The organism is Mesorhizobium sp. CNPSo 4689 (assembly GCF_057784325.1).
Genome location: NZ_JBWLUZ010000007.1, coordinates 56,534 through 167,556, shown reverse-complemented (window position 1 = coordinate 167,556; position 111,023 = coordinate 56,534). Strand labels below are relative to the sequence as shown.

Annotated in this window: 111 protein-coding genes and 4 pseudogenes (2 of these 115 running past the window's edge); 63 read left to right on the top strand and 52 right to left on the bottom strand. The window is 63.8% G+C overall.

Annotated elements, in window-relative coordinates; genetic code table 11:
• The 4 genes from sufD to sufA all read left to right on the top strand — a co-directional run.
• Nucleotides 1-992, top strand: partial view of a Fe-S cluster assembly protein SufD gene (sufD, locus tag AC04SI_RS13705; protein ID WP_404284014.1) — the 3' portion only. 277 nt of this gene lie to the left of the window's left edge; only the last 992 of its 1,269 coding nucleotides appear in the window; its start codon lies off the left edge, out of view; its stop codon occupies nt 990-992.
• Between the two features lie 105 nt (nt 993-1,097).
• Complete coding sequence (locus AC04SI_RS13700) at nt 1,098-2,339, top strand: cysteine desulfurase (protein WP_404284015.1); 1,242 nt, start codon at nt 1,098-1,100, stop codon at nt 2,337-2,339.
• 5 nt (nt 2,340-2,344) lie between these two features.
• Nucleotides 2,345-2,737 carry an SUF system Fe-S cluster assembly protein gene (locus AC04SI_RS13695; protein WP_404284016.1) on the top strand — a complete coding sequence of 131 codons (393 nt, stop codon included), beginning with the start codon at nt 2,345-2,347 and terminating at the stop codon, nt 2,735-2,737.
• Nucleotides 2,738-2,847: 110 nt separating this feature from the next.
• Nucleotides 2,848-3,228, top strand: a complete 381-nt coding sequence (sufA, locus tag AC04SI_RS13690) for a Fe-S cluster assembly scaffold SufA (RefSeq protein WP_006206001.1) — start codon at nt 2,848-2,850, stop codon at nt 3,226-3,228.
• 137 nt (nt 3,229-3,365) lie between these two features.
• Here the strand turns inward: sufA and AC04SI_RS13685 are convergent, their stop codons facing one another.
• Nucleotides 3,366-3,863 carry a GFA family protein gene (locus AC04SI_RS13685; RefSeq protein WP_404284018.1) on the bottom strand — a complete coding sequence of 166 codons (498 nt, stop codon included), beginning with the start codon at nt 3,861-3,863 and terminating at the stop codon, nt 3,366-3,368.
• A gap of 85 nt (nt 3,864-3,948) precedes the next feature.
• On the opposite strand from AC04SI_RS13685, the gene AC04SI_RS13680 reads away from it, so the two are divergent.
• Nucleotides 3,949-4,272, top strand: coding sequence for a TfoX/Sxy family protein (locus tag AC04SI_RS13680; RefSeq protein WP_404284020.1), 324 nt, complete (start codon nt 3,949-3,951; stop codon nt 4,270-4,272).
• Nucleotides 4,273-4,275: 3 nt separating this feature from the next.
• On the opposite strand, the gene AC04SI_RS13675 is transcribed toward AC04SI_RS13680, so the two are convergent.
• Both AC04SI_RS13675 and AC04SI_RS13670 read right to left on the bottom strand, forming a co-directional pair.
• Complete coding sequence (locus tag AC04SI_RS13675; RefSeq protein ID WP_404284021.1) at nt 4,276-5,193, bottom strand: pseudouridine-5'-phosphate glycosidase; 918 nt, start codon at nt 5,191-5,193, stop codon at nt 4,276-4,278.
• Between the two features lie 36 nt (nt 5,194-5,229).
• Nucleotides 5,230-6,174, bottom strand: coding sequence for a carbohydrate kinase family protein (locus AC04SI_RS13670; RefSeq protein WP_404284022.1), 945 nt, complete (start codon nt 6,172-6,174; stop codon nt 5,230-5,232).
• A 282-nt stretch (nt 6,175-6,456) separates the two neighbouring features.
• Between AC04SI_RS13670 and recA the strand changes: the two genes are divergently transcribed.
• The 3 genes from recA (at nt 6,457) to AC04SI_RS13655 (ending at nt 10,606) form a co-directional block, all read left to right on the top strand.
• Nucleotides 6,457-7,557: a recombinase RecA gene (recA, locus tag AC04SI_RS13665; protein WP_040584057.1), complete on the top strand. Its 1,101-nt coding sequence runs from the start codon at nt 6,457-6,459 to the stop codon at nt 7,555-7,557.
• Between the two features lie 249 nt (nt 7,558-7,806).
• Nucleotides 7,807-10,473 carry an alanine--tRNA ligase gene (gene alaS / locus AC04SI_RS13660; protein ID WP_404284024.1) on the top strand — a complete coding sequence of 889 codons (2,667 nt, stop codon included), beginning with the start codon at nt 7,807-7,809 and terminating at the stop codon, nt 10,471-10,473.
• 10 nt (nt 10,474-10,483) lie between these two features.
• Nucleotides 10,484-10,606, top strand: coding sequence for a hypothetical protein (locus tag AC04SI_RS13655; RefSeq protein WP_404284026.1), 123 nt, complete (start codon nt 10,484-10,486; stop codon nt 10,604-10,606).
• Between the two features lie 35 nt (nt 10,607-10,641).
• Here the strand turns inward: AC04SI_RS13655 and AC04SI_RS13650 are convergent, their stop codons facing one another.
• Nucleotides 10,642-11,268 (bottom strand): glutathione S-transferase family protein, encoded by a 627-nt coding sequence (locus tag AC04SI_RS13650; RefSeq protein ID WP_404284028.1) that lies wholly within the window; start codon nt 11,266-11,268, stop codon nt 10,642-10,644.
• Between the two features lie 12 nt (nt 11,269-11,280).
• Nucleotides 11,281-12,492 (bottom strand): NADP-dependent isocitrate dehydrogenase, encoded by a 1,212-nt coding sequence (locus tag AC04SI_RS13645; protein WP_404284029.1) that lies wholly within the window; start codon nt 12,490-12,492, stop codon nt 11,281-11,283.
• Between the two features lie 220 nt (nt 12,493-12,712).
• Between AC04SI_RS13645 and AC04SI_RS13640 the strand changes: the two genes are divergently transcribed.
• The 4 genes from AC04SI_RS13640 (at nt 12,713) to AC04SI_RS13625 (ending at nt 15,470) form a co-directional block, all read left to right on the top strand.
• Nucleotides 12,713-13,561, top strand: a complete 849-nt coding sequence (locus AC04SI_RS13640) for an RNA methyltransferase (RefSeq protein WP_404284030.1) — start codon at nt 12,713-12,715, stop codon at nt 13,559-13,561.
• A 12-nt stretch (nt 13,562-13,573) separates the two neighbouring features.
• Nucleotides 13,574-14,248 (top strand): hypothetical protein, encoded by a 675-nt coding sequence (locus AC04SI_RS13635; protein ID WP_488474318.1) that lies wholly within the window; start codon nt 13,574-13,576, stop codon nt 14,246-14,248.
• A gap of 191 nt (nt 14,249-14,439) precedes the next feature.
• Nucleotides 14,440-15,219 (top strand): glutamate racemase, encoded by a 780-nt coding sequence (gene murI / locus AC04SI_RS13630; protein ID WP_404277146.1) that lies wholly within the window; start codon nt 14,440-14,442, stop codon nt 15,217-15,219.
• A gap of 68 nt (nt 15,220-15,287) precedes the next feature.
• Nucleotides 15,288-15,470: a DUF3008 family protein gene (locus tag AC04SI_RS13625; RefSeq protein ID WP_120015466.1), complete on the top strand. Its 183-nt coding sequence runs from the start codon at nt 15,288-15,290 to the stop codon at nt 15,468-15,470.
• Between the two features lie 87 nt (nt 15,471-15,557).
• On the opposite strand, the gene AC04SI_RS13620 is transcribed toward AC04SI_RS13625, so the two are convergent.
• Entirely contained in the window at nt 15,558-15,767 is a 210-nt protein-coding gene (locus tag AC04SI_RS13620; protein WP_192178957.1) for a hypothetical protein, read from the bottom strand.
• A gap of 384 nt (nt 15,768-16,151) precedes the next feature.
• Between AC04SI_RS13620 and rpsD the strand changes: the two genes are divergently transcribed.
• The 4 genes from rpsD (at nt 16,152) to AC04SI_RS13600 (ending at nt 19,031) form a co-directional block, all read left to right on the top strand.
• Complete coding sequence (gene rpsD, locus AC04SI_RS13615) at nt 16,152-16,769, top strand: 30S ribosomal protein S4 (protein ID WP_006206017.1); 618 nt, start codon at nt 16,152-16,154, stop codon at nt 16,767-16,769.
• A gap of 141 nt (nt 16,770-16,910) precedes the next feature.
• A complete protein-coding gene (gene ttcA, locus AC04SI_RS13610; protein WP_404277119.1) occupies nt 16,911-17,804 on the top strand; it encodes a tRNA 2-thiocytidine(32) synthetase TtcA in 894 nt (297 codons plus the stop codon).
• On the top strand, nt 17,794-18,621 hold the full coding sequence (locus tag AC04SI_RS13605) for an inositol monophosphatase family protein (RefSeq protein WP_404277117.1): 828 nt from the start codon (nt 17,794-17,796) through the stop codon (nt 18,619-18,621). The genes ttcA and AC04SI_RS13605 overlap by 11 nt, the downstream gene beginning before the upstream one ends.
• A gap of 2 nt (nt 18,622-18,623) precedes the next feature.
• Nucleotides 18,624-19,031, top strand: coding sequence for a hypothetical protein (locus AC04SI_RS13600; RefSeq protein ID WP_488474317.1), 408 nt, complete (start codon nt 18,624-18,626; stop codon nt 19,029-19,031).
• Nucleotides 19,032-19,110: 79 nt separating this feature from the next.
• On the opposite strand, the gene AC04SI_RS13595 is transcribed toward AC04SI_RS13600, so the two are convergent.
• On the bottom strand, nt 19,111-20,310 hold the full coding sequence (locus AC04SI_RS13595; RefSeq protein ID WP_488474339.1) for a multidrug effflux MFS transporter: 1,200 nt from the start codon (nt 20,308-20,310) through the stop codon (nt 19,111-19,113).
• Nucleotides 20,311-20,499: 189 nt separating this feature from the next.
• Entirely contained in the window at nt 20,500-20,835 is a 336-nt protein-coding gene (grxD, locus tag AC04SI_RS13590) for a Grx4 family monothiol glutaredoxin (RefSeq protein WP_006206022.1), read from the bottom strand.
• Nucleotides 20,836-20,998: 163 nt separating this feature from the next.
• On the opposite strand from grxD, the gene AC04SI_RS13585 reads away from it, so the two are divergent.
• From AC04SI_RS13585 to AC04SI_RS13575, 3 genes are all read left to right on the top strand, one after another.
• Nucleotides 20,999-21,805, top strand: coding sequence for a phosphodiester glycosidase family protein (locus tag AC04SI_RS13585; RefSeq protein WP_404277113.1), 807 nt, complete (start codon nt 20,999-21,001; stop codon nt 21,803-21,805).
• A 118-nt stretch (nt 21,806-21,923) separates the two neighbouring features.
• Nucleotides 21,924-23,054, top strand: coding sequence for a multicopper oxidase domain-containing protein (locus AC04SI_RS13580; protein ID WP_404277111.1), 1,131 nt, complete (start codon nt 21,924-21,926; stop codon nt 23,052-23,054).
• Nucleotides 23,051-24,250 (top strand): ZIP family metal transporter, encoded by a 1,200-nt coding sequence (locus AC04SI_RS13575; protein WP_404277109.1) that lies wholly within the window; start codon nt 23,051-23,053, stop codon nt 24,248-24,250. The genes AC04SI_RS13580 and AC04SI_RS13575 overlap by 4 nt, the downstream gene beginning before the upstream one ends.
• A gap of 19 nt (nt 24,251-24,269) precedes the next feature.
• On the opposite strand, the gene AC04SI_RS13570 is transcribed toward AC04SI_RS13575, so the two are convergent.
• From AC04SI_RS13570 to AC04SI_RS13555, 4 genes are all read right to left on the bottom strand, one after another.
• Nucleotides 24,270-24,503, bottom strand: a complete 234-nt coding sequence (locus AC04SI_RS13570; RefSeq protein WP_023674714.1) for a BolA/IbaG family iron-sulfur metabolism protein — start codon at nt 24,501-24,503, stop codon at nt 24,270-24,272.
• A 93-nt stretch (nt 24,504-24,596) separates the two neighbouring features.
• On the bottom strand, nt 24,597-25,124 hold the full coding sequence (locus tag AC04SI_RS13565; RefSeq protein WP_488474316.1) for a hypothetical protein: 528 nt from the start codon (nt 25,122-25,124) through the stop codon (nt 24,597-24,599).
• On the bottom strand, nt 25,121-27,352 hold the full coding sequence (gene purL, locus AC04SI_RS13560; protein WP_488474315.1) for a phosphoribosylformylglycinamidine synthase subunit PurL: 2,232 nt from the start codon (nt 27,350-27,352) through the stop codon (nt 25,121-25,123). Before purL ends, AC04SI_RS13565 begins: the two co-directional genes overlap by 4 nt.
• Nucleotides 27,353-27,504: 152 nt before the next feature.
• Entirely contained in the window at nt 27,505-28,914 is a 1,410-nt protein-coding gene (locus AC04SI_RS13555; RefSeq protein ID WP_488474314.1) for an aminotransferase-like domain-containing protein, read from the bottom strand.
• 93 nt (nt 28,915-29,007) lie between these two features.
• Here AC04SI_RS13555 and AC04SI_RS13550 point away from each other — a divergent pair, with 93 nt between their 5' ends.
• Entirely contained in the window at nt 29,008-29,259 is a 252-nt protein-coding gene (locus AC04SI_RS13550; RefSeq protein WP_488474313.1) for a DUF1127 domain-containing protein, read from the top strand.
• Between the two features lie 31 nt (nt 29,260-29,290).
• On the opposite strand, the pseudogene AC04SI_RS13545 reads toward AC04SI_RS13550, so the two are convergent.
• The 5 genes and pseudogenes from AC04SI_RS13545 to purC form a co-directional block, all read right to left on the bottom strand.
• Nucleotides 29,291-29,933, bottom strand: a pseudogene (locus AC04SI_RS13545) (Pr6Pr family membrane protein).
• Between the two features lie 4 nt (nt 29,934-29,937).
• Nucleotides 29,938-30,345, bottom strand: coding sequence for a hypothetical protein (locus AC04SI_RS13540; RefSeq protein WP_488474312.1), 408 nt, complete (start codon nt 30,343-30,345; stop codon nt 29,938-29,940).
• Nucleotides 30,346-30,396: 51 nt separating this feature from the next.
• On the bottom strand, nt 30,397-31,065 hold the full coding sequence (gene purQ, locus AC04SI_RS13535; protein ID WP_006206033.1) for a phosphoribosylformylglycinamidine synthase subunit PurQ: 669 nt from the start codon (nt 31,063-31,065) through the stop codon (nt 30,397-30,399).
• 1 nt (nt 31,066) lies between these two features.
• Entirely contained in the window at nt 31,067-31,306 is a 240-nt protein-coding gene (purS, locus tag AC04SI_RS13530) for a phosphoribosylformylglycinamidine synthase subunit PurS (RefSeq protein ID WP_006206034.1), read from the bottom strand.
• A gap of 67 nt (nt 31,307-31,373) precedes the next feature.
• On the bottom strand, nt 31,374-32,168 hold the full coding sequence (purC, locus tag AC04SI_RS13525; protein ID WP_008875498.1) for a phosphoribosylaminoimidazolesuccinocarboxamide synthase: 795 nt from the start codon (nt 32,166-32,168) through the stop codon (nt 31,374-31,376).
• A 276-nt stretch (nt 32,169-32,444) separates the two neighbouring features.
• On the opposite strand from purC, the gene AC04SI_RS13520 reads away from it, so the two are divergent.
• A complete protein-coding gene (locus tag AC04SI_RS13520) occupies nt 32,445-32,765 on the top strand; it encodes a DUF1476 domain-containing protein (RefSeq protein WP_488474311.1) in 321 nt (106 codons plus the stop codon).
• 159 nt (nt 32,766-32,924) lie between these two features.
• Complete coding sequence (locus tag AC04SI_RS13515) at nt 32,925-33,698, top strand: HpcH/HpaI aldolase family protein (RefSeq protein WP_436174742.1); 774 nt, start codon at nt 32,925-32,927, stop codon at nt 33,696-33,698.
• Nucleotides 33,699-33,732: 34 nt separating this feature from the next.
• On the opposite strand, the gene AC04SI_RS13510 is transcribed toward AC04SI_RS13515, so the two are convergent.
• The gene (locus AC04SI_RS13510; RefSeq protein WP_404277142.1) at nt 33,733-34,290 is read right to left on the bottom strand and encodes an RBBP9/YdeN family alpha/beta hydrolase; all 558 of its coding nucleotides are present in this window, start codon (nt 34,288-34,290) and stop codon (nt 33,733-33,735) included.
• 245 nt (nt 34,291-34,535) lie between these two features.
• Between AC04SI_RS13510 and AC04SI_RS13505 the strand changes: the two genes are divergently transcribed.
• A complete protein-coding gene (locus AC04SI_RS13505; protein WP_404277084.1) occupies nt 34,536-35,348 on the top strand; it encodes a VOC family protein in 813 nt (270 codons plus the stop codon).
• Between the two features lie 81 nt (nt 35,349-35,429).
• Here AC04SI_RS13505 and purB read toward each other — a convergent pair whose 3' ends face one another.
• The 3 genes and pseudogenes from purB to AC04SI_RS13490 form a co-directional block, all read right to left on the bottom strand.
• Entirely contained in the window at nt 35,430-36,737 is a 1,308-nt protein-coding gene (purB, locus tag AC04SI_RS13500) for an adenylosuccinate lyase (RefSeq protein WP_488474310.1), read from the bottom strand.
• A gap of 58 nt (nt 36,738-36,795) precedes the next feature.
• Complete coding sequence (locus AC04SI_RS13495) at nt 36,796-37,260, bottom strand: hypothetical protein (protein WP_404277082.1); 465 nt, start codon at nt 37,258-37,260, stop codon at nt 36,796-36,798.
• 56 nt (nt 37,261-37,316) lie between these two features.
• Nucleotides 37,317-38,041 (bottom strand): annotated as a pseudogene (locus AC04SI_RS13490) (DUF2259 domain-containing protein).
• A 130-nt stretch (nt 38,042-38,171) separates the two neighbouring features.
• On the opposite strand from AC04SI_RS13490, the gene AC04SI_RS13485 reads away from it, so the two are divergent.
• Nucleotides 38,172-38,426 carry a DUF2171 domain-containing protein gene (locus AC04SI_RS13485; RefSeq protein WP_404277081.1) on the top strand — a complete coding sequence of 85 codons (255 nt, stop codon included), beginning with the start codon at nt 38,172-38,174 and terminating at the stop codon, nt 38,424-38,426.
• A 69-nt stretch (nt 38,427-38,495) separates the two neighbouring features.
• Here the strand turns inward: AC04SI_RS13485 and AC04SI_RS13480 are convergent, their stop codons facing one another.
• Entirely contained in the window at nt 38,496-39,530 is a 1,035-nt protein-coding gene (locus AC04SI_RS13480) for a P1 family peptidase (RefSeq protein ID WP_404277080.1), read from the bottom strand.
• Nucleotides 39,530-40,600 (bottom strand): branched-chain amino acid ABC transporter substrate-binding protein, encoded by a 1,071-nt coding sequence (locus AC04SI_RS13475; protein WP_404277079.1) that lies wholly within the window; start codon nt 40,598-40,600, stop codon nt 39,530-39,532. The genes AC04SI_RS13480 and AC04SI_RS13475 overlap by 1 nt, the downstream gene beginning before the upstream one ends.
• Before the next feature lie 181 nt (nt 40,601-40,781).
• On the opposite strand from AC04SI_RS13475, the gene AC04SI_RS13470 reads away from it, so the two are divergent.
• From AC04SI_RS13470 to AC04SI_RS13440, 7 genes are all read left to right on the top strand, one after another.
• Nucleotides 40,782-41,276, top strand: a complete 495-nt coding sequence (locus AC04SI_RS13470; RefSeq protein ID WP_404277078.1) for a flavin reductase — start codon at nt 40,782-40,784, stop codon at nt 41,274-41,276.
• 33 nt (nt 41,277-41,309) lie between these two features.
• Nucleotides 41,310-42,239, top strand: coding sequence for an AAA family ATPase (locus AC04SI_RS13465; RefSeq protein ID WP_404277077.1), 930 nt, complete (start codon nt 41,310-41,312; stop codon nt 42,237-42,239).
• Nucleotides 42,240-42,243: 4 nt separating this feature from the next.
• Nucleotides 42,244-43,494, top strand: a complete 1,251-nt coding sequence (locus tag AC04SI_RS13460; protein ID WP_404277076.1) for a vWA domain-containing protein — start codon at nt 42,244-42,246, stop codon at nt 43,492-43,494.
• Nucleotides 43,495-43,555: 61 nt separating this feature from the next.
• Entirely contained in the window at nt 43,556-43,894 is a 339-nt protein-coding gene (locus AC04SI_RS13455; protein WP_006206050.1) for an XdhC family protein, read from the top strand.
• Nucleotides 43,895-43,899: 5 nt separating this feature from the next.
• Entirely contained in the window at nt 43,900-44,604 is a 705-nt protein-coding gene (locus AC04SI_RS13450) for an XdhC family protein (RefSeq protein ID WP_404277075.1), read from the top strand.
• The gene (locus AC04SI_RS13445) at nt 44,601-46,211 is read left to right on the top strand and encodes an NTP transferase domain-containing protein (protein ID WP_488474309.1); all 1,611 of its coding nucleotides are present in this window, start codon (nt 44,601-44,603) and stop codon (nt 46,209-46,211) included. Before AC04SI_RS13450 ends, AC04SI_RS13445 begins: the two co-directional genes overlap by 4 nt.
• Nucleotides 46,212-46,447: 236 nt before the next feature.
• A complete protein-coding gene (locus tag AC04SI_RS13440) occupies nt 46,448-47,302 on the top strand; it encodes an alpha/beta hydrolase (protein ID WP_404277139.1) in 855 nt (284 codons plus the stop codon).
• 22 nt (nt 47,303-47,324) lie between these two features.
• On the opposite strand, the gene AC04SI_RS13435 is transcribed toward AC04SI_RS13440, so the two are convergent.
• Complete coding sequence (locus tag AC04SI_RS13435) at nt 47,325-48,374, bottom strand: DUF1176 domain-containing protein (RefSeq protein ID WP_404277072.1); 1,050 nt, start codon at nt 48,372-48,374, stop codon at nt 47,325-47,327.
• A 124-nt stretch (nt 48,375-48,498) separates the two neighbouring features.
• Here AC04SI_RS13435 and AC04SI_RS13430 point away from each other — a divergent pair, with 124 nt between their 5' ends.
• Complete coding sequence (locus AC04SI_RS13430) at nt 48,499-49,020, top strand: DUF1993 domain-containing protein (RefSeq protein ID WP_404277071.1); 522 nt, start codon at nt 48,499-48,501, stop codon at nt 49,018-49,020.
• Nucleotides 49,021-49,062: 42 nt separating this feature from the next.
• Here AC04SI_RS13430 and AC04SI_RS13425 read toward each other — a convergent pair whose 3' ends face one another.
• Complete coding sequence (locus AC04SI_RS13425; protein WP_006206056.1) at nt 49,063-49,227, bottom strand: DUF1127 domain-containing protein; 165 nt, start codon at nt 49,225-49,227, stop codon at nt 49,063-49,065.
• A gap of 412 nt (nt 49,228-49,639) precedes the next feature.
• On the opposite strand from AC04SI_RS13425, the gene AC04SI_RS13420 reads away from it, so the two are divergent.
• The 3 genes from AC04SI_RS13420 to AC04SI_RS13410 all read left to right on the top strand — a co-directional run bounded on the left by AC04SI_RS13420 (nt 49,640) and on the right by AC04SI_RS13410 (nt 52,626).
• A complete protein-coding gene (locus tag AC04SI_RS13420; RefSeq protein WP_404277069.1) occupies nt 49,640-50,107 on the top strand; it encodes a hypothetical protein in 468 nt (155 codons plus the stop codon).
• Between the two features lie 134 nt (nt 50,108-50,241).
• Nucleotides 50,242-51,309 (top strand): aldo/keto reductase, encoded by a 1,068-nt coding sequence (locus tag AC04SI_RS13415; protein WP_404277068.1) that lies wholly within the window; start codon nt 50,242-50,244, stop codon nt 51,307-51,309.
• 51 nt (nt 51,310-51,360) lie between these two features.
• Nucleotides 51,361-52,626, top strand: a complete 1,266-nt coding sequence (locus tag AC04SI_RS13410) for a cysteine desulfurase-like protein (RefSeq protein WP_488474308.1) — start codon at nt 51,361-51,363, stop codon at nt 52,624-52,626.
• 18 nt (nt 52,627-52,644) lie between these two features.
• Here the strand turns inward: AC04SI_RS13410 and AC04SI_RS13405 are convergent, their stop codons facing one another.
• Genes AC04SI_RS13405 through AC04SI_RS13380 form a run of 6 tightly spaced genes read right to left on the bottom strand, consistent with a single transcriptional unit; the run spans nt 52,645 to nt 58,710 of the window.
• Nucleotides 52,645-53,676 carry a histone deacetylase family protein gene (locus tag AC04SI_RS13405; protein ID WP_404277064.1) on the bottom strand — a complete coding sequence of 344 codons (1,032 nt, stop codon included), beginning with the start codon at nt 53,674-53,676 and terminating at the stop codon, nt 52,645-52,647.
• Nucleotides 53,673-54,194, bottom strand: a complete 522-nt coding sequence (locus AC04SI_RS13400; protein ID WP_404277063.1) for a GNAT family N-acetyltransferase — start codon at nt 54,192-54,194, stop codon at nt 53,673-53,675. The genes AC04SI_RS13405 and AC04SI_RS13400 overlap by 4 nt, the downstream gene beginning before the upstream one ends.
• A gap of 3 nt (nt 54,195-54,197) precedes the next feature.
• On the bottom strand, nt 54,198-54,707 hold the full coding sequence (locus AC04SI_RS13395; protein WP_488474307.1) for a 2-thiouracil desulfurase family protein: 510 nt from the start codon (nt 54,705-54,707) through the stop codon (nt 54,198-54,200).
• A gap of 41 nt (nt 54,708-54,748) precedes the next feature.
• Nucleotides 54,749-55,678, bottom strand: coding sequence for a 3,5-dioxohexanoate:acetyl-CoA acetone transferase (gene kce, locus AC04SI_RS13390; protein WP_404277059.1), 930 nt, complete (start codon nt 55,676-55,678; stop codon nt 54,749-54,751).
• 10 nt (nt 55,679-55,688) lie between these two features.
• The gene (locus tag AC04SI_RS13385) at nt 55,689-57,068 is read right to left on the bottom strand and encodes an aminotransferase family protein (protein ID WP_404277057.1); all 1,380 of its coding nucleotides are present in this window, start codon (nt 57,066-57,068) and stop codon (nt 55,689-55,691) included.
• Between the two features lies 1 nt (nt 57,069).
• Complete coding sequence (locus AC04SI_RS13380; protein WP_404277137.1) at nt 57,070-58,710, bottom strand: N,N-dimethylformamidase beta subunit family domain-containing protein; 1,641 nt, start codon at nt 58,708-58,710, stop codon at nt 57,070-57,072.
• A gap of 158 nt (nt 58,711-58,868) precedes the next feature.
• Here AC04SI_RS13380 and AC04SI_RS13375 point away from each other — a divergent pair, with 158 nt between their 5' ends.
• From AC04SI_RS13375 to AC04SI_RS13365, 3 genes are all read left to right on the top strand, one after another.
• On the top strand, nt 58,869-59,117 hold the full coding sequence (locus tag AC04SI_RS13375) for a ParB N-terminal domain-containing protein (protein WP_192178918.1): 249 nt from the start codon (nt 58,869-58,871) through the stop codon (nt 59,115-59,117).
• A 137-nt stretch (nt 59,118-59,254) separates the two neighbouring features.
• The gene (locus AC04SI_RS13370) at nt 59,255-59,740 is read left to right on the top strand and encodes an SRPBCC family protein (RefSeq protein WP_404277055.1); all 486 of its coding nucleotides are present in this window, start codon (nt 59,255-59,257) and stop codon (nt 59,738-59,740) included.
• Between the two features lie 26 nt (nt 59,741-59,766).
• A complete protein-coding gene (locus AC04SI_RS13365) occupies nt 59,767-60,723 on the top strand; it encodes an alpha/beta fold hydrolase (protein WP_404277054.1) in 957 nt (318 codons plus the stop codon).
• 59 nt (nt 60,724-60,782) lie between these two features.
• On the opposite strand, the gene AC04SI_RS13360 is transcribed toward AC04SI_RS13365, so the two are convergent.
• Together AC04SI_RS13360 and AC04SI_RS13355 are read right to left on the bottom strand one after the other, a co-directional pair.
• Nucleotides 60,783-61,079 carry a 2OG-Fe(II) oxygenase family protein gene (locus AC04SI_RS13360; RefSeq protein WP_404277053.1) on the bottom strand — a complete coding sequence of 99 codons (297 nt, stop codon included), beginning with the start codon at nt 61,077-61,079 and terminating at the stop codon, nt 60,783-60,785.
• Nucleotides 61,030-61,806, bottom strand: coding sequence for an isopenicillin N synthase family oxygenase (locus AC04SI_RS13355; protein ID WP_404277051.1), 777 nt, complete (start codon nt 61,804-61,806; stop codon nt 61,030-61,032). The genes AC04SI_RS13360 and AC04SI_RS13355 overlap by 50 nt, the downstream gene beginning before the upstream one ends.
• Before the next feature lie 217 nt (nt 61,807-62,023).
• On the opposite strand from AC04SI_RS13355, the gene AC04SI_RS13350 reads away from it, so the two are divergent.
• Both AC04SI_RS13350 and AC04SI_RS13345 read left to right on the top strand, forming a co-directional pair.
• Nucleotides 62,024-62,422 carry a GFA family protein gene (locus AC04SI_RS13350; protein WP_404277049.1) on the top strand — a complete coding sequence of 133 codons (399 nt, stop codon included), beginning with the start codon at nt 62,024-62,026 and terminating at the stop codon, nt 62,420-62,422.
• Between the two features lie 152 nt (nt 62,423-62,574).
• Nucleotides 62,575-62,787: a hypothetical protein gene (locus tag AC04SI_RS13345; protein WP_006206072.1), complete on the top strand. Its 213-nt coding sequence runs from the start codon at nt 62,575-62,577 to the stop codon at nt 62,785-62,787.
• Nucleotides 62,788-62,877: 90 nt separating this feature from the next.
• On the opposite strand, the gene AC04SI_RS13340 is transcribed toward AC04SI_RS13345, so the two are convergent.
• A complete protein-coding gene (locus tag AC04SI_RS13340; protein WP_404277047.1) occupies nt 62,878-63,792 on the bottom strand; it encodes a hypothetical protein in 915 nt (304 codons plus the stop codon).
• A 190-nt stretch (nt 63,793-63,982) separates the two neighbouring features.
• On the opposite strand from AC04SI_RS13340, the gene AC04SI_RS13335 reads away from it, so the two are divergent.
• The 4 genes from AC04SI_RS13335 to AC04SI_RS13320 all read left to right on the top strand — a co-directional run bounded on the left by AC04SI_RS13335 (nt 63,983) and on the right by AC04SI_RS13320 (nt 67,771).
• Nucleotides 63,983-64,855 carry an undecaprenyl-diphosphate phosphatase gene (locus AC04SI_RS13335; RefSeq protein ID WP_404277045.1) on the top strand — a complete coding sequence of 291 codons (873 nt, stop codon included), beginning with the start codon at nt 63,983-63,985 and terminating at the stop codon, nt 64,853-64,855.
• 298 nt (nt 64,856-65,153) lie between these two features.
• A complete protein-coding gene (locus AC04SI_RS13330) occupies nt 65,154-65,771 on the top strand; it encodes a transglutaminase-like cysteine peptidase (RefSeq protein WP_404277044.1) in 618 nt (205 codons plus the stop codon).
• Nucleotides 65,772-65,950: 179 nt separating this feature from the next.
• Nucleotides 65,951-67,018: a GH25 family lysozyme gene (locus AC04SI_RS13325; protein WP_404277042.1), complete on the top strand. Its 1,068-nt coding sequence runs from the start codon at nt 65,951-65,953 to the stop codon at nt 67,016-67,018.
• Nucleotides 67,019-67,228: 210 nt separating this feature from the next.
• The gene (locus AC04SI_RS13320; RefSeq protein ID WP_404277040.1) at nt 67,229-67,771 is read left to right on the top strand and encodes a DUF2314 domain-containing protein; all 543 of its coding nucleotides are present in this window, start codon (nt 67,229-67,231) and stop codon (nt 67,769-67,771) included.
• Nucleotides 67,772-67,794: 23 nt separating this feature from the next.
• On the opposite strand, the pseudogene AC04SI_RS13315 reads toward AC04SI_RS13320, so the two are convergent.
• Nucleotides 67,795-68,705 (bottom strand): annotated as a pseudogene (locus AC04SI_RS13315) (LysR substrate-binding domain-containing protein).
• A gap of 104 nt (nt 68,706-68,809) precedes the next feature.
• On the opposite strand from AC04SI_RS13315, the gene AC04SI_RS13310 reads away from it, so the two are divergent.
• Both AC04SI_RS13310 and AC04SI_RS13305 read left to right on the top strand, forming a co-directional pair.
• Nucleotides 68,810-68,974 (top strand): hypothetical protein, encoded by a 165-nt coding sequence (locus AC04SI_RS13310; RefSeq protein ID WP_404277034.1) that lies wholly within the window; start codon nt 68,810-68,812, stop codon nt 68,972-68,974.
• A 36-nt stretch (nt 68,975-69,010) separates the two neighbouring features.
• Nucleotides 69,011-69,619 carry a class I SAM-dependent DNA methyltransferase gene (locus tag AC04SI_RS13305; protein ID WP_488474306.1) on the top strand — a complete coding sequence of 203 codons (609 nt, stop codon included), beginning with the start codon at nt 69,011-69,013 and terminating at the stop codon, nt 69,617-69,619.
• A gap of 327 nt (nt 69,620-69,946) precedes the next feature.
• Here AC04SI_RS13305 and AC04SI_RS13300 read toward each other — a convergent pair whose 3' ends face one another.
• From AC04SI_RS13300 to AC04SI_RS13290, 3 genes and pseudogenes are all read right to left on the bottom strand, one after another.
• Nucleotides 69,947-70,153, bottom strand: a complete 207-nt coding sequence (locus AC04SI_RS13300; protein WP_404277032.1) for a type II toxin-antitoxin system HicB family antitoxin — start codon at nt 70,151-70,153, stop codon at nt 69,947-69,949.
• A gap of 1 nt (nt 70,154) precedes the next feature.
• A pseudogene (locus AC04SI_RS13295) lies at nt 70,155-70,355 on the bottom strand (type II toxin-antitoxin system HicA family toxin).
• 7 nt (nt 70,356-70,362) lie between these two features.
• Nucleotides 70,363-74,142: a vitamin B12-dependent ribonucleotide reductase gene (locus AC04SI_RS13290; protein ID WP_404277030.1), complete on the bottom strand. Its 3,780-nt coding sequence runs from the start codon at nt 74,140-74,142 to the stop codon at nt 70,363-70,365.
• Between the two features lie 729 nt (nt 74,143-74,871).
• Between AC04SI_RS13290 and gltX the strand changes: the two genes are divergently transcribed.
• Complete coding sequence (gltX, locus tag AC04SI_RS13285) at nt 74,872-76,245, top strand: glutamate--tRNA ligase (protein WP_404277028.1); 1,374 nt, start codon at nt 74,872-74,874, stop codon at nt 76,243-76,245.
• On the opposite strand, the gene AC04SI_RS13280 is transcribed toward gltX, so the two are convergent.
• From AC04SI_RS13280 to AC04SI_RS13270, 3 genes are all read right to left on the bottom strand, one after another.
• Nucleotides 76,163-77,356 carry a DUF2865 domain-containing protein gene (locus AC04SI_RS13280; RefSeq protein WP_404277027.1) on the bottom strand — a complete coding sequence of 398 codons (1,194 nt, stop codon included), beginning with the start codon at nt 77,354-77,356 and terminating at the stop codon, nt 76,163-76,165. The genes gltX and AC04SI_RS13280 overlap by 83 nt on opposite strands.
• A gap of 130 nt (nt 77,357-77,486) precedes the next feature.
• On the bottom strand, nt 77,487-79,811 hold the full coding sequence (locus tag AC04SI_RS13275; RefSeq protein ID WP_404277025.1) for an NADP-dependent malic enzyme: 2,325 nt from the start codon (nt 79,809-79,811) through the stop codon (nt 77,487-77,489).
• A 160-nt stretch (nt 79,812-79,971) separates the two neighbouring features.
• On the bottom strand, nt 79,972-80,751 hold the full coding sequence (locus tag AC04SI_RS13270; protein WP_404277023.1) for an SDR family oxidoreductase: 780 nt from the start codon (nt 80,749-80,751) through the stop codon (nt 79,972-79,974).
• A 121-nt stretch (nt 80,752-80,872) separates the two neighbouring features.
• On the opposite strand from AC04SI_RS13270, the gene AC04SI_RS13265 reads away from it, so the two are divergent.
• Nucleotides 80,873-81,688, top strand: a complete 816-nt coding sequence (locus AC04SI_RS13265) for a UDP-2,3-diacylglucosamine diphosphatase (RefSeq protein WP_081482303.1) — start codon at nt 80,873-80,875, stop codon at nt 81,686-81,688.
• Nucleotides 81,689-81,813: 125 nt separating this feature from the next.
• Nucleotides 81,814-83,028 carry an MFS transporter gene (locus tag AC04SI_RS13260; protein ID WP_404277020.1) on the top strand — a complete coding sequence of 405 codons (1,215 nt, stop codon included), beginning with the start codon at nt 81,814-81,816 and terminating at the stop codon, nt 83,026-83,028.
• Here the strand turns inward: AC04SI_RS13260 and dgcA are convergent.
• Nucleotides 82,999-83,982: an N-acetyl-D-Glu racemase DgcA gene (gene dgcA / locus AC04SI_RS13255; protein WP_404277019.1), complete on the bottom strand. Its 984-nt coding sequence runs from the start codon at nt 83,980-83,982 to the stop codon at nt 82,999-83,001. The two genes, AC04SI_RS13260 and dgcA, sit on opposite strands and share 30 nt — an antisense overlap.
• Nucleotides 83,983-84,058: 76 nt before the next feature.
• Here dgcA and AC04SI_RS13250 point away from each other — a divergent pair, with 76 nt between their 5' ends.
• From AC04SI_RS13250 to AC04SI_RS13230, 5 genes are read left to right on the top strand one after another with little or no spacing between them, the layout of a single operon-like run.
• Nucleotides 84,059-85,246: an ABC transporter permease gene (locus tag AC04SI_RS13250; RefSeq protein ID WP_488474305.1), complete on the top strand. Its 1,188-nt coding sequence runs from the start codon at nt 84,059-84,061 to the stop codon at nt 85,244-85,246.
• Between the two features lies 1 nt (nt 85,247).
• On the top strand, nt 85,248-86,060 hold the full coding sequence (locus AC04SI_RS13245) for an ABC transporter ATP-binding protein (protein ID WP_192178897.1): 813 nt from the start codon (nt 85,248-85,250) through the stop codon (nt 86,058-86,060).
• A gap of 14 nt (nt 86,061-86,074) precedes the next feature.
• Nucleotides 86,075-87,448 (top strand): MlaD family protein, encoded by a 1,374-nt coding sequence (locus tag AC04SI_RS13240; RefSeq protein ID WP_404277015.1) that lies wholly within the window; start codon nt 86,075-86,077, stop codon nt 87,446-87,448.
• 37 nt (nt 87,449-87,485) lie between these two features.
• Nucleotides 87,486-88,136, top strand: a complete 651-nt coding sequence (locus AC04SI_RS13235) for an ABC-type transport auxiliary lipoprotein family protein (RefSeq protein ID WP_488474304.1) — start codon at nt 87,486-87,488, stop codon at nt 88,134-88,136.
• Nucleotides 88,137-88,187: 51 nt separating this feature from the next.
• On the top strand, nt 88,188-88,508 hold the full coding sequence (locus AC04SI_RS13230; RefSeq protein ID WP_404277012.1) for a DUF6968 family protein: 321 nt from the start codon (nt 88,188-88,190) through the stop codon (nt 88,506-88,508).
• Nucleotides 88,509-88,576: 68 nt separating this feature from the next.
• On the opposite strand, the gene AC04SI_RS13225 is transcribed toward AC04SI_RS13230, so the two are convergent.
• Nucleotides 88,577-94,714 carry an apolipoprotein A-IV repeat region-like domain-containing protein gene (locus AC04SI_RS13225; protein ID WP_488474303.1) on the bottom strand — a complete coding sequence of 2,046 codons (6,138 nt, stop codon included), beginning with the start codon at nt 94,712-94,714 and terminating at the stop codon, nt 88,577-88,579.
• A gap of 287 nt (nt 94,715-95,001) precedes the next feature.
• Here AC04SI_RS13225 and AC04SI_RS13220 point away from each other — a divergent pair, with 287 nt between their 5' ends.
• The 3 genes from AC04SI_RS13220 (at nt 95,002) to AC04SI_RS13210 (ending at nt 96,913) form a co-directional block, all read left to right on the top strand.
• Nucleotides 95,002-95,370, top strand: a complete 369-nt coding sequence (locus AC04SI_RS13220; protein ID WP_006206095.1) for an Hpt domain-containing protein — start codon at nt 95,002-95,004, stop codon at nt 95,368-95,370.
• A 101-nt stretch (nt 95,371-95,471) separates the two neighbouring features.
• Nucleotides 95,472-95,792 carry a 2Fe-2S iron-sulfur cluster-binding protein gene (locus AC04SI_RS13215; protein ID WP_006206096.1) on the top strand — a complete coding sequence of 107 codons (321 nt, stop codon included), beginning with the start codon at nt 95,472-95,474 and terminating at the stop codon, nt 95,790-95,792.
• A gap of 92 nt (nt 95,793-95,884) precedes the next feature.
• Nucleotides 95,885-96,913: an NAD(P)/FAD-dependent oxidoreductase gene (locus AC04SI_RS13210; protein WP_006206097.1), complete on the top strand. Its 1,029-nt coding sequence runs from the start codon at nt 95,885-95,887 to the stop codon at nt 96,911-96,913.
• 14 nt (nt 96,914-96,927) lie between these two features.
• Here AC04SI_RS13210 and AC04SI_RS13205 read toward each other — a convergent pair whose 3' ends face one another.
• Nucleotides 96,928-98,406 carry an MDR family MFS transporter gene (locus tag AC04SI_RS13205; protein WP_488474302.1) on the bottom strand — a complete coding sequence of 493 codons (1,479 nt, stop codon included), beginning with the start codon at nt 98,404-98,406 and terminating at the stop codon, nt 96,928-96,930.
• 233 nt (nt 98,407-98,639) lie between these two features.
• Entirely contained in the window at nt 98,640-99,257 is a 618-nt protein-coding gene (locus AC04SI_RS13200; RefSeq protein WP_404277008.1) for a DUF922 domain-containing Zn-dependent protease, read from the bottom strand.
• Between the two features lie 87 nt (nt 99,258-99,344).
• On the opposite strand from AC04SI_RS13200, the gene folP reads away from it, so the two are divergent.
• The 3 genes from folP to folK are packed head-to-tail and all read left to right on the top strand — an operon-like array spanning nt 99,345 to nt 101,049.
• The gene (folP, locus tag AC04SI_RS13195) at nt 99,345-100,190 is read left to right on the top strand and encodes a dihydropteroate synthase (protein ID WP_404277006.1); all 846 of its coding nucleotides are present in this window, start codon (nt 99,345-99,347) and stop codon (nt 100,188-100,190) included.
• A 3-nt stretch (nt 100,191-100,193) separates the two neighbouring features.
• The gene (folB, locus tag AC04SI_RS13190; RefSeq protein WP_006206102.1) at nt 100,194-100,553 is read left to right on the top strand and encodes a dihydroneopterin aldolase; all 360 of its coding nucleotides are present in this window, start codon (nt 100,194-100,196) and stop codon (nt 100,551-100,553) included.
• Nucleotides 100,537-101,049, top strand: coding sequence for a 2-amino-4-hydroxy-6-hydroxymethyldihydropteridine diphosphokinase (gene folK / locus AC04SI_RS13185; RefSeq protein ID WP_488474301.1), 513 nt, complete (start codon nt 100,537-100,539; stop codon nt 101,047-101,049). Before folB ends, folK begins: the two co-directional genes overlap by 17 nt.
• A gap of 12 nt (nt 101,050-101,061) precedes the next feature.
• On the opposite strand, the gene AC04SI_RS13180 is transcribed toward folK, so the two are convergent.
• A complete protein-coding gene (locus AC04SI_RS13180) occupies nt 101,062-101,610 on the bottom strand; it encodes a DUF924 family protein (protein WP_404277003.1) in 549 nt (182 codons plus the stop codon).
• Between the two features lie 3 nt (nt 101,611-101,613).
• A complete protein-coding gene (locus AC04SI_RS13175; RefSeq protein ID WP_404277001.1) occupies nt 101,614-103,452 on the bottom strand; it encodes a monovalent cation:proton antiporter-2 (CPA2) family protein in 1,839 nt (612 codons plus the stop codon).
• Nucleotides 103,453-103,701: 249 nt separating this feature from the next.
• On the opposite strand from AC04SI_RS13175, the gene AC04SI_RS13170 reads away from it, so the two are divergent.
• Complete coding sequence (locus AC04SI_RS13170; protein WP_006206106.1) at nt 103,702-103,968, top strand: hypothetical protein; 267 nt, start codon at nt 103,702-103,704, stop codon at nt 103,966-103,968.
• A 72-nt stretch (nt 103,969-104,040) separates the two neighbouring features.
• On the opposite strand, the gene AC04SI_RS13165 is transcribed toward AC04SI_RS13170, so the two are convergent.
• From AC04SI_RS13165 to AC04SI_RS13150, 4 genes are all read right to left on the bottom strand, one after another.
• Complete coding sequence (locus tag AC04SI_RS13165) at nt 104,041-104,595, bottom strand: hypothetical protein (protein ID WP_404276999.1); 555 nt, start codon at nt 104,593-104,595, stop codon at nt 104,041-104,043.
• 90 nt (nt 104,596-104,685) lie between these two features.
• Nucleotides 104,686-105,783 (bottom strand): YcjF family protein, encoded by a 1,098-nt coding sequence (locus tag AC04SI_RS13160; RefSeq protein WP_404276997.1) that lies wholly within the window; start codon nt 105,781-105,783, stop codon nt 104,686-104,688.
• Nucleotides 105,780-107,255 carry a YcjX family GTP-binding protein gene (locus tag AC04SI_RS13155; RefSeq protein ID WP_404276995.1) on the bottom strand — a complete coding sequence of 492 codons (1,476 nt, stop codon included), beginning with the start codon at nt 107,253-107,255 and terminating at the stop codon, nt 105,780-105,782. Before AC04SI_RS13155 ends, AC04SI_RS13160 begins: the two co-directional genes overlap by 4 nt.
• 63 nt (nt 107,256-107,318) lie before the next feature.
• The gene (locus AC04SI_RS13150; RefSeq protein ID WP_404276993.1) at nt 107,319-107,822 is read right to left on the bottom strand and encodes a SixA phosphatase family protein; all 504 of its coding nucleotides are present in this window, start codon (nt 107,820-107,822) and stop codon (nt 107,319-107,321) included.
• Between the two features lie 233 nt (nt 107,823-108,055).
• Between AC04SI_RS13150 and dksA the strand changes: the two genes are divergently transcribed.
• A complete protein-coding gene (gene dksA / locus AC04SI_RS13145) occupies nt 108,056-108,472 on the top strand; it encodes an RNA polymerase-binding protein DksA (protein WP_006202025.1) in 417 nt (138 codons plus the stop codon).
• A 120-nt stretch (nt 108,473-108,592) separates the two neighbouring features.
• Here the strand turns inward: dksA and AC04SI_RS13140 are convergent, their stop codons facing one another.
• Nucleotides 108,593-109,318 (bottom strand): hypothetical protein, encoded by a 726-nt coding sequence (locus tag AC04SI_RS13140; protein ID WP_404276987.1) that lies wholly within the window; start codon nt 109,316-109,318, stop codon nt 108,593-108,595.
• Between the two features lie 212 nt (nt 109,319-109,530).
• Here AC04SI_RS13140 and cckA point away from each other — a divergent pair, with 212 nt between their 5' ends.
• Nucleotides 109,531-111,023: the 5' portion of a cell cycle histidine kinase CckA gene (gene cckA, locus AC04SI_RS13135; RefSeq protein WP_404276985.1), read on the top strand. 1,081 nt of this gene lie beyond the right edge of the window; the window shows 1,493 of its 2,574 coding nt (coding positions 1-1,493); the start codon lies at nt 109,531-109,533; its stop codon lies beyond the right edge, outside the window.

Genomic DNA, 111,023 nt, shown 5'->3' with positions numbered 1-111,023 from the left:
TAAACGGCGTGTCGGGCACGAAGACACCGGCGATCGAGGGCGTCGCCGTGCAGCGCCTGTCGGAAAAGCTGACCGACGGCAGCATCGCGCTGGGGCTCGATCCCTATGGCAGCGACGACGCCATCGGCGCGCTGAACACCGCCTTTGTTGCCGACGGCTATTTCGTCGACATCGCCGACGGCACCCAGCTTGAAAAGCCGATCGAACTGCAGAGCCTACAGGCCGGCGGCCAGACCCATGTGCGCCTGGCGGTCCGGCTCGGCGCTGGTGCCAAGGCAAGCATCGTCGAGCGCCAGACTGGCGATGGCGCGGCATTGGTCAGTTCCGTCAGCCAGCTCGTTCTGGGCGAGGGCGCCGATGTGACATGGCTGATCGTGCAGGAGCAGCCGGACACGGCTACGCATCTTGCCCAGTTCAAGGCGCATCTCGGCAAGAATTCGAAGCTGACGGTGTTCTTCATGAATGCCGGCGGCAAGCTCGTGCGCCAGGAGATCGTGGTCAGGACGACGGGCGAAGGCGCCGACTTCACGCTGCGCGGCATCAACCTTTTGGCTGGCGACACGCATACGGACGTGACCATGGTTCTCGACCACGCCGTGCCGCACACGACTTCGACGGAAGTGATCCGCAACGTGGTGACCGGCAAGGCGCGCGGCGTGTTCCAGGGCCGCATCAACGTCCATCAGTATGCGCAGAAGACCAACGCCAAGATGGCCTGCAACACGCTGCTTCTGTCCGATGATGGCGAGTTCTCGACCAAGCCGGAGCTGGAAATCTTCGCCGACGACGTCGTCTGCGGCCATGGCGCCACCGTCACCGAGATCGACCACGACCATCTGTTCTATTTGATGGCGCGCGGCATCGATGAGAAGTCGGCCCGGGGCCTGTTGGTCAAGGCCTTCGTCGCCGAGGTGATCGAGGAACTGGACGACGAGGCAATCGTCGAGGCGCTGGAAGCACGGCTCGACGATTGGTTTTTGACGCACGGGTGAGCGCCTGACCTTCTTCCCTTGTGGGAGAAGGTGGATCGGCGCGTAGCGCCGAGACGGATGAGGGGTGTTGGAAGGAACGCGGCCTAGGACGGCAAGGACTTCGAAATGGACCAGAAAGTCGAAAGCATCCCCTACGACGTCGAGGCGATCCGCCGCGATTTCCCGATCCTGTCGCGGGAAGTCTACGGCAAGCCGCTGGTCTATCTCGACAACGGCGCCTCGGCACAGAAGCCGCAGGCGGTTCTCGACGCCATCCAGCATGCCTACAGCCAGGAATACGCCAACGTCCACCGCGGCCTGCATTTCCTGTCCAATGCCGCGACCGACGCCTATGAGAAGGCTCGCGAGACGGTGCGCCGTTTCCTCAACGCGCCGAGCACCGACAACATCGTCTTCACCTCCAACACCACTTCGGCGATCAACACGGTTGCTTACGGTTATGGCATGCCCAAGATCGGCGAGGGCGACGAAATCGTGCTGTCGATCATGGAGCACCATTCCAACATCGTGCCCTGGCATTTCATCCGCGAGCGACAGGGCGCCAAGCTGGTCTGGGTGCCGGTCGACGATCTCGGCGTCTTCCACATCGAGGAATTCGAAAAGCGGTTGACGTCTCGCACGAAGCTCGTCGCCATCACCCAGATGTCGAACGCGCTGGGCACGGTGACGCCGATCAAGGAGATCGTGCGCATCGCGCACGCCCGGGGAATCCCGGTGCTGGTCGACGGCAGCCAGAGCGCCGTGCATATGCCGATCGACGTCCAGGATCTCGACTGCGATTTCTTCGTCTTCACCGGACACAAGGTCTACGGGCCCTCGGGCATCGGCGTGCTCTATGGCAAGAAGGATATTCTCGAGCGCATGCGCCCCTTCATGGGCGGCGGCGAGATGATCGAGGAGGTGACGGAAGACGTCGTCACCTACAACGAGCCGCCGCACCGCTTCGAGGCCGGCACACCGCCGATCGTGCAGGCGATCGGCCTGGGTGCCGCGCTCGACTATATGGACAAGATCGGCCGCGAGCGCATCGCAGCGCACGAGGCCGATTTGAAGGACTATGCGCATGAGCGGCTGCGCGCCATAAACTCGCTGCGCATCTTCGGCGACGCGCCCGGCAAGGGCGCCATCATCTCGTTCGAATTGCAGGGTATCCATGCGCATGACGTGTCGATGGTGATCGACCGCCAAGGTGTTGCTGTCCGTGCCGGCACCCATTGCGCCCAGCCACTGTTGAAACGCTTCGGCGTAACCTCCACATGCAGGGCATCGTTCGGCATGTATAATACCAGGGCCGAAGTCGACGCTTTGGGCGATGCGCTTGAAAAAGCGCGCAAGTTCTTCGGGTGATGATCATGGAAGACGCTAGCCACACCACCGAGACCGTACCGGAAGCAGCCATTAACCCGCTGGTTTCCGCCTCGGCCATTCCCGCCGATGAACTGGCGCGGCTGACCGACGACATCGTCTCGGCGCTGAAGACGGTCTACGACCCGGAAATCCCGGCCGACATCTACGAACTCGGCCTGATCTACAAGATCGACATCGAGGACGACCGTTCGGTCAAGATCGACATGACACTGACCGCGCCTGGCTGCCCGGTGGCCGGCGAAATGCCCGGCTGGGTGGAGAATGCCGTCGGCGCCGTCGAGGGCGTTTCCGGCGTCGAGGTCAACATGACCTTCGACCCGCCCTGGTCGCCCGACCGCATGTCGGAAGAGGCGCAGGTCGCGGTCGGCTGGTATTAGCATCGGCCGGACAATGGGTTGGCGCACTTGCGCCTGGCATAAAACTTCACCATTTTAGGTGAAGAATCATTCGGCAGGCCTTGAACCTGCATGGAATGGAGAGAGAAAGAATGGGACGCTTCGCCGTCATCACGATGACCGAAAAGGCCGCCGACCGGGTGCGCGAGATTGTTGCCACCCGCGAAAACGCGCATGGCATTCGCCTCGGCATCAAGAAGGGCGGCTGCGCCGGCATGGAATACACGGTCGACCTGGTGACCGAGCCGAACACCAAGGACGACCATATCGAGCGCGACGGCGCCCATGTCTATGTCGCGCCGGAGGCGGCGCTGTTCCTGTTCGGCACCGAGATGGATTTCGAGCAGACGACGCTGCGCACCGGCTTCACCTTCCGCAACCCGAACCAGAGCTCGGCCTGCGGCTGCGGTGAATCGGTCGAACTGAAGCCGGCTGACCTGAAGGCCTTGGCCGAAGCCCGCGCCTCGGCCTGAGACCTCTTCCTTCGCCCCGTTTACGGGGAGAAGGTGGCCCGATAGGGCCGGATGAGGGGCAGCGCTACCCTCTCCAAGTTCGCGCCGCCCCTCATCTGCCTGCCGGCATCTTCTCCCCGTAAACGGGGCGAAGAACGCTAATCGACCCACATCCCAGTCCGCTTGTGCCAGTCGGCGATCGATTCCTCGGGATAGACGTCGAACACCTTGTCCTTCTTGCCGATCTCGGGCTCGATCCAGCTCGCCTTGTATTTCAGCATCAGATGCACCTTTTCAGGCGGCTTGGGCAGTTCGCTGTCGATCGCCGAGGCGAAGGGATGCACAAGCTCCGGCCAGGTCGGGTCGTAGAGCCACAGCGCCGAACCGCACTTTTTGCAGAAATTGCGTTCGCCCGTCGAGACCTCGCATTGCGAATGTTCGTCATCTTCGATCTCGGCCCGGTAGACGCCGAGATTGCGCTTGCCGGTGATCTTCAGCGTCTCGGAATCGGCGCCGAGATTGATGGCGAAGCCGCCACCGCCCTGCTGCTTGCGGCAGATCGAGCAGTAGCACAGCATGAACGGTACCGGCGTGTGGCTCTCCACCTCGAAGCGGACGGCATCGCAGCGGCAGGAGCCTTTGAGCAGAAGCGGCATGTTGGAACTCCGACGTGTTTGTCCCTCAACCTTGTCAGCATGGTTTTGGTTGCGGCGATGACAGGGCCGGTGACATGATCGCCGCATGGAGAACGAACGCATAGAAGAACTTTTTGAAAGCCTGGGCCCGATCAGCATCCGAAAGCTATTCGGCGGCAAGGGCATCTATTGCGACGGCGTCATCGTCGCCATCGTGGTGCGTGGCGAATTGATGCTGAAGGCGGACGCGGAAAGCGCCCCCGACTTCGAGGCCGCCGGCTGCCGGCAATGGACCTATACCGGCTCGCGGCACGGCAAGCAGGTTTCGATGCCCTACTGGAGCGTCCCCGACAGCGCCTTCGACGATCCAGACGAGATGGCGGTCTGGGCGCGCCGGGCCTACGAGGCGGGACGACGGGCGGGGAAGTAGGGTCTAAAGCGCCTTCGCGATCCCCGCCGCCAGCCTTGCATTGTTCTCGACCAGCGCGATGTTGGTCTTCAGGCTCCTGCCGCCGGTCAGTTCGAGGATTTTCCCCAGCAGGAACGGCGTCACCGCCTTGCCGGTCACGTTCTGCACTTCCGCGGCCTTCTGCGCGGCCTCGATGTAGCCGGCCATCTCGTCGGCCGGGATTTCCTGGTCTTCCGGCACCGGATTGGCGATCAATATGCCGCCGCTCAATCCCAGCGCCTGCCGCGTCCGGTAAAAATGCGCGATGTCCTCCGGCGCATGCAAGGTGAGCGGCGCCCGGAACGGCGAATGTCTGGACCAGAAGGCGGGCATCGTCTCGCAGCCATGGCCGATGACCGGCACGCCGCGCGTCTCCAGAACCTCCAGCGTCTTTTCGATGTCGAGGATCGCTTTGGCGCCGGCCGAGACGACGATGACCGGCGTGCGTGCCAGCTCGTCGAGATCGGCGGAGATGTCGAAGCTCTTTTCCGCGCCCTTGTGGACGCCGCCGATGCCGCCGGTGGCGAACACCTTTATCCCGGCCATATGAGCGGCGATCATGGTGGCGGCGACCGTGGTGCCGCCGGTGCGCGCTTGCGCCACCGCAAAGCCGAGATCGGCGCGCGACAGCTTCATGGCGTCACCCGTCATGGCCAGCGATTCGCGCTCGCCGTCTGACAACCCGATCTTGATGCGGCCGGAAACCACGGCGATCGTCGCCGGCACCGCGCCATTGTCCAGGATTATCTTCTCGACATTGGCCGCCATGGCGCCATTGTCGGGATAGGGCATGCCATGGGTGATGATGGTGCTTTCCAGCGCCACCACCGGACGACCCGCGGCCAGCGCCTCAGCCACCGGCTTGTGGATGTCGATGAAGGGGCGGGCGGTTTCCGGCGTCATTTCCGTCTCCGATCTAGCAAGCTGAACTGGCCGACCTCATGCCACTTCCCGCGGCTGCGGCACAAGGGCCAGCGCCTCGGCAAAGCTCGCCGCCGTGAAGCCCGGCACGGCGTCGCTGCTCTCGATGGCAAGCATCGCGGCGGCGACACCTTCCCGAAGCGCGGCGCGCAGCGACAATCCGCGCAGCAGGGCGGCAATCGTCGCGCCCGCCAGCGCATCGCCGGCGCCGGTGACGTCGGCGATTTGTCGGGGGGCAGGGGGCACGACGGCGAAAAGCCCGTCTCCGTCGAAGCCCAGCACCGGCGCGCCGCCCGCCGTCACCACGCCGCTTTTCAGACCAGCGCGCCGCAACCCGTCGACCAGGCCTTGCTCGGAGGCATCGGCGTCTACCACGGCCAGCGCGACAGCCTCGCGCCGGTTCATGAACAGCAGGGCCAGGCTGCTGAGCACCGGCATCAGCCGCACCACCTTGGCTGGCGAGATGGCAATGGCGAACACCGGCCTGACGCCGGCCAGCGCCACCAGCCGCTCGAGTGCCGCGGTCGGCAGATTGGCGTCGCACAGGATCGCGTCGGCGGCGGCGACCACTTCACGCACCTTGGCGCGGCGGATCTGCTTGGCGAAGGCAAGATCGTACAGCGCCATGTCGGCAAAGCCGACGATCAGCTCGCCGTCACGGTCGATCAGCGCCGTATAGCTCGGCGTGGTGCGGTCGAGGAACACCGCCGACAGGTCGGTGATCCCAGAGGCGGCGATGGCACGCGACACCGTCTCGCCCGAAGCGTCGCCGCCGCGCAGCGAAAGCAGCGATGCCGAAACGCCGCGCCGCACCAGGCTGCGCAGCGCATTGAAGACGCCACCGCCGACATCCTCGCGCATCGTGCCGGGGTTAGACGCGGCCGGCACGTAAGGGCCTGCTACCTGGCCGCGCCGATCGATATGGGCGCCGCCCACGGCCAGTATCTTTGAGGATTTCATCATGCGGGCGATATGACCTTTGTTATTCCAGCCGCACAAGCGCTAGGCTGTGCGGCTGAGCTTCGCAGGCAAGGCAGCGATTCGGCGGATCAAAACAATCGGACCGCCTGATCGGATGCGGGATGGTTCATGGAACGAAGGGATGAGACAAAAAAAGAACAAATCCGGATATCGATTGTTTTTCAGATGGTTGATACCCCTTGCCAAACGAGAACAAAAAAGGTACAAATAGGGCAGGGATTACGGATTGTCCGGCCTTCATTGACGACCAAGGGGTGATGTATCATGGCTCAGAATACTTTGCGGCTTGTAGAGGATAAGGCAGTGGACAAATCAAAGGCCCTGGATGCGGCGCTGTCGCAGATCGAGCGCGCTTTCGGCAAGGGCTCGATCATGCGCCTTGGTGCCAATGAGCAGGTCGTCGAGATCGAAACGGTGCCGACGGGATCGCTTGGCCTCGACATCGCGCTTGGCGTTGGTGGCCTGCCGCGCGGCCGCATCGTCGAGATCTACGGGCCGGAAAGCTCCGGCAAGACGACGCTGGCGCTGCACACAGTGGCCGAAGCCCAGAAGAAGGGCGGCATCTGCGCCTTCGTCGATGCCGAGCATGCGCTCGACCCGGTCTATGCCCGCAAGCTCGGCGTCGATCTCGAAAACCTGCTGATCTCGCAGCCCGACACCGGTGAGCAGGCGCTGGAAATCTGCGACACGCTGGTTCGTTCCGGCGCCATCGACGTGCTGGTCGTCGATTCGGTTGCGGCACTGACGCCGCGCGCCGAAATCGAGGGCGAGATGGGCGATTCGCTGCCCGGCCTGCAGGCCCGCCTGATGAGCCAGGCGCTGCGCAAGCTGACCGCTTCGATTTCGCGCTCCAACACCATGGTCATCTTCATCAACCAGATACGCATGAAGATCGGCGTCATGTTCGGCTCGCCCGAAACCACGACCGGCGGCAACGCGCTGAAATTCTACGCCTCGGTCCGTCTCGACATCCGCCGCATCGGCTCGGTCAAGGACCGTGACGAGGTCGTCGGCAACCAGACCCGCGTCAAGGTGGTCAAGAACAAGCTGGCGCCGCCCTTCAAGGTGGTCGAGTTCGACATCATGTATGGCGAGGGCGTGTCCAAGACCGGCGAACTGGTCGACCTCGGCGTCAAGGCCGGCGTGGTCGAGAAGTCCGGTGCCTGGTTCTCCTACAATTCGCAGCGCCTCGGCCAGGGCCGCGAGAACGCAAAGCTGTTCCTGCGCGACAATCCCGACACGGCGCGTGAGATTGAACTGGCGCTCAGGCAGAATGCCGGGCTGATCGCCGAGAAATTCCTCGAAAATGGCGGCCCTGAGCGCGGCGAAGACGACGGCTTCGAGGAGGAATCCGGCGCCATGTAAGGCAGCGGCCAGAGTTCGGCCATAAATTTAGTCTATTATCCGATGCTTAAGTAACCGAGTTCTACAGTATCGCGTTCCAAACCGCCGGCCTCGAGCCGGCGGTTTTTGTTTTTGGGCGGCATGGATTGGCCCAATTCCCTGTTTCTAGACAGGGTGGAGCGTGCCCGCTAAAAGGCCAGTGCATCTTCTGAAAAGCAGAGACCAGTTTCCGCCGGGTTGCCGGCGGTTTTCGCGAAAAAGGCAGCACTCATGAGTGGCGTGAACGAGATCCGGTCGACATTTCTCGACTATTTCCGCAAGGAGGGCCACGAGGTCGTGGCTTCGAGCCCGCTGGTGCCGCGCAACGACCCGACATTGATGTTCACCAATGCCGGCATGGTGCAGTTCAAGAACGTCTTCACCGGCCTGGAGAAGCGGCCCTATTCGCGTGCCACGACCGCGCAGAAGAGCGTGCGCGCCGGCGGCAAGCACAACGATCTCGACAATGTCGGCTACACGGCGCGGCACCTGACCTTCTTCGAGATGCTCGGCAATTTCTCCTTCGGCGACTATTTCAAGGAGCGCGCCATCGAGCTTGCCTGGAACCTGATCACCAAAGAGTTCGGGCTGAACAAGGACAAGCTGCTGGTCACCGTCTATCACACCGACGACGAAGCCGCCGGCTACTGGAAAAAGATCGCCGGCTTCTCGGACGATCGCATCATCCGCATCCCGACCTCCGACAATTTCTGGGCGATGGGCGACACCGGACCGTGCGGTCCGTGCTCGGAGATCTTCATCGACCGTGGCGAGCACATCTGGGGCGGTCCTCCCGGCACCCCGGAGGAGGATGGCGACCGCTTCCTCGAATTCTGGAACCTGGTGTTCATGCAGTATGAACAGGTGACCAAGGACGAGCGCATCGATCTGCCGCGACCGTCGATCGACACCGGCATGGGTCTGGAGCGCATGGCCTCCATCCTGCAAGGTGTGGAAAGCGTTTTTGAAACCGACCTGTTCCGTCATCTGATCGATGCAGCGTCGTCCGCGCTCGGCCGCGGCCCGGATGCCGACACTGTCGGCTCGTACCGCGTCATCGCCGACCATCTGCGGTCCTCCTGCTTCCTGGTGGCCGACGGGGTGCTGCCGTCCAATGAAGGCCGCGGCTATGTGCTGCGTCGCATCATGCGCCGCGCCATGCGCCATGCGCAGCTGCTCGGCGCGAACGAACCGCTGATGTGGAAGCTGGTGCCGGCGCTGGTCCGTGAGATGGCCCAGGCCTATCCGGAGCTCGGGCGCGGCGAAGCGCTCATCACCGAAACGCTGAAGCTGGAAGAGACCCGCTTTCGCAAGACGCTGGCACGCGGCCTCGGCCTGCTTTCGGACGCTACGGAAACGCTCGGCTCAGGCGATATGCTGGATGGTGAGACGGCCTTCAAGCTCTACGATACCTACGGCTTCCCGCTCGACCTGACGCAGGACGCGTTGCGCCAGCGCAGCATTTCGGTCGATCTTGCCGGCTTCACCGATGCGATGGAGCGGCAGAAGGCCGAGGCGCGCAAGAGCTGGGCCGGTTCCGGCGACGCTGCTACCGAGACCGTCTGGTTTGCGGTGCGTGAGAAGACCGGCGCCACCGAGTTCCTTGGCTACGAGACCGAGCAGGCGGAAGGCCTCATCCTGGCGCTGGTCAGCGACGGTAAGACCGTCGACAGCGCGAACAAGGGTGACGCGGTTGCCGTGGTCGTCAACCAGACGCCGTTCTACGGTGAGTCCGGCGGCCAGATGGGCGACACCGGCGTCATATCAGGCGAAGGGTTCTCGATCGAGATATCAGACACGCAGAAGAAGGCCGACGGGCTTTTCGTGCATCTCGGCAAGGTGGCCAGCGGCACGGTCAAGACCGGCGCTGCCGTCGAGCTGAAGGTCGATCATGCGCGCCGCACCAGGCTGCGCGCCAACCACTCCGCGACGCATCTGATCCATGAGGCGCTGCGCGAGGTGCTGGGTACGCATGTCGCGCAGAAGGGCTCGCTGGTCGCGCCCGAGCGCCTGCGCTTCGACATCTCGCACAACAAGCCCATTTCGCCCGAGGATCTCGAAGAGGTCGAGCGCATGGCAAACGAGATCGTCGTGCAGAACAGCCCGGTGACCACGCGCCTGATGTCGGTCGACGACGCCATTGCCGAGGGCGCCATGGCGCTGTTCGGCGAGAAATACGGCGATGAGGTGCGCGTCGTGTCGATGGGCACCGGCCTGCATGGCGCCAAGACCAACCGGCCCTATTCGGTCGAGCTCTGCGGCGGCACGCATGTCAGGGCGACCGGCGACATCGGCCTGGTGCGCGTCGTTTCGGACAGCGCGGTGGCTGCCGGCGTGCGCCGCATCGAGGCGCTGACCGGAGAGGCCGCCAGGAAACATCTCGACGAGCAGGACAGGCGGCTGAAGACGGTTGCCGCGACGCTGAAGATCTCGCCGGCCGACGTGCCGGCGCGCGTCGAGGCGCTGCTCGACGAGCGCAAGAAGCTCGAGAAGGAACTGACCGAAGCGCGCAAGAAACTGGCGCTGGGCGGTGGTGCCGCTGCCGGTGCGCCGGCCGAGAACGAGACCGTTGCCGGCGTCGGCTTCCTCGGCAAGGCCGTCTCCGGCGTGGCGCCGAAGGATCTGAAGCCGCTGGCCGATGCCGGCAAGTCGTCGCTCGGTTCCGGCGTCGTCGTCTTCGTCGGCGCCGGTGAGGACAACAAGGCCAGCGTCGTGGTCGCCGTGACCGACGATTTGCTCAGCCGCTTCAGCGCCGTCGACCTGGTGCGCGTCGCGTCCGCCGCGTTGGGCGGGCAGGGCGGCGGCGGTCGCCCGGACATGGCCCAGGCCGGCGGCCCCGATGCCTCGAAGGCCGGCGATGCGATTGCAGCGGTAAGGGCGGCGCTCGAGGCCGCCTGAAAGCCACCACATGAAGGTCCTCGTTCTCGGCGGCTATGGTCTGACCGGGGAAGCCCTTTCCGGCTTTCCGGCTTTCGCCGCGGTGCTCGCCATACTCAGGCTGATGGTCACCCGGCCCGAGATAGGATTCTAGCCCATTGCCTTCTGCTGGGCCCGGTTTGCGGCGGCTCAATCGGCCTTTTCGGTCCTGACGAAGCTCGCGCGCCCGGCGATGCGGGCCCACCAATCCCTGATCTCCGGAAACGTGGCCAGCGTTTCTCGCCCTTCGGCAACCTTGAGGAAATAGCCAATGACCGGCGCCGCATGCAGGTCGGCAAGGGTCAGTTGCGACCCCAGCAGCCACGGCCCCTCACTCTTCAGAGCCGTCAGCACCCGCAGCACCGTGTCGGCGTGGCGAAGCCCGCTGGCGATCAGTGCCTCGTCTGGCGCTTCCTTCTCCAGCCGCTCGACGGCGACATCCCAGACCATGGCGCGATAGCCGTAAGCGTCGAGCATGCCGATGATCTGGTTCAAGGTTGCGCGGGTGCGGGCGTCTTTTGGCTGCAGCGCCGGGCCGTCGAACGCCTCGTCGACATAGCGGGCGATTGCGCTGGTTTCGAACAGGCGAAACCCGTCATGCTCGAAGGCCGGGATGCGGCCGAACGGATGGTGCTCGAGATACCAGGCCGGAATGCCCTCCGTCGCGAAGACATCGACCGGCACGAGATCGTAGTCGATGCCCTTTTCCTCGAGCGCGAGGCGGACGATGCGCACATAGACGCTGTAGTCCGCCCCGTAGACGATGGGCTTGCCCATCGCGATTGCCGGTCAGGCCATCGCCTTCTGCAAATTCTCGTCGATCTTGTCGAGGAAGCCGGTGGTCGAGAGCCAAGGTTGGTCGGGGCCGATCAGCAGCGACAGGTCCTTGGTCATGAAGCCGCTCTCGACCGTCTGGATGCAGACCTTTTCCAGCGTCTCGGCAAAGCGTTTCAACTCGGCATTGTCGTCGAGCTTGGCGCGGTGGGCCAGCCCGCGCGTCCAGGCAAAGATCGAGGCGATCGAATTGGTCGAGGTCTCCTCGCCCTTCTGGTGCTGGCGGTAGTGGCGGGTGACGGTGCCGTGCGCGGCTTCGGCTTCCACCGTCTTGCCGTCCGGCGTCATCAGCACCGAGGTCATCAGGCCGAGCGACCCAAAGCCTTGCGCCACCGTGTCGGACTGCACGTCGCCGTCATAGTTCTTGCAGGCCCAGACATAGCCGCCCGACCATTTCAGGCTGGAGGCCACCATGTCGTCGATCAGCCGGTGCTCGTACCACAGCTTCTTCGCCTTGAACTCGGCCTCGAACTCCTGCTCGTAGACCTCCTGGAAGATGTCCTTGAAGCGGCCGTCATAGGCCTTGAGGATGGTGTTCTTGGTCGACAGATAGACCGGATAGTTGCGCAGCAGGCCGTAGTTCAGCGAGGCACGGGCGAACTCGCGGATCGACTCGTCGAGATTGTACATGGCCATGGCGACGCCGGCCGCCGGCGCGTCGAACACGTCGTGCTCGATAACCTGGCCGTCCTCGCCGACGAACTTGATCGTCAGCTTGCCCTTGCCGGGGAAGCGGAAATCGGTGGCGCGGTACTGGTCGCCGAAGGCGTGACGACCGACGATGATCGGCTTGGTCCAGCCGGGCACCAGGCGCGGCACGTTCTTCATGATGATCGGCTCGCGGAAGATGGTGCCGCCGAGGATGTTGCGGATGGTGCCGTTCGGCGACTTCCACATCTTCTTCAGCTTGAATTCCTCGACGCGCTGCTCGTCGGGGGTGATCGTCGCGCATTTCACGCCGACGCCGTGCTTCTTGATGGCGTTGGCCGCGTCGATGGTCACCTGGTCGCTGGTGGCGTCGCGGTGCTCGACGCCGAGGTCGTAATAGTCGAGCGTGAGGTCGAGATAGGGGTGGATCAGCTTGTCCTTGATGAACTGCCAGATGATGCGGGTCATCTCGTCGCCGTCGAGTTCGACGACCGGGTTCGCCACCTTGATCTTCGCCATGGAAAGAATGCCTCGTTGCTGGGGATATCGGAACGGCCTGCCCGCATGGCTTTCGGCCGGGGATGCGGCTCGTATATCAAAGCATTTTTGGCCGCGCAAACGGCGATCCGCACCGGCCGGTCCCACCGTGGCATCGGCCGTTCCTTGCGAGAGCTTCATTTTCGCGGCCGAATGTGGCAGGGGACGCTGAAATGCCGCAAACAGCAGTTCATTGACGACGATGTCAGCCGACGAAAATCCCAGCACCGCCGCCGCCGCCGGCCCGGCGATCATCCTCGTCGAACCGCAGCTCGGCGAGAATATCGGCATGGTCGCGCGCGCCATGGCCAATTTCGGCCTCGCCGAACTGCGCCTGGTCAATCCGCGCGATGGCTGGCCGAGCGAGAAGGCGCGCGCTGCCGCCAGCCGCGCCGACCATGTCATCGATGCCGTCAAAGTGTTCGACGATCTCGCCTCGGCGATCGCCGATCTCAATTTCGTCTTCGCCACCACGGCGCGGGAGCGCGACGGCTTTAAGGCCGTGCGCGGCCCGGTCGAAGCGGGCAGGGCGCTGCGGGCACGTCACACAGCCGGCCAGCGCACAGGCATCCTGTTCGGCCGCGAGCGTTTCGGGCTCTACAATGACGAAGTGGGTCTCGCCGACGAGATCGTCACCTTTCCCGTCGATCCGGCCTTCTCCTCGCTCAACATCGCCCAGGCAGCACTTCTGATGTCCTATGAATGGATGAAGTCCGGCCTCGAGGACGAGACCAAGACCAATTTCTCCGGCCCCGAAATGCTGCCGGCGACCAAGGAGCAATTGCACGGCCTGTTCGCCTATCTGGAAGGCGCGCTCGAAGCGCGCGGCTACTTTCGCCCGGCGCAGAAGAAGCCGAAGATGGTCGACAATCTGCGCGCGGTGCTGACGCGCGCCGGTTTCGCCGAGCCGGAACTCAAGGTGCTGCGTGGCATCATCTCGTCGCTGGACAGGTTTTCACCGGCGATGCCGCGCGGAGACGGTTCGCCTGGAGATGATCCAAGGCGGCTTCCTGCAGCGGCGCGAAACCAGTCGCCGGACAAGGAAGAATAGAACCGGTTAAACTTGAGGCTCGCCAGTAACCGAATCTTATTCGGTTTCGTCCATTGTCCCCAAAACTGGGGGTGTTGGATGTTTGCGTCCAGTATCGGTCGTTTGCGCTTCTTTCTTTACTCTGTCGCCGCGACGGTGGCGGAGATTGTGGCGATCGTTGTCTGCATCGCGGGAACGATCGGCTTCGAGGGGCTGATCAATTCGACACCCGGCCCGTCGCGGCAGGGTATGGCTGGCGTCATCCTGGTCATGTCTCTGGCGTTTGTGCTGCTGCGCGGCAACATCGCCTGGCGCCGCAGCCGCGACGCAAACGGACGCAGTTGGATCCTGTGGGCCTACATCGTGTTCTCCGCCATCTACGCAGTCTTGCAGGCAGGTACCATGCTGGTCATCGACCTCGGCAACCCAGACAGCGTGCCCGGCGGCTTGAACCTGCTAGGCCTTTCCATATTCGGCCTCTGGGTATCGATCCTGGTGGCAAAGCCGGCCGGCGGCGTCGATATCGACGAACTAACATTCGTCTTTGATTTCGATGGCGCCGTTCCCGCGCCTGCGGGCGGCGGCATGATGGCTGCGAGCGCTGCACCGACTGCCGCGCGCACCGCCGCGCCGGCCGCGGGCTCGGCACCGGTCGCCCAGCCGATCGGCCGGCCACGGCCCGCCGGCTTCGGCAAGCGCGGGCTCTGAACAGTCCCGGGAAGATTGGGTCTCCGCCCGGAACTGCACAAAACTTGCTGGCGTCCGCCACTTCAAGATCATGATCGTTCGCGATAGAAGCGCCATTGACCAAATCATGGGCCAGCCTCTTACCGTGGTCCCCAGCCTCTTCTCGTGATCAGATGACAGTGAACGATCGATCAAGCCACCGCCCGATCCTGATGTTCGATTCCGGCGTTGGCGGCCTCACCGTGCTGCGCGAGGCACGCGTGCTGATGCCCGATCGTCGCTTCGTCTATGTCGCCGACGACGCGGCTTTCCCTTATGGCGCCTGGGAGGAGCCGGCGCTCAGGGCCCATGTACTGGAACTGTTCGCAAGGCTGCTCGACCGGTTTGCGCCGGCCATTTCGGTGATCGCCTGCAACACGGCGTCGACGCTGGTCATCGATGCCTTGCGCGAGAGATTTCCCTGCCATCCTTTCGTCGGCATGGTGCCGGCGATCAAGCCGGCGGCGGAGCGCACGCGCTCCGGCCTGGTCTCGGTGCTGGCCACGCCCGGCACCGTCAAGCGCCAATACACGCGCGACCTGATCAGCAAATGGGCGTCGAAATGCCATGTGCGACTGGTCGGCTCCGACCGCCTGGCACCATTGGCTGAAATCTACATGCGCGATGGCTTCGTCGACGAAGAGGCCGTGCGCGCCGAGATCGCGCCGTGTTTCGTCGAGCGTGACGAGCTGCGCACCGACATCGTCGTGCTTGCCTGCACCCACTATCCCTTTCTGGCGAACCGCATGCGCAAGACGGCACCTTGGCCCGTCGACTGGCTCGATCCCGCTGAAGCGATCGCGCGCCGCGCCGTTTCGCTGCTCGCCGACATCGACCCAAACGGTCGCGGCGAGACCTTGCCGGAAGGCGCCGACCTTGCCGTCTTCACCTCGAACAGAACCGATTTCCCGACCCGCCGGCTGCTGCAGGGCTTTGGGCTGGCGATGTCATGATCGCCGGCACCGGGAACATCATCGGGGACGGCTGCGTTTTCCTCCCATTGCAAACGGGAGAACCGATCATGCCAGCCACCTCGAAAGCCCAGCAAATGGCCGCCGGCGCGGCACTGTCCGCCAAGCGCGGCGAGACGAAGAAGAGCGAGCTCAAAGGCGCATCGAAGGAAATGTACGAATCGATGAGCGAGAAGCAGCTCGAGGAATTCGCCGAGACCAAGCGCAAGGGGCTGCCCAAGAAGAAGCATTGAAGCGCCACACCAGAGGCATCAAAAAGCCCGCGGCCAAGACCGCGGGCTTCGATTGCGATTGTCAGTCCTCTGGGGCCGAAGCCGGGCTTACCAGCGCAACCAGCAGCGCTTTACCTTGTAGCGGATGACCTTCTTGTGGCCGTGCCGCCACACGACCTTCTTCTTGACCACGATGCGGCAGACCTGATGTGGCCGGTGGCCATGCCAATGCCGCGCCTGTGCCGGTTCCGGTACGGCAACGGACATCGATCCTGCCAGTACGGCTGCACCCACCAACGAAAGGAAGTACTTCTTCATGCGACTCCGGGCTCCTTTGGCTCCAGTCCCTTCATAATGCCGTTGGTGCAACCTCCCGCCCACATCCGGCATCGCACTCAACCCAAAGACGTTATGTTGTCGCCATCGCCGGCGCCAGCCGCGAGCTTGACACCGGTTAAATCTCCGTTTAACCAGCGCCCCAACACCGGGCCGCAATGCCCGGTCGTTTATTTTGCATGGCAAGACCTCAGGGAAATCAGGTTTTTCGTTTCCTTGGTCTTGTTTGAACTGACGTGTCCCGTGGGTTTTCCGTCGCGTTGCGTGGAAAACCCTGTCAGGTCTCGAAAACGGAGGCCAGAGGAGGGCGCGTTTCCTTCACCCGGACCATGAGGTTCCGGGTGGTTTGTTTTGAAAGGGAATGCGATGAGCAAGCGCGAATCCGCGAAGTACAAGATCGACCGCCGTCTTGGCGAAAATATCTGGGGCCGCCCGAAGTCCCCGGTCAACAAGCGTGAATACGGCCCCGGCCAGCACGGCCAGCGCCGCAAGGGCAAGCTTTCCGATTTCGGCCTGCAGCTGCGCGCCAAGCAGAAGCTGAAGGGTCACTATGGCGACGTTTCGGAAAAGCAGTTCCGCAAGGTCTATGAAGAGGCCGACCGCCGCAAGGGCGACACCTCGGAGAACCTGATCGGCCTGCTCGAGTCGCGTCTCGACGCGGTCGTCTACCGCGCCAAGTTCGTGCCGACCATTTTCGCCGCACGCCAGTTCGTCAACCACGGCCACGTCAACGTCAACGGCAAGCGCGTCAACATCGGCTCGTACCGCTGCAAGCCGGGCGATGTCGTGGAAGTGCGCGAGAAGTCGAAGCAGCTGGTGATCGTGCTGGAATCGGTTGGCCTCGCCGAGCGCGACGTGCCCGACTACATCGAAGCCGACCACAACAAGATGGTCGCGACCTTCGCGCGCATCCCCGGCCTGTCGGACGTTCCGTTCGCCGTGCAGATGGAACCGAACCTGGTCGTCGAATTCTATTCGCGCTGATCGGTTGGGTTCTGCGACACTATCGAAGGCCGCCCGTCGAGGCGGCCTTTTCTTTTGTGCATAGCGCCTTGCCAAAAACCGATTTCGATTTTCCGGCCGATGCGCTAATCCGGGCGCAACAGGGATTTGGGCCGACGCGCCATGAACATGCTGCCAGAAGCCGATTCACTTGAACCCGTTGCCGATGCCGAAGGCGGCTTTCATCCGCTGTTCGCCGATGTGCCGTCTTCCGTCGAGTTCAACAAGCTGCGCAAGCGGCTGCTCAGGCTCACCCGCCAGGCGATCGACGATTTCGCGATGGTCAGGCCCGGCGACCGCTGGCTGGTGGCCTTGTCCGGCGGCAAGGATTCCTACGGCCTGCTCGCCGTGCTGCTCGACCTCAAATGGCGCGGGTTGCTGCCGGTCGAGCTCTTGGCCTGCAATCTCGACCAGGGCCAGCCGAATTTCCCGAAGCACATATTGCCTGACTATCTCGACAGAAACGGCATACCGCACCGCATCGAGTATCAGGACACCTATTCGGTGGTCACCGACAAGCTGCCCGAGGGCAGCACCTATTGTTCGTTGTGTTCGCGGCTGCGGCGCGGCCATCTCTACCGCATCGCGTGCGAGGAGGGCTGCTCGGCATTGGTGCTCGGCCACCATCGAGAGGACATTCTCGAAACCTTCTTCATGAACCTGTTCCATGGCGGCCGTCTCGCCGCCATGCCGCCAAAGCTGCTCAACGACGAAGGCGATGTCATGGTGCTGCGGCCGCTTGCCTATAGCGCCGAGGCCGATCTCGAGAAATTCGCAGCCGCCATGAAATTCCCGATCATCCCTTGCGACCTCTGCGGCAGCCAGGAAGGCCTGCAGCGCAACGCCATGAAGGCGATGCTGGACGAGCTGGAAAAGGGCATGCCCGGCCGCAAGGACACGATGATCCGCGCCATGGCCAATGTGCGGCCATCGCATCTGCTCGACCGAAACCTGTTCGATTTCGCCGCTCTCAACGAAGCTCCAGATCTCCGGCAAGACAATCCTGATGACATTTGACGACAAAGCGATCGACTGGCTCGCCGACCTTCTGTCCGACGTGGCCAAAGCCGAGATCATGCCGCGCTTTCGCCGGCTGGGCGAGGGCGACATCCGCCAGAAGACATCCGCCGCCGACCTGGTTACGGAGGCCGACGTCAATGCCGAGCGGCTGATCACCGCAAGGCTGCGCGAACACTACCCGCAAGCGATGATCGTCGGCGAGGAAGCCTGCTCCGACAATCCGGCGCTGCTTGGCGGCCTCGGCGATGCCGATCTCGCCTTCGTCATCGATCCGGTCGACGGCACCTTCAACTTCGCCTCCGGCGTGCCGCTGTTCGGCGTCATGCTGGGTGTCGTGGTCAAGGGCGAGACGGTCGCCGGCATCATTCATGATCCGGTCGGCAAGGACTGGCTGATCGGCGCCAGGGGCGCCGGCAGCCATATCCGTCACGCCCGTGGCAGCCTGGAGAAGGTGCACGTTGCGGAGCCGGTGCCGATCTTACAGATGACCGGCGCGGTATCATGGCAATACATGCCGGAGCCGGAACGCTCCCGTCTGGCACGCAACCAGACCAAGTCGCTCTCGCAATTCGGCTATCGCTGCGCGGCGCACGAATACCGCCTGCTGGCCAGCGGCCACGCCCATTTCGTCGTCTACGCCAAGCTGATGCCGTGGGACCATCTGGCCGGTGCGCTGATCCATACAGAGGCCGGCGGCCATGCCGCGCGCTTCGACGGCAGCCCCTACCGGCCTTCGCATCTCGACGGTGGCCTGCTCGTTGCACCCGACAGGCAGAGCTGGCAGGAGTTGCGCCGCGAACTCTGGGCCGAATAGGCGTGAACCCTCGGTCCGCACTTGTCGCAGCGGTCCTTGCCATCGCCCTTGTTGCCGGTTCCAGCGAAGCAGGAGCGCAAGAACGCGCCTGTCACAGCCCCGATCCCGTCGACACCTTGAAAGAGATGTCGGCCGCCATCTATGCTTGCTGGAAGCCGCCGCCCGGGACCGCCGGCATGTCCCTGACATTGCGGTTCTCGCTCCGCCGAAACGGCACGCTCATCGGCAAGCCGCGCGCAACCTTTTCCGATCTGGGAACCGACAGCGCGTTGAACCGGGCCTTCGTGGCTTCCGTCCTCAAGGCACTCGACGAGGCTCTGCCTCTGCCCCTTTCGGACAGCATGGGCGGCGCAATCGCAGGGCGTATGCTTGCCCCTCGCTTCACGGCAACCTTTGAAAGGGCCTCGTGAAGCGTGTCGCCCAAAAGTGCGCAGCGGTTTTGGGACAACGACACGCACAAAACAAAAACTTAGAGCGCGCCCGCGCGCATCAAACGGGTGGGTTGTGCGGCTGGAACATCTTGCCGCGCTCGGCGATGAAGATCATCAGCAAGGCCGCGACCGATACGCTGCAGAAGCCGGCGGCTAAAGGCGTCACCGTGCCGTTGAAGGCCTGGCCGATCAGCGTGCCGAGGATGCCGCCGAGGAAGGTCTGCATGAAGCCGAGAATGGATGATGCCGTGCCGGCCAACTGCCCGAGCGGCTCTATGGCCAAAGCGTTGAAGTTGGCGCCGAGCGCACCGAACGGCACCATCGCGCAGGCAAAGAAGGCGATGAACAGCCAGAGCGGCATCTTCATTTCCAGGGACACCAGCAGCCACGCAAGGCTGATCACCAGGAACAGCAGCAGCGCGCTCTGCGACAGCCGGCGCATGCCGAAGCGGCCGACGAGGCGTGAGTTCAGATAGTTGGAAAAGGCGAGCACCGCCGCGACACCGGCGAAGATGACCGGGAACATCTCGCCGACATTGAACACGTCGACATAAATCTGCTGGGCCGAGGCGATGAAGCCGAACATGGCGCCGAAGATGAAGGTGCTGGCGAAGGCATAGCAGAGCGCGATGCGGTTGGTGAGCACGATGCGAAAACCGCCGACGATGGATGCGGCCGTCAGCGGCCGGCGATACTCGGGATGCAGCGTTTCGGGCAGGCGCAGCAGCGACCAGGCGGACACGATCAGCGCGCCGGCCGCCATGGTGATGAAGATCCAATGCCAGGAGGCAAACAGCATGATGAACTGGCCGATACCCGGCGCCACCACCGGAATGGCCATGAACACCATGAAGATCAGCGACATGACCTCGGCCATGCGCCTGCCGTCGAACGTATCGCGCACGATCGAGACGGCGATGACGCGCGTGGCGGCCGCACCAATGCCTTGCACCATCCGGAGCAGAAGCAGCGTCGCGAAAGACGGGGCGATTGCTGCCGCGCCGGCCGCGAGCACATAGATGATCAGCCCGGCGACAAGCGGAGGGCGGCGCCCGAAACGGTCGGAGATCGGCCCGAAGAAAAGCTGTCCGCCGCCGAAGCCGAGAATGTAGGCGGTGATCACATATTGGCGATGATTCTCATTGATGACGCCGAGCGAGGCGCCGATCTGCTGCAGCGCCGGTAGCATGATGTCGATGGCTAAGGAGTTGAGCGCCATCAGCGCCGCGCACAACGCGATGAATTCCCAGCGCGGAATAGGCAGGCTGCCTGTCTGCTGCGGCGCTTCAACCTGCTTGTCCACGGCAAAGTCCGATCTTTCAAACGAGTAAGCGCCGGAGAACCGGCGCATTGGCTCGTCTCATTCCCGAGGCCCGGGAGTTAGAATTGCCGAGGTGGGGGCAGCCCCGAACGCTTTAGTGCATGTCGTCCAATGCACTAGCCGAAATCAGGCGGCGCCTTTGACGCTGACGCCTTTTTCGACGAGGAACGTCTGCAGTTCACCCGCCTGGAACATCTCGCGCACGATGTCGCAACCACCGACGAACTCGCCCTTGACGTAGAGCTGCGGAATGGTCGGCCAGTTGGAATATTCCTTGATGCCCTGGCGCAATTCCGCCGAGTCGAGCACGTTCACGCCTTTGTAGTCGGCCCCGATATAGTCGAGGATCTGGACCACCTGGCCGGAGAAGCCGCACTGCGGAAAACCGGGCGTGCCCTTCATGAAGAGCACCACGTCGTTGCTCTTCACTTCGCTGTCGATGTAGTCGTTGATACCGCTCATGGAGAATCCTTTCACGCCTGTGGGAGTCAGGCTCGAAACATAGCCATCAAATAAACCCATAGGTTGACCGAAACAAGATGTTTGCGCCGCCGCCGCGGAAATGGCGCAAAGGATCGCCGATGTTGGGCCAAGCATCTGAGCCAACTGCTTTCTCAGGGGCGTGATGAAAAGACGATATGGCGCCGCGATCCTGATCGCCATCCTGCTGGTGGCAATGGCTCTGGCCTGGTGGTCGAGGCGCCCCGCGCCGCTGCCGCTGGTCGTCGGCGGCGAACTGCCGGCACCGTGCCGGGATGTCGGCTTCGAGGCCGTGTCCTATGTCGTCTGCGAGATCGACCTTCGCACCAACAGCATCGGCGTCTTCCATGACGGCGCCGATGGCAAGCCCTTCGGTTCGCTGCAGGCTTTCGTCAAGGCGATGGCGGGTGAGGGCAGGCCGGTGCTGCTCGCCATGAATGGCGGCATGTACCATGAAGACCTGACGCCGGTCGGCCTTCTGACAGAGGATCGCATTCAAAAATCGCCGCTCAACCTCGCCGACGGCGAGGGCAACTTCTTCCTCAAGCCGAACGGCGTGTTCCTGATCGGCAAGGATGGCAAGGCGGCGGTCATGGAGGCGACCGCCTATGCCGCCGCCAGGCCGGATGTGGCGTTTGCCACGCAATCCGGGCCGATGCTGGTCACCGACGGCCAGATTCACCCGCGCTTCGAGCCGAACGGCACGTCGCGCTACATCCGCAACGGTGTCGGCGTGCGCGACGGCAATACGGTCGTGCTGGCAATCTCGCGCTCGGCGGTCAGCCTTGGCAGCTTCGCACGGCTGTTTCGCGACGCGCTCGGCTGCCCCAACGCGCTGTTTCTCGACGGCGCGGTCTCGGCGCTGTCGGGTGGCGAGCGGATGATCGTCGGCGGACATTATCCGGCGGGGCCGATCATCTCCGTCTCGGCGAAGAGACCTGCGGCCGGGTAGCCTCCCAAAGAAAAGCCTTCGTCTGCCCTGTCCGGCGTCAATTGGCCGCTGCCGAATATAGCTATAGCTAAATCTTGAAGCATACGCTATCCTCGCCGCGATCTGGAGGAACGCAGGCATGCACGAAACGAAATCCTTGCTGGAGCGAAAGCTCGATCGAAGGCTGCTTCTGGCCGGTGGCCTTATGGCTGCCGGCGGCACGGCGGTCGCGGCGAGTGCCGCCCGCGGGCAGACAAGCCACGCCGGTCACGAGATGCCGGCGGCCGCTGCCGCTGAAGCGCAGCCGGCGCATCTCTCGGCCCATGGTTCGATGATCACGGTCGGCGAGGTCGATGACGCCCGCAACGGCTTCGATCCGTCGAAGCTGCTGAGCGACTGGTATACCGGGACGGTGTCGACACTGCCGGACGGGCGGACGCTTCGCACCTTCGAGGTCACGGCCGAGGACAAGGAGATCGAGATCGCGCCGGGCATCATGTTCCCGGCCTGGACCTACAATGGCCGTGTGCCGGGACCGACTTTACGAGCGACCGAGGGCGAGCGGCTGAGGATCGTCTTCCGCAACCAGGGCTCGCATCCGCATTCGATGCATTTTCACGGCATCCATGCCGCGCGCATGGACGGCGTTCCGGGCGCCGGCCTGATCGGGCCGGGCGAGGAGTTCGTCTACGAGTTCGATGCCAGGCCGTTTGGCTGTCATCTCTACCACTGCCACGCCCTGCCGCTGAAGCGGCACATCCAGAAGGGCATGTACGGCGCCTTCGTGATCGACCCCGATCCGGCCCGGCATCCGGAGCACGAAGCGGTCGCCCGCTCGCGCCTGCTCGGCACGCCCGAGAATGCCGGCTGGCAGGAATTCGTCATGGTCATGAATGCCTTCGACACCAACTTCGACAATGAGAATGAGGTCTACGCCGTCAACACGGTCGCTCACGCCTATGCGAAGAAGCCGATCCGGGTGATGAAGGACAAGCCGGTCCGCATCTATCTCGTCAATGTCGTCGAGTTCGACCCGATCAACTCCTTCCACCTGCATGCCAATTTCTTCGACTACTACAATCAGGGTACGACGCTCACGCCCACGCTCAAGACGGTCGACTTGATCACCCAGTGCCAGGCCGAGCGCGGCATCCTCGAGTTCCATTTCCGGGAGCATGAGCCAGGGCTCTACATGTTCCATCCTCACCAGTCGGAATTCACTGAACTCGGCTGGTCCGGCATGTTCGACGTCGTGGAGGCCGTGTCGTGACCGATCTGGGCCGGACTTCTGCCGACACGCGCGCCGACCGCCCAAGGTCGGCCTATCTGCTCTGGGTCGCGCTGCCGCTCGTCGTGCTCGGGCTGGCCATCGCCTGGCTGGTCTCCTCGGACCCGCTGTCGAGCTTCCGCAATGGCGCGCCGGCGGTCGAGAACCTCACTTTCGAGCGGACGATCCTGGGCGCGGACGGCATCCGCGTTCTCATCCGCGCCGGCGGATCGGAACCGATGACCATCGCGCAGGTCCAGGTCGACGATGCCTACTGGCAGTTCACGCAGGATCCGCCGGGACCGATCGCGCGCGGCGCCACGGCCTGGATCAGCCTGCCATATCCCTGGGTGCTAGGAGAGGCGCATGCGATCAACGTCGTGACCAGCACCGGGACGACGTTCCGGCATGAGATCGCCGTCGCCGTACCAACGCCGACACGCGATTCGCTGAGCTTCGCCGCGCAGGCGGTGCTTGGCGCCTTCGTCGGCATCCTGCCGGTGGCGATCGGCCTGATGTTCTATCCCGCGCTCCGCGGCGTTGGACGCAGCGGCATGGACTTCCTTCTGTCGCTCACTGTCGGGTTGCTCGCCTTCCTGTTCGTCGATGCCCTGGAGGATGCGTTCGAACTGGCCGGCGAGGCCGCCGCCCTGTTCCAGGGACCGACGATGATCGTTCTCGCCGCCACGGCCAGTTTCCTTCTGCTGATGGCTGCGGGCCGGCGGAGCGGAACGCCGACCGGCCTGGCTTTGGCCACCTTCATCGCGCTCGGCATTGGCTTGCACAATCTCGGCGAAGGGCTGGCGATCGGCGCCGCCTTCGCCTCGGGCGCTGCGGGGCTGGGCACCTTTCTCGTGCTCGGCTTCACACTGCACAACATCACCGAGGGTATCGGCATTGCCGCCCCGATCCTGAAGCAACGGCCGCCATTGCGGACCTTCGCCGCGCTGACGCTGCTGGCGGGCGGCCCCGCCGTGATCGGCCTGTGGATCGGCAGCCTTGCCTATGCCCCGCAATGGTCGGCGCTGGCGCTGGCGGTCGGCGCCGGGGCAATCCTGCAGGTGATCGTCGAGCTCGTGTCGATGCAGCTTCGCCAGCGGACCGACGGCACGCGCGCCTTGCTCGCACCGGCCGCGATGGCTGGTTTGGCGGCCGGAGTTGGCTTCATGTACCTCACGGCGATGCTGGTAAAGATCTGAACAGCGCCGGTCTCGAGGTTCAGTCGGGCACGCTGGTTTGTAGGGCCAGCGCATGCAGCACGCCGCCCATATTGCCCTTCAGCGCGTCATAGACCATCTGGTGCTGCTGGACGCGGCTCTTGCCGCGAAAGCTCTCGGCCACCACTTCGGCCGCATAGTGGTCGCCGTCGCCGGCGAGGTCGCGAATCGTCACCTTGGCGTCCGGGATGCCTTCCTTGATCAGCCGTTCGATGTCGTGCGCGTCCATTGCCATGGCAAAATCCTAGTGAGAGTCGGGGTGAGCCTAAAGCCTTTCTCGTTCGGATTGAAGCAGTTCCGTCCGCCAGCGCCAAAGACCAATGAAGGCTCAGGTAATGTCCTGATCTGGAGGAACCGCGTCATCCGCGGGCATATCCTCGCGTGTCGAGAAGGCGCGGCCAAGGCTGAAGGTCAGCACATAAAGCGGAACGTTGATCACAACATTGACGATGGGAAGAAAACTCGTCCACTGCCAGAGCGGCGAGAAAAACGCCTGGCCATAGCCGTCGCAGACGAGCGAGGAGCCATACGCCCACAGCACGCCGATGACGACGGTAACGGCAAAAAGCTTGACGCGGGTGACGATGTGCCGTGCCCTCGCCGGTTCCGGTGCAAGCCGTTGCCAGAAAACCAGGCACAGGATCGGCACTGCATAGACGAGGCTCTGGACGGCCAACATCAAAATCGTGCCGTTGGCCGCGGCAAGAAACTCCGCCCGCGTTTCCAGGCGGGGGCAAACTTCGCTTCCGGTCGTCGACAGCAGGAAAAAGACGAACGGTCCGAGAAACCAGAAGAAGAACAGCGACGGCCAGAAGACAACTGCAAGCAGCGCCCGGACGGCCAGCTTGGTGGTCAAATGGCCTGATCCATGAAGCGCGGGAACCAGCCTTCGTGAGCGGCTATCAGGTCGCTGACCGGGATCGCGCGTGCTTCGCCGAGTTTCAGGTCGCGGCCGCCAGTCGAGCCGATCCACGGCGCGAAGATGCCGAGCTTGCCCTGGTCTTGACGAATCTTGTCCCATTCGCCGCTCTGCGGGTCGATGGACAGCGTCAGCAGATAGCGGCCCTGATCCTCGCCGAACCAGACCGGGATGGGGTCGGTGCCGGTAAGCCCGGGAACGGTGGCGCCGATGCCCGACGCCATCGCCATTTCGGCCAGCGCCACGGCGATGCCGCCATCGGAGACGTCATGCGCCGCGGTCACCACGCCGGAAGCGATCAGCGCGCGCACATGATCGCCGACGCGCTTTTCATGCTCGAGGTCGACCGGCGGCGGCGGGCCGTCCGCGCGGCCATGGATGTCGCGCATATAGACGGACTGGCCGAGATGGGTTCCCCACATGGACGGCGCACCGACCAGTATGATCATCTGGCCTTCGGCGGCAAAGCCGATCCGCGCCATCTTCGACCAGTCGGCGATCAGCCCGACGCCGCCGATGGTCGGTGTCGGCAGGATGCCGCGGCCGTTGGTTTCGTTGTAGAGCGAGACGTTGCCGGAGACGATCGGGAAGCCGAGCGCGCGGCAGGCGTCGCCGATGCCTTTCACCGCGCCGACCAACTGGCCCATGATCTCGGGCCGTTCCGGATTGCCGAAATTGAGATTGTCGGTGGCGGCCAGCGGCAGCGCGCCGGTGGCGGTCAGGTTGCGCCAGCATTCGGCCACCGCCTGCTTGCCGCCTTCATACGGGTCGGCCTCGCAATAGCGCGGTGTCACGTCGGAGGAGAAGGCGAGCGCCTTGGTCGGATGGCCCTCGACACGGACAACGCCGGCGTCACCGCCTGGAAGCTGCAGCGAATTGCCCTGGATCAGCGTGTCGTACTGCTCCCACACCCAGCGGCGCGACGACAGGTCCGGCCCGCCAAGCATCTTGAGCAAGGCATCGGCGACATCCGCTTTTGGCGCGTCGCCTGCAGCCAGCGGCGCTGGCTTCTTCGGCTCGACCCACGGACGATCGTACTCGGGCGCCTGGTCGCCGAGATCCTTGATCGGCAGATTGGCGACCTCATTGCCCTGGTGAATGACGCGGAAACGCAAATCGTCGGTGGTCTTGCCGACGATGGCGAAGTCGAGACCCCATTTGTGGAAGATCGCCTCGGCTTCCTTCTCTTTTTCCGGGCGCAGCACCATCAGCATGCGCTCCTGGCTCTCCGACAGCATCATCTCATAGGCGCTCATGCGCTCCTCGCGCACCGGCACTCTGTCGAGGTCGAGCTCGATGCCGAGGTCGCCCTTGGCACCCATCTCGACCGCCGAACAGGTGAGGCCGGCCGCACCCATGTCCTGGATGGCGATGACCGCACCGGACGCCATCAGTTCGAGGCAGGCTTCGAGCAGGCACTTTTCGGTGAAGGGATCACCGACCTGTACGGTCGGGCGCTTCTCCTCGATCTTGTCGTCGAATTCGGCCGACGCCATGGTGGCGCCGCCGACGCCGTCGCGGCCGGTCTTGGCGCCGAGATAGACGACCGGCAGGCCGACGCCCTTGGCCTCGGACAGGAAGATGGCGTCCGTCTTGGCCAGGCCGGCGGCAAAGGCATTGACCAGGATGTTGCCATTGTAGCGGGCGTCGAAATTGACCTCGCCGCCGACCGTCGGCACGCCGAAGGAATTGCCGTAGCCGCCGACGCCGGAAACCACACCGGCGACCAGATGGCGGGTCTTGGGATGGTCCGGCGCGCCGAAGCGTAGCGCGTTCATCGCCGCTACCGGCCGCGCACCCATGGTGAAGACGTCGCGCAAAATGCCGCCGACGCCGGTCGCCGCCCCCTGGTAGGGCTCGATGTAGGACGGATGGTTGTGGCTCTCCATCTTGAACACGACGCAATCGCCGTCACCAATGTCGACCACACCGGCATTCTCGCCCGGACCCTGGATGACCTGCGGTCCGGTGGTGGGCAGCGTGCGCAGCCACTTCTTCGAGGATTTGTAGGAACAGTGCTCGTTCCACATCGCCGAGAAGATGCCAAGTTCGGTGAAGCTCGGCTCGCGCCCGACCAGATCGAGGATGCGCTGGTATTCGTCGGGCCTCAGCCCATGCGAGGCGATGAGTTCCGGGGTGATCGGCACGGAATTGGAAATGGTCATGGGCGGCGATTTGTATCCGTGGGAGCGGGGATTTTGAGTCCCCTCTTATCGCAAGCTTCCGCGCGATACACCCCATCGAATGACGAAAAACGCCGGAAAACCACAGGCTGGCGCTTGCTCGCTGGCAGGCTTGGCGGAGGGCGGGGGCGAAATCAGGAAAAACTGTCGTAGCCGGCGCGGCCTTCGTCGAGCAGTCGCCGAATGACCGCGACGCCGCCGGCGACATCCTTGCTCTGCCTTGGCTGCGAAACGCCGAAACGGACACCGTGGAAGACCTGCTCGGAGCGGCCGGCCTTGAACTCGTCCTCGTCGTCGATGAGCACGCCATGCTCGAGGCAGGCATTCTTGAAAGTGCCGGACAGCCAGGGATCGGGCAAGGTAAGCCAGACGAAAGGCACGCTGTCCCTGGCCTTGACGTCGAAACCGGCAAGCGTCTCGCGCACGATGGCGATGCGCGCGCCGATTTCGGCGATGCAGCGCTTGCGGATATCGCTGGCCTGGCCTGACAGCACCAGCCTTGTGCCGACCTCGGCCAGCAGGAAGGGGAGGCCGCCGGTCATCATCTTGTGGGCGACGCGGATGCGATGGCGGTAGGCCGGCGGACAGGCGAGCCAGCCGCCGCGAACGCCGGCAGCCACAGATTTCGACAGCCCGCCGGCAACGATGGTTCTTTCAGGCGCATATTCCGCGAGCAGCGGCGTCGGATCGTCGGTCAGGTCGCCGTAAAGATCGTCCTCGATCAGCACGACATTGTACTCACGGGCGACGCGCGCGATCGCCTGCCGGCGATCCGCCGACAGCGTCACCAGCGTCGGATTCTTGGCCGTCGGCATCAAAAACATCATCTTCGGGTGCTTTTGCGCGCAGACGCGCTCGAAATCATCGGGATCGATACCGCCCTCGTCGGACGCCACCAACGCGGTCCTGCGGCCGATCAGGCCGGCGCTGCGCGAGATCTGCGAATAGGTGAGGTGCTCGAAGGCGACATAGTCACCGGGCGTGGTCAGCGCGGCGATGGCGGCCATCACCGCTGCATGGGTGCCGAGCGTCGGCACGATGGCATCGGCGGCCGGCTTGAACGAGTTCCGCGACAGCCAGCGGGCGCCGGCCTGGTACCAGCGCGCCGGGAAATCTCGCGTGTAGCTCGAAATGTCGTACGGATGCTCCTGCGCTATGCGCGACAGCACTTCGGCGATGATGGCGCCCTGACCGATGTCGGGCGCGGCCGTGCTGTCGAAGCGCAGCTTGCCGCTCGGCGCGTCGATAAAGCGCGTGCCCTGCACATCGGGCGGCGAGAGATCGGACTTCGTTTCAGACTGCTGGGCGAGCACGTAGGTGCCGCGGCCGACCTCGCCGCTGACCAGCCCGCGCTCGCGCAGCAACTGGTAGGCCCGGCCGATGGTGCCGACGGTGGTGCCGATATCGTAGGCGAGGTCGCGCTGCGGCGGCAGTTTTGCCCCGGCGTCGATGACGCCGCGATCGATATCTGACTCAATGCTGTCAGCAAGACGCTGGTAGAGAGGGCCGGAGCCGGCGGTGAGATCGGGAAGCCAATTTGTCATGGTGACAATTTTGTATATTGCACCGATCAATGAGTCAATCCATATCGAAGATGCACAGAAATAGGTACAATTGCAACACTTGGCAGAATGACAATGGATACAATCGAGACAATTCGCTACGCGGGAACTGAATGGATCGGGCAGACGCAACGCCCGTCGGCACGGCCGACCCACGGCCGCCGTCTCATGCGTATGGTCCGCTCGCTCACCATGTGGGTCGCCAGGCTGCTGGAGCGCCGGCGCAGCCGGCTGGCTTTGCTGGAAATGACCGACGAGCAGCTCAAGGACATCGGCGTTTCGCGCTGCGATGCCCATCGCGAAGGCCTGAGGCCGTTCTGGGATTGAGCTCTGCCGGGCTCGCACCTTCCGCGCAGGTCTAGCGGGCTTTTGATCCCCTGGCGCGCGCCACAGCGTGGTCGGCCAGGACGGCGATGATGCACAGCACCAGAAAAAGTCCGGTCGCGGCCAGCGCCGAAACATTGACGCTGGCCGCGCCGTTCTTGGCAACGTCGAGGAACGGGTAGGGGCACTTCGCCGGCGAACGGCGCCCGCGCCAGCGCATAGATCAGGTAGGCGATCGGATAAACCATCCACCAGGAAATGTCGCTCCAGCGCGTCGTGCCGTCGGCGCCGGCGATAAGCCACCACAGCACGAACAGCGCCGGCGTCACATAGTGCAGCAGGACGTCGCAAAGCAGGAACAGCCCCTGCGGCTGCCAAAGCTGCGCCAGAACCGTTGCGTAGACGATGAAGACCAGCGTGATGGCGATCGCCACGCCGGCTCGTATCCGTGGCCCGGCAAAGGCCGGCAGCCAGGCATAGCCGCTGGACGACAGCAGCGAGGTGTGGACGAGCACCGCGCCGATGTTGGTCAGGATGGTGAAGAAGCTGAACAGGAAGACGATGGAGCCAAGCAGGCTGCGGCCGGCTTCCATTGACGCCGGGATGGTGATGCAGAACTGCAGGACAAGCCCGGCCAGACCGATGACCAGCCCGGCGATCTGCAGGAAGCGGCCCATTGCCCTATGCGGCCGCCGCACAGGAGGAATTGCCCGTCTGCCAGCGGGCGATGTCCGAGCCGATGCGGGCGCCAAGCGGGTCGGCCATCAGCGGACCGAACACGTCGACCCGGCTCGAATTGCCCTGCGCCTGCACCACCAGCAACGGCTTGCCGCCATAGTGCTTGGCCGGAACCAGCAGGAAGCGCGGCGTGCCGCTGAACGAATTCAACTCGTTGGCCATCTGATAGGATTTGAAGGCCGGATCCTTGCTAGCGATCCAGCATTTGTGGGCGGCGATCGCCACCTGTTCCATGGCAAGCAGCGACGCGCTCTTGCCCGACGGGACCGGTGTGCTCTTCGGGCTCGACTGGCAGGAGGTTAGCGCAAGACCGGCGGCCAAGAGAGCAAGGTGAGCAATCGTCAGTCTCATGGTCAGGCCGCCCTGTCTCGCGTTCAGAAGGGATTCTTCAGGTGAAAAAAATCAGGCGGCGATGCCGAGGGCACCTTCGAACAACGCCCGGCCGTCGCTGCCGCCATGCGCCGCCTCGATCAGGTTCTCGGGATGCGGCATCAGGCCCAGAACATTGCCCTTGTCGTTGATGATGCCAGCAATATCGTTGATCGAGCCGTTGGGATTGGTGCCTTCGGCGTAGCGGAACACCACCTGTCCTTCGCCTTCGATGCGGGCCAGCGTCTCGGCATCGGCGAAGTAATTGCCGTCGTGGTGCGCCACCGGCGAGCGGATAATCTGGCCCGGCTGGTAGCGGCGGGTGAACATGGTGTTGGCGTTGTCGATCTTGAGCTTCACCTGCCGGCAGACGAATTTCAGCGACGAATTGCGCATCAAGGCGCCGGGCAGCAGGCCAGCTTCGACCAGGATCTGGAAGCCGTTGCAGACGCCGATGACCATGACGCCCTTGGCCGCCTTTTCGGCAACCGCCCGCATGACCGGCATGCGCGCGGCGATCGCGCCGCAGCGCAGATAGTCGCCGAACGAAAAGCCGCCAGGAATGGCGATCAGGTCGACATCCGGGATTTCGGTGTCGGTCTGCCAGACGGTGGCCGGCGCCTTGCCGGAAATCTTGGTCAGCGCCGCGATCATGTCGCGGTCGCGGTTGAGGCCAGGCAGGAGGACGACGGCTGATTTCACCTCAGGCGATCTCCACAGCGTAATTCTCAATCACGGTGTTCGCCAGAAGCTTGTCGCACATGGCCTTGAGATCGGCCTCGGCCTTGGCCGTGTCGGTCTCGGCGAGCTCGACGTCGAACACCTTGCCCTGGCGCACCTGGCCGACGCCGTCAAAACCCAGCCCGGACAGCGCATGTTCGATCGCCTTGCCTTGCGGGTCGAGCACGCCGTTCTTGAGGGTGACGGTGATACGGGCTTTCATCGATGCTCCTGAGAAATCAATACGGTCTGCGCCGGGCTCGCCGTTACAGGCAAGCCCGGTTTGGTAATTAGTGCTTCATGCCCTTGGGCGGCTCGCTGGACGCGACCAGCACTGGCCCGGTCGGGCGCGGCGGCTCGTTCTCGTTCATGATGCCGAGGCGGCGGGCAACTTCCTGATAGGCTTCGACCAGCCCGCCCATGTCGCGGCGGAAGCGGTCCTTGTCGAGCTTGTCCTGCGTCGCCACGTCCCACAGCCGGCAGGAATCGGGCGAGATCTCGTCGGCGACGACGATGCGCATCATGTCACCCTCGAACAGGCGGCCGCACTCGATCTTGAAGTCGACGAGCTGGATGCCGACGCCCATGAACAGGCCGGAGAGGAAGTCGTTGACGCGGATGGCCAGCGCCATGACGTCGTCGATCTCCTGCGGGCTTGCCCAGCCGAAGGCGGTGATGTGCTCTTCCGACACCATCGGATCGTCGAGCGCGTCGGCCTTGTAATAGAATTCGATGATCGAGCGCGGCAGCACGGTGCCTTCCTCGATGCCGAGGCGCTTGGCCAGCGACCCGGCGGCGACGTTGCGCACGACCACTTCGAGCGGGATGATCTCGACTTCCTTGATCAGCTGCTCGCGCATATTGAGCCGGCGGATGAAGTGGGTGGGAATGCCCATCCGGTTGAGATGGTTGAAGATGTGCTCGGAAATGCGGTTGTTGAGCACGCCCTTGCCGTCCACGACCTCGTGTTTCTTCTTGTTGAAGGCGGTGGCGTCGTCCTTGAAAAACTGGATCAGCGTCCCCGGCTCAGGGCCCTCATAGAGGATCTTGGCCTTGCCTTCATAAATGCGGCGGCGATTTTTCATCTGATTTTTTCTCTGGATTTCCGGGCAGGCGGCAAGCGACCAGTTCCTCTCCGTCTGCCTAAATTAGTGTACAGACGGCGGTGTTCAATGCCGGTGTCTATCCCAATCGCACTGTTTGCTCAATCGGCAAATCCTTTCAATCAACCGGTTTCGGGACCGAAATGCCGCAGCGCAGCAAATGATGTAGCATATTGACCGGCCCGCGGCCTTTTGGTTTGTGCTTCGGCAACACACATATTCACCGCCAACGAATCGGATTTGACCCGGAGGGACGCCATGAGCAGCATGAAAGACCGCGAAGAGGGCTTCGAGCGCAAATTCGCCTTCGATGAGGAACTCCGCTTCAAGGCTTCGGCCCGCCGCAACAAGGCACTTGGCCTGTGGGCAGCCTCGAAGCTCGGCAAGTCGGGCGCCGATGCCGAAACCTATGCCAAGGAAGTGGTCGTGGCCGACATCGAGGAAGCCGGCGATCATGACGTTTTCCGGAAGATCCGCGCGGATTTCGATGCGGCCGGCGTTGCCCAGTCCGATCATCAGATCCGCCGCACCATGGATGAGTTGATGGCGCAGGCGATCGAGCAGATCAAGAACACCTAGAGCATGATCCCGAAAAGTGGAGGCCGGTTTTCGGAAAAGATCATGCTTCGATAGAGCCTTTATCTGGACCAATCGACCGCCCGGCCCGGCCGGGCGGTTTTTCTTTGCCTTTGCCGCCGTTTCCGGCTGAAACTGCGATTGCTAACAAGGAAAGAGCTGATGTCCCTGAAATCACGCCTTGCGGCGGATGAAACGCTGTTCACCGCATGGTCTGGAGTTCCGGACGCGCTCACGGTGGAGATCGTCGCCAAACAGGGCTTCGATGCCGTCACGCTCGACATGCAGCATGGCGGCCATCACGAGGACAGCGTGCTGCGCGGCCTGGTGCCGGTGCTCGCCGCCAACAAGCCGGCGCTGGTGCGCATCCCGGTCGGCCGTTTCGACATGGCGAGCCGGGCGCTCGATTTCGGCGCTGAGGCGGTGATCGCGCCGATGGTGAATTCGGTGGCCGATGCCAGGCTTTTCGCTGCCGCGATGAAATACCCGCCAATGGGTGAGCGCTCCTGGGGGCCGACCTACGCCTTCCCGCGCCACGGCAAGGGCGACCATGCCGAATGGCTGCGCGACACCAACCAGCGCACGATGGCGTTTGCGATGGTCGAAACGCGCGCCGCCTTCGAGGCGCTCGACGGCATCCTCGACACGCCAGGCATCGACGGCATCTTCGTCGGCCCGTCGGATTTCTCGATCGCCTGGTCGAACGGCGCCACCGTCAATTCGACGCTGGAAAGCATGATGGAGACGGTCGCCTCGATCGCCGAACGCACACGCAAGGCCGGCAAGCATGCGGCGATCTACGTCATCGAGCCGGCCGTCGCCGGCCGCGTGGTGGCGATGGGCTACCGGCTGCTGGCCATGGGCTCGGATCATGCGCTGATCGCGCTCGGCGCCAAGACCTTGCTGAAGAGCATGCGGGATTCGATCGGCAACTGACGGCGCGGGCGCGCCAAGCGCTGTCTGACGCGCCTCAGGGCTCTTTGAGATCGGTCAGGAATTTGGCGAAGGTCATCGAGCCCTCCGGCCACGGGCCGAAGCCGGAATCCGCATTGAGATGGCCGGCATCGCCGGCGTCGATGAACAATGAGCCCCAAGCCCCGGCAATGTCCTCTGCGACGTCGAAGGCGCAGAAGGGATCGTTGCGGCTGGCGATTACCACCGAGGGGAAGGTCAGGGGCTCGCGCGGGTAGGGGCCGAAGGTCATCAGGTGCCTCGGCCTGATATCAGGGTTTGCAACGTCGGGCGGCGCCACGAAAAAGGCACCGGCGACCGGCCGCTGGAACTGCGGCATCGCCTGGACTGCTGTCGCGACGCCCAGCGAATGCGCGACGATTACGACCGGCCGTTCGGCCTCGTTGACCGCCTTGGCAACATTCGCCGTCCAGTCCTCGCGCACCGGCTTCGACCATTCCGCCTGCTCGACCCGGCGCGCCGTCGACAGTTTCGACTGCCAGCGGCTCTGCCAATGCTCTGGGCCGGAATTGGTGTAACCCGGCACGATGAGAATATCTGCGTCCTTGACCTTCATGGCGCGCATGTAGCGAGCGCCGATGCCGGGTGCAACCATCTCGAATGACGTTGGCGATCACAATAGTGAACACCTTGTTCGCTTCTTGCCATCTTGTGTGAACGATCGCGATCGACGATCTGACATGGGACAACAAGCAGCCGTGAAGGACCGGGATTTTGGCACTGACACGACGTACAATCATCGGTGGCGCCGGGCTTCTGGCTTTCGGAGCTTCGACGAGCGCCGCCCGAACGGAGTCAATGATGAGCGAACTGCCTTTTGCCGCCACCACCCCGGTGAGCGTTTCCCGCGTCGGGTTGAAGGCGCGCGACGCCGAAAGCCTGGCTGCCTACTATCGTCAGGTCGTCGGCCTGCAGGAATTGAGCCGCGCCGACGGCGCGATCACGCTGGGCGCCGCCAATCGCCCGTTGCTCGTCATCGAGCCGGATGCGGCGGCGAAGCCCGACGATCCGCGTAGCGCCGGCCTGTTCCACACGGCCTTCCTGCTGCCCAGCCGGGCAGACCTTGGCCGCTGGATCAACCATGCCATCGCCAACAAGATCGGCATCGAGGGCGCATCGGACCATCTGGTCAGCGAGGCGCTGTACCTGACCGACCCCGAGGGCAACGGCATCGAGATCTATGCCGACCGCCAGCCGCAGGACTGGAAGTGGAACGGCGACAAGATCGCCATGGCGACCGAGCGGCTGAACATTCCGTCCGTTGTCGCCGACGTTCCGGTCGACGACGCGGGATGGCAGGGCGCACCGGAAAACAGCATTGTCGGCCATGTGCATCTGCGCGTCGGCCGGCCGGAAGAGGCCGAGGCCTGGTGGAACCAGGAATTCGGCTTCGACACTGTGGCGAAGTATGGCGGCCAGGCGGTATTCCTGTCGTCAGGCGGCTATCACCACCACATCGGCGCCAATGCCTGGCAGAGTTCCGGCGCCGGCCGCCGCGATCCCGCCCTCTCGGGCCTGGCCTGGGTCGAGATGCGATCGGACAATATTGCTAGTGAAACGACCCGCGAGGATCCGTGGGGCACAGTGATCCGGACCGTTCCCGGCAAAGCCTGACCATCGCCTGATCGACGACCGAACCAAAAAAGCCCGCCGACAACGTCAGGCGGGCTTTTTTGCGAATGTCTGCTCGAACGCTCAGGCCTCTCCAAACACCCGCTTGAAGATCGTGTCGACATGCTTGGTGTGGTAGCCGAGGTCGAACTTTTCGCGGATCTCGGCTTCGGGCAAGGCAGCCGTGACCTCCTTGTCGGCCAAAAGCTCCTCAAGGAAATCAGCGCCTTGTTCCCACACCTTCATGGCGTTGCGCTGCACCAGCCGGTAGGCGTCCTCGCGGCTGACGCCGGCCTGGGTCAGCGCCAGGAGCACGCGCTGCGAATGCACCAGGCCGCGGAACTTGTTCATGTTCTTCAGCATGTTGTCGGGATAGACCAACAGCTTGTCGACGACGCTGGTCAGCCGCGACAGCGCGAAATCGAGCGTCACCGTGGCGTCCGGCCCGATCATGCGCTCGACCGAGGAATGCGAAATGTCGCGCTCGTGCCAGAGCGCCACATTCTCCATCGCCGGCAGCGCGAAGGCGCGCACCATGCGGGCCAGGCCGGTGAGGTTTTCGGTCAGCACCGGGTTGCGCTTGTGCGGCATCGCCGACGAGCCTTTTTGTCCCGGCGAGAAATACTCCTCCGCCTCCAGCACCTCGGTGCGCTGGAGATGGCGGATTTCGATCGCCAGCCGCTCGATCGACGAGGCGATGACACCGAGCGTGGCAAAGAACATGGCGTGGCGATCGCGCGGGATCACCTGCGTCGACACCGGCTCCGGCTTCAGCCCAAGCTTTTTCGCCACATGCTCTTCGACATAGGGATCGATGTTGGCGAAAGTGCCGACCGCGCCCGAGATGGCGCAGGTAGCGATGTCTTCGCGCGCATGCACCAGCCGCTCGCGGCAGCGCGCGAATTCGGCATAGGCTTGCGCCAGCTTGACGCCGAAGGTCGTCGGCTCGGCATGGATGCCGTGGCTGCGGCCGATGGTGACGGTGTCCTTGTGCTCGAAGGCTCGGCGCTTGAGCGCGGCGAGCAAGCCGTCGATGTCGGCGAGCAGGATGTCGCTGGCGCGGGTGAGCTGCACGGCAAAGCAGGTGTCGAGCACGTCCGACGAAGTCATGCCCTGGTGGATGAAGCGGGCATCCGGTCCGACGAATTCGCCGAGATGGGTCAGGAAGGCGATGACGTCATGCTTGGTGACGCGTTCGATCTCGTCGATCGCCTCGACGTCGAATTTCGCCGCACCGCCCTTTTCCCAGATGATTTTCGCGGCTTCCTTGGGAATGACGCCAAGCTCGGCCAGCGCGTCGCAGGCATAGGCCTCGATCTCGAACCAGATGCGGAAGCGGGTTTCGGGCGACCAGATGGCGACCATTTCCGGTCGGGAATAGCGAGGGATCATCGGTCAGTCCTGACATACGAGGGTTTCGCCCGCGTCCTAACAGAGGCTGGCCAAATGCTCAACGCCGCTGGCGCGCAAACCAGACGCTGGCGACAGCGAGTGCCGCGAAACCGAGCGGAAAATAGAGCCGGATGCCGAGAACGACGAACTGGTACAGCGCGGTCAATCCCGTGAACACCAGCTCGAATGCCCAGGTGATGGTGAATGCCGGCGCATGCCATTCGGCATAGTAGGAACGGTACTGCAGGGCAAACAGCGCGCCGGTGAAGGCGAGCGTCGCGGCGAGCAGACAGACGAAGGCAGCGGCAAGCGCAACCTCCCAGTGCCGGCCTCGCGAAACAAGCCGCGCCAGAAACAGGCCGACCGGGAATGCCAGAACGCCACCAGCGGCATAGAGCAGCGACACAAAGCGGATCTTGGCCGGCGTTTCCCAATCGTCCAGCAGGAGATTGATCAACGCGCTGGCGCCCATCGTCACGCCCCACAACACGGCGCCGAGAAGTGCAGTGCGCAGCGATGGCAAGGCGCTCCGCAGACGGCCTCGGGTGCGAATGCGCATGGTGGGTTGAGGAAGCGGTGTCACAGGCGGCCGGTCACCGCGATCCAGCGAAAATCCGGCCCTTCGAAGCCGTATTGCCGGACAGCGATCAGCACGGCATAGGCGCTGAGACTGTCGAGCGAGAATGTCTGCACCGCACCGATCTGGTAGCCGTTCGGGCAGCCTCGGCTTTGGGGAATCGATTTGTCCTCATGCAACAGATGCGTTTGGTCGCCATCCTTCGCCTCGATGCGCAGCAGGCGAAGCCGTTGATCTCACCCAGGCTCTGGCAGCGCTCGGTGTCGTTCATACCGATCTCGTCGAGCCGGAATTCGAGCGGGGGATCGACCGGCGAGAAGATCGGCCTTGGATTGACCACCATGCGGAACGGATCGGCCGAGAGTTCGGTCACCGGGTTGAAGCCGGCGGTGATGCCGCGATTGGCGGTGAGCTCCGCTTGGCTGACGATCGCTTCGCCTTTCTGGCGGGCCTGCAGGCGCGCCGCCTCGAGCGTGGCGTTCTCGTCGTCGAGCCGAACCTTGATCGGAGTGCCCTTCAGGAATGTGTCGTCATTGATGTCGATGTAGTAGCGATTGGCATAGGGGAATCCCGATCCGTCCTGGACGCCATACTCCTCGAAGGCGAAGACGCCGCCATCCTTGGTGAAGCCGAGGATTTCAAGCTCGGCGACATCGCCGGCACTGGCGGGGATGGTGACTGCGAGCTGCGCGACCAGCCAGGCGCCGATCAGAACAGGAATTCGCATTGGCTTTCGCTCCAGCTGAAAGGATTGGACACCCCTATCACGTCATGGTGAACAGGACGTGCCGGGGCGATGGCGATGCATCCAATCGGGCGGTCGATTGTTATTGTCGGCAGCCTAATGGAGAAGCATCATGACCGACGCCAGCAAAATTCGCGAGCATATGGAAGTGGTCGGCGCCGATGGCGTCTATGTCGGCACCGTCGACAAGGTCGAGGGAAAGCGGATCAAGCTGACAAAAGCCGATAGCGGCGAGGGCACCCACAAGGGACATCATCACTATATTCCCTTGAGCCTTGTCGCCGAAGTCGACGGCAAGAAAGTATGGCTGTCGGCCAATTCGGATGTCGCGGTGACCTTCGAGGAAGAAAAGTCCGACCCAGTCTGAATGCGCCGGCGCGCATTTGTTTTACGCAATTCCGGACGGAAAACCGCTGCGCACTTTCCTGGAATTGTCTTAGCGCGACGACCAGACCGGAAACAGATCGCCGTCGGCTGGCGTGGCGGCATGCACACCGCGGCTGATGGCACGCGCCATGGTGGCGCCGGCCGCCGCATAGAGGTCGATGGCGTCGTTGGCTGAAAGCTGAATGCCGCTCCTGCCGGTCGCCAGAGCGAACACCAGATCGCCATCGGCCGGCGTGTGCGTCGGCCAGATGGCGCGCACGAAGCCGTCATGCGCCGATATCGCCAGACGCTTGGCGGCGGCCTTGGTGAGGACGGCGTCCGTGGCGATCACGGCGATGGTGGTGTTGCCGCCGGTCTCCACCTGCCTCTCGCTATCCTTTCCGATGAACTTCCGGTCGCGGAACTTCAACAGGATCCGTCTTGCGTCTTCCGGCATCGGCGAGGGATAGCCAAGCCCGCCGAACTCGTCGCCGATCTCGAAAGGTGCCGCCCAGAAGTGCCGGCTTGGCCCGACGGTCACCGAGCCGGTCGGGTTGACGGCGGCGAGCGCGCCGATGGTGACGCCGCTTTCCAGCAGCAGTGAAGCCGAACCGAGTCCGCCCTTCAGCCCTGACGTCTGCGCGCCGGTGCCGGCGCCAGCCGTGCCGAGGGCAAAGTCGGCCGCGGCGGCCTGGGCGGCTTCGTAGCCGAGCTCGCGGTAGGGCGGATAGCGGCCCCAGTCCTTGTCCCCGCCATTGCGCAGGTCGAACAGGATCGCCGCCGGCACGATCGGCACGCGAAAGCCGCCGACCTCGACGCCGATGTTCCTCTCGCGCAAGGCCGCCTGCACGCCGGATGCGGCATCGAGCCCAAAGGCCGAGCCGCCCGAGAGCACAACGGCATGGATCGCCTCGATGGAATTCTGCGGCTCGAGCAGGTCGGTCTCGCGCGTGCCGGGTGCGCCGCCCAGCACCTGCACGCCGGCCACCGCCGGTTCGTCGCAAAGCAGGGCGGTCACGCCCGACTTCAGCCTGGCGTCGGCGGCATTGCCGACGCGCAGGCCGGCGACATCGGTGATCAGGTTGCGCGGGCCGGTGCGGAACATCACTGCGTCTCGAAAGGCACGAAACGCGTCCCGTCGAAACGGAAGGCGCGGTAGGGGTTCTGGCTGAGATCGCCCTTTTCGTCGAAACGGACCGGCCCGATCGCAGTGGTGAAGTCATGCGCGGTGAGCAGCTCCGCCAGCGGTTTGCCGGAGGTTTCGGCCGCCGCCACGGCCGCCCTGGCGATCTCGACCGCCGCATAGGCGGGCAGCGCGTAACCTTCTGGAATGATACTCTTTGCAGTGAATGCCTCGAGCACCTTGGGGTCGGCGACATCGGCCCATTCGGGCGGGGCGATCATCAGCGTACCCGCCGCATAGGGTCCGTCGCCCGGCGGCGTGCGCATATTCTCGCCGCCGGCAAAGGTCATGCCGGCATCGAGCTGGCCGGCATCGCGGCCCATGATGGCTATGTCGTCGCCGTCGCCGCCGGCGAAGACATGCGTCGCGCCTGACTTCTTCAGCCGGCCGATCAGCCCGATCTGGTTGTCGAGCTGCGGCCGGAACGTGTCGACGAACACCGGTTTCAGCCTCGCCTGCTCGGCTGCTGCCCTTAGCGTCTCGGCGATCTCGCGGCCGTAGATGGTGCCGTCGTCGACGATGGCGAAAAGCTCCTTCTGCCAGAGCTTGGTAAGGATGGTGGCGACGGCATTGCGCTCGTCGTCGCCGCGCGGGCCGAGCCGATAGACCGGCCAGCCGGTCTTGGCGCGCCGGTCGGTCAGGCTTTCGGTGCGCACGCCGACGGTGATGATCGGTATGCCGGCGTCCTTGAGGATCGGCAGCGCCGCCTCGATCGCTTCGGTGCAGAGAAAGCCGACGACCACGCTGACTTTCGCGGCGGCGAAGTCGCGTGCGGCGGCAGCGCCGCCGTCGGCCGTGCAGGCATCGTCGACCGTCTTGATTTCGGCACCATCAGCCTCGGCCGCAAGGCTGGCCCCGGCCTCGATCTGCTTGCCGAGGATCTCAGACGGGCCAGACAGAGGTGCGGCGACGCCGACAAGCAGTGTCTGGGCGCTGACACCTGCAGGGAGCAGCCAGAGCAGTGCCGCTATCGTCGCTGTCCAGGGTCGCATTCTGACGAAGAATTCCTCCGTGCCGGATGCATGCTCCCGGCGCCTCTTCCCGCCAAGACCTAAAGGCTGCTCGTCCCGGGTGCAACACGCGAATTTCGGGATGTGGGTCAAGCACTTCGCTTGTGGCATGCCGTATGCCGCCATATATAACGATCGGGTTTCGACTTGTGGAAAATCATCAGTGCTGAAGAAGAACGACATCGGGCCGCAGGCCTATCGCGACGCGATGGCGCATTTTGCCGGCCACGTCCATGTGGTGACCACCGACGGCCCCGCCGGCAGGCGTGGTGCGACGGTCATCGCGGCCTGTTCGGTGTCGGACACGCCGCCAACGGTCCTTGTCTGCCTCAACCGCGAGAATCCCAAGAACGAGCCTTTCGTGAAAAACGGCAGATTCGCATTGAATACGCTGGCTTCGCACCAGGAACCGCTGTCGATCGGGTTTTCCGGCATGACCGGACTGCCGGTCGAGGAGCGTTTCGCGCTCGGCGAGTGGGATGTCATCTCGACCGGCGCGCCGACCTTGAAGGGTGCACTCGCCGTGTTCGACTGCGAGCTGTTCGACACCAAGGATCTGGCCACCCACCGTGTGCTTTTTGGCAAGGTGACAGGCCTGCGCATCGGCGATAATTTGCGGCCGCTGATCTATCACGACCGCGCCTATCACGCGCTCTAGAGGCTCTGAATGGGCCGCAGCCACGGAGACAGGATGACCGAGCTGAAACCGCGCCCGGCGCCGCGGACGATCGACGAGACGCTCGATCTCCTGACCGGCGCGGACTATGTGGCGGATCGGTCGCTAGCAACCGTGCTGTTTTTATCGCTGCGCATGCAGCGGCCGCTGTTCCTCGAAGGCGAGGCCGGCGTCGGCAAGACTGAGATCGCCAAGGTGCTGGCGCAGGCGCTCGGCCGCCGGCTGATCCGCCTGCAATGCTATGAAGGGCTCGACGTCTCTTCCGCCGTCTATGAGTGGAACTATGCCGCGCAGATGATCGAGATCCGCATGGAGGAGGCGGCCGGCAAGGTCGTACGCTCCGACATGGAGCGCAATGTATTCTCCGAAAAATACCTGATCCGCCGCCCGGTGCTCGATGCGCTGACGGGCAAGGCGGGTGCGGCGCCGGTGTTCCTGATCGATGAGCTCGACCGCACCGACGAGGCCTTCGAGGCGTTCCTGCTCGAGATCCTTTCCGATTTCCAGGTGACGGTGCCGGAACTCGGCACGATCAGGGCGGAAGAGCCGCCGATCGTCATCATCACCACCAATCGCACCCGCGAGATCCACGACGCGCTGAAGCGGCGCTGCCTCTACCACTGGGTCGACTATCCCAATGCCGAGCGCGAGCTCGAGATCGTGCACAGGAAGGTGCCGCAGGCCAACAGCCGGCTTTCGGCCGAAGTGGTGTCGTTCATCCAGAAGCTGCGCCAGGTCGAACTGTTCAAGGCGCCGGGCGTTGCCGAGACCATCGACTGGGCCGGCGCGCTGACCGAGCTCGACAAGGTAGCGCTCGATCCCGAAACCGTGTCCGACACGATCGGCGTGCTGTTGAAATACCAGGACGACATTGCCCGCATCGGCGCGGGCGAGGGCCGGCGTATCCTCGACGAGGTCAAGGCCGAGCTCGCGGCGGCGGAGTAGAGCAATGAAGGCGCCGCGTCCCGACCCCGGAGAGGCGACAGTGGACGGGCGGATCGCCGACAACATCGTCTATTTCGCCCGCACCTTGCGCAAGGCCGGCATGCGGGTCGGACCGGCCTCGGTCAAGGACGCGATCGAGGCGATGCTCGCCGCCGGCATCGGGTCGCGCGACGATTTCTACTGGACACTGCATGCCGTGCTGGTTTCCAGGCACGAGGATCATCCGACCTTCGACGAAGCCTTCCGGCTGTTCTGGAAATCGCGCGAGCTGATCGAAAAGATGCTGGCGATGTTTTCACCCGTTGCCCCGGACGTCAAAAAGAAGCAGAAGCCACGCGCCGCCGAAAACCGCGTCAGCCAGGCGATGTTCGAGGGTCATCAGAAGAACCAGCCGGTGCAGGAAATCCCGGAGATCGAGGTCGACGCCCGTTTCACCTTCTCCGGCAACGAGGTGCTGCGCGGCAAGGACTTTGCCCAGATGGACGCCGTCGAGATGGCCGATGCCAAGAAGGCGATCGCTCAGTTGCGGCTGCCCTTCGACATGGTCAGAACACGGCGCTTCAAGGCCGATGCGCATGGCCGCCGTGTCGATCCGCGCGCCACGATGCGCTCGGCCGCGCGCACCGGTGGCGAGCTGATCCTGCCGAAATTCCGCTCCGCCCGCGAGGTCCATCCGCCGCTGGTGGTGCTGGCCGATATTTCCGGATCGATGAGCCAGTACACGCGCATTTTTTTGCACTTTCTGCATGCGCTGACGGAAAAGCGCCGGCGCGTACACGCCTTCGTGTTCGGCACCAGGCTGACCAATCTGACGCGGCAGATGCGCCATCGCGATCCCGACCAGGCACTTGCCGATTGTTCGGCGGCGGTGAAGGACTGGTCGGGCGGCACCCGCATCGGCGACACGCTGGCCGAGTTCAACCGCCTGTGGTCACGCCGTGTATTGGGACAGGGCGCGGTGGTGCTTCTGATCACCGACGGGCTTGAGCGCGACGATGTAGCCGGCCTGTCGGAGGAGATGGAGCGCCTGCACAAATCCTGCCGGCGGCTGATCTGGCTGAACCCGCTGCTGCGCTTCGACGGCTTCGAGGCGCGCGCCCGCGGCGTCAAGGCGATGCTGCCGCATGTCGACGAATTCCGCTCGGCGCACAACCTCGATGCGCTGGCCGATCTCTGCGCCTCGCTGGACAAGAAGTCGGCCGGCTCGGTCGATCCGCGCCGCTGGCTGGACGCTGGCGCCAGGCGCGCCGCATAGCCATATGTTGCCTATCTAGAAACAGACTTTCAGAGAAAAACAGACTTCAAGAGAAACGATCATGGAAAACAGCATCTATCTCGATGAGGCCCGCGATCCCCTGATCATCGCGGAGGGCTGGATGAAGGACGGCAAGGATGTCGCCATCGCTACCGTGGTAGAAACCTGGGGTTCGGCGCCGCGTCCTGTCGGCAGCCATCTGGTCATCGACGCGGACGGCAATTTCCATGGCTCGGTCTCGGGCGGCTGCGTCGAGGGCGCGGTGGTGACCGAGGCGATCGACGTCATCGGCTCTGGCAAGGCGAAGATGCTCGAGTTCGGCGTCGCCGACGAAACCGCCTGGCAGGTCGGCCTGTCCTGCGGCGGCCGCATCAAGGTCTATGTGGAACGCCTGGGCTGAGCCTTATGGATCCGTACGCGCTCAAGACATTGAATGCCGAACGCCGCGCCCGCCGTGCGGCGATCCTGGTCACCGACCTTGGTGACGGGCGCGATCGCATCGTGCGCGAAGGCGACCAAGTCGCAGGTGATTTGGGAGCGGCGATCGCCAGGGCGTTTCGCACCGGCAATTCCGGTTCGGTCGAGGCCGAGGGGCGAACCTTCTTTCTCAACGCCCATCTGCCGCAGCCGCGCCTGGTGGTGATCGGCGCCGTGCATATCAGCCAGGCCTTGGCGCCGATGGCGAAGATCGCCGGCTATCCGGTCGAGATCATCGATCCGCGCACCGCCTTCGCCACGTCGGACCGCTTTCCAGATGTCGCGCTGCATGCCGAATGGCCGGAGGATGTGCTCGCGCGCCAGCCGTTGGACAGTTACACGGCGCTCGCCGCCGTCACCCATGACCCCAAGATCGACGATTTCGCTCTGAAGGCAGCACTCGACGCCAATTGCTTCTATGTTGGCGCGCTTGGCAGCCGCAAGACGCACGCCAAGCGTGTCGAGCGCCTGCTGGCATTGGGCGTGACCGCCGACCAGATCGCCCGCATTCACGCGCCGATCGGCCTCGACATCGGTGCTGCGAGCCCGGCCGAGATCGCCGTCGCCGTGCTGGCGCAAGCGATTCACGCCTTTCGCTCGCGCGGCCTGGAGAGCAAAGGCGCGGTGGCGTGAAATTCGGTCCGGTTCCGATCGATCAGGCGGAAGGTGCGGTGCTGGCGCACGCCACCACGGCCGGCGAGCGGCGTTTTCGCAAGGCGCACAGGCTGAGCGTCGACGATGTGTCGGCGCTGAAGGCCGCCGGGATAAACGAGGTCGTCGCAGCGGTGTTGGCCGCCGATGATCTCGGCGAGGATGCGGCGGCTGAAATGATCGCCGCCAGCATGAGCCATCGCAACATCGAAGCGAAGCCCGCCGCGACCGGCCGGGTCAACCTCCATGCCGAGACGGCCGGTGTCTTCACCGTCGACGCGGCGATGATCGATGCCATCAACGCCGTCGACCCGACCATCACCATCGCCACGCTGGCGCAGCACGCGCCGGTCGAGAAGGGCCAGATGGTGGCGACGGTGAAGATCATCCCCTTCGCCGTTGCCGCCGCCCTGGTCGACAAGGTGGCAGGCATCTGCACCAGCGGCGAGATCTTCGCCGTCAACGCCTACCGGCCGGTGCGCGTCGGCGTCATCCAGACCGTGCTGCCCGGCGTCAAGCCGAGCGTGCTCGACAAGACGCTCCGCGTCACCGAGGCGCGGCTGGCACGCTCGGGCGGTCGTCTGACGGCGGAACGCCGCACGCCGCACGAAATCGCGCCGGTCGCGGAGGCCATGGCCTCGCTGGCGCGCGACAACGATATGGTGGTGATCTTCGGCGCTTCGGCGATGAGCGACTTCGCCGATGTCGTTCCGGCAGCGATCGAACACGCCGGAGGTACTGTCGTCCGCGCGGGCATGCCCGTCGATCCCGGCAATCTGCTGGTGCTCGGCACGCTTGACGGCAAGCGCGTCATCGGCGCGCCCGGCTGCGCCCGCAGCCCCAAGGAGAACGGCTTCGACTGGGTTCTCGACCGGTTGATCGCCGGCCTCGACGTGACGGCCGGCGACATCGCCGGCATGGGTGTCGGCGGGCTGCTGATGGAAATCCCGACCAGGCCGCAGCCGCGCGAGCCGCTGCCGGCAAGAGCCGAGTTGAGGGTCGATATCGTGCTTCTGGCCGCCGGCCGCTCCAGCCGCATGGGCGGGCCGAACAAGCTCCTGGCGTTGTTCGATGGCAAGCCGCTGGTGCGCCGCGCCGCCGAGCGTGCGCTCGGCTCGCTGGCCGCGAACACCATCGTCGTTACTGGCCACCAGCACGAGCGGGTACGCGCCGCCTTGTCCGGCCTCGATGTCACGCTGGCCGACAATCCGGATTTCGCCGATGGCCTGTCGTCTTCGTTGAAGGCCGGCATCGCATGGGTTGCGGGCGACGCTGCCGGCGCCATGATCGTTCTCGGCGACATGCCGGGCGTCTCATCGGCCGATCTCGACAGGCTGATCGACGCATTCCGCAAATCCGGTGGCCGCTCGGTGGTGCGCGCCGCCCACGATGGCAGGCGCGGCAATCCGGTGCTGCTGCCGCGGTCACTGTTTCCGGCCATAGCGCATCTCGAAGGCGACACTGGCGCTCGCCATCTGGTCGAGGCTGAAGGGCTTGATGTCGTCGATGTCGAGATCGGCGAAGGGGCGGCTGTCGACGTCGACACCCGCGAGGCGCTGGAAGGCGCCGGCGGCGTGCTGCAGGATTGACAAACCGAAGCCGAAAAACGCATGCCTTGGGCATGGCTATTCGTACCGTCGCACCCCCCTCTGGCCTGCCGGCCATCTCCCCCTCAAGGGGGGAGATTGGCAGCTTCAATGGCGGCGCCCATCATGCAGCCTTGGAGATTGGCGAAAGCCGGAGTGGGATTCAATCTCCCCCCTTGAGGGGGAGATGGCCGGCAGGTCAGAGGGGGGCGGTCGCGCTCCATGCCCTTCTGGTCTCGATATTTTTCCTGTTTTCCGCCGCCCATGCCGACGCGCTCGAACTAAAACCCTTCAAGGACGATCTCTTCGCCTATCCGGCGACGCTCTCCTCCGCCGACAACGGCGCCTATACGGTCATCGACTACCGCGAGATGCGTGACATCAATGCCCGTGACGAGGTGCCGGAGCGGCGGGTGCATGCGGAGTACACCGACACCGGCGTACGCAAGGTGCAGCAGGACCTGATGCTGAAGACCGACGCCGGCGATGTCAGGCACATCGCCGTCGGCAAGACCGAGGGCGCGGGCATCATCGTGCTCTACCTGCACGGGCAGGGCGGCAGCCGTAAGCAAGGCGCCGACGACTTCACCTTCGGCGGCAATTTCAATCGCCTCAAGAACCTGATGGCCGGCAATGGCGGCCTTTATCTCAGCCCGGATTTCACCGATTTCGGCGACACCGGCGCGGCACAGGTGGCGGCGCTCATCGACCACTATGCAGAGAAATCGCCGGTAGCGAAAATCTTCGTCGCCTGCGGCTCGATGGGCGGCTCGCTGTGCTGGAAACTTGCCGCCCGCAACGACACCGGCCGGCGCATCGACGGGCTGCTGCTGCTCGGCTCGCTATGGGATGAGAGTTTCTTGTCGAGCCCCGCCTTCAGGCGTCACGTTCCGGTCTTCTTCGGTCAGGGCAGCAAGGATCCGGTATTTCCCGTGGAGAAGCAGGAAGCCTTCTTCCGCTCCATTATCGCCAGGTCGAAGGCCTATCCCTATCCGACCCGCTTCGTCCGCTTCGAGACCGGCACCCACGGTACGCCGATCCGTATGACCGACTGGCGCGGCACGCTCAACTGGATGCTCACCAAGGCGCGTTGATCTGCGCCATCGCGGATCTCGTTCAAGGCGCTGTGTTGTAATCCAGAATGGTCTGCGGGTTGATTTCGCCGTCATACGATGCGTCGACATCATATTGCACCAGCGAGAAATTGCCGTTGCGGAACAGATAGGTGCCGGTCGACGAAGCGTCGCCGACGCCACGCCATTTGTTCATCGACGTGATCGTCCTGGTGTTGTCGTCATAATCGGAATTGACCAGCTGGTCGTCGGTCTGGAAGCCGATGATGTGGACTGCCTCGACCTTGCCTTCGCTGTTGTTGTTTTCATAGCGGATGTCGAGTTCCGGCGAGGCGAACTGCAACTGCCTGACGCCCATGACGTCATCAGCGATGTAATAGACCGCGCTTTCATTGTAGGCAGCCATCGAGCAGAAGAAGCGGAACAGCCGCGTCTCGCGTTCGGGTGCGTCGGCGCCGGCATTCGCATCCTTGTAGTGCAGGCTGTATGCATCCGGCTCGGTTGTCGGCTTGCCGTCCGGGGTTTGCTTGTCGCACTGGTCGCCATAGGTGGCGACGAAGGCCCTTTTGGCCTGTTCCAGCACCGTGTCCTGCTTCGGCGGCGGCGGGCCATCGCCGCAGCTTGCCGGCACGGCGTCCTGGAAATTGGCCGTGGAGGGTTTCAGCGCACCCTTGTCGATGAGGATCGGCCGGAACGGCGGCTCCTGGACCTCGGCGTTGACTTGGCGCAGCGTGTAGCAGCCTGCGAAGACCTTTGCTTCGCCGTTCTTGTCGGTGGCCTGGATGGCAACCGGCACATTGTAGAAAATGCTGCCGGCAGCGCCGTCACTGGAGGCGGCGCCGGTTTTGACATCGACCTTGTCGGTGCCGTCATAGCCTTTGACGAATGTATCAAAATCCTTTGCCGGCTTGGTATCGCCATAATAGTCCCAGGCGCGGGCAAATTCATGCCGGTTGATGGCGCTGTAGAGCGAACGGATGACCGCAGCGGCGTCCGACCGGTCGTCGACATAGGGTACATCTTCGGCGAATGCCGTCTGGCTGATGGCGGCAAGGGAGAAAAAAGCGGTCGCGGCGAAAAGGACGCTTCTCATCGGGAATCTCCAGTCGATGGGGAAATTCTACCATGCCGATTGCGGCGACGCGGTGACGCTTGAAATGTCATGCCCGAAGGCGCTACCTGCCGCCGTCGGTGTTCATGCCGCATAGGAGATCCAAGTGACAATATCGATGTACGAAGCATCCGTGGCGGTGTTCTCGGCCCGGCTGAAGGCGCTGTCCAATATATTGTCGACGGCCGAGCAGAATGCAGTGGATCGCAAGATCGACCCGCAGGTGTTTCTGACATCAAGGCTGGCGCCGGACATGTTCGCGCTGACGAGACAGGTGCAGATCGCCACCGACCATGCCAAGGGTGCGCCGTCGCGGCTCGCCGGCCGCGAGGTGCCGAAATACGAAGACAATGAGGCGAGCTTCGCCGACCTCCAGGCGCGAATCGCCAAGACAACAGACCATCTGGCGACGTTCTCGGCCGCCGATCTGGAGGGTTCGGATGAAAGGGTGATCGAACTGAGGCTTGGGGGACGCGAGATTTCGATGCCCGGCCTGCAGTACCTTCTGCACGCCGCCATGCCCAATTTCTATTTCCACGTCACCACCGCCTACGACATCCTGCGCCACAATGGCGTGCCACTGAGCAAGGCGATGTTCCTCGGAATCGTTGAGCGGTCAGGCTCTTGAGGTTTCCCGGAGCGACCGGGAAACCTTCATGCTCCGACCTGTTCAGCGCATGGACATTTCGCGCGCGATGCGCGGGAAGTCGGCCGGCTTGATGCCGATATCGGCGCGGTCTGCATTGCTCATCGCGTTCAGCAATGCCAGTGCCGCGCGATAACGCGGATGGTCCTGCGGCCGCGGACGAGCGAACATTTCAGTGAAGAACCCCATGAATCAGCCCCTTGTTGATCCTCCACAACCGCTAATATAGGAGAATTATGAAGATTGTGCAGTGCAGCATTTGCATGGCAGCCATGTCGCTTCGATTTTTTTCGTGATAATCGATATTTTCGTGAAACTTCTCGGTCTTTACGACCGTACGCTTCGTCGCCGGTACATGGCCGGCTTTTCCTCGCCACTCCTGGCGAACTTCCGGGCTGCATGAAAATGCAGTCCGGCTTTTCATTTCGGGCCGTCTGAAGGGAAACATGTTCGCGTGGTCAGCCTGGCGAACGCCTAAACTCGTTAAGATCGATGGCATTCATTTTTAACGAGCCGGTTTTAAGGTGCGACCGTCTCAATCGCATGCGCATGCTCAACACAGAGGGAGGCTGACATCGGCGCCAAGCGGGATTTCGCCTCCTTGCTCGACGACCTCTTCGTCGCCTCCGACAAGGACGAGGCAAGCGAGGAGGCCGGTGCACGGCCGTCCATCCCGTTCGACTATCTGTCGGTGGCGGACGAGCTTCATTCCGGCCGCATCAAGGTTTCCGGCGACACGTTCGCGGCCGAGTATCGCGAAGCAGGCGCTGATCTCGCCGCCGAATTCGCCGCCTTGCTCGACCAGGCAAAGCTCGCGCTCGCCGGCGAAGCAGCAAAGCCTGAGGAAAAGTTGCCGCCGATCGATCCCGAAGCGATTGCCGCCGAACTTGGCCTCGATCAGCCCGCAAAGGGTGCCGATTTCGGCCGCATGCGCCGCAGCTTTGCCTTCGCCAACCATCCCGATCGTGTCGCGCCGCATCTGCGCCCGCGCGCCATGATCCGCATGCAGGTGGCCAACATGCTGATCGACGAGGCCAAGCGGCGCGCCCTGGCCGGCGCAAGGCGCTGATACGCTTCAGTTTCCGCAAAAGTTCGGCCTTGCCTGACCGCCAGAGCTTGGAGAACGGCGCTGCTTTGCTCTATGCTGGGGCGTCCTCCCCCGCGCCACCGCGCGCAAAGCTTTCCCGTCGGAGAAAATAGTCCATGCACAAACGCCGTCTCGGTCGGACCGATCTTCTTGTGTCGCAAATCTGCCTGGGGTCGATGACCTGGGGCCAGCAGAACACGGAGGCCGATGGCCATGCCCAGATGGACCTCGCCTTTTCGCGAGGCGTCAATTTCATCGACACCGCCGAGCTCTACCCGATCCCGCCCAAGGCGGAGACGCAAGGCCGTACCGAGAAGATCATCGGCAGCTGGATGAAGGCCAACGGCAATCGCGACAAGGTCATCCTTGCCTCGAAAGTGGTCGGCCGAACCGCCAACACATGGTTTCGCGGCGACCGGCCGTCGAAGCTGGTGCGCGCCGATATTTTCGATGCGGTTGAAAAATCGCTGACCAAGCTCGGCACCGACTACCTCGATCTCTACCAGATCCATTGGCCGGAGCGCGATGTGCCGTGGGGCGCCAATCCGAACCGCATCGGGGCGGTGGCGCCGCGTGCCGATTCCTTCGGTGCGCCGACAGGGGAAACGCCGATCGCCGAGACGCTCGCCGTCTTCGATGAATTGGTGAAGGCAGGAAAAATCCGCCATTTCGGCCTGTCGAACGAAAGCTCCTGGGGCGTCATGCGCTTCATCGCCGAGGCCGACAAGGGGATCGGTCCGCGCGTCGCCTCGGTGCAGAACGCCTACAATCTCGTGAACCGCACATTCGAGGTGAATCTAGCCGAAGTCTGCGAGCGCGAGCAGGTTTCGCTGCTGCCGTATTCGCCGCTGGCGCAAGGTTATCTGACCGGCAAATACGATCACGGCGCGCGACCGCAGGGCTCGCGCTCGCAGCTTTTCAATCGCGGCCAGCGCTACGAGACGCCGAATGCCGCGGAGGCTCAGCTCGAGTACAACAAGCTGGCGCGCTCGTTCGGTCTGGAGCCGGCGCTGTTCGCCAATGCCTATGTTTCGAGCCGGCCCTTCGTCACCTCCAACATCATCGGCGCCACCGCCATCTGGCAGCTCGAAATGGCGCTGTCTTCGGTCGACGTGACCTGGACCGAGGAGATGCAGAAGGCAGTCGACGCCATCCACCAGCGCGTCGGCAACCCGTGCCCGTAGGCAAGCCGCTTTCAGGAATTGTCAAACAATAACAAAGGGAAGGGGACGGTGATGAATTTTCCGATCGAGGCCGTACGGAAAAGATTTCCAGCACTGTCCCTGACGGACGGAGGCCGCCGGCGCGTCTATCTCGACAACCCGGCCGGCACGCAGGTGCCGCAAGCGGTCGCCGATGCGGTGTCGCGCTGCCTTTTGACTACCAATGCCAATCTCGGCGGCTTCTTCGAAACGACTGTCGCGGCGCAACAGGTCGTCGACGACGCGCATGCGGCGATGGCCGATTTCCTAGGGGCCGCGAGCCCGCAAGAGATCATCATCGGCGCCAACATGACGACGCTGACCTACCACATGTCACGCACGCTGGGCCGTACCATGAAGCCAGGCGACGAGATCATCCTGACCCGCATGGATCACGAGGGCAACGTCTCGCCCTGGTTGCAGCTGGCCGAGGATCTTGGGCTGGTCGTGCGCTGGCTGGCTTTCGATGAGCGAAGCTGGCAGGTCGAGGAAGCGGCGCTGAGCGCTCTGCTCAGCGACAAGACGCGGCTCGTCGCGCTGAACTACGCCTCCAATCTCACCGGCTCGATCAACCGGGTGAAGGCGCTGACCGCGATCGCCAAACAGGCCGGCGCGCTGGTCTATGTCGACGCCGTGCAGTTCGCACCGCACGGGCTGGTCGACGTGCAAAGTCTCGGCTGCGATTTCCTGGCCTGCTCGGCCTACAAATTCTTCGGCCCGCATATGGGCATTCTTTGGGGCCGGCGCGACGTCATCGATGCGCTGAAACCGTACAAATGCCGCTGTTCGTCCGACGGCCTGCCGGAGCGATTCGAGCTCGGCACGCCGCAGATCGAGTTGATGGCCGGCCTCACGGCCGCCGTCGACTATTTTGCCGAGCTAGGTGCTGCGGAAGGCGAAAGCGGGTCACGGCGTGCCAGGATCGCCAAGGCGTTCGACCTGTCGATCGCCTATGAGAACGTGCTGGCGCAAAAGCTGATCGATGGGCTGTCGGATATCGAGGGCCTGAGCATCCACGGCATCACCGACCCGGCGCGGGTCGGCGAGCGGGTGCCGACGGTCTCCTTCACCGTCGCGGGCATGGTGCCGGAGACGATCGTGCGGCAGATGAATGCCGGAAACATCTTCCTCTGGTCCGGGCACAATTATGCCTGGGAGATCGTCCACCAACTGGGCATTCCGGCTGAGGAGGGCGTGGTGCGCATCGGCATCGCCCACTACAATACGGCGGCCGAAATCGACGAGACGCTGGAGAGCGTGCATCGGGTTGTTGCCATGCTGCGGCAAGAGCGGTCCTGAAGCGCCTATAGGCTAGAGCTATCGCTTCTTGCCGCCGCCAAATCCGGTCAGGAAGGCGGTGAGATTGTCGCCGAGTTCCTCGCAGAGATAGCCGCCTTCCTGCACGATGACCGTCGGCAGACCGAACCCGGCAATGGCCTCACCGATGAGCGAGAATCCAGGCGTCGTCACCGACAGTCCGCCGAAAGGATCGCCTTCGAAGGCGTCGAGCCCGAGCGCCACCACCAGCACGTCGGGCGAAAAGGCGCGGATGCGCTGGAAGGCGATGGCCAAAGCTTCGAGGAATACCGAATCCCCGGATTTCCTGGGCAGCGGCAGGTTCAGATTATAGCCGAGGCCGGGCCCTTCGCCGCGCTCGTCGGCATGGCCCCAGAAGAACGGATAAAAGCGCACCGGATCGGCATGCAGCGAGACAGTAAGCACGTCCGGCCGCGCATAGAAGATGCCTTGGGTGCCGTTGCCGTGATGCAAGTCGACGTCGAGGATCGCCACCCGCGCGGCGCTTCTGCGCAATGTCTGCGCGGCGACTGCCGAATTATTGATGAAGCAGAAGCCGCCGGCAACATCGGCAAAGGCATGGTGGCCGGGCGGGCGGCAGAGCGCATAGGCTGATGGCGCACCCGCCATGACCGCTTCGGAGGCCTCGACCGCGCTCCAGGCGCTCCACAGAGCGCTCTGCCAGGTCTCGCCTGAGATCGGGCAGGCGGTGTCGGCCATATGGTAGCCGGCCTGGCCGACCGCCGAGGCCGGATAAGAGCCGGTTCGCGTGATCGGATGGATGTTGGGGATCACTTCCGCCGAGGCGCCCTCGATACGCTGCCAGCGGCCGAAGATATGCTCGAGAAAGTCGAGATATTCGGGTGTATGCACCGCGGCAATCGGTCCAAGCCCATGATTCCGTGGCCGCTCGATCGTCAAGCCGGCAGCTTTTGCGCCGGCTAACAAGCGCTCGACCCGCTCCGGCTTTTCCGGGTTGGGTTGCTGAGCCCCGCTGGAGAGGAACGCCTTGGGGTCGTGGCGTTTTTGCTCCTCGGCGTAGAAAGCCTTCATCGTTCGTCCTCCGGCGCATCGGCAAAAGCGAAGAAAGCCTCGCCAACGATCTTCTGCACCTGTTCGTAGTCCGACCAGGCAATTCCCAGCCTTTCGTAAAAGGTCTTGGCGGTTTCATTGTCGGTGTCGACGGACAGCCTGAGATAGACGCCGCCGTCCTTCCGGCAGTCTCGCGCGACACGACGCAGGAGGCGCTCGCCGATCCTGCGGCCGCGAAAGCGGTCCTCGACGTAGAGGTCCTGCACATAGACGCCGGGGCGGCCCATCCAGGTCGAGAAGATCGGGAAATGCAGGCACAGCCCCGCGAATTCGCCACCGACTTCGGCGATCAGGATGGAGAAGGCGGGTTTGTCGCCAAAACCGTAGCGACGCAGGTCGTCGGGCGTCGAGGTGATCTCCTGATGCGCGCCGATATGGGTGCCGAGGCGCAGCAGCGCGGCATGGATGGTTTCGACGTCGTCGACCCGGCCGGGGCGGATGACGGTGTCGGTGACCTTGGCTTGGGACTCCCCTCGCATGTATCAGGCCGAGGTTCCGGCCGGGCCTGGCCCTGTCAAAAGGTCATCAAGCTCGCCAATGCGGTCTTCTGAAAAGACGCGAATACCGTTCGCTTCGAGCAATGCGGTGGTCGTGCCAACACCGGCCACCCGGTTGCTCGAAAAACTCCCATCATAGATGAAGCTGCTGCCACAGGACGGGCTGCCGTCGGTTAGAACTGCATAGCGACATCCTGTTTCGCGGGCGAGATCGAGCGCGATCTGCCCGGCTTCGCGGTAAAGGTCGGTCACATCGTTGCCGGTTAGCTCGACCACTTGCCCTTGGCCTCGGAGCACGGTGCGGCCGTCACCTGCGCTGCGAATTTCTGCCGGGGGACGCGGCGTGGAAAAACCTGCGGCGACTTCCGGGCAGACTTGCACGATCCGGCCGTCCGCCTGCCACCGCGCCAGTATGGGATGGTCGTTGAGCCGGTAGGAGCCGTTATAGCGAACCTTGCCGCCGAGCAGGCAGGCCGAGACGAGAACCCTTTCCATGTCAGCTCCTCCCTTTGCCACGCGCGACCTCCAGTGCGCTCTCAAAACGCCACCCGGTCGCCGCCCTTCAGTGCCAGCATTTCGCGCGCCTCCGCCGGTGTAGCGACCTCCAGCGACAGCCCGTCGAGAATGCCACGGATGCGCAGCACCTGATCGGCATTCGACTTCGCCAGTTGCCTTCCGTCGTAGAGACTGTCCTCCAGCCCGACCCGGACATTGCCGCCCATTGCCGCCGCGATCGAAATCAGCGGCATCTGGTGCCGGCCGGCGGCGAGCACTGAGAACTGGTAGCTGTCGCCGAACAATTTGTCGGCAATGCGCTTCATGTGGACGAGGTTTTCGGGGTCGGCGCCGATGCCGCCCAAAATGCCGAGCACGAACTGGATGAACAGTGGCCCCGACACCAGCCCACGATCGCGGAAATGCGCCAGCGAATAGAGGTGGCCGACATCGTAGCATTCGAACTCGAAGCGGGTGCCGCAGCCCTTGCCGAGCTTTTCGAGCACGCCCTCCATGTCGGCGAAGGTGTTCTTGAAGATCGTGTCGCGGGTGGCTTCCAGCAGCTTCGGCTCCCACTCGTGCTGCCAGTCCCTCGGCTTGTCGAGCATCGGGAACAGCGCGAAGTTCATCGAGCCCATGTTGAGCGAGCACATTTCGGGTTCGGCCCGCAAGGGTGCCGCCAGCCGCTGGTCGAGCGTCATCAGCGACGAGCCGCCAGTAGTGATGTTGATCACCGCATCGGTCGCCTGCTTGATACGCGGCAGGAACTGCATGAACACGTCCGGATCGGCGGTCGGCCGCCCGTCTCGGGGATCGCGGGCATGCAGATGCAGGATCGAGGCGCCGGCTTCAGCGGCCGCGATGGCGTCCGTCGCGATCTGGTCCGGCGTCACCGGCAGGTAGGGCGACATGGACGGCGTGTGCACCGAACCGGTGACGGCGCAGGTGATGATGACTTTCCTCGGCGCCATATTTTGTCCCTCAGCCCCCGACCGGCAGGTCGAGCTCGGCGGCGAGCACCTCGAGCGAGTCGCCGATGATGGCTATGATCTCACCGATCTGTTCAGCCGTGACGATCATCGGCGGCGCGACCATGAAATTGTCGCCGTCGACACCGCCCTTGACCTTGCGGCCATAGATGATCAACCCACGCGCATAGGCGAGGTCGAGCAGCCGCTGTGTGGCTTTCTTGGCCGGCGCGATCGGTTCCAGCGTCTCGGGATCGGCAACCATCTCGGCGCCCAGCAAAAGACCTTTGCCGCGCACATCGGCGATGAACGGGAAGCGCCTGGCCAGCCCCTTCAATTCGCCGATCAGCACATCGCCCATGGCAGCCGCATTGGCGATCAGGTCGAGCCGGTCCATCTCGCCGAGCACGGCGAGGCCTGCTGCGCAGGCGAGCGGATTACCGGCATAGGTGTGGCCATGCTGGAAGCCGCCGGAGGCAAGCAGCGGCTCGACCAGCCGCATGGGCGCCGCCAGCGCGCCGAGCGGCGCATAGCCCGAGCCCAGCCCCTTCGACAGCGCGACGATGTCCGGCTTGCAGTTCCAATGGTCGCCGCCGAGGAATTTGCCGGTGCGGCCGGCGCCGCTCATCACTTCGTCATGGATGAGCAGGATGCCATAGCGGTCGCAGATCTCGCGGATGCGCGGATAGTAGCTGTCCGGCGCCACCAGCGCCGCGGTGGCAGCACCGCCGACCGGCTCCATGATGAAGGCGAGCACGCTGTCCGGGCCTTCAGCGAGGATCTTCTCCTCCAGCATGTCGGCATATTGGATGCCGCGCTGTTCCATCGAAAGATTGTCGCGGTCGCGCCAGGCGGCCGGCGCCGGCACTGTCGGCATCACCTGCATCAATGGCGTGAACGTCTCGGCCAGCGCGTCGTCGCCTGTGACGGAAAGCGAGCCGAGCGTTCCGCCATGATAGGACGGAAAGCGGGTGATCACCTTCCAGCGCTCGGGCTGGCCGGCGGCCACCGCCCATTGCCGGGCGAGCTTGATGCAGGATTCCGTCGCTTCCGAGCCGCCGGAGACGAAGAAGATGCGGTCCATTCCCGCGGGCAATCTGCCGGCAAGTTCCCTCGCAAGTTCCTCGGCCGGCTCGTTCTCGAAATGCAGCCGGTAGGCGAAGGTGGTCTTGTCCATTTGCCGCTTCATGGCGTCGAGCACATTGCGGTTGGAATGGCCGATATTGGCGACCATCGGCCCGCTCGATCCGTCGATAAAGCGGCGGCCGTCCTTGGTCCAGAAATAGATGCCCTCGGCGCGATCGACCAGCGGCCGGCGCAGGCTGGAGAGATAGAACAGATGCGACGGCGGCCGCGTCTCGGCTTCGGGGGCAGGGCTCTTGGACTTCAGCATGTCAGGACTTTCCGAGATAGCGGTCGATTACATTCTTGGTCACGCGCTCGACCATCGGGTCCTGCCTTAGCAGGCCGGCAACCCATTCGCAGCTTCCGGCATGAAACACCTCGCCCTTGCCGCGCGGGAAATTGACGATCATGCCGTTGCCGCGCTTGACCTTGTCGAGATTAGCGTCGCTCGCCTCACCGAACAGCGTTTGTGCAGTAAACCGGCCGTCCTCGTCGCCGAGGAACTGGTCCTTGAGCGGAATGTCGGCGCTCTCCTCGACCTGGCTGGCCATGCCGACCGCAAGCACCTCGAGGCCATCAGGCGCGCCGCTGGTGGCGGTGGGATAGGGCAGGCCGCCGCGGATCTCGAAATCGAGCCCGTCGACCTCGTAGCCATAGATATGGCTGTCGGCGCCCAGCAGATCGCCATAGTAGATGCCGGTGCCGGCGAACGCCCAGTGCTCGGGACGGTAGACCGGAAAGCCGCGCACGCCGCGCGGTGCGCAGCCGCCCCAGCCGGCATAGACGCCTCGCGTTGCGTTGAGGCCGAAGGTCGCCGAACCCGGCCGGCCGATCTCCGGCGCCTCCCAGGAGTTGGTGGCGCGGGTGACATCGCCGCCGCTATAGGCGGGGTCTTCGGCGCGCGCCTTGTACTTGTAGCAGACCTGCCGGCGGCCCTCGTCCTCCAGCCGTGTCTGCCACATGAAATTGCCGGCGAAGCGGGCCGCGCGGCCGCCACGTGTCACATACGCGTCGACCGCGTCGCGCATTTCCCAGGTCCAGTATTCGTCATGGCCGACGAAGACGACGCAGTCGTAGCCGTCGAGAATTTCTGGCGAGAAATGCAATTCGTGCTGGCTGGCGAGATCGACCGCATAGCCGGCGCGCTCGGCAAAGCGGAAGAAATGGCTGTCATAACTCGCCCAGCCGGACGAAGCGTACTTTTTCGAATGCCTCGTGGCAAAAGCCCATTCCATATGCGGATAGCGCGGCACCGTCTTAGGCGGCACCGCGACCTCCAGCGGCACGCGTGGCGCATCTTTCGGCAGCACGACGAAGCCGCGGCACCAGGGCCGCTGTGTCGACACCATGCGCGCATACTGGTCGCGGTTCGCGCCGGTGATGCCTTCATAGTGATTGGAGCCGCCCCAGGTGTTGTAGGCGAGCCAGGTGCCCGTCGCCGCCATCTGCAACACGCGGCCGGGTTTCTTACCAAGCTTCGGTGCGACGATGAAGAGATGGTGGCAGCGGATCGGCTTGCCGTCACGGCTATCCGCTTCAAGCGTGATGCGATAGGCGCCGGACGGCCAGTCGTCGCCGATGCGAAACTCGAACAACGCCTCCCAGCCGCAGCCCTCGACCGAGCACTGGTCCGGCGTGTCCTGCCAGCGCGCCGCTATGCCAGTCTTCTCGAACGCCTTTGTCTCGGAGCCGCCGTCGCGGACGATCGTGATGCCAAAAGTGGCGGCCGTCGCGCTGACATGCAGCGCCACCGTTTCGCCCGGGCGGTAGGAAAACCGGTCGCTGTAACACCAGATCTCGCCACGCTCGCCGTCCATCCCCGGCCGTTCGTAGTAATGCGTGCGCACTGCCTGCCGGCGCTGCTCCGGCGTCAGTCCGAAATCGGGGAATTCGGTCGGCAGATTGGTCATTGACACCGCAAAGGGCTCGAACGCCGCCATTTCGGCGATCTGCCGGCCAAGCGTCAAATGGAAACGATCGGGCCAGCAATCGCCAGGGCCACCCTTGGCCGCTCTCCCCAAACCGACTATCTCAAACAAGGCGGTGTTTTCCGCACCTGGGAGCCGACATGCTGAGAGTCCAGAAGGTCAAGGTCGACGACATTTACGTGCCGGCCGCGCGCAAGAAGACGCTGCATCCCGAGACTGTCCGCCATCTGGCGGAGGACATTCTGGAAAACGGCATGAAGATGCCGATCCAGGTGCGCCACGACGGCAAGCGCCATATCCTCGTCGAGGGCCTGCACCGGCTGGAAGCGGCCAAGTGGCTCGGCGAGACCGAGATCGACGCCTATCTGGTCCAGGCCAAGCGCCACTAGGCGAACTCCTGAGCCGTCGGCCGACGCCGGCCGTTCCTGTCACCCTCCTGTGAATTTTTTCGCGGACCGTGTCGGCCCGCGCTGCGCTCACCCGTCTTTGAAGCGGAACCGCAATTCAAACACGCCGAGGAGACCCCATGACCACCAAGCTCGACATCGCCCCCGCCAATGACCGCGAACTGGTTCTCGCCTGCATCATCGATGCGCCGCGCGAGAACGTCTATCGCTGTTGGACCGACAACAAGCTGGTGACGCAGTGGTTCGCGCCAAAGCCGTGGACGACGCCGCGCGCCGAAATGGACGTGCGCACCGGCGGTAACAGCCTGGTCGTCATGGCCGGTCCCGACGGCAATGAATTTCCGAACCCAGGCGTCTTCCTCGAGGTCGTTCCGGGCGAGAAGATCATTTTCACCGATGCCTATACCAGTGCCTGGGAGCCATCCGAAAAACCGTTCATGACCGGCGTGCTCACCTTCGAGGACGAAGGCAACGGCAAGACCCGCTACATCGCGCGCGCCAAGCACTGGAGCGTCGCCGACCGCGAGCAGCACGAGAAGATGGGTTTTCACGAGGGCTGGGGCCAGTGCACCGAACAACTCGAAGAACTCGCCAAGACACTTTGACAGCGGCAAGACCGGAGGAGACCAGCATGTCCAGATCGATATTTTTCGCCATTCTTGCTTCAGCCGCAGCCCTGTTTGCCGCGCCGTGCCAAGCCAACGCAGAGGAGACCAAGCCCGCCATGACCACCGAGACCAAAGCACTGCCGAAGCCGGAAAAGTCCGGCCTGCTGCCGATCGACGGCCTGAACTATTATTACTCCATCTATGGCAAGGGCGAGCCGCTGCTTCTGCTGCATGGCGGTCTCGGCACCACGGATATGTTCGCGCCGATCCTGCCCAGGTTTGCCGAAAACCGCACCGTCATCGCCGTCGACCTGCAGGGCCATGGCCGCACCGCGCTTGGCGACCGGCCCTTTGGCCTGGAGGCGATGGGCAACGACATGGCCGCGATCGTCAAGGCGCTGGGTTACGACAAGGTCGATGTCCTGGGTTATTCGCTCGGCGGCGGCGTCGCCTTCCGCATGGCCGTCCAGCACCCCGAAACGGTGCGCCGGCTCGTCCTGGTCTCGGCCGGCTATGCCGCCGACGGCTTCTATGCCGAGATGCGCGGCCAGCAGGCGCAGGTCAGCGCGGCGGCGGCCGAATTCATGAAGGACACGCCAATGTACAAATCCTATGTCGCGGTGGCGCCGCATCCGCAGGATTTCCCAAAGCTGCTCGACACGCTCGGCACCTTTATGCGCAAGGATTATGACTATTCCGCCGATGTGGCCAAGCTCAAGATACCGGTGATGCTGGTCTATGGCGACAGCGACATGTATCGGCCCGAGCACGAGATCAAGTTCTACCAGATGCTCGGCGGCGGGTTGAAGGATGCTGGCTGGATGCGCGAGAACCTGTCGCAGAACCGTCTGGCCATCCTGCCCAACCGCACCCACTACGACGTCTTCTTCGCCCCGGAACTGACGGCCACGACGCTGCCCTTCCTCAATGGCGAGACCAAGGTGAAGAGCTGGGACGAGGTCGTCAGCGAAACGAAATAGTCATCTGTCCGGCAATTGCCTGACTGCGGCCGTCTCTCCCGGAGACGGCCGCAAGCCTTCTATGAAGCCTTGGCGCGGCGCGGCTCTCTCAGATGCTTGATGCCGCTCATCTCGACGAAGTTCGTCGCCGCTTCCCAGAGATAGTCGCCATAGAGGAACGGCTCGAAGGGGGTTGCGCCGGCAAGCGGCAGCGGCGCGATCTCGGCGTCGACGCGCGGCTCGTAGAAAAACGGGATTGAGAACCGCGCCGTTTTCGGCGCGATCACCCGGTGCCGCGTCGCCCTGACGCGCCCGCCGGTCCAGCGCTCAAGCAATTGGCCGAAATTGACAGCCAGCGTGCCGTCGGCGGGCGGCACGTCGATCCATTCGCCGGCGAGGTTCTTCGCCTGCAGGCCCTCGACGCCGTCCTGGGCGCAGCGTGACGAAACCTGAATCGGCATGTTCGCGCCCGATGACGGTGCGGGTCTCGCCCTTGTGGACGACCGAAAACTCCGGGCCACTCGTGTCGACGCCGCTGTTCGGGTCACGCAAAGGGTAGCGGATCAGCCGCAGCGTCGAGATGCCACCGTCGAAATCTGCGTCGAAGATCGTCTCCGGCAGGCCGAGCCCGCGCGCGACCGAGCGCATCAGCGCGTTGCCCACCGCTTCCATCGCCAGATAGTAGCTTGCGGCGGCCGCGCGCCAGCCCGGCAGCGCCTGCTCGGCGGGCAAGGGCGTCGGCTCGCAAAGCGGATCGTCGGAACGGGTCGTCCGCGCATGCGCAAGGTCCGGCCCCATGTCGATGCCTTCCTTGTAGGAGACGGCTGTCGGCTGCAGCGGGAACCAGCCGCGATAGACATTCTTCCTGGTCCGGTCGAAATTCCAGCGCAGCAGTTTCTGCTTTTCGGCCTCGGGCAGGGCGAAGATCTCGAGCAGGCGCGCCCGTTTCTGAGGCGTCAGCCAGGCATCGCCGGGGAAGTCGCGGACCGCCATGAAGCCGATGCCCGAAGCAGCGGCCATGATCGTGGCATCGGCGCGCTCGCGCTCGGGCGAGGGTGGTCCGAACAGATCTGCGATTCCGATGGTTTCGATGTCCTGCGCCATATGGCTGCCTCCCGAGCGGCTGGCCGCAAGCAGGCGCGGGGTCTGCCGTTCTGTCAATCCCATACCGGCACCCGTCATTGGGCCAATGGCGGCACCGCAACGCCACGGCCACACAACATCACTGCAACAGATGATGTCCCATCAAAGCTTTTGAATTGACGCTGCAATCTTCGCCGCTAGCGTTAGCCAATATCCCATGAAGGCATGGAGTGCGGCGATGGCAAGGTATGGTGGCGGGTGCCTGTGCGGCGCGGTTCGCTATAGCGCGGAGGCTACGCCGATCAACGAGCGCGTCTGCCACTGCCGGCTCTGCCAGAAGGTGATCGGCGCAGCCTTCAACGCGCGCGTGCTGTTCCGCATCGACGACGTGACCGTCGAAGGGCCGGTGGCGATGGTCAACACCTCGCCGGACCTCAAGCGCGGCTTCTGCGCGGCCTGCGGCACGACGATGTTTTCGCGGCGGGATTCCGCCGGCATCATCGGCATCACGACAGGCTCGCTTGACGATCCTTCGGTGTTCAAGCCGCAGATGCATATCTGGACGGCCTCGAAGCAGCCCTGGGTGCAACTCGACGACGGCCTGCCGCACTATGAAGGCGCGCCGCCTCCGAACTAGGATTTTCCCTCCTCCCACTGTGGGACAAGGGTGGGCGCCGGCGTTAACAGAATTTAATCCGAAACCACGAGATAGCCGGCAAAGCGTCATTGGCGAGCCATCATTGCCTGCTTATCTATCGGCTTGCGGGCCGGTATTCGAGGAGGCGACGGATGAGCGACAGCATCAACACCCTGGACGAGCTTTTGAACGACCCGATGGTCCGGCTCGTGATGGAGCGTGACCGCGTGCAGCCGGCGGAGCTTCGCATGTTGCTCGAAAGGGCCCGCGGGCGCACCGCCGAAGACGCGTCCGCCGATCAGCCGGTCGTGCCGCCGGCGCATGTCGTGGCCAGGACCTGCCTGCAGCAATGGTTGCTCGGATAAGAGCAATTCCAGGAAAAGTGTGCAGCGGTTTTCCGTCCGGAATTGCGTCAAAACAAGAGTATCAATCGCTGAACCGCCCCTCTTCTGCCGTCAGCCGGAATTCGCCGGCAAATAGCTGTAGTGGCTGCGGAAATAGGCGAGCCTGAAGCCGAGACGCGCATAGTTGCGATAGGCCGGTCCGTCGCGGTCGGGGTGCGGCGCCTCGATGTCGGCGACGAACAGCTTCGCGCCGGCGGCAATGCCGTCGCGAACCATCGCTTCGCCAAGCAGCGCGTCGAGATCGAAGCTCGGTGCCATGATGCCCGGCACCGGCGCGTCGATGCCGCTCCAGGCCATGCCGTCGGCGCCGATGAACAGCGAGCGCACCGCAACGACCGCGCCGTCCCGCTTCAGCATGTAGTGATGCCAGCCCAGCCGGCCGACCAGCGCCAGCAGCCAGGGCGAGGTCGGCAGCCGGTAACGGCTGTCGACGAAACCAGCCCATTCCTCTGCCGTTGCCGGCGTCACCCGTTCGACCGAATGCCCATCGGTCGGGAACAGCGGCTTGGGCGCCAGCGGTGTCGCGTCGCGAAAGATCCGTTCCCAGCCGCTCTGGCGCTGCAGGCCGCGCGCCTCGAGCCAGCATCTGAGTGACGACGGCTCCGCGTGCGGATTGGCATAGAACCACGGTCTCGCAATGCCGGCGGCACGGTAGTGCGCCAGGAGCGTGTCGAGCTGGCTTTCGGTGGCCGGGCGCTCGACGCCAAGATTCTTCACGCTGTTGAAATGGATGAACGGGATCGTCGTGCAGGTGGTCCAGACGAGATCGGCTTCCTCGGCGATCGACAGGCCTTGGCGCGCGGCGAAATCGGTAGGCGCGGCGGCGTAGAGGTCGTGCCAGGCATTGACCTCCGCGCGTTCGATGGCGCGGCTGAAGTCGCGGGAGACATCCTCCATTGCAATCGCGGGATGGTGCGGTTCGGGCAGGACAACGGGTTGCAATTCGGACAGTGCAGCGGTCGACATCGGTTCCTCCCAACTCACACCTTACGTTGTAAGATTAGCGAATGGTAATATTACCACGAAACTTGTCAAGCTGGATCGGGCGCACCCTACAAAACCGTGAATTGGATTCCCCGTCTCGCGACGCTATCCCACAGCCGGGATCGGCCGAAAGCGGCGCTTCCCATGCAATTTTCGCCTGGGAAGGATCGACATGGCTGACATCTGTACTCAGGGCCTGGACACCGGCTTCGTCGGCCTGGGCTACGCCAAGGTAGCGTTTCTCGGCGTGGTGCAAGGCATCACCGAATTGCTGCCGATCTCGTCCACGGCGCATATGCGCATCGTGCCGGCCGTGCTTGGCTGGCAGGATCCGGGCTCCGCGTTCTCCGCCGCCATGCAGCTTGCGGCCCTGGCGGCTGTGGTCAGCTATTTCTGGAGCGATGTCAGGGATATCCTGTTTGGTTCGCTCGACGCCCTGACGCGCCGCGATTTCGCCGACCGGCATTTCCGCCTGGCGCTGTGGATCGTGTTGGCAACCATTCCGATCGTCATTGCCGGCGTCGCGCTGTCGGGCCTGCTCAACGCCTGCAATTCGCCGCTGCGCAGCCTGAGCGTCATCGGCTGGGCCTGCATCGGCATGGCGATCCTGCTCGCGCTGGTCGAGATTTTTGCCCGCCACCGGCGAACCATCGGCGAAGCATCCATGGCCGACGCGCTGCTTGTCGGCGTCGCCCAGATCGGCGCCTTGATACCTGGCGTGTCGCGCTCCGGTTCGACCCTGACGGCCGCGCTCGGGCTTGGCTTCAAGCGGGCCGAGGCGGCACGCTTCTCCTTCCTGCTCGGGCTGCCGGCAATCGCGCTCGCCGGCCTCAAGGAATTGTGGGAGCTCCACAAGGTCCACCTCGATGCCCATGGCTGGTCGGTTCTCGCCGTCGGGCTCGTCGTCGCCTCGATTTCCGCCTTCTTTGCCATATGGGGCCTGATGAGCATTCTCGAGCGGTTCTCCGCCTGGCCCTTCGTCGTCTATCGCGGCGTGCTCGGCGTCGTGCTGCTGGTCGCGGTGGCGATGGGGTGGCTTGCCTAAAGTGCGCTGATATTCAGGTGATGCCGGCCTGCAAATGGCGGTTTCCTGCGCTTCCGGCGCTCACATACCCAACAGTATCTCCGCTCCGGTTCTCGGAACCCACCATTTTCGACGCGGCCTGACCTGAATCTCAACACACTTTATCGAACCGACGGCCGTCACCTGGAAATCTGTGTTGCGCGGCTACCACGCCTGCGATGCAAACGGTAAACCGTCTGTGATCGCCCTGCGCACGCATTGACTCGCTCGTGAATTCTCCCTTAGCTTTTTGTTAACAAACAACGGACGTGGGGCCGCAATGGCATCCTCTATGGGTTGGCATTGCGCGGCGCGGCTTGCAATAGCTCTGACGGCTTTCGCCTCTGTGCCGGGTTTGGCCAGCGCGGCCGGCCCGTCCATGATGGTCGGCGGTCCGACGTCCCAGCCAGTCGGCCACTATGATTTCTGCAAGATCCATCCCGCCGAATGTTCCATCCGCTCGCCCAACAACACGCCGGAGCATATGACCGGCAGGCTGTTGCGCGAGATCACTGCCGTCGATGCCTCGGTCAACACGCGCGTCAAGCCGATGAGCGACATGGACAATTACGGCAAGGAGGAATTGTGGGCCTATCCGGACAATGGCTTCGGTGATTGCGAGGACTATGTGCTGGAAAAGCGGCGCGAACTCATCAGCAGCGGCGTTGCCGTATCCAACCTGCTGATGACCGTCGTCCGCAAGCCGGACGGCGAAGGCCATGCGGTGCTCACCGTGCGCACGGACAAGGGCGACTTCATCCTCGACAACCTCAACGACAAGGTTCGCCTGTGGAGCGAAACCGGCTATCGCTACCTGAAACGGCAGGCGAGCGACAACACCGGGCACTGGGTCTCCATCCTCAGCGGCGACGAGACCCTGGTCAGCTCGGTCAAATAGCCCTGCCGCCAACCCGGCTTCAGTTTCTCCCGCAGACAAGGGCAGAGCAGAGCCGCGCTCGCTCACCATTTCGCTAATAATTGATTCAAACTTTGTTGGTAATTTCTCGTTAGGGAATTGCCAGTTGTCCGGCGGCGGTTGGTTGCCTTCGGTCTGTTGTGTTTTGCGTACAGGTCCAGATGCGGTTACCAGGCGTCGTCATTTTCTCGCTCGCGTCCCTGTGGCTTGCCGGCTGTTCTTCGACAGCGGGCGTCGATGCCCTGCAAATGCCGTCGAACGAGACGACCAGCTCCGTCGTACGGCCAAGCGTGCCCGTCGCGGCGGCCCCTGACACACCCGTTCTTCCGCCTATGTCGGACGAGGCCGCACCAGTGGCCGACAATGCGCCGCCCTTTTCCCTGGCCGAGGAAGAAGAGACGATCGCCACGGACACGCCGTTGCCGGAGGAGGCCATCGAGCCACCGGTCGAGCCGGTTGCGCTGGTGTCGCAGCCGAAGCGGCTGACGCGCGCAGCACCCCCGATGCTGGCCGGGCCGGTGACGCGCTACGGTTTCCGCGACGCCAAGCCGATCAATTTCGGCCGGGGGGCCTCGCCCCGGCACCTTGCCGTGCACGGCGTCGACGTCTCGCGCTGGCAGGGCAATGTGAACTGGGGCAAGCTGCGCGCCCAGGGCGCCAACTTCGCCTACATCAAGGCCACCGACGGCGGCGACCATCTCGATCCGATGTTCAGGACCAACTGGCGCAATGCCGATGCCGCCGGGCTGAAGCGCGGCGCCTATCATTTCTTCTACTGGTGCCGCACCGCCGGCGAGCAAGCCGACTGGTTCATCCGCAACGTGCCGCGGGTAGAAGGCGCGTTGCCGCCGGTGATCGATGTCGAGTGGAACGGCGACTCCTCCTGCAAGCGGCGACCGTCGCGCGCGACGGTGCAGGAAAAGATGCAGGTGTTCATGGACAAGCTGGAGCGACATTACGGCCAGCGGCCCATCATCTACACCAGCCCCGATTTCTATCGCGACAATCTGCGCGGCGCCTTCCTGGACTATCCGTTCTGGCTGCGCGCGGTGGCGCGGCATCCATCAAAAGTCTATCCCGGCCGCAAATGGCTGTTCTGGCAATATTCCGGCTCCGGCCTGTCGCACGGGGTGAGGGGCCGCATCGACCTCAACGTCTTCCATGGCGATGAGCGGCAATGGCGTGCCTGGGCCGGCGGCAGCCGCCAGATGATGGCCGACGCGGATTAGGACACCGTCCGCGTTCCAAGGTTTTGGCGGCAAATTTCAGCGTTTTTCTAACGATCCGCTCACCCTGTTCCTTAGCGGTCCCGCAACGCCCGATTGGTAACATCCACGTGATCGTGCATGTCGCCCCAAAGGCATGCCCTTAGGCCTGACCTGAGGGTGCGCAGCGGTTTTGAACAGCGACATGCTTCAAAACAATGGCGTGAGGGGTCGATGCGCAATCCGGTTCTGGCAGTCGCTTTTGTGGCCGCTCTCGGCTACGGATTTTTCAACACGCTCGGTCATATGCCGAGCGACAAGCCGGTCGCCATCCCCGACGCAGCACCTGGCGCCTCGCCGACGGCGCCGCGCCCGGTCCAGGAAAACGTCGTCGCCTACTACACGGGCGACGAGGCGATGCAGGCCGCCAAGAAGACTGGCCGCTCGACCCTGCCGCGGTTCCACAAACTGATCGCCGCCGGCACGCCCGGCACCTACACGGTGAAGTTCCCGCTGACGCAGAACGGCGCCACCGAGCATATCTGGCTGCAACTGCTCGGCTACAGCGACGGGACCTTCATCGGCCTGCTCGCCGACGAACCGGTCAACGGCAACAAATACAAGATCGGCGACAGGATGAAGGTGGCCGAAGCCGACGTCGAGGACTGGATGATCAAAAACGGCGGCGAAGTCTATGGTGGCTACACCGTACGCCAGGCGTTCGCCGACATGCCCAAGGAACAGGCCGCAAAGTACGGCATCACGTTCAAGGATTGAGGGCAGCGCCGCCTGAAAGCCTATCAGGCCTCGCGCCTTTCGCGCTCGCGTATCTCCGCCGTCTGCGCCAGCACCCAGTCCCGGAACACTTTGATCTTGGGTGTATTGCGGCGGCTTTCCAGGTGCACCAGCCAATAGCCATCGCCATCAGATCCAAGGACCTCGAATGGCTGTATCAACTGGCCCTTTGCCAGCAAGGCGCTGTAGATGTTGCGGGTGAGGATCGCAGCGCCCCGATCGGTCAGTGCCGCCATTGCATCGTAAGCCTGCGAACCGAGCGTCGGGCCCGCGATGACGCGATCGGGCTCGAAGGGTACGCCGGCTGCCTCGAACCAGTTTTTCCACCAGGGATCGTCGGCACAGCATAGCGCCACCTTGTAAAGATCCTCGGGGCGATGGATGCCGCCCACGCTCTCGGCCAGTTTCGGGCTGAGCATTGGCGTATAGTCTGCCTTGAACAGATAGTGAGCAGTCAGGCCGGGCCATTTTCCGGTGCCGGTGCGAATCCCGATATCCATGTCCTCGCGTGTGAAATCGACCAGCCGGGACGATGTGTTGACCTTCACGGCAAGGTCGGGATGCATCAACTGGAATGTTCCGAGCCATACGGCCAGCCGGTTCGAGGCAAATGTTTCCATGGTCGTCACGGACAGCACGCCGGTCGCTCCACCCTTCGTGGCAACCCATGCATCCGCCAAGGCCGAGAAGGCCCCTGTTGCGTGCGGTGCCAACTGCTGTCCGGCCTCGCCAGGGCGATCTGCCTTGTTTTCCTTATGAAAAGTGGCGTTCCGGCACGTTCTTCCAGCACCTTGATCTGATAGCTGGCCGCGGACTGGGTCATGCCGAGTTCTTCGGCCGCCTTGGTGAAGCTGCCCAGCCGCGCCGCGGCTTCAAAGACGCGAATGGCCCCTAACGGCGGCAGCTCCCAACTCATGACGCATCAATCCTCCTGATGCATGGTACGCGACGTTCGATTGGAAACCAAGGCCGGAAAACGGCATGCTTTGTCCATCAGATCGAACCCGAAAGGACACGGCAATGACCACCCTGTACAGCACGCTTCGTCGTCCGATGCTCGACCTCTTCGTCGCACCGTTCAGGCCCCGCAAACGCGGCCTGCTCGACCACCGTTCGCTGTCGGACCATTTCCTGCGCGATATCGGCATGCTCGATGGACATGTTCCTCCCGGAACCATTCGCTGAGGCAGCTCTTTGACCATGGATGCAAGGGAGGGAAAGATGGATGTGTCATCCGAGGCTCTGGCGAAGAGCCGGCAAACGATCAGTGCCTATGAGGACTATGCCGAACGCTACGATGCAATCGTGAGGCATGTCCCCAACGACAGAGAGCAGGCATCGCTGAAGCGTCTTGTGGCGATCGCCGGCACAGCCGGTCGGATTCTGGAAGTCGGGTCGGGAGCGGGATACGACGCGGACTTTCTGGAGGGCCTGGGCGTCAAGGTTCGCCGCACCGACGCGACAAAGCGGTTTCTCGAGTTGCAGGCCGCGCGCGGCAAGCAGGGTGAGCTTCTCGATCTCCTCACCGATGATCTCGGCGGCCCCTACGATGCCGTCCTGGCGCTCGCCGTCCTGATCCATGTGCCACGCGATCAGACTGACCAGGTCCTTGCCAAGATTGCCCAGTCGCTGCGGCCAGGCGGCGCCTTCCTCGTGTCGATGCGCAATGGCGATGGCGAGACGGGCGGCGAGTATCACACGGTCTACTGGCGCAGGGACGATTTCGCGGCCCGTATCGAAGCCGCCGGGCTGGTGCTTATCAGGGACGATTTCAATGTGGGCCGCGATCGCGAAGAGTGGAACACGTTCCTGGCTGTGAGGCCATCATGACGCGGCCGCGGGCTGGATGATCAGGAATCTGCGGCGGCTACACCACGTGTCAGGCGTTCGCGCCGAAGGAACAGGCTGAAAAGTACGGGATCACGTTCAAGGATTGAGGCGGGTGCGGCGCCTCTTTCCCTTCTCCCCTTGTGGGAGAAGGTGGATCGGCGCGCAGCGCCGAGACGGTTGAGGGGTGCTGGACGGAATGAGATGTCAGTTGTTTAGCGCCTGTGTGCCCGATTGGACGAAGGTTTCCGCCAAGTTGGAACACCCCTCATCCGACCGAGCTTCGCTCAGTCACCGTCTTACACAGGGGAGAAGGGGAGTCCACTTGCCCTACGTCTCTACATATTCCGCCAGGCTGACACCTTTAGGCACATCCAGCCCGTCGGCGCGCAGGCCTTCGATATGAAATCGTATGGCGTCGCGAATTTCGGTTTCCACCTCAGGCACCGTCGCGCCGGTCGCGATGCAGCCGGGCAAGTCCGGCACATAGGCGGAAAAGTTGTTGCCAGCTTTCTCAATCACCACCGCGTAGCGCATATCATCGCTCCTTTAAACCGGACTGCTTGAGGATGCTGTTTAGTGTTCCCGGAGCAATCTCTTCAGACGGCTTGCCGGCCACGGTAACGCGGCCGGCTTTGATTTCGTGCTATTGGCGATGGCTGCCCTTGGTTGCAACCAGATACCAGCCATCGGTCTCCAGCAAGCGAATGACTTCGCGGACTGTAAGCCGAGGTGGCATCTAGTTCTCAGCTGCACCCGCTCGTCGAACCACACGTGTCGCACTTCTCGCAGGTGCCGTTTCGCACCATGGTGAAGTTGTGGCATTCCGAGCATTCGTTGCCGGTATAGCCCTGCATCAGCGATTGCTGACGCCGGGTCTCGGCAAGTGCCTTCGCCTCAGCAGCTTCGTTTGCCGCTGCGTCGGTGAACAGCGCCGAAGCCCCCGATGCCTCGTCGGCCGTTTCTTCGTAGACGATGTCCTCGACCAGTTCCCTGGCCCGCTCCTCATAGTCGCGCTTGTAAGCGATGGCTTCGTCGCTGGCCGGCTTCAGCGCCAGCACGTTGGAACCCGAAAAGGCAGTCGGCACGGCGCGGGCAGGGGCGGTGGTCGGCGCCGTGCCGCCAAAGCCCTTGGGCTCTGCGCTGGCGCCCGACACCAGCTTAACCGGAGAAACGCCGCGGGTCAGGCCCTTCGAGAAGGGCGTTGCCTTGCCTTCGGTGATGCCGCGGCCGAGTGCCGTCTTGTCGAAATCCGACTGGTCGACATGGGCGAGGTCGTGGCGGCCGAGATAGGACACGGCAAGCTCGCGGAACACGTAGTCGAGGATCGACGTGGCGTTCTTGATCGCGTCGTTGCCCTGCACCATGCCGGCCGGCTCGAACTTGGTGAAGGTGAAGGCCTCGACAAATTCTTCGAGCGGCACGCCATATTGCAGGCCGAGCGAGATGGCGATGGCGAAATTGTTCATCATCGCCCGGAAGGCGGCACCTTCCTTGTGCATGTCGATGAAGATCTCGCCGATACGGCCATCGTCGAATTCGCCGGTCCTGAGATAGACCTTGTGACCACCGACGACCGCCTTTTGGGTGTAGCCCTTGCGGCGGTTCGGCAGCTTTTCACGGTCGCGATAGAGACGTTCCACCACGCGCTCGACGATCTTCTCCGTCACCTGCACGGCGCGCTGCGCGGCCGGAGCCTGGATCAGCTGCTCGACCATATCGTCCTCATCCTCGTCGCCATCGGCGAGCAGCGAGGAGTTGAGCGGCTGCGACAGCTTTGAGCCGTCGCGGTAGAGCGCGTTGGCCTTCAGCGCCAGCTTCCACGACAGCATGTAGGCGCCCTTGGCGTCTTCCACCGTCGCTTCGTTCGGCATGTTGATGGTCTTGGAGATAGCGCCGGAGATGAAGGGCTGCGCCGCCGCCATCATCAGGATGTGGCTGTTGATCGACAGCGAGCGCTTGCCGATCTTGCCGCACGGGCTGGCGCAGTCGAACACCGCCAGGTGCTCGGCCTTCAGGAACGGCGCGCCTTCCAGCGTCATCGCTCCGCAGACATGGATGTTTGCGGCCTCGATGTCCTTCTTCGAGAAGCCCAGCGCCGGCAGGATCTCGAACGAGAAATCGTTGAGCTGTTCGTCGGTGAAACCAAAGGTCTCCTTCACCCAGTCGGCGCCCAGCGTCCACTGGTTGAAGACGAACTTGATGTCGAAGGCCGACTTCAGCGCCGCATTCAGCGCCGCGATCTTGTCATCCGAAAAACCCTTGGCTTTGAGCGAGCCGGGGTTGATGCCGGGCGCCTGGTTGAGATTGCCGTGGCCGACCGCATAGGCCTCGATCTCGGCGATCTGGCTCTCGGAGTAGCCGAGCGTGCGCAACGCTTCCGGCACGGCGCGGTTGATGATCTTGAAGTAGCCGCCGCCGGCGAGCTTCTTGAACTTCACCAGCGCGAAGTCGGGCTCGATGCCGGTGGTGTCGCAATCCATGACCAGGCCGATCGTGCCGGTCGGCGCGATAACGGTCGCCTGCGCATTGCGGTAGCCATGCTCCTCGCCAAGCTCGATGGCGCGGTCCCAGGCGGCCTTGGCGTGCTCGGCAAGCGCCTGCTGCTTGAGGTCCGACGCGACCAGCGGCACCGGGTTGACGGCCAGCTTCTCGTAACCGTCCTTGTCGCCATAGGCGGCGCGGCGGTGGTTGCGCATGACGCGCAGCATGTTCTGGGCGTTGCGGTCATAGTCCGGGAAGGCGCCGAGCTCGGACGCCATCTCGGCCGAAGTGGCGTAGGCAGTACCCGTCATGATCGCGGTGAGCGCGGCGCAGATGGCGCGGCCCTCGTCGGAGTCATAGGGAATGCCCGAGGTCATCAGCAGGCCGCCGATGTTGGCGTAGCCGAGGCCCAGCGTGCGGTATTCGTAGGAGAGCTTGGCGATCTCCTTCGACGGGAACTGCGCCATCATCACCGAGATTTCGAGCACGATGGTCCACAGCCGCACTGTGTGCTCGTAGGCGGCGATGTCGATCGTTCCGTCGGCGTTGCGGTAGGGCAGCAGATTGATCGAGGCGAGGTTGCAGGCCGTGTCGTCGAGGAACATGTATTCCGAGCACGGGTTGGAGGCCCGGATCGCACCGGCCGACGCGCAGGTGTGCCAGTCGTTCATCGTCGTGTTGAAATGCAGGCCGGGGTCGGCCGACGCCCAGGCGGCATAGCCGATCTTTTCCCAGAGATCCCTGGCCTTCAGCGTCTTCAGCACCTTGCCGTCCTTGCGGGCGGTCAGCTGCCAGTCGCCATCCTGCTCGACGGCGCGCAGGAAATTGTCCTTCAGCGACACCGAGTTGTTGGAGTTCTGGCCGGAAACGGTGAGGTAGGCGTCGGAATCCCAGTCGGTGTCGTAAGTCTTGAACGACATCGACGTGTAGCCCTGCTTGGCGAACTGGATGACGCGGTAGATGTAGTTCTCCGGCACCGCGTCCTTCTTGGCCAGCTTGATCTCACGCTTCAGCGCGGTGTTGATCGCCGGATCGAAGCAGTCGTCGTCATGGCCTTCGCAGTTGACGCAGGCCTTCATGATCGCTTCGAGATGCTTCTTGACGATCTTGGAGCCGGTGACCAGCGAGGCGACCTTCTGCTCCTCATTGACCTTCCAGTCGATGAACTCTTCGATATCGGGGTGGTCGGCGTCGACGATGACCATCTTGGCGGCGCGGCGCGTCGTGCCGCCCGACTTGATGGCGCCCGCCGCGCGGTCGCCAATCTTGAGGAAGCTCATCAGGCCGGACGAGCGGCCGCCGCCGGACAGCTTTTCGCCTTCGCCGCGCAGGAACGAGAAGTTGGAGCCGGTGCCCGAGCCGTATTTGAACAGGCGCGCTTCACGCACCCAAAGGTCCATGATGCCGCCTTCGTTGACGAGGTCGTCCTGCACGCCCTGGATGAAGCAGGCATGCGGCTGCGGATGCTCGTAGGAGGACTTCGACTTGGTCAGCTTGCCGGTGAACGGGTCGACATAGAAGTGGCCCTGGCTCGGACCGTCGATGCCATAGGCCCAGTGCAGGCCGGTGTTGAACCACTGCGGCGAGTTCGGCGCCACCCGCTGAGTGGCCAGCATGTAGGCAAGCTCGTCGCGGAAGGTGCGGGCGTCGTCCTCGGACTTGAAGTAACCGCCCTTCCAGCCCCAATAGGTCCAGGTGCCGGCAAGGCGGTCGAAGACCTGACGCGCATCGATCTCGGAGCCATAACGCTCGGCCTCGGGGAGCTTGGCCAGTTCCGCCTCGTCGGCGACGGAGCGCCACAGGAAGGAGGGAACGTCGTTCTCCTCGACCTTCTTCAGACGCGCCGGAACGCCGGCCTTGCGGAAATATTTCTGCGCCAGGATGTCAGCCGCGACCTGGGAGAACTGCGCCGGCACATCGATATTGTCCAAGCGGAACACCACCGAGCCATCCGGATTCTTGATCTCGGAAAGCGCCTTGCGGAATTCGATCTCCGCATAGGCAGATTGTCCTGGCTTGGTAAAGCGACGCTCGATGCGCATTGGTCCGATCCCTTTTGTCTATATATAGCGCTTTTCCCCGGGATTTCTGCCCCAAAGCGAAACGCGCAGTCCGCCGTTGGCCGACGTCTTGACAACGCCGGCATCTCCTTTCGCAGCTTCCGCCCGTCCTGCTGGCCAGACTCCTTGCGAAGCGCCTGTCCAACCCACTGGCGACCCCTGCGGGTCCCTCAAATCTGAAACTTTTTGCTCGATTCCCCCGATCGAGGAATTTCACATTATCTAGCGCCGAACCTGCCTGCAAACACTAAATATAGTGTTAACAGAGTATTTTTTCCAGTCCGACAATTGTCCCTTTTCGCCACCCCTGGCCCCAACAACCCCAACGCTTCCGCCGGCCTCGTAACGGGCGGAAATGCGGGCAAAACGCACAAATTCCGGGAAAAAAGACCGGGCTCAGAACATTCCGGTCGCGCTCTCAACAGGAGCGCATGGCCTATAAAAGGCGACTCGTTTTGCGCCGTCAAGGATTCGTTTGCGTAGCTTTTGTGACCCCAATATCTTGTGTGTCACACATGTGGATAACGGGGACAGAATGGCGCCCCTGAAACCCCGGTAGCCCGGCCTTTGCGACCGCCATGCCTCGCTTTGGCCGCTACGTGCAACGGCTATGATCCCACCGCCTTTTCATTTAGCCCTCTATGTTCTATGTCTGCCCGTCGCGCGGGGGCGCGTCTTGTCAACTAGAAAAGCATCCGCTACGCCCCGCTCATGACAGTTACCGTCCGTTTCGCCCCATCGCCGACCGGCCGCATCCATATCGGCAACGCGCGCACCGCGCTGTTCAACTGGCTGTTCGCCTTGAACAACAAGGGCCGCTTCATCCAGCGCTTCGACGACACCGATATCTCCCGCTCGACGCAGGAGTTCGCTGACTCCATCCTTTACGACCTGCACTGGCTGGGGATTTTCCCCGATGTCACCGAGTACCAGTCGCGGCGCGTCGAGATCTACGATGCGGCGGTCGAGCGGCTGAAGGCGGCGCGCGTGCTTTATGCCTGCTACGAAACGCCGGAAGAGCTCGATCTTCGCCGCAAGGTGCGCCGCACGCGCGGCCTGCCGCCGGTCTATGGCCGCGAGGCGCTGACGCTGACGCCGGAGCAGGTGGCCGAATACCAGTCTGACGGCCGCAAGCCGCACTGGCGCTTCCTCCTGCCGAACTTCACCAGCGATCCGCTGCAGCCCGAACGCACCGAAATCCACTGGAACGATCTGGTGCGCGGCGAGGAGACCGTCGACCTCGCCTCGCTGTCCGATCCGGTGCTGCTGCGCGAGGACGGCACCTATCTCTATACGCTGCCTTCCGTCGTCGACGACATCGAGATGGGCGTCACCCACGTCATCCGCGGCGACGACCATGTCACCAACACCGGTGTGCAGATCGCCCTGTTCCAGGCGCTGGAGGCCGCGCCGCCGGTTTTCGGCCACCACAATCTCCTGACAACGGCGTCGGGCGAGGGGCTGTCGAAGCGCACCGGCGCGCTGTCGATCGAAAGCCTGCGCGAGGACGGCATCGAGCCGATGGCCGTCGCCTCGCTGGCCGTGCTGGTCGGCACCTCCGAAAATGTCGCCACCATGCCTGACCTGGCCGAGCTTGCGGGGCATTTCGATCCGGCCGCGACCTCGAAATCAGCGGCGAAATTCGATCCGGACGAACTCTTCGTGCTCAATCGGGCACTGATTCACAACATGCCGTACTCCGAGGCGCGCGACCGGCTGATCGTGCTCGGCGTCTCCGGCGACAAGGCCGAGCCGTTCTGGCTGGCGGTGCGCGGCAATCTCGACAGGCTGGCCGATGCGGTTCAATGGTGGCGCATCCTCGGCGAGGGGCCGGAGGAGCCGCCGGAGCTTTCCGGCGAAGACCGCGACTTCCTGCGTGAGGCGTTCGACCTGTTGCCGGAAGAGCCGTGGAACGGCACCGTCTGGAAGGACTGGACCGGCAAGATCCGGGAGGTGACGGGCCGCAAGGGCAAGGCGCTGTTCATGCCGCTAAGGCTCGCCCTTACTGGACAGCCTTCCGGGCCGGAGCTTGCAGATCTATTGCCCCTGCTGGGTCGGGAAGGAACGCTGGCCCGACGACCCTGACCTTGCGCTGGTCTGGCGGCAACGCCGAGACCGGCGAGGTGGCGGGCTTTTCGGCCATACGCTTGATCGTGTCGCGGTCGAGCCCGCCCTCTGCATTGGCGAGCGTCTCGGGATCGGCGCCCGGATCCGGCTTGTTGGCCGGCACCGGAGTGAACGGCGTGGTCGTCGCATCGGGGACGGATTGTTCCGGGCTTGGCGGATTGCCGGCGATGATCTCGAAATTCCCAGCCTGAGCATTGCAGCCGCAGGCCGGCGGCCTGGGCATATTGGTCTGCTTGTAGAGATAGGCCGTTGGCATTTCGCTATAGGGCCTGCCGGTAACCGACGATGTCATGTTCGCCGAATCCTCATCCATGCCGCGGGTGTAGAAAACCTGCATCTCGGTGCCGGGGCAGCTCGATTCGCAGTTCTTCTGGTCGCGCTCGAAGTCGCCGAGCGAGGCGGCGTTCGACATCGGGAAGAAATAGCCGTCGCAGGTACGCACGCACATGGTGCGGTACTCGCCGCTCAGCCGCGGCAGGTCCATGCCGTCGGGCTGGTTGATCACCCGGCGTATTGCTCGCTCTTCGTCCGGATAGTCGGGTTGCTCGAGCGCTTCGAGATGGCCGCTGCCGCCGAAAAGCTGGTCGAACAGGTTGCCGTTGCCGCCTTCGCGGGCCGCTTCCTGGATCGGCGCGCGCCGCGGAGCCTCACGGCAGCCATTGGCGTCGAGCGCCGCGAGGATACGGCTGCGGTCGCGTCGCGTTCCGCCGCCGGCAAGCCGCCCGCGCTTTGCCTGCAAGGCGTCGAGATTGGCATTCATGCGATCGATGGTGGCGTTGAGTGCGGCGCATTCGCTGACGCTGCGGGAAAACAGCGAGAAGCCGCAGCCGGCACTGCTGGCCTGTCCCCGCGCCTTGGCCAGCTGCTGGCGCTGGCGGGTGATGGCGTCGTCATATTTGCGGATCAGGCCCGGCTTGCCACCGCCACCATTCGAGGCGGCCGCAAGCTGGGCTTCGAGCTGGCGGCAGGCGCGCGAGGCGGCTTGCGGCTCGGTGACGCCAACGACCGATGCCGCGAGCGCGCCAAGCAGCGCGGCAAGGTGCGTCAGCCTCAACCCTGCGCCCGCCATGTGCCCCAAAACTCCGCTTGCCTGTTCGCCACGAAACTAACGCGACCGCGGTTAACCGCGCCTTAGTCTGCGACCAAACGCAATCGAATCTGCAACCAAACGTGACGGCAGCCTACCGCCAAATGCGGCCTTAGCCCAGATTGACGACAGCCTGTGCCTTGTGCGCCGCCTCGACCACGGCGAGCGCGGTCATGTTGACGACGCCGCGCGAGGTCACCGAAGGCGTCAATATGTGTGCAGGCTTGTCGGTGCCGAGCAGGATCGGCCCGACATGCAGCGCATCCATCATGGCGCGCAGTGCGGTGAGCGTGATGTTGGCCGAATCGAGGTTCGGAAACACCAACAGATTGGCTTCGCCCTTCAGCCGCGAATGCGGATAGACGCGCTGGCGCAAATGCTCCGACAGCGCCGAATCGGCATGCATCTCGCCGTCGCACTGGAGCTCCGGCGCGATGCGCGCCAGGATCGCCGCCGCCTGGCGCATCTTCAGCGCGCTCGGTGAATCGCGCGAGCCGAAATCCGAATGCGACAGAAGTGCTGCCTTGGGCTCGATGCCGAAGCGCTGGATCTCCTCCGCCGCGAGCACCGTCATCTCGGCGATCTCTTCCGCCGTCGGGTCGACCGAGACATGCGTGTCGGTGAGGAAGATGATGCCGCGCTGCGAGATCAGCATCGACAGCGTCGACAGATCCCGGTCCTTGATGCCCGCGCGTGGCCCGATGATCAGGGTGACGTTGCGCAGATGCCGCTCGAAACGGCCTTCGAGACCGCAGACCATGGCATCGGCATCGCCGCGCTTCAGCGCAAGGGCTGCGATCACCGTGTTGTCGGTACGCACCATGGTGCGTGCGGCTTCCGTCGTCACGCCGCGCCGGCCGGCAAGCTCGATCAACAGGTCGACATAGTGGCGGTAGCGCGGATCGTCCTCGGGGTTGATCAGGCCGAAATCGACGCCCGGCTTGATGCGCAATCCATAGCGCTTCAGCCTGACTTCGATGACGTGCGGACGGCCGATCAGGATTGGCTCGGCAATGCCTTCCTCCAGCACCACCTGGGCGGCGCGCAGCACGCGCTCGTCCTCGCCCTCGGCATAGATGACGCGCTTGGAGCTCGACGCCTTGGCCGACGAGAACACCGGCTTCATCACCAGGCCAGAGCGGAAGACAAAGCGGTTCAGCTTGTCGATATAGGCGGCGAAGTCGGTGATCGGCCTGGTCGCCACACCGGTGTCGCAGGCCGCCTTGGCGACCGCCGGCGCGATACGCAGGATCAGCCTAGGGTCGAAGGGCGAGGGGATCAGGAAATCGGGTCCGAAGATCGGCGTCTCGCCCGAATAGGCGCGCGCTGCGACGTCGGACGGTTCCTCGCGGGCGAGTGCGGCGATCGCCCGCACCGCCGCCATCTTCATCTCTTCATTGATGGCGCTGGCGCCGCAGTCCAGGGCTCCACGAAAAATGTAAGGAAAGCACAGTACGTTGTTGACCTGATTGGGAAAATCGGAACGGCCAGTGCAGATCATCGCGTCGGGCCGCGCCGCCCGCGCGGCCTCCGGCATGATCTCCGGATTGGGGTTGGCCAGCGCCAGGATCAGTGGCTTCGGTGCCATATGCTGCAGCAGTTCCGGTTTCAGCACGCCGGCGGCCGACAGGCCGAGGAAGACATCGGCGCCCGAAATCACATCGGCCAGCGTTCGCGCTGCAGTATCCTTCACATAAGGATCCTTCCAGCGGTCCATCTCGTCCGTGCGTCCCCTATAGGCGACGCCGAAGCGGTCGGTGACCCAGATGTTCTCGACCTTGGCGCCGAGCGAGACCAGCAGATTGAGGCAGGCCAGAGCGGCGGCACCAGCGCCCGAGGTGACGATCTTGATGTCGGAGATGGTCTTGCCGGCGAATTCCAGCCCGTTGAGCACCGCGGCGGCGACGATGATCGCCGTGCCGTGCTGGTCGTCGTGGAACACCGGTATGCCCATGCGGGCCTTGAGCTGTTCCTCGACCTCGAAGCACTCGGGCGCCTTGATGTCCTCGAGGTTGATGCCGCCGAAGGTCGGCTCCAGCGCCGAGATCGTCTCGACCATGCGCTCTATGCCGGGCGCGTCGATCTCGATGTCGAACACGTCGATGCCGGCGAATTTCTTGAACAGCACCGCCTTGCCTTCCATGACAGGCTTGGAGGCGAGCGGGCCGATATTGCCGAGGCCAAGCACCGCCGAGCCGTTGGAGACGACGCCGACCAGGTTGGCGCGCGCCGTGTAGTCGGCGGCGGTTGCCGGATTGTCGCGGATTTCGAGGCAAGGGGCGGCGACGCCGGGCGAATAGGCAAGCGCCAGGTCGCGCTGGTTGCCGAGCGGCTTCGTCGCCTGGATTTCGAGCTTTCCGGGGGTCGGGTGCTTGTGGAAGTAGAGTGCGGCCTCGTCGAGGTCCGACCGGGCCGTCTTCTTGTTCTCGCTGTCCATACCGGCCCTCCCTGCGATGTTGCTTCGCTGCCTTTTAGCATGCGGCATCGGTTTTTCGCGACGCCAAATGACGCAAGCGCGAAGGAAAGGGTCAAGGTCGAAAAGACTGAGCTATTGCAATCTTTTGTGTTGAGATCCTGCGAGAAAGCCGGACCTTGCGTCAGAATGCACTGACGTAGAGGCCGCCATCGACCGGAATGTTCTGCCCGGTCAGGTAGCCGGTATGAACCGAGCACAGGAAGGCGCAGATCTGGCCGAACTCCTCCGGCGTGCCGAGCCGCTTGGCCGGCACGTCGGCGCTGATGCGGGCTTTGCGCGCGGCCGCCGCCGCCGGGTCTTCCGGCGTCCCGGCTTCATGCGGGCCGCGCAGCCGGTCGGTGTCGAGCTTGCCGGGCAGCATGCTATTGATAGTCACGTTGCGGTCGATCACGGTGCGGGCCACGCCGGCCAGGAACGAGGTCAAGCCGGCGCGCGCGCCGGACGACAGATCGAGGCCGGGGATCGGCACATAGACCGACAGCGAGGTGATGTTGACGATGCGGCCGAAGCCGCGCGCCGCCATGCCGTCGATGACCGCCTGGATCAGCTCGATGGGGGTCACCATGTTCTGGGTGACGCCTTCGAGGATCTTCTCGCGGTCGAGCGTGCGGAAGTCGCGCAGCGGCGGGCCGCCATTGTTGTTGACGAGGATGTCGGGATCGGGGCAGGCGGCAAGCATCGCCTTCTGCACTTCGGGCTTCGAGACGTCACCGAGGATCTCGGTCACCTTGACGCCGTAGCGATCACGGATGTCCTGGGCGGTCCTGGCCAGCAGCTCGCCATTGCGGCCGTTGACCACCAGATCGCAGCCGGCCTCGGCCAGCGCCATGGCGCAGCCGCGCCCAAGTCCTTTGCTTGATGCGCAGACGATCGCCTTCTTGCCGCGAATGCCGAGATCCATGGTGATTTTCTCCTCTGATCAAGCGCGGCACGCTAGCTCTTCAGCTGGACCAATCGCAACCGTCATACGGTTGTTGCATGAATCGGGGCATAGGCTGCGCGAAAGCAACGGTGACGATCTGATGTCTGGCCCAGAGCCCCGCACTTTCCGCAGCATGTTCATCTCCGACGTCCATCTCGGCTCGAAGGCGGCCAAGGCCGACTTCCTGATCGATTTCCTGCGTCATCACGACGCCGATATCATCTATCTCGTCGGTGACATTGTCGATGGCTGGCGCCTGAGGCGCAGCTGGCACTGGCCGCAGAGCCACAATGACGTTGTGCAGAAATTGCTGCGCAAGGCGCGCAAGGGCGCCAACATCACCTACATTGCCGGCAATCACGACGAGTTCGCCCGCCAGTTCCAGGGCGTGCATTTCGGCGGCATCGTCGTCGCCGACCGTGCCATCCACGAGACCGCCGACGGCAGGCGCCTGCTGGTCATCCATGGCGACCAGTTCGACACCGTCGTCCACAATGCGCGCTGGCTGGCCTATCTCGGCGACTACGCGTATGACGCAGCCATGCTCGTCAACAGGGTGGTGACGCGGCTTCGCCAGTTGCTTGGCCTGCCTTACTGGTCGTTTTCGTCCTGGGCCAAGGTCAACGTCAAGAAGGCGGTGAACTTTATCGGCTCGTTCCAGACCATGCTGACGGAGGAAGCGCGCCGCTCGCATGTCGACGGCGTCATCTGCGGCCACATCCACCATGCCGCGATCGAGAACTACGAGGACGTGCAGTACATCAACACCGGTGACTGGGTGGAAAGCTGCACGGCGGTGGTCGAGCATTTCGACGGCCGGATGGAAATCCTGCACTGGGCCAAAGTCCTGCCCGAGGCCCCGGACGAACCGTTCATTCCGATGCTCATCGAGGACCGGGTGGTCGAAGCGGCCTAGGCTAGGCGGTTTCCGGCTCTGGGATTAATCGATTAGTCCAACCGGTTTCGCCCGGTTTTTCTCCATGTTAATGGTCGATTGCGCTGCTGGCCGTCTGGTAGAACGCGGCGTAATTGGATCGATTCATGTCACTGCCGCCGCTTTCACCCGAACAGCTCGTCAAGCCGCGCCATTTCGAATTGCGCATGACCCTGATCTTCTTCACGCTGTTCGTTTCACTCGGCACCCATCTGCCTTATTTCCCGCTGTGGTTGCAGGCCGAGGGTTTCCATGCCGAACAGATCGCGGTCATTTTGGCCGCGCCGATGTTCCTGCGCGTGCTGACGACGCCGCTGCTCACCGCCCTGGCCGACCGGGCGAAGGACCGCGCCAATGTCTATGTCGTGCTCGTCGCCGCCACCATGGTCATTTCCGCCGGCTATTTCCTTAACCCCACCTACGCCATGGTGCTCGCGGTATCGCTGGCGCTGACCATCGTCTGGACGCCGCATTCGCCGATCGCCGATTCGCTGGCGCTTTCGGGCGTGCGCCGGTTCGGCTCCAACTACACTGCCATGCGCAAATGGGGCTCGATCTCCTATCTCTGCGCCAATATCGCCGGCGGCTTCATCCTGGCCTGGACCGGCCCCAAGGCCGTGCCGGCGATCATCTTCGTTGCCCTTGCCGCGGCGCTTCTGGCCGGATTGCTGGCGCCGCGCCTTGGCCGTCCGCGCCGCGCTTCGCCGCTTTCGGCCACCGACATCCAGCATTCGGCGCCAAAGCTGCTCAATGCCTATTTTCTCTATTTCACCTTCGGCGTCGGCATCATCACCGCCAGCCATGCCTTTCTCTACGGCTTCGTGTCGATCTACTGGAAATCGATTGGCATCAGCGATTCGGTCGTCGGGCTGCTGTGGGCCTGGGGCGTGGTCGCCGAGGTCTGCATGTTTTTGTTTTTCAACCGCATTTTCGCCTCCGTTTCCGTCGTCCAGGTCATGGTGATCGCCGGCATCGGCTCGATCGTGCGCTGGATCGCCTTTCCACTGATCTGGCCGCTTGGCCTTGGCGTCGCCGGCTTCTTCGGCGTCCAGACGCTGCATTCAGTGTCGGTGGCGATGGTTCTGATCGGCCTGCAGAAGATGATCGGCGAAACCGTCTCCGAAGAGCGCACGGGTGCTGCGCAAGGCATCGCCTATTTCTTCAACGGCTTCTTCATGGCCGTGGTCACGCTGGCGTCGGGCCCACTCTACGACCGCCTCGGCGTCGACGGCTTTCTGGCCATGATCCCGATCGCCATCATCGGACTGGTGCTGATCGGGCTCGCCGCGCGCTCAGCCCCAAAGCGCCCTGTCAGGGGGTGAGACCAGCGACCCCTCGTAGACGAGGCCGGGCTCGCGGTCGCGGGCCAGCAGCAGCGCGCCGTCGAGATCGACGAAATCGGCGCCTTGGGCCAGCAAGACGGCCGGCGCCATCGCCAGCGACGTGCCGACCATGCAGCCGACCATGACGCCGAAGCCGAGCTTGCGGGCCCGGTCGCGCAGCACCAGCGCCTCCGTCAGGCCGCCCGACTTGTCGAGCTTGATGTTGACGGCGTCGTAGAGACCAACCAACGCTTCGAGGTCCTTGGCCTCGTGCACGCTCTCGTCGGCGCAGATCGGTACCGGATGCGCGATGTGCCGCAAAATACCATCACGGCCGGCGGGAAGCGGCTGTTCGATCAGCGCGATGCGCTGCGCGGCGGCGAATGCGAGGTTTTCGACGATATTCTCATCGGTCCAGCCCTCATTGGCATCGAGGATAATGCGGCTGTCCGGCGCCGCTTCCGTCACGGCACGAATGCGGGCGATATCATTGTCGCCGCCGATCTTGACCTTGAGCAGCGGTCTTGCGGCATTGGCGCGCGCCTGCGCCGCCATCGCCTCCGGCTCACCGAGAGACAACGTGTAAGCCGTCTCGAGTGCTTGCAACGGAGCCTTGCAAATGCTGGCTGCCACAGGCTTGCCGCTTGCCTTTGCTTCCAGATCCCAGAGCGCGCAATCTATGGCGTTGCGGGCAGCTCCTGCCGGCATCACATCAAGCAAAGCAGCGCGACTGATTCCGTCGGCGATCCTCTCGCGCATAGCCTCGATCGCCTCGCGCACGCCCTCCATGGTCTCGCCATAGCGTCTGTAGGGAACGCATTCGCCGCGCCCGATATGGCCGTTCTCGCCGATCGTCACGGTGATGACTTCGGCTTCCGTCTTGGACCCGCGTGAAATGGTGAAGGTGACGGCGATGGGAAAACGCTCGGATTCGACCGAAATGACACGCGCCATATTTTTCTTCTCAGGCTATGCGACAACGGCATGCCGGCAAATGACAGGCTGGTTCCGGCAGGCTAAACAGGACGCCATGTTGACCATCGGCAAACGCGACGCAAGCGGCACCGCCGCCAAGGAGCCAAATGGCCAGCCGCGCATCGCCGTAGGCGAGGAGGCCGGCGTTCTCGGCTGCGCCTTTTCCGGAACCTGGACGACGCGCACCGTGGCGCTGGTCGACGCGGAGATGCGCCGGATCGAGAAGCGCAGCGGTTTCAAGACTTTGGCGCTAGATCTTTCGCACATCGAAAAGATGGACACGGCCGGCGCCTGGCTGATCGATCGCCTGGTCAGCGCTTTCGAGAAGAAGGGCGTCGAAGTCAAATTGGAAGGGCAGAGCGAGATCGCTTCGATCCTGCTCGGCGCCGTCGGCGACGCCGTCCGGCGAGAGCCCGAATCGGGAGCGGCCGGGCCGCCCAACATCATTATCCGCGCGCTCGAGGCGGTCGGCCGCCGCGTTTATGAAATGCGCGACGATTTCCTGTCGTCGATGAACATCCTCGGCGCCACCATCCGCGGCGCGCAGATGAAGCTCGGCCGCGGCCATGCCGTCAATCCGGCCGCGATCTTCAACCAGATCGATCGCATGGGCGTCGGCGCCATCCCGGTTGTGGTGCTCATGTCGGCCATCGTCGGCGCCATCGTCGCCCAGCAGGGCGCCTACCAGCTCAGCTATTTCGGCGCCGACATCTTCGTCGTCGACCTCGTCGGCGTGCTGATCCTGCGCGAGCTCGGCGTGTTGATGACCGCGATCATGATCGCCGGCCGCTCCGGCAGCGCGATCACCGCCGAGATCGGCTCCATGAAGATGCGCGAGGAAGTCGATGCGCTGAAGGTCATTGGACTGAACCCGATCGGCGTGCTGGTCTTCCCGCGCCTGGTCGCCCTGGTGATCGCCCTGCCTTGCCTGACCATCATCGCCAATTTCGCGGCGCTCGGCGGCGGCATCGCCGCTGCCTGGCTCTATTCCGACATTCCCCCGGCCGCCTTTATCGACCGTCTGCGCGTCGCCATCGATCTCAGCACCATCTTTGCCGGCCTGATCAAGGCGCCGTTCATGGCCATGATCATCGGCACCATCGCCTCCGTTGAAGGCATGAAGGTGGGTGGCAGCGCCGAATCGCTGGGACAGCATGTGACCGCCTCGGTGGTGAAGTCGATCTTCGTCGTCATCATCCTCGACGGGCTTTTCGCCATGTTCTACGCGGCGATCGAGTTCTGACATGGCGACGCGGACTGAGGCCAAGGTCGGGGAGAATAGGGACGAGGGCGATATCGTGCTGTCGGCGCACGACATCACCGTCTCCTTCGGCGACAAGCTCATCCTCGACAAGCTCTCGCTCGACATCCGGCGTGGCGAGATCCTCGGCTTCGTCGGCGCCTCGGGTGCGGGCAAGTCGGTCCTCCTGCGCACCATCCTCGGCCTGACTCCCAAACAGTCGGGCACGATCAAGCTGTTCGGGGTCGATGTCCAGAAGGCGAGCGACATCGAGCGCTTGCGCATCGACATGCGCCTTGGCGTGCTTTTCCAGCACGGCGCGCTGTTTTCGGCGCTGACGGTGCAGGAGAATGTGCAGGTGCCGATGCGCGAATATCTCGACCTGCCGAAAAAGCTGATGGACGAGCTGGCTTTGCTGAAGATCGAACTGGTCGGCTTGCCGCCGGACGCGGCGCAGAAATTCCCCTCCGAGCTTTCCGGCGGCATGATCAAGCGCGCAGCCCTTGCGCGCGCGCTGGCGCTCGACCCGGACATCGTCTTCCTCGACGAGCCGACCTCCGGCCTTGACCCGATCAGCGCGGCCGAATTCGACGAACTGGTGGTCAAGCTGCGCGACACAATGGATCTGACGGTCTACATGGTCACGCACGACCTCGACACGCTGTTTACCGCCTGCGACCGCGTTGCCGTGCTCGGCAAGAAGAAGGTGCTGGTCCAAGGCACGATCGACGACATGCTGAAGAGCGAGGAGCCGTGGGTGAAATCCTATTTCCGCGGAAAACGCGCGCGCCAACTTGATCTTGCGGCGCGCGCATAGCCATAAGTGGGGCAATGGAAACCAGAGCCAACTACGTCATTGTCGGCATCTTCACGCTGGCAGCGATCCTCGCGGCCTTCGCCTTCGTCTATTGGACCGCTGCGATCGGTGACAGGGGCGAGACGGCGGTGCTGCGCGTGCGCATTCCGGGCTCGGCCTCGGGCCTCGGGCGCGGCAGCTTCGTGCTGTTCAACGGCGTCAAGGTGGGTGACGTCAAGCGCGTCTATATCGATGTCGACAACCCGACCGTCGCCATCGCCGACACCGAAATCGACCGCGTGACGCCGATCACCAAGTCGACGCAGGCCGATATCGGGCTTGCCGGCCTGACCGGCCAGGCCAATATCGAGCTCAAGGGCGCCGACCCCAAGGAGGTCAAGCTGCTCGACCAGGCCGAAAAGGAAGGCCGGGTCGCCGAGATCGTCGCCAACCCATCCGCCGTGACCAACCTGCTGCAGACCGCGCAGGACATCTTCACCCGCGCCGACAAGGTGCTTTCGAATCTGGAAGGTTTCACCCAAGACGTTCGCGGTCCGCTGACCCAGACCGTCAAGAACGCGCAGACATTCTCCGATGCGCTGGCCAAGAATTCCGATGGCATCGACAAGTTCCTCGCCAGCGTCAGTTCGCTGTCGGATGAGCTGCAGGGCGTGTCGGGCAAGCTCGACGGCACGCTGAAGGCCGCGGAAGGTCTGCTCAACGCGGTCGACAAGGACCAGATCAAGAGCATCGTCGCCAATGTCGATACGGTCACCGGCAATCTGAAGGAAACCTCGAAGCAGTTCGACGGTGTGCTCAAGAACGTCGACACGGCGGTCGGGTCGATCAACAACTTCGCCCAGAAGACGCAAGGTACGCTGGACAAGGTCAATGGCGTTCTCGACGGCATCGATCCGGCAGAGGTGCGCACGGCGCTCGCCAATATCCAGAAAGCCAGCGAAAGTGCCGACAAGGCCGCCGCCGACATCGCCAAGGTGACCGACAGGATCGCCGACAGAAGCGACGATATCGACCAGACCATCAAGGACGCCAAGCAACTGGCACAGCGCCTCAACGATGCCTCGGTGCGCGTTGACGGCATCTTGGCCAGGGTCGACACGTTGCTCGGCTCGGGCCAGGCCGACGGCGTGATGGCCGATGCCAGAAATACATTGAAGTCGTTCAAGCAGGTCGCCGATACGCTCAATGCCCGCCTCGGCACTATCACCGACAATCTGGCGCGTTTCTCGGGCCAGGGTCTGCAGGATGTTGAGGCGTTGGTCCAGGACAGCCGCCGCTCGATCAACCGCATCGAGGAGGCCGTGACCGATCTCAGCCGCAATCCGCAGCGGATCCTGTCGGGCGGCGAGGGCGAGGTCCGGCAATATGACGGCAGGGTGCGGCGTTGACTTCGGCGTCCGTCCACCGCAAGAACATAGACCGCAATTGCGGGTTGATCTTACGATCCGGGGACAACGGGGATCGCGCGTGAAGTCGGTGTGGGTAAGAACAGGCGGGTTGACATCGGCTGCGGCACTGCTTGCGCTGACGCTTGCCGGTTGCGCAGCACTTGGCGGCAAGCCTGCGCCGCTCGATACGTTCGAGCTTTCGGCGCCGTCGATCGACGCGCATGGCCGCAGCCGCCGCCAGATCCTGATCGCCCAGCCCTCCGCGCTCAAGGCGCTGGACAGCCAGAACATCGTCATCAAGCCGTCGGACCGCTCGATCCAGTATCTCAAGGGCGCGCAATGGGCCGACCGGCTGCCACTGATCGTGCAGGCGAGGCTCGCCGAGACATTCCAGCGCTCCGGCAGCTTCGCCGGCGTCGGCAAGCCGGGCGAGGGCCTGGCGATCGACTATCAGGTGATCGTCGAGGTCCGCTCCTTCGAGGTCCGGGTCGATGGTGGCGAGCACGCCGAGGTCGACCTGTTTGTGCGCATCCTCAACGACCGCAACGGCGAGGTGCGTGCCTCCAAGAGTTTCACCGCGTCCGCCCCGGTCTCCGGCAGCGGCAACCCCGCCTATGTCGACGCTCTGGACAGCGCCTTCGGCCAGGCGGCGAGGGACATCGTGCGCTGGACCGATTCGGTGATCTGAACCGCCGAGCGCGATGCCCAGACAAGCCACCGCTGTTCTGAGGAGTTATGCATGGCTGCTGTCGGTTTCGTTCAAAGAACATTCTTGGTCGATGGCAGGGAGGTAACGTGCCGTTTCTCCCAGCCAGAAGCCGAGGAGGGGCGAGACTTCCAATGCCGATACGAAATAGGGTGGGCGGAAGGCCCACGCTCCCGAAAAGCTTGCGGCATTGATGAGGTGCAAGCGCTGCTGCTTGCAATGCAAATGGCGCATGCTGACCTGTTGTCCGCTCGCGAAAGCAACGGACGCCAAGTGTCATGGCTCGATCAACAAAGCCTTGGATTACCCGTAGCCAATTCAATTCGTGATTGGGATTCTGAGGGCGGCTTCTGAACGCTGCCGTCCGAAAGAAAAGGCGGGAGATCTCCCGCCTTTTTCGCTTCCTTTGTTCTATCCGCCGCTCAGTGCAGGCGGCCGCTGGCGTGCGCCAGCATGGTGTAGACCTTGCCGGTGTCCGACGTCAGATAGGTCTGCGCCATGATGTTGTCGCGGTCGTTGCGCGACACGTCCTTGAGCAGCTTCTCGAAATCGTCGCAGTAGCGGTCGACAGCGGCGCGGAACTCTGCCTCCGTCTGATACTTGCGGCGGATCTCGTCGAAGGTCTGCTGGCCCTTCAGCGTATAGAGGCGCCGCGTGAACACGTCACGCTCGCCACGCCTGTAGCGGTTCCACAGCTCGATCGACGCGTCGTGGTCGATCGCCCGCGCAATGTCGACGGACAGCGAGTTCAGCGACTCCATGACGTGAAGCGGCGAGCGCTGGGCCGGAGCGGAACGTTCCGCGGGCACGGCAGGCCTCGCATCCTCCTCACGCGATGCGCCGGTGAGCAGGTCGCGCACCCAGCCGCCCTGTGGCGTGCGGCCATTGGGGTCGCGACGCGGGCCCGCCTCGGCGGGGCGCTCGAGATCGAGCGTGCCGCGCAGCGTTGCACCGCCCAGCGGCACCTGAGGCGCCGGACGCTCCGGCTGCTGCGGCGCCGGCGGACGGCGCTGTGGCTCAGGCGCACGCGCAACGGGCGTCTGAGGCGCGGGGCGCAGGTTGCGCTGCTCCGAGCTGTCGCTGCTACCGCGGCCCGATTTCGCAACGATGTCCGACAGTTCCTTGAGCGCGTTGATCTGCTCGGATACGGCGCGGCGGATGGCCGAGGTCGATTCCTTGGCCTCTTCCGGCATCTCGATGACGCCCTTCTTGAGTTCGGCACGGGTCAGGTCGAGCTCGCTCTTGATCGAGCCGGCCGTACGCCGCATCTCCTCGGTGGCGTCGGCGAAGCGCTTGGTTGCTGAATCGACGACATCGGCAATGGCGGTGCGGATCTTCTCCGCCGATTCCATCGTCCGCCCCTCGGCATTCTGCATCGTCTGGCCGACCAGGTTCTCGAACGACCGCATCACCTTCTCGAGGTCTTCCGACTTCTTGACCAGGCCGACGGCGAGATCCTCCAGCGAAGACTGCCGTTCCAGCGTGTGCTCCAGGTTGCTCTGGGCCGAGCTCAGCAGGTCCGAAGCGGAAGACAGCAGCCTGCTGTGCTCGTCGAACTTGGTGGCGATCGAGGCGACCTCGCGCAAGGTGGCGGACGACAGTTCAGTGAGCCGCGTCGTGTTCGAATCGACCAGGCGTGCCGAGCTGGCGAAGGTCTGTGCGGCCTTTTCCGTCGTTGCCGCGAAGCTCTGCGTGCTGCCGGTAAGGCGTTCGTCGACCTGGCCGAGATTGAGCGCTGCCTGGTCGATCAGCTGACCGAGCTGCGCGCTGGAGGTGCTCATGCGGCCGATCAGATCGGCGACGCTTTCGGCGAGCGTCGAACGCGCGCCTTCGACCGCCGACAAGGTCTCGGCCGTGCGGCTGGCGAGCGCGTTGACGAGGGCCGCGTTTTCGCTGCGCAGCTTCTCGGTCGCCCGCTCGGTGACCTCTTCCATGCTCTTTTGCAGTTCCGAGCCGCCCTGGGCGAAGCGTTCGACCAGCGGCCGGGCCGTCTCGTCGAGGATCCTCGACATTTCGGCCGACCGCGCCGCGAGCATGGTATTGAGCTCGCGGGTGTTGGCGCCGATGGTCTTGGCCGCGTCGTTGGTGCTCTGGCCGATATGCTGACCGACCGCGGTGAAGGTTTCGGCGATCACGTTGGCGCGCGAGATGAGCTGCGCCTCGGCACCCGAAATCTGCTCATTGAGCTTCTGGCCCATCGTTTCAGCCGTGTGGGCGAGGCGGTTCTCGACGCCGGCGACCTGTTCCTCGACACGGGCGGCTGCCGCCGCCGCGCTCGAAGCCAGGCGCTCGTCGGCGCCGGCCAGCGCCTGCTCGATCTCGCGGGCATGGACGGCCAGGTCCTGACCGGTCTGGCGTGCACGGTCGGCAACGCGCTGCTCGGTGCTGGCAAAGGCGCCGACAATGGTCTCGGCGTGCCCGCCGATCGCAGTGCTGCTGTCGGCGATGCGCGACACCAGGCGCTGGTCCGCATCGTCGAAGATGCGGGCGATCTCGGATGCACGCGACGACAGCGCTTCCGACCCTTCGGCGATGCGCGAGAGCAGATGCTGGTCGGCGGCATCGAAGATGCGGCCAAGGTCCGTGGCGCGTGCTGCCAGCGCTTCGGCCGATTCGCCGATACGCATGCTCAGCCGCTGGTCGGCGCCTTCGAAGTTGCGCAGGATATCACCGGCGCGAGCCGCCAGCGACTGCGCCGTTTCGACAGCGCGGGCAACCAGCTTCTGGTCCGCCGCGTCGAAAGTGCCGGCGATCTCGCCGGCACGAGCGGCCAGCTGTTCGGCCGTCGCCTCGGCGCGAGCCAGCAGCGAGTTCGAAGTTTCGTCGTGCCGGGCAAGCAGCGCGCTGGTCGTGTCCTCGGTACGCGCAAGCAGCGCACTGGTGGTATCTTCCGCACGCGCATGCAGGCGGCGATCCGCCTCCTCGAAGGCGTGAGCGATGTCCTCGGCCCTGGCGAGCAGGGCGGCAGAGGTCTGCTCGGCGCGCTCGGCGATTTTGCGGTCGGCGTCGCTGAAGGCGAGGCCGGCCTGCTCGTGCAGGGCGCTGGTGACTTCCATGACCTTCTCGCGCAACTGGCCGGCGACGAAGACGGCGCTCTTTTCCAGCACGCTGCGAACACTGTCGACGCCGGTCGACAGCGCGCGCTCCATGGTTCCGGCACGCTCCTCGATGATGCCGGTCTGGCGGCTGAACGCCTGCTCGATCCTTTCGACGTCGGAGGCGATTGCCGCGGAGATGTCCGTGCTTCTGGCGGCGATCTGGTCGATGTGGCCGGACAGGGAGCGGTCGACGTCCTTGCGCGTGTCGGCGAGCTTTGCGAGATCGTCTTCCAGCGCGCGAGCCAGCATGTCGCGGCCTTCGGCCAGCTTGCCGACATGCCCGGCGATGATGTCGTCGACCTCGCCGCGGCTGGTCGCGATCTTCTGCAGGTCCGCCTCGAGCGCTCGCCTGAGGATATCGCGGCCTTCGGCCAGCTTCTCGACCTGGCCGGCGACCAGCCCGTCGATCGAGGAGCGGCTTTCCGCCAGTTTGGCGAGATCGTCTTCCAGGGCCTTGGACAGCGTCGAGCGGTCCTGCGCCAGCCTGTCGGAGTGGCTCTGGAGGAGGCCGTTGACATTCTCCAGATCGGCTTCCAGCACCCGTGCGAACTCCGAACGGTTTTCGGTCAGCTTCTGCGACTGGTCGGTGATGGCGTTCCTGATCGTGTTGAGATCGGCCTCCAGCGCGCGCTTGAGGATATCGCGGCCTTCGGCCAGCTTCTCGACCTGGCCGGCAACCAGCCCGTCGATCGAGGCGCGGCTTTCCGCCAGCTTGGCGAGATCGTCCTCAAGCGCTTTTGACAGAGTCGAGCGATCCTGGAACAGCCTGTTCGTGTGGTCGTCCATGATGCCGCTCACATTCCGCAGATCGTCCTCGACGACCTTCGACAGCGTCGAGCGATCCTGGACAAGCCGGTTCGTATGATCGGCGATCAGGCTGTTCACATTCTGCAGATCGGCTTCCAGGGCCTTCGAAAGCTGGCTGCGCTCTTCCGCCACCTGCTCTGAATGACCCGCGATGGCGCCCTTGATCGTATTGATATCGGCTTCCAGGGCGCGCTTGAGGATATCGCGGCCTTCGGCCAGCTTCTCGACCTGGCCGGCGACCAGCCCGTCGATTGACGAGCGGCCTTCCGCCAGCTTGGCAAGGTCGGCCTCGAGCGTCTGCGATAGTAGGCTGCGGTCGTCGGCGAGCCTGACGGAATGACCCTCGATCAGGTTCCTGATGCCCGACAGATCGCCTTCCAGCGAACGGCTGAGTTCGCTCCTGTCCTCGGCGAGTTTCGCGGAATGGGTCTCGATCAAGCCCTTGATGCCGATAATGTCGGTCTCCAAAGCCTTTGCGAGGACCGAGCGGCCCTCGGCGATCTTCTCGACCTGGCCGGCGACCAGACCGTCGATGCTGGCGCGGCTGTCGGCCAGCTTGCCGAGGTCAGCTTCCAGGGCACGCGAAAGAATGCTGCGGCCTTCGGCGAGTTTCCCGACGTGCCCGGCAACCATTTCATCAATGATCGTACGAGCTTGCACGAGTTTGTTGGAGTCATCATTCAAAGCCTGGGTAAGCCGGTTGCGGCCTTCCTCGAGCTGTTCGAGATGGCTGCCCAGCGAGGCGTCGATGGCGGCGCGCGATTCGTTGACCTTGCGCAGATCCTCTTCCAGCGCGCGCGAAATGAGACTGCGGCCTTCCGCCAGCTTCTGCACCTGGTTGGTCACGGCGTCGTCGATGCCGGCGCGGTCTTCCGCGAACCTGGCGAGGTCCGCCTGCATGGCCTCGGCCATACGGTCGCGGCTCTCGGCAAGCTTGCGGCTGTGGTTCTCGACGGCTTCCTCGATGCCGACGCGGGCGTCCGCAAGCCGCTGGATATCGCTGTCGAAGGAGCGCGAAACCACGTGCCGGGCCGCTTCCATGCGGCCGGCGAAATCGCTGGCGCGGGCTTCGAGCATCGACGAGGTTGACGAGATGATGTCGGCCATGTCGGCGCCGATCTGGGTCTTGCCCTGATCGATCATTGACGACAGCGCGTCCTTGCTCTCGGCGAAGGTATGGGCGATTTCGCGCGCGCGCTCGACCAGCGTCTCGTTGATCTGGCGGGCGCGGGCCTCGAGCGCGGCATTGAGCTTCTGCGTACCGGTGTCCAGCGCCTCGGCGCGGGTCTGGAATTCGCTGATCAGCGCCTGGCCGCGTTCGGCAAGGGTACGTTCGATGCCGTCGAGGCTGGCCTCGAATTCGGAGCTCAGCGTGCGCGCGGCACCGCCGAGCAGCGACACCATGCCGGTGGTGCGGTCGTCGAGCAGGTCGGTCAGCGAGCGGGTAAGGCCGTCGGTCGTGTCCGTCAGCTTGGCGATGCGGGTATCGAGCAGCGAAGCGAAGGCCTCGCCCGAGGTCGACAGCTTGTCGGTGATCGTATCGAGACGGCCTTCGACCGAATCGAAGATCGACATCGAGCTTTCGTTGATCCTGTCGATCAGCGTGTCGCCGGAATTGGTGATCGTCATCGACAGCTTGGTCGAGGCATTGAGGATGCTGTCACGAATGATGTCGCTGGCCGAGCCGATTTCGTCCCGGAGCGTCTCATGGGCGCCGGCAATCGAGGCGCGCACGCGCTCGGCGTGGGTAACGACCGCCTCGCGCTCGCTGCCGAGCCCGTCGACCAGCGAGCGGATACGCGCTTCATTCTCGGAATAGGAGCGCTCGATCTGGTTCACTTCGCTGTGGACCAGCGTCTCGAGCTCGACGGCGCGCGCAAGCGTGCGCTCGATGCCTTCGCCCATCGCCGCCACTTCGCGGCGAACGGCCTGGCCGATCATCATGACGCGATCCTGGGCAAGGTTTTCCGGCTCGGCGAGGCGGAACGCCACTTCCGTCATGGATTGCGCGGCAATGCGCATTTCCTGGGCGCGGCGCACCATGGCCGCGAAGGCCCAGAACAGGATGATCGGAACGATCGCGGCGACCGCCAGGCCGATCAGCTCGGGGCGAGCGAAGAACTGGTCGAAAGTGCGGATCTTCCAGATACTCGAGCCGAACAAAAGGTTCGCCAGGCCGCCGGCACCGGCGATCCAGGCCAGCGAAATGAACGCCACCACCCAATAGATCGTGCTCGATGCGCGCCGGTTGAGGCCGTGCAGAAGCGTCCGGTAGTCCTTCTGGCGGTCGTCATTGGCGGGTGTGAAGCCCGCCGGTTGCGTGCCGTTGCGGTTTTCCACCGGGCGCAGCTCGGCCGGCTTGGTCGTGGCCGAAGGCGTTCCGTTCTGGCTCAGATTCCCGTTCTGGCTCAGATTTGCGGTCTGGTTCAGATTGGCGGTCTGGCTTTGATTGACCACCGGCTCGGCTTTCTGGCCGCGCCCTTCGCGCGCCAGTTCGTCCGCCGCCTGCGAAATCTGCGCTTCCAGATCTTCCATCGACGCCGCCATATCGAGGCCGCCGTCGCCATCTCCGCTCAAATCGAGGTCGAGCGCTTTTTCAAGTTCCCTGGCTACGTCGCTGTCGAGATTACGTGTCGTCGTTGGTTTCTTCGCCATGCCTTCGCTACCCTGTACTAGCTGCCGAGGGACTTCTGATTTTGGCCTGATTCTGGCTTCTCTTATCCCGTGCAGGAGGCTGAAAATGGACCCTCGTATCGTAATGACACACAGGGGTAAAGAAAACCTGCATTCCTCGCGATACGTAAAACTTTAAATATAGGGTTAACGCAGACGTGATTTCGCCGCCTCCATCGCAACATTTTTCCGGGCCAATCATTAACCCGTTAGCTACGCGAATGGCCTAGATTTCCCGGCCAGTCAAACATCAAGGAGCTGCAATTCCCATGCGCGGCGAAAGCGGCATTGCCTTTTCCATGCCCGGCGGTGATGTGTCGGGAACGGCCCGGTCGCGGCCTGTGGATCTTGCTCATCTCGCGCGCCAGACGATGGGCGATCGCGGTCTTGAACAGGAGGTGCTGGCGCTGTTCGTGCAGCAGGCACTTTCCGTACGCGACAAGATCCTCGAAGCCGACGTCAAGGAAAGGCTGCTTCTGGCGCACGGGCTGAAAGGCTCGGCGCGCGGGGTGGGGGCCTTCGCCATTGCCGATTGCGCCGCAGCCATCGAGGGGCAGCCGGAGGACGTCAAAACCCTCGGGCGGCTTGGCGTGCTGATCGAGGAAGTACGCGATTTCATCGCCGCCATTAGCCGATAAGCGCAGCTCTCCAAAAAAACGTCACGAAGCGGCGCTTTCGCGCCGCAGTTGACTTGTCCGGCCAAGTGATTATCTCGGCTGGAACTCCCTTCAGGTGACAAATGACCAAGCTGACCTTCATTGCCCATGACGGCACACAATTCGACGTGGACGCCGAAAACGGCTCGACCGTCATGGAAAATGCGATCCGCAATGCCGTGCCCGGCATCGAGGCCGAATGCGGCGGCGCCTGTGCCTGCGCGACCTGCCATGTCTATGTCGACGAGGCCTGGACGGCTGAGGTCGGCGAGCCGGAGGCGATGGAGGAGGACATGCTGGACTTCGCCTATGAGGTACAGCCCAACTCGCGACTGTCCTGCCAGATCAAAGTCCGCGATGCACTCGACGGTTTGGTCGTGCGCGTTCCCGCCCGCCAGGGCTGATTTTCCCGCTCCAATCGATTTTTGCCTTGGCCGCTTGGCAGCGAGCCCATGCTCATGCAGTGTCGCGCGGTTTCCGAAACAAGGCACATGGCATGACCGAGACGATCAAGACGGACGTACTCATTGTCGGGGCAGGGCCGGTCGGCCTGTTCGCCGTGTTCGAGCTCGGCCTCTTCGACATGAAGTGCCATCTGATCGACATTCTCGACCGCCCCGGCGGCCAATGCGCCGAGCTCTATCCGGAAAAGCCGATCTACGACATTCCCGGCTGGCCGCTGATCACGGCGCAGGGCCTCGTCGACAAGCTGCTCGAGCAGATCCACCCGTTCAAGCCGGACTTCACCTACAACCGCATGGTCTCCAGCCTCGAAAAGCTCGAGGACGGCAGCTTCCGCGTCACCACCGACGAGAACGAGGTGTTCGAGGCCAAGGTGGTGGTGATCGCCGCCGGCGGCGGCTCGTTCCAACCCAAGCGACCGCCCATTCCGGGCATAGAACCCTATGAGGGCAAAAGCGTCTTCTATTCGGTGCGCCGCATGGAGGATTTCCGCGGCCATGATCTCGTCATCGTCGGCGGCGGCGATTCCGCACTCGACTGGACGCTGAACCTGCAGCCGGTGGCAAAGAGCGTGACGCTTGTCCACCGGCGCCCGGAATTCCGGGCTGCACCGGACAGCGTCAACAAGATGTATGCCATGCAGGAGATGAAGGAACTCGACTTCCAGGTCGGCCAGGTCACCGGCCTGACGGGCGCCGACGGCCAGCTTTCATCCGCGATCATCAAGGGACCCGACGGTGACGTCGAGGTGCCATGCACGCGCATGCTGCCCTTCTTCGGCCTGACCATGAAGCTCGGACCGATCGCCGAATGGGGGCTCAACCTGCATGAGAACCTGATCCCGGTCGACACCGAAAAATTCCAGACCTCGGTACCTGGCATCTTCGCCATCGGCGACATCAATTGGTACCCCGGCAAGCTGAAGCTGATCCTGTCGGGTTTTCACGAGGTGGCGCTGATGGCGCAGGCTGCCAAGCGCATCGTCAGCCCAGGCGAGCGCATCGTGTTCCAGTACACCACTTCGTCGACCAGCCTGCAGAAGAAGCTCGGTGTTCACGACTGAGGGTTGCTGAGGCCTTATTCCGCCAGCACTGGCGCCGCGGCTTCGTCGCGGCCGCGTAGCGGCTTTTCCGGCATCAGCGCGAGTGCGGCCAACGCCAGCACCAGCGTGACGGCCGCGACCAGGAAGATCATCACGAACGGCATCACCGAGGTGACCTGGCCAGCGGTCAGCGTGCCTTCCTCGGCAAGCGGCAAGCCGTATCCGAGAGCGACGGCGCCAAGCATGGCGACGCCGAGCGCGCTGCCCAGCGAACGCAGGAAGGTCAGCACACCGGTGGCGACGCCGAGATGCATGCGGTCGACTGCGTTCTGCACCGAGACCGTGGCGACAGGAAATGTCGTGCCCGTGCCAAGCCCGATTGCCATCGTCAGCAGCTCGACCACCAGCAGGGACGCATGTCCGGCGACGAAGCTGAGCAATCCCAGACACAGGATGGCGAAGGTCACGCCGACCATGGCGATTCGCTTGTAGTGGACAAAGCGCGGGATCATGCGCCCGCTGAACGTTGCGCCTGCGACGGTGCCGAGCAGCAGCCCGAGCATGGCGGTACCCGACTGGCTGACCGAGAGGCCGACGATCGATTGCAGGTAGACTGGCAGGTAGACGGCCAGGCCGATATTGGCGGCCTGCAACAGGAACATGGACAGCGTGCCGGCCCGAACGATCGGATTGGCGAGCACTTCGAGCGAGATCAGCGGTTCGGCCGCCCGCAGCAGGCGCAGCGCGAAAGCGCCCCAGAAAGCCGCCGAGCAAGCGACAAGCCCGAAGATTTCGCGCGATAGCCAAGGGTAGGCGCTGCCGCCCCAGTTCAGCGCCAGCAGCAGCAATGCCGTGGCGACCACAAGCAGCAGCGCGCCGAGCGCATCGATGCGATGGCGTTTGGCGGCAATCGGCAGCTTCTTCAGCGGCCTGTTGATGATCGCCATCGCCAGCAGGCCAAGCGGGATGTTGATCCAGAAGATCAAGGACCAGTGCAGGTGCTCGGCGAAGGTGCCGCCGAGCAGCGGCCCGGCGATGCTGGCGACCGCCCATGTCCCGGAGATCCAGGCGGCATAGCGCGCCCGCTCGCGCGGCGGCACGAGGTCGCCGATGACCGTTTGCGTCAGGGCGAACAGGCCGCCGCCGCCGGCACCCTGGATCGCCCGGCCGACCACCAGCACCAGCATATTCGGAGCCATGGCGCTGACCAGCGATCCGATGAGGAAGATGAGGATCGCGGCATAGATGGTCGGGCGACGCCCGTAGACGTCGGAGATCTTGCCGTAGAGCGGCGCCATGGCGGTCGCGGTCAGGAGGTAGGCCGTGACGATCCATGGCAGATATTCGGCATGGCCGAGCGCGTGCGCAATGGTCGGCAGGGCCGGCGCGACGATGGTCTGGTCAAGAGCCGCCAGCAGCATCGACAGGAGAACGCCGCCGATGATGGCGCTCTTCTCGGTTTCCGTCAGCGGCAATGCCGCTCCCATCGTCAGTCTGTCGACAGCCTGGTCCATTGTCCTGGTCTTTCATGGGTGTGCGGCGCGCTGCCGTGGGCGGCCGGCCTGGCCGGTCCGGTGCGTCTGCCGCGTCGATTGGTTATCTCGTGCTTCGAGGGTTCCGCGCTGCGAACCTGACATATGTCGTTCCGTATAGGCCGATTTCGACAGGGGCTCGAAAGTTTTTCCGGCCTGGCACTATGCTTCGGCGAAATTGGCTTGCGTCGTTTACGCTCATCACCGGGCGAAAATCAGGCCGGCGGCAACCGGCCTTTCTCGATGCCCTCGATCCGGTAGCGCAAGAGCCGCAGGATGCGGCTTTCGAAATTGACGCTCTCGACGCGATCGAACCGCAGCTGGTCCTGGTCATGCGCGGCGAGTTCAGCCGCCGTAATCGCGGCCGCCTTCGCCTTTGCCGCCGCGCAGGTCTTTTGCGGATAGCTCGCCTTCAGCGCATCCTCGAGTTGCTTGCCATGGTTCTTGGCAATCTCGACATGGCGCTCCTCGTGGCGCTTGATGTCGGCCGACAACGTGTCCCAGAACAGCCGCACATCCGGGCCTGCCTTGCGCGAACGGCGCCATTCCGGAAGGATCACCTTGACCTTGACGGTCACTATGGCGTCGGCGATGCGGCAGGAGCCCGGCTTTTCCGCATAGCTGACGCGGGTGGTGAACGCCATTTGCGTGGCGCCGGGATGCCTAGACCCGGTGCTCTTCACCTGCGGTCCGTTTTTCGAAAGCTGCTTTTCGATATCGTCGAGCGTGCGGCCGCCAATGGCGAAGTAGCTGTAGGTCTTGACCAAATTGGCCGCACCCGCCGGCAAGGCGGTCAAGGCGAGCATCAGGGCGCAGAGGAGGTGTTGTTTCATCAGGTTGCCTCTTTAGCCACCTTGCGTTACGGCCGTGCCCGGCGCAACGGATTTGATTTCCGGCGGATCAAAGATGGTTGATGGGCGATGACGACAAAGCGGTGGCAGCTGGCGCACGGACGTCATCTCGATCTTGGCGGCAAGGCCGTGGTCGTCGGCATCCTCAACGTCACGCCGGACAGTTTTTCCGATGGCGGCCTGTTCGCCTCCCGCGAGCAGGCAGTGGCCCAGGCGCGCCGCATGGTCGAGGAGGGGGCTGAAGTCATCGATGTCGGTGGAGAATCGACGCGGCCAGGCGCCTCTCCCGTGACGATGGAGGAAGAGCAGGCCCGCGTGCTGCCGGTCATCGAGGCGCTCGCCGGGCTGGGCGAGGCATTGATTTCGGTCGATACCTATCGCGAGGACACCGCCCGGCTGGCTGTCGCCGCCGGCGCGCACATCGTCAACGATGTCTGGGGCCTGCAGCGCGAACCGGGCATCGCCCGCGTTGCTGCCGAAACGGGGGCCGGGCTGGTCATCATGCACACCGGGCGCGACAGGCAAAAACTGCCGGACGTGATCGAGGACCAGTTCTTCTTTCTCAGGAAATCGCTGGAGATCGCGCATGCCAGCGGCGTTGCCGACGCCCAGATCGTGCTCGACGCCGGCTTCGGCTTCGCCAAGGAAACGGCGGAGGAAAACCTCGATCTGATGGCGCGGTTTTCCGAGCTGGCGGCACTAGGCTATCCGCTGATGGCCGGTACGTCGCGAAAGCGTTTCATCGGCAACGTTACCGGTCGCGACGCGATGGACAGGGCCGCGGGCACGGCGGCCACCAGCGTTATTTTGAGGCTCAAAGGCGCGCACTTATTTCGCGTCCACGATGTCGCAATCAACGTGGACGCTCTGGCCGTCGCCGATGCTATGCTGGCGCGCGAAATTCCGGGAAGCTGAGCCATGTACGTCATCCGCATGAAGAACTGCGCCTTCTTTGCCCGCCATGGCGTGCTGGACGAGGAGGAGACGCTTGGCCAGCGCTTTTATGTCGATGCGGCTTTGACCGTTGAGCCCGGCCGCGCGCTGGTCGACGATTCCATCGACGATACAGTCAATTACGGCGTCGCCTTCGCGGTCATCGAAAAGATCATCACCGGGCAGCGGCGCTTTCTGATCGAGGCGCTGGCGCTGGAGGTGGCGCGGGCGCTGACGGCGCGGTTTCCGCAGATCAAGAAGGCCGAGATCACGGTGCGCAAGCCCAACGCGCCGGTGCCCGGCGTACTCGATCATGTCGAGGTGACCGTTGTCTGGCCAGAATAACACCGTCTATCTCAGCCTGGGCGGCAATCTCGGCGATCCGGCGAAGTCGATGGCGGCCGCGCTGCGCATTCTGGACGGCGACGACAAGACACGTGTCGTTGCGGTCTCCTCGCTCTACCGCACGCCGCCCTGGGGCAAGCTCGACCAGCCGGATTTTCTCAATGCCGCCGCCACGATCGCCACGACGCTCGCGCCGCGGGCATTGCTCGAGCTTTGCCTCGATGCCGAACGCCGGCTGAAGCGGGTACGCGAGGAGCGCTGGGGGCCGCGCCTGATCGACATCGACATCCTGGTGTTCGGCGACCGGATCATCCACGAGACGGGCCTGGAAGTGCCGCATCCACGCATGCTGGAGCGCGCCTTCGTGCTGGCGCCACTGGCCGAGATCGCGCCGGACCTTGCCGTTGGCGGCAAGAGCGTGTCGGAGCGGCTGAGCAGCGTCGATACGGCAGGCATAGAGAAATTGCCGTCGGGCCAGGACTGGTGGCTGGCCTGACGTCGCCCGAGATCAGCCGGAAAACCCGCCGCCATCGAGGAACGCCTGTTCCTCCTGCGTTGTCTCGCGGCCAAGCATCTTGTTGCGGTGCGGAAAGCGGCCGAAGCGCCGAATGATGTCGCGGTGCTCGATCGCATATTTTAGATCGTCCGGTGCCCTGGCGGTGGTGAGCTCCACCGCTTTGTCCTGGTCGGCGAGAAGCTCCGAATGCTCATAGGGCAGATAGAGGAAGACCCGCAGGTTTTCCTCGAGCAACAGGTCGTGGCCAGCGGCGATGGCCTTGCTGGCGAAATGCCTGGCCAACTCGTCGGTCGCATACATATGGCCGGTGCCGCGAAAGCAATTGCGCGGAAACTGGTCGAGCAGGATCATCAGCGCCAGCGATCCCTCGGCATGTTCCGACCAGGCATCGCATTCGCGCCGCGCGGCGGCGTAGTGCAGGTCGAGAAACCGGGCGCGGAAGTCGGTATCGAAGGCGTCGTTCTTCTCGAACCACGCATCTTCGCCGGCATCGCGCCAGAATTTGGCGACGGAGAGCGCCCGCTTGTCCAGTTCGGTCATTGCTTACTCCTCGGCAGGCTCGGATTTGTGCAGCACGCCGGCGGTCTCCTCGTTGAGTGCCTGGCCGGCACGCCGCGGCGGCGTCAGCGGCGCCGGAATTGGTGTGCCGATATTGCCTTTGAGGAAGCGTGCCCCGGCGCGAACGCCTTCGGCCAATTGCGTTTCGAAGCGGGCGGTATCACGGCGGCGGACATCCTCGATCACCTCGGCGACGTCGTCCGGATCGATCCCCAGCGCTTCCAAGGCGGAGCCGCCGAAGACAAGCGCCGATTCGAAGGTTTCACGCAGCTGGAAGTCGACGCCGGCACGAATGAGCTGCAGCGCGGTGCCGCGATCGAAGGCGCGCGCCAGCACCGTCAGGAGCGGAAACTCGGCCTTGATCAATTGCGCGATGCGCACGGCTGCCTCGGGTTTGTCGACGCAGATCAGCACCGCGCGTGCCCGGCCAGCGCCCGCCGCATGCAATATGTCCAGCCGCGTGCCGTCGCCGTAATAGACCTTGAAGCCGAAATCGGCCGCCGCCTGGATCATCTCGACCTCATTGTCGATGATCGACACGTCGATGCCGCGCAGCAGCAGCGGCTGGCTGGCGATCTGGCCGAAGCGGCCGAAGCCGATGACCAGCACGCTGCCCGAAAGGTCCGCGGCGACGTCGACCCCATCGAGCGACTGCTCGTCGCGCGGCGTGAGATAGCGCAGCGCGATAATGGCCAAAGGCGTCAGCACCATGGAGATGATGACGATCGCGGTCAGCGTCGCATTGGCACGGCTGTCGATGATGCCGACCGTCGCGGCGGCGGAATAGAGCACGAAGGCGAATTCGCCGCCCTGCGCCATGAACACGGCGCGTTCGAGCGCTTCGCGGTGGCCGCTCTTGAGCATGCGGGCGACCAGGTAGATGCCGAGCGCCTTCATCACCATGTAGGCGACGACGTAGATGGCGACGATTCGCCAGTTCGCGGCCACGACGTGCAGGTCGAGCGACATGCCGACGGCGAGGAAGAACAGGCCGAGCAGAATGCCACGGAACGGCTCGATGTCGGCCTCCAGCTGGTGGCGGAAGGTCGATTCGGACAGCAGCACACCGGCGAGGAACGCGCCCATCGCCATCGACAGGCCGGAGAGCTGCATGGCCAGAGCCGACCCCAGCACGACCAGCAGCGCGGCCGCCGTCATCACTTCGCGAGCCCGGGCATCCGCCAGGATGCGGAAGAACGGATTGAGCAGGTAACGACCCGCCACGACCAGCCCGATTATAGCGGCAAGGCCGATGCCGACTTCCGTCAGCCGTTGCGACAGGCTCATATCGGCGCCGCCCGGCACCAGGAAGGCGATCAACGCCAGCAGCGGCACGATCGCCAGATCTTCCAGCAGCAGGATGGAAACGATGCGCTGGCCCTTGGGGGTGGCCATTTCGCCGCGCTCTTCCAGCAATTGCATGACGATCGCCGTCGAGGTCAGCACGAAGCCCGCGCCGGCAACGAAGGATTGCGCGATCGGAAAGCCGCCGGCAAGGCCGACGCTGGTCAGCAACAAGGCGCAGACGCCGACCTGCAGGGCGCCGAGGCCGAATATCTCGCGGCGCAGGCCCCACAACCGTGACGGCTGCATCTCCAGCCCGATGATGAACAGGAACATGACGACGCCGAGTTCGGCGACATGAAGAATGGCTTCCGATTCGGAAAAGATGCGAAGTCCGAACGGCCCGATCACTACCCCGGCCGCGAGATAGCCGAGAATCGAGCCCAGCCCCATGCGTTTGAAGATCGGAACGGCCACCACGCCAGCGGCAAGCAGCGCCACCACCTGAATGAGTTCGCTGCCCGATGCTTCCGCCGCCATGCCTGCTCGTCCGTCTCCTGGAGGTTCCTCGCATATGCTGCGGAATCGAGACCAAGGATAGGGACTTCGGCCGGGATCGAACAGAGCGAATCGGCGCTGCGGCCTCGGCACTTGTTGCAGCCGCGTTACACAAGTTTACGCGGTATTCGCGTTGCGTGTCGCCACAATCAGCGGTTAAGGGACGCTCGGCTTCGGCCATTGGAGGGGAGCGACGATCAAGTCGCTGCCCTTTTTGAGGAGATGACTGACATGAAGAAGTTTTTGCTCGTTGCCGTGGGTGTTGCGGCGCTTGCCGGTTCGGCCTGCTCGAAGGCACCTGAGTGCACCGCCGAAATGGCGACCAAGAAGGCGCAGGACATGACGACCGCGCTGCAGGAGGCGATCACCAAGGATCCGTCCAAGGCAGCCGATCTGACGGCCAAGGTGCAGGCGGTGACGACCAAGTATCAGGGCGCCACGACGCTGGATGAGGCCTGCAAGGCCTATGACGAGCTGACGGCCACCATCAAGGGCTGATTGATCGTTCGGGAATTGAAGAAGGCGGTGGCCCGTGTGGGCCGCCGCCTCTTTCTTGCCCGCTACCGGGCCTCAGTTCGGCGCGATGGAGCCGACTTCGACCTCATCGACCCGCTTCAGGCTCATGCCGATGACCGGCACCAGCTGCTCGTCGACGCGCACCGCGACGGTCACCGTCATCGAGTTGTCGTCGGGAATGCGGGCCTGCATGACACCGCGCAGCTGTTTGCGGTTGATGGTGAAGACGACCTTGTGAGCGTCGACGACATTGCCGCCGATAATGTCGAGGCCTGACCCCGCGGCGCCGCCCATGAAGTTGCCCTTGTAGCCGTCCCGGCCCTTGCGCTCGACTGACGCCGACATTTTCTGGGTGAACATGCCGACCCGACATCCGCCGTCGAGCGTCATGCCGGTCTTGCCGTCAGGCGTCGAGCCGTTGAAACTGCAGGTGAATTTCGTGCCCTTGTACTTGCCGGCGACGATTTCGCCCGGGCCGACCCACTTGCCTTCCACCGATTGAAAGAATTGCTTGTCGGGTTCCGCGCCAAACGCCTTTTCAACGAGGCCGAAAGGGGCTGCAACCGCGACCGCGACAGGCAGGACGCTGGATAGAATTACGCTTTTCATCGACCACACCCGGCAACAAGGAAGCTGTTCTTGGAACACTTCCGACCATGAACAAGATTGGTTAATGCTTGGTGACTGCGGGGCGTCTCTTCACTTGCCGGAGGTCGATGTTTCACTTTCTTTCTTGGTTGCAAAGGATGTCAGCGCGGACAGGAAATCGCCCAGTCCCAGCCGCTTAGCGGCGATGAAGGGCAGGGGCCGCGCCGTCTCCATTGCTGCGATGCCGATCCGTGCCGTCATCATGCCGTTGACGACACCTTCGCCAAGCTTCGCCGAAAGGCGTGCGGCGAGGCCATGGCCGATGATCTGCTGGACAAAACTGTCGCCGACGGCGATCGAACCGGTGACCGCGAGATGGGCAAGAACGCTGCGCGCCAGCCGGAAGAAGCCCAGCGTGCCCGGCCGGCCACCGTAAAGTTCCGACAGGCGGCGAATGAGCCGCCCAGCCTCGAACACGACATAGGCGACATCGACGACGGCCCGCGGGCTGACCGCCGTCACCAGCGACACCCGCTTGGCCGCTTCGAGGATCATCACCTTGGCGCGCGCATCCAGCGGCCCGAGGATCTCGGTCTCGGCCAGCCGCACCAGATTGCCGCCGTCGATGATTTCACCGCGCAGCTCGGCCAGCGAGCGCCTGCCGGCCGCGGTTTCGGGTTTTGCCGCGACAAAGGCCGAAAGCTCGTCGACGACGGCCCTTGCGGCCTTCGGATCGTCGCGCGCCACGGCATCCAGCGACCGCTTCTGCAGTTTTTCGACCTCGGCGAGGCGGGCGATCGCCAGGAATTCGCGCGCGAGGATGACCATCAGCGCCAGCAGAGCGATCGCGGCCATTCCAGCGGCCAGCCAGCCCAGCCATTCGGCGCGCTCGAACAGGTCGCGAATGAGCTGGTCGGTCCACAGGCCGACGGCCAGCGAAACCAGGACACCCAGCGCGCCGAAGAACAGCCTGCCGAGCAGCGAACGCTTGCGCGGCGCGGTGGCAGGCGGCGGTTCGGCGGCGACGATGTCAGGTTCGTCGAAAACATCGATCTCGGCCGGCACGACGACAGCGACGCCAACCCCTGCGGCGCGCGGCTTGCGCGTCTGCGGCGGCTCGGCATGGGCACGGCGCGTTTCCCGCGCCTCCTGCTTTGGTTCGGGCTCAGCCTCTATGCGGAATGCCGCGGGTTTGCGGGGCGCTGTCATGCCAGGTGATCTCCGATCAGGAACTGCAAGGCGCGGTCGAGCCTGATATGCGGCAGCGAGAGCGTAACACCTTCTGCCGTGCGTTCGAGCTTTGGCGGACGAAAGCGCACGAAACGGATCGCCGGCCCGTTAGCATCAGGTTGCTGCGATCCGGAAACATCGAACACCGCATCAGCTTTCTCGGGTAAGTCACCGGGAAATATGGCAGTTTCGGCTTTCCCGTCGAATGTGTCGCCATTGATCCTTTCGCCCTTGAGTGGTGTGCCGATGATGACGGGCAGAGTTTCGCGGCCCTGCTTGACCGTGCCTTCGCGGGTCGCGCGCACGGCCCCCATGGCAACCACGTCGACATCGGCGCCGGTGAAATTCGCCCGTGTTACCGCCCGGTCGGCCAGCCGGCGCACGATCGCCTGCAGCCGGTCGTGGCTTTCGTGATGCAGATGGTCCGCCTTGGTCGCGGCAACCAGGATGCGGTCGATACGCCGCGAGAACAAGTCGGTGAGGAAATTGCCCCTGCCGGGCCTGAAGCAGGAGAGGATCTCGGTGACGGCGCGTTCCAGGTCGGCCATGGCTCCGGGGCCGGCATTCAGTGCCTGCATGGCGTCGATCAGGACGATTTGACGGTCGAGGCGCGTGATGTGCTCGCGGAAGAACGGTTTGACGACATGCGTCTTGTAGGCCTCGTAACGCCGCTCCATCATGGCTTGCAGTGACCCGGAACGCGGCCGCCGGTCGCCTAGCGCCAGCAAAGGCGAGAAAGTCAGCGCGGGCGAGCCCTCGAGGTCGCCCGGCATCAGGAAGCGGCCCGGCGGCAAGGTCGAAAGCGCCCGTTCGTCGAGTTTGCATGCCTTGAGATAGGCGGCAAAGCTCTCGGCCAGGCGGCGCGCCGTCATTTCATCGGCATCGGCGTTCGGATCGATCGTGGCGGCTAGCGCCCGCCAACCTTCCGAAAGGTCGGCGCGCACCGGCAGCGCCGCCATCGCCATTGCTTCGCGTGAAAAATCGGCGAAGGATTTGCCGAGCAAGGGCAGATCGAGCAGCCACTCCCCGGGGTAGTCGACGATGTCTAGCGACAATTTCCCGGCCGAAAACATGCGGTTCCAGCCGGAGGCTGATTCAAATTCGATGGTCAGCCGGAGCTCGGAGATGGCGCGCGTCGATTCGGGCCAGACGCGATCGTTGACCAGCGCCGCTATGTGATCCTCGTACTGGAAGCGGGGAACGGCATCGTCTGGCTGTTCCTCAAGGAACGCCCGGGCGATGCGCCCGGATTTCTGCGCCTCGAACAGCGGCAGGCGCCCGCCATGGATCAGATTGTGGACAAGGGCGGAGATAAACACCGTCTTGCCAGCGCGTGAAAGGCCGGTCACGCCCAGCCGCAGCGACGGGGAAAAGAGCCCGGCGGCCCGCCCTGAAAATGTATCGAGCGCAATCTTGGCTTCGTCGGAGAATGTGGTCAGCGATGATGCCAAAATGGGTCTCTCGGGCGCTTGTCACGCTCCGATATAGGCCTTGGACCCGTGGTTTGAAATGGCTCAGAGGTCGGCAGGCGTCAGAAAGGCTTCGAGATAGCCATTGCCTTGCGCGGCACTGGCAAGGGCGCCGGCGAAGCGCACGACAGCAAGACCGGATGTGGGAAAGCCGTGGTTCATCGTGCCGCGGGCGGCTTCTTCGCCGTCGCCCGAGACCGCCATCGCCAGATCCTCCGTCATCGGGTTGTGGCCGATGACCAGCAGCGGGCCGGGCCCGCCATTGTCGCGGATGAGGGTGAGGTAACCGGCGGCGTCCTCGCTGTATAAAGTGTCGAAGAACAGCACGCGGCCAGTGTCGGTTTGCCCGGCCAGACCTTCCAGCGTCTGGCGCGCCCGCATTGCGTTAGAGCAAAGGGTGATGTCGGGAACATAGTTGCGGACGCGCATGACCTCGCCCATCAATTCGGCATCGGCCATGCCGGCTGCATCTAGCGGACGATCGAAGTCACGGACGCCGGGCAGCGCCCACCCGGCCTTGGCATGCCTCAATAGGTACAGTCTGCTCACAGCTCCCTCACGCCACAAGACACCGGCCCGATTAGCCATCAGAACGGCCTGCTGCACAATGGCCGGCGCCACTCAAGCACAACAAATCATGTCAGAATTCGCTCACGTCCTTGAAGCAGAAGGGTTCCGCCATCAACTGCTAACATTTGCGTGACTCTATCGCCGATTGCGCTTGTGCAGGCTTCGGTCCGCGAATATATAGGCGCCAAATTTGGGGTTGTTGGGTGAGTCGCATGAACGACATCGTTACCGCCGATTACGTACCCTCCGAAGACGAGCCGTTCATGAACGAACGGCAGAAATCCTACTTTCGCCTAAAGCTCGTCACCTGGAAGAACGACATTCTGCGCGAAGCGCGCGAAACTCTCGAAATTCTGCAGCAGGAAAACGCCAACCATCCCGATCTCGCCGATCGTGCCTCGTCGGAAACCGACCGCGCTATCGAGCTTCGTGCCCGCGATCGCCAGCGCAAGCTCATTTCGAAGATCGATTCGGCGCTGCAGCGCATCGATGAAGGCACCTACGGCTATTGCGAAGAAACCGGCGAGCCCATCGCGCTGAAGCGGCTCGATGCACGCCCGATCGCGACCTTGTCGATCGAGGCACAGGAGCGTCACGAGCGCCGCGAGAAGGTCTATCGCGACGACTGACGCGAGCAAAACCGAGCAATTTCAAATTCATGGCCGGGTTTCCCGGCCATTTTTGTGCCTGGTTTGTCCTGTGCAATACCGGGAAAAGTGCAGAAAAACAAAGAGTAGAGCGCTTCAGCTCTAGCGTTTGTGGTTGGCCAGTTCGCCGAGAAGCTTCGTCATCTCGTCGTCGAGCGATTGCGGTGGCGCATTGGCCGCCGTTTTGCTCGCAGGCCTGGAATGCGAGTTGTCCAGCGAGACCTCGAGTTCCTGCATCAGCGTATCGTCGATGGATTCGTGCTTTGCCGGCGCCGGGGCGTGCCTGGCGGTGTTGGTGGTCGACCCATAGGCCGGAAGCGGCGTAACATTGCTCGCCTGATAGTTGGGCGCGGCCGGTTTCGGTGCCGGCGCCGGCGTGACCGGGCGGGGTCGGGCAGGGGCCGGAGCGGCCGCAACCGGCTGCGGTGGCGCTTGCTTTGCCGGTGCCGGGGCGGGCTGAACTGCGCGCGGCCGCGGTGCCTGGGCCTGCTGCTGGCCGCCATCTCCGGTCAGCGCCGGGCGGCGCGGTGCCGCCAGCCGGATGTCGCGTTCGACGACGACGTCGGTCGGGCCGCCGATCAGGAGCAGGTGCTCGATGTCGTCGCGGCGCACCAGCACAAGCCGGCGGTGGCTGTCGACGGCGGTGGCATCCATGACGGCGAGCCGCGTCTTGCGGTTCCTGCCGCCGGCGACGAATGTTCCGAACGTCAGGCTGCGGACAAGCTTGACGATGAGCAGAACGACGACGAGCAGAACCAGCGCCGCAAATGTCCACAGGATTGCGGCGACATATCCAGGACCCGCTACGCCATCCAGCCACTGCAGCATCGGTGCCCCCAATCGGCTTTTGAAGTGAGGCGACACTAGACTGTAGCGGCAGGCCACCGCAAGTTACCTTTCCGCTTCGTGAACAGCTTGAAACAGCAATGGCCGGACGGCGCCATTTTTATCTGACATTTGCGGCCGGGGCCTTTTCCGGAATAGGAGAATGTGATTCAACCGGGCAGCGCCGGTAGACCGGATTCACAAGCAGGGGGCACATGGCCAAGGAAACGCGCGGCGATTTCTATCCGGTACCTATCGTCGATCAGAACACGCGTCCGGGCGCCGTCACCCGGCTCATCATCTTCATTGCCGTCCTGACCGGCGCCGCGATCATCTTCGGGCTTTTCCGAGAGCGCCTTGGCGATCCCTTCCTGCTTGGAATGCTGGGCGTGCTGGCAATGATCGGCGTCGGCTTCCTGTTCGCCACCGCAATCGGCTTCGTTCAGGTCGCGCCCCGCTCGACCAGCGACGAGCTGTCGAAAGCCTTCGTCGATTCGATGTCGCAAGGCCTTCTGGTCACCGATACCAAAGGGCGTGTCGTCTACGCCAACCGCGCCTATGCCGACATGACGGGTGCTGCCTCGGCGACCGACCTCAAGACGGTCGAGGGGCTGCTTTCCGACGTTCCTGAGGCCTCGGTGACCATCTATCGTCTGGCATCGGGCCTGCGCGACGGCCAGCCTGGCGACGGCGAATTCCGGCTGGCGCAGTCAATCAAGCCCGGCGCCGAGCCAGGCGCGCGCTGGTACCGCGCCCGTGCCCGCACCTTCGCCGTGCCCGGCCAGCGCTTGCCCATGCTCGCTTGGCAACTCGCCGACATCTCGCAGGAGCGGGCCGAGCAGGAGCGCTTCTTCCTCGACCTGCAAAAGGCGATCGATCACCTCGACCATGCACCGGCCGGCTTCTTTTCGGCCGACCAGGAAGGCCGTGTCACCTATATCAACGCGACGCTCGCGGAATGGCTGGGCATCGACCTTGCCAGTTTCACGCCCGGCGCCGTCTCCCTGCCGGAGATCGTCGCCGGCGACGGCATGGCGCTGGTCCGCTCGGTCAAGGCCGATCCGGGCACCACACGCAACGCCGTCATCGATCTCGATCTGACGACGATGACCGGCGAGGCGCTGCCGGTGCGTTTCATGCACCGTGTTTCGGCGAGCCGCGAAGGCATCGGCAGTCCGACCCGCACCATCGTGCTGAACCGGACGCAAGGCGAGGATGCCTCCGCCGATCTTCGCGCCTCGGAGGTCCGCTTCACCCGGTTTTTCAATTCGACACCAATGGCGATCGCCGGCGTCGACGCCAGCGGCCGCATCCTGCGCACCAATGCGCCGTTCCTGTCGCTGTTTTCCTCCGTTGTCGACCGGGACGCTGTCGACCGCCGCGTGCGGCTCGACACGGTCATCCACGAGCGCGACCGGCCGGCATTTGCCGACGCCTTCGAAAAGGCGCGGCAACGACAGGCCGACATCGAGCCGATCGACACGTTGCTGCCCGGCAATGACGACCGCCACATCCGCTTCTACGTCAATGCGGTCGCCGACGGCACCGGCGGCGAGGGGGCCGAGGAATCGGCCATCGTCTATGCCGTCGAGACCACCGAGCAGAAGGCGCTCGAAGGCCAAATGGCGCAGAGCCAGAAGATGCAGGCAGTCGGCCAGCTCGCCGGCGGCATCGCGCACGACTTCAACAATGTGCTGACCGCCATCAT

Bases quoted from the DNA above. Each gene is read 5' to 3' on its own strand.
- dksA (WP_006202025.1), top strand. From the start codon at position 108,056: ATGAACGACATCGTTACCGCCGATTACGTACCCTCCGAAGACGAGCCG.
- AC04SI_RS13700 (WP_404284015.1), top strand. From the start codon at position 1,098: ATGGACCAGAAAGTCGAAAGCATCCCCTACGACGTCGAGGCGATCCGC.
- AC04SI_RS13625 (WP_120015466.1), top strand. From the start codon at position 15,288: ATGCCAGCCACCTCGAAAGCCCAGCAAATGGCCGCCGGCGCGGCACTG.
- AC04SI_RS13380 (WP_404277137.1), bottom strand. From the start codon at position 58,710: ATGACCAATCTGCCGACCGAATTCCCCGATTTCGGACTGACGCCGGAG.
- recA (WP_040584057.1), top strand. From the start codon at position 6,457: ATGGCTCAGAATACTTTGCGGCTTGTAGAGGATAAGGCAGTGGACAAA.
- AC04SI_RS13340 (WP_404277047.1), bottom strand. From the start codon at position 63,792: ATGTCGACCGCTGCACTGTCCGAATTGCAACCCGTTGTCCTGCCCGAA.
- AC04SI_RS13640 (WP_404284030.1), top strand. From the start codon at position 12,713: ATGTCAGCCGACGAAAATCCCAGCACCGCCGCCGCCGCCGGCCCGGCG.
- AC04SI_RS13620 (WP_192178957.1), bottom strand. From the start codon at position 15,767: ATGAAGAAGTACTTCCTTTCGTTGGTGGGTGCAGCCGTACTGGCAGGA.
- AC04SI_RS13395 (WP_488474307.1), bottom strand. From the start codon at position 54,707: ATGGAAAGGGTTCTCGTCTCGGCCTGCCTGCTCGGCGGCAAGGTTCGC.
- gltX (WP_404277028.1), top strand. From the start codon at position 74,872: ATGACAGTTACCGTCCGTTTCGCCCCATCGCCGACCGGCCGCATCCAT.
- AC04SI_RS13655 (WP_404284026.1), top strand. From the start codon at position 10,484: ATGAAGGTCCTCGTTCTCGGCGGCTATGGTCTGACCGGGGAAGCCCTT.
- AC04SI_RS13515 (WP_436174742.1), top strand. From the start codon at position 32,925: ATGTCCCTGAAATCACGCCTTGCGGCGGATGAAACGCTGTTCACCGCA.
- AC04SI_RS13205 (WP_488474302.1), bottom strand. From the start codon at position 98,406: ATGGACCAGGCTGTCGACAGACTGACGATGGGAGCGGCATTGCCGCTG.
- AC04SI_RS13200 (WP_404277008.1), bottom strand. From the start codon at position 99,257: ATGAAACAACACCTCCTCTGCGCCCTGATGCTCGCCTTGACCGCCTTG.
- kce (WP_404277059.1), bottom strand. From the start codon at position 55,678: ATGGCGCCGAGGAAAGTCATCATCACCTGCGCCGTCACCGGTTCGGTG.
- AC04SI_RS13555 (WP_488474314.1), bottom strand. From the start codon at position 28,914: ATGACAAATTGGCTTCCCGATCTCACCGCCGGCTCCGGCCCTCTCTAC.
- folP (WP_404277006.1), top strand. From the start codon at position 99,345: ATGACGACAAAGCGGTGGCAGCTGGCGCACGGACGTCATCTCGATCTT.
- AC04SI_RS13280 (WP_404277027.1), bottom strand. From the start codon at position 77,356: ATGGCGGGCGCAGGGTTGAGGCTGACGCACCTTGCCGCGCTGCTTGGC.
- AC04SI_RS13230 (WP_404277012.1), top strand. From the start codon at position 88,188: ATGGCTGCTGTCGGTTTCGTTCAAAGAACATTCTTGGTCGATGGCAGG.
- AC04SI_RS13170 (WP_006206106.1), top strand. From the start codon at position 103,702: ATGAAGAAGTTTTTGCTCGTTGCCGTGGGTGTTGCGGCGCTTGCCGGT.
- AC04SI_RS13480 (WP_404277080.1), bottom strand. From the start codon at position 39,530: ATGTTCCGCACCGGCCCGCGCAACCTGATCACCGATGTCGCCGGCCTG.
- AC04SI_RS13475 (WP_404277079.1), bottom strand. From the start codon at position 40,600: ATGCGACCCTGGACAGCGACGATAGCGGCACTGCTCTGGCTGCTCCCT.
- murI (WP_404277146.1), top strand. From the start codon at position 14,440: ATGTTCGATTCCGGCGTTGGCGGCCTCACCGTGCTGCGCGAGGCACGC.
- AC04SI_RS13245 (WP_192178897.1), top strand. From the start codon at position 85,248: ATGGCGACGCGGACTGAGGCCAAGGTCGGGGAGAATAGGGACGAGGGC.
- AC04SI_RS13300 (WP_404277032.1), bottom strand. From the start codon at position 70,153: ATGCGCTACGCGGTGGTGATTGAGAAAGCTGGCAACAACTTTTCCGCC.
- AC04SI_RS13165 (WP_404276999.1), bottom strand. From the start codon at position 104,595: ATGAAAAGCGTAATTCTATCCAGCGTCCTGCCTGTCGCGGTCGCGGTT.
- AC04SI_RS13335 (WP_404277045.1), top strand. From the start codon at position 63,983: ATGGCTGACATCTGTACTCAGGGCCTGGACACCGGCTTCGTCGGCCTG.
- AC04SI_RS13435 (WP_404277072.1), bottom strand. From the start codon at position 48,374: ATGAGAAGCGTCCTTTTCGCCGCGACCGCTTTTTTCTCCCTTGCCGCC.
- AC04SI_RS13260 (WP_404277020.1), top strand. From the start codon at position 81,814: ATGTCACTGCCGCCGCTTTCACCCGAACAGCTCGTCAAGCCGCGCCAT.
- AC04SI_RS13685 (WP_404284018.1), bottom strand. From the start codon at position 3,863: ATGCCGCTTCTGCTCAAAGGCTCCTGCCGCTGCGATGCCGTCCGCTTC.
- sufA (WP_006206001.1), top strand. From the start codon at position 2,848: ATGGGACGCTTCGCCGTCATCACGATGACCGAAAAGGCCGCCGACCGG.
- AC04SI_RS13215 (WP_006206096.1), top strand. From the start codon at position 95,472: ATGACCAAGCTGACCTTCATTGCCCATGACGGCACACAATTCGACGTG.
- AC04SI_RS13345 (WP_006206072.1), top strand. From the start codon at position 62,575: ATGAGCGACAGCATCAACACCCTGGACGAGCTTTTGAACGACCCGATG.
- grxD (WP_006206022.1), bottom strand. From the start codon at position 20,835: ATGAGCGGTATCAACGACTACATCGACAGCGAAGTGAAGAGCAACGAC.
- AC04SI_RS13465 (WP_404277077.1), top strand. From the start codon at position 41,310: ATGACCGAGCTGAAACCGCGCCCGGCGCCGCGGACGATCGACGAGACG.
- AC04SI_RS13650 (WP_404284028.1), bottom strand. From the start codon at position 11,268: ATGGGCAAGCCCATCGTCTACGGGGCGGACTACAGCGTCTATGTGCGC.
- AC04SI_RS13415 (WP_404277068.1), top strand. From the start codon at position 50,242: ATGCACAAACGCCGTCTCGGTCGGACCGATCTTCTTGTGTCGCAAATC.
- AC04SI_RS13550 (WP_488474313.1), top strand. From the start codon at position 29,008: ATGGATACAATCGAGACAATTCGCTACGCGGGAACTGAATGGATCGGG.
- AC04SI_RS13670 (WP_404284022.1), bottom strand. From the start codon at position 6,174: ATGATGAAATCCTCAAAGATACTGGCCGTGGGCGGCGCCCATATCGAT.
- AC04SI_RS13410 (WP_488474308.1), top strand. From the start codon at position 51,361: ATGAATTTTCCGATCGAGGCCGTACGGAAAAGATTTCCAGCACTGTCC.
- AC04SI_RS13160 (WP_404276997.1), bottom strand. From the start codon at position 105,783: ATGACAGCGCCCCGCAAACCCGCGGCATTCCGCATAGAGGCTGAGCCC.
- AC04SI_RS13400 (WP_404277063.1), bottom strand. From the start codon at position 54,194: ATGCGAGGGGAGTCCCAAGCCAAGGTCACCGACACCGTCATCCGCCCC.
- AC04SI_RS13220 (WP_006206095.1), top strand. From the start codon at position 95,002: ATGCGCGGCGAAAGCGGCATTGCCTTTTCCATGCCCGGCGGTGATGTG.
- AC04SI_RS13140 (WP_404276987.1), bottom strand. From the start codon at position 109,318: ATGCTGCAGTGGCTGGATGGCGTAGCGGGTCCTGGATATGTCGCCGCA.
- purC (WP_008875498.1), bottom strand. From the start codon at position 32,168: ATGAAAAATCGCCGCCGCATTTATGAAGGCAAGGCCAAGATCCTCTAT.
- AC04SI_RS13330 (WP_404277044.1), top strand. From the start codon at position 65,154: ATGGCATCCTCTATGGGTTGGCATTGCGCGGCGCGGCTTGCAATAGCT.
- AC04SI_RS13210 (WP_006206097.1), top strand. From the start codon at position 95,885: ATGACCGAGACGATCAAGACGGACGTACTCATTGTCGGGGCAGGGCCG.
- alaS (WP_404284024.1), top strand. From the start codon at position 7,807: ATGAGTGGCGTGAACGAGATCCGGTCGACATTTCTCGACTATTTCCGC.
- folB (WP_006206102.1), top strand. From the start codon at position 100,194: ATGTACGTCATCCGCATGAAGAACTGCGCCTTCTTTGCCCGCCATGGC.
- AC04SI_RS13510 (WP_404277142.1), bottom strand. From the start codon at position 34,290: ATGAAGGTCAAGGACGCAGATATTCTCATCGTGCCGGGTTACACCAAT.
- AC04SI_RS13385 (WP_404277057.1), bottom strand. From the start codon at position 57,068: ATGCTGAAGTCCAAGAGCCCTGCCCCCGAAGCCGAGACGCGGCCGCCG.
- AC04SI_RS13305 (WP_488474306.1), top strand. From the start codon at position 69,011: ATGGATGTGTCATCCGAGGCTCTGGCGAAGAGCCGGCAAACGATCAGT.
- AC04SI_RS13540 (WP_488474312.1), bottom strand. From the start codon at position 30,345: ATGAGACTGACGATTGCTCACCTTGCTCTCTTGGCCGCCGGTCTTGCG.
- AC04SI_RS13580 (WP_404277111.1), top strand. From the start codon at position 21,924: ATGCACGAAACGAAATCCTTGCTGGAGCGAAAGCTCGATCGAAGGCTG.
- AC04SI_RS13355 (WP_404277051.1), bottom strand. From the start codon at position 61,806: ATGGCGCAGGACATCGAAACCATCGGAATCGCAGATCTGTTCGGACCA.
- AC04SI_RS13695 (WP_404284016.1), top strand. From the start codon at position 2,345: ATGGAAGACGCTAGCCACACCACCGAGACCGTACCGGAAGCAGCCATT.
- AC04SI_RS13225 (WP_488474303.1), bottom strand. From the start codon at position 94,714: ATGGCGAAGAAACCAACGACGACACGTAATCTCGACAGCGACGTAGCC.
- AC04SI_RS13240 (WP_404277015.1), top strand. From the start codon at position 86,075: ATGGAAACCAGAGCCAACTACGTCATTGTCGGCATCTTCACGCTGGCA.
- AC04SI_RS13505 (WP_404277084.1), top strand. From the start codon at position 34,536: ATGAGCGAACTGCCTTTTGCCGCCACCACCCCGGTGAGCGTTTCCCGC.
- AC04SI_RS13570 (WP_023674714.1), bottom strand. From the start codon at position 24,503: ATGGCAATGGACGCGCACGACATCGAACGGCTGATCAAGGAAGGCATC.
- AC04SI_RS13275 (WP_404277025.1), bottom strand. From the start codon at position 79,811: ATGGACAGCGAGAACAAGAAGACGGCCCGGTCGGACCTCGACGAGGCC.
- ttcA (WP_404277119.1), top strand. From the start codon at position 16,911: ATGAACATGCTGCCAGAAGCCGATTCACTTGAACCCGTTGCCGATGCC.
- AC04SI_RS13265 (WP_081482303.1), top strand. From the start codon at position 80,873: ATGTCTGGCCCAGAGCCCCGCACTTTCCGCAGCATGTTCATCTCCGAC.
- AC04SI_RS13645 (WP_404284029.1), bottom strand. From the start codon at position 12,492: ATGGCGAAGATCAAGGTGGCGAACCCGGTCGTCGAACTCGACGGCGAC.
- purS (WP_006206034.1), bottom strand. From the start codon at position 31,306: ATGAAAGCCCGTATCACCGTCACCCTCAAGAACGGCGTGCTCGACCCG.
- AC04SI_RS13455 (WP_006206050.1), top strand. From the start codon at position 43,556: ATGGAAAACAGCATCTATCTCGATGAGGCCCGCGATCCCCTGATCATC.
- AC04SI_RS13350 (WP_404277049.1), top strand. From the start codon at position 62,024: ATGGCAAGGTATGGTGGCGGGTGCCTGTGCGGCGCGGTTCGCTATAGC.
- AC04SI_RS13585 (WP_404277113.1), top strand. From the start codon at position 20,999: ATGAAAAGACGATATGGCGCCGCGATCCTGATCGCCATCCTGCTGGTG.
- AC04SI_RS13325 (WP_404277042.1), top strand. From the start codon at position 65,951: ATGCGGTTACCAGGCGTCGTCATTTTCTCGCTCGCGTCCCTGTGGCTT.
- AC04SI_RS13175 (WP_404277001.1), bottom strand. From the start codon at position 103,452: ATGGCGGCGGAAGCATCGGGCAGCGAACTCATTCAGGTGGTGGCGCTG.
- AC04SI_RS13680 (WP_404284020.1), top strand. From the start codon at position 3,949: ATGGAGAACGAACGCATAGAAGAACTTTTTGAAAGCCTGGGCCCGATC.
- AC04SI_RS13520 (WP_488474311.1), top strand. From the start codon at position 32,445: ATGAGCAGCATGAAAGACCGCGAAGAGGGCTTCGAGCGCAAATTCGCC.
- AC04SI_RS13250 (WP_488474305.1), top strand. From the start codon at position 84,059: ATGTTGACCATCGGCAAACGCGACGCAAGCGGCACCGCCGCCAAGGAG.
- AC04SI_RS13405 (WP_404277064.1), bottom strand. From the start codon at position 53,676: ATGAAGGCTTTCTACGCCGAGGAGCAAAAACGCCACGACCCCAAGGCG.
- AC04SI_RS13605 (WP_404277117.1), top strand. From the start codon at position 17,794: ATGACATTTGACGACAAAGCGATCGACTGGCTCGCCGACCTTCTGTCC.
- dgcA (WP_404277019.1), bottom strand. From the start codon at position 83,982: ATGGCGCGTGTCATTTCGGTCGAATCCGAGCGTTTTCCCATCGCCGTC.
- AC04SI_RS13460 (WP_404277076.1), top strand. From the start codon at position 42,244: ATGAAGGCGCCGCGTCCCGACCCCGGAGAGGCGACAGTGGACGGGCGG.
- rpsD (WP_006206017.1), top strand. From the start codon at position 16,152: ATGAGCAAGCGCGAATCCGCGAAGTACAAGATCGACCGCCGTCTTGGC.
- purL (WP_488474315.1), bottom strand. From the start codon at position 27,352: ATGACCATTTCCAATTCCGTGCCGATCACCCCGGAACTCATCGCCTCG.
- AC04SI_RS13425 (WP_006206056.1), bottom strand. From the start codon at position 49,227: ATGGGGTTCTTCACTGAAATGTTCGCTCGTCCGCGGCCGCAGGACCAT.
- AC04SI_RS13365 (WP_404277054.1), top strand. From the start codon at position 59,767: ATGTCCAGATCGATATTTTTCGCCATTCTTGCTTCAGCCGCAGCCCTG.
- AC04SI_RS13370 (WP_404277055.1), top strand. From the start codon at position 59,255: ATGACCACCAAGCTCGACATCGCCCCCGCCAATGACCGCGAACTGGTT.
- AC04SI_RS13675 (WP_404284021.1), bottom strand. From the start codon at position 5,193: ATGACGCCGGAAACCGCCCGCCCCTTCATCGACATCCACAAGCCGGTG.
- AC04SI_RS13270 (WP_404277023.1), bottom strand. From the start codon at position 80,751: ATGGATCTCGGCATTCGCGGCAAGAAGGCGATCGTCTGCGCATCAAGC.
- AC04SI_RS13450 (WP_404277075.1), top strand. From the start codon at position 43,900: ATGGATCCGTACGCGCTCAAGACATTGAATGCCGAACGCCGCGCCCGC.
- AC04SI_RS13310 (WP_404277034.1), top strand. From the start codon at position 68,810: ATGACCACCCTGTACAGCACGCTTCGTCGTCCGATGCTCGACCTCTTC.
- AC04SI_RS13180 (WP_404277003.1), bottom strand. From the start codon at position 101,610: ATGACCGAACTGGACAAGCGGGCGCTCTCCGTCGCCAAATTCTGGCGC.
- AC04SI_RS13485 (WP_404277081.1), top strand. From the start codon at position 38,172: ATGACCGACGCCAGCAAAATTCGCGAGCATATGGAAGTGGTCGGCGCC.
- AC04SI_RS13290 (WP_404277030.1), bottom strand. From the start codon at position 74,142: ATGCGCATCGAGCGTCGCTTTACCAAGCCAGGACAATCTGCCTATGCG.
- AC04SI_RS13375 (WP_192178918.1), top strand. From the start codon at position 58,869: ATGCTGAGAGTCCAGAAGGTCAAGGTCGACGACATTTACGTGCCGGCC.
- AC04SI_RS13320 (WP_404277040.1), top strand. From the start codon at position 67,229: ATGCGCAATCCGGTTCTGGCAGTCGCTTTTGTGGCCGCTCTCGGCTAC.
- purB (WP_488474310.1), bottom strand. From the start codon at position 36,737: ATGATCCCTCGCTATTCCCGACCGGAAATGGTCGCCATCTGGTCGCCC.